Genomic DNA, 96,681 nt, shown 5'->3' on the forward strand with positions numbered 1-96,681 from the left:
TCTTATGTAGAGTCGGAAGAGCGAGTCATTGAGGAGTTGAAAGAGGTAGGCAAGCCGTTCGTGCTGGTCATCAATTCCACGCATCCGCGCAGCGATGAAACACTTCAACTTCGCAGTGAGTTGGCAGCCAAGTATGATATTCCTGTCATGACGCTCAGTGCAGCAACGATGACAGAAGATGATGTTACAGGCGTGCTTCGTGAAGTATTATATGAATTTCCAGTGCATGAGGTGAATGTGAATTTGCCGAGCTGGGTTATGGTACTGAATGAAGATCACTGGCTGCGCAGCAATTATGAGAATTCCGTCCGCGATACGGTAAAAGACATTCGACGCCTGCGTGATGTAGACCGGGTGGTTGGCCAGTTTATGGAGTATGAATTCATCGACAGGGCCGGTCTGAGCGGGATGAATATGGGTCAGGGTGTGGCGGAAATTGATCTGTTTGCACCGGATGAGCTGTACGATCAGATTTTGGTCGAGGTGGTCGGGGTAGAGATTCGCGGCAAGGATCATCTGCTGCAAATGATGCAGGATTTTGCCCATGCCAAACGGGAATATGACCGCTTCGCCGAGGCGTTGGAAATGGTCAAGACGACCGGATACGGCATTGCTGCTCCGTCGTTGGCCGAGATGGCGCTGGATGAACCGCAGCTCATTCGTCAGGGCACCAGATTTGGTGTGCGGCTCAAGGCCACAGCGCCTTCTATTCACATGATTCGTGTCGATGTTGAATCGGAGTTTGCTCCGATTATCGGAACAGAGAAGCAAAGCGAGGAGCTTGTGCGCTATCTAATGCAGGATTTTGAAAATGACCCGATCAAAATTTGGGAATCGGACATTTTCGGACGCTCGTTGCATTCCATTGTGCGTGAAGGCATTCAGGGCAAGATCGCAATGATGCCAGACAATGCACGCTACAAGCTTCAGGAAACGTTGGGCCGCATTATTAACGAAGGCTCCGGTGGTCTGATTGCTATCATTCTTTAAACGTAAGTAAATGAAGATGGTGTAAGAAACAATAACGCAGAGAGCTATCCGCTCTTTGCGTTATTTTGATGTGCAATTGTCGTATTTTGTCATATATGATCGTAAAATATTTTTTGTATTTATAAAACCTATTTACATACTTGGTTTAACGCGATATATTAAGTATCAAATTTGAATCATTTTGTTGAATGAACGAGGGGGAAACGAAGCATGAATATCCAAAAAAATAAAAAGCTGGGACTAGGGGCTATGATGCTGCTGGTGCTGGTTTTGCTGGTCACTGCATGTGGTGCGCCGAAAACAGAGAATGGTGCTCAAGGGACAAGCAGTACAGGATCGAACACTACAGATGCAAAAACAGACAGTTTAAATTTAAAAGGCAAACGAGTTGCATTAATTATGGAGTTTAACACAGGAACGTTCTCACAGCAGTATGTTCAGGGCGTGGAGGAGGAGGTTAAGAAATTTGGCGGTACGCTGACCAAATTTGTGGCAGACAACGATAAAGCTAAAATGGCCTCCTTGCTCGATAGCGCGATTAATCAGCAGTTTGATGTCATTTTGACGGATCATGGTGATGCGTTGCTGGAAACAGGATTAAAAAAAGCGATTTCTCGCAATATCCCGGTTATCGTATTCGATGCTGCGGTCAACGTTCCGGGGGCTGTCGTACTTTCACAGGATGATCAAAGCATGGCCGAGCTGACGCTGGAGCAAATGAAAAAGGATATCGGCGGCAAAGGGAACATCGTAAAAGTATGGGTTGCCGGGTTTGCACCGATGGAGCGTCGCCAGGTTGCTTACGATAAGTTTTCCAAAGCTAATCCGGATATTAAAGAAATTGCAACTTTTGGCTCAGCTCAAAACCCAGCTCTGGACACCCAATCCAAAATGGAGGCTGTGTTGAAACAATATCCTAAGGGTGAAATTACAGCGGTTTGGGCTGCCTGGGATGAATTTGCCAAAGGTGCAGCACGCGCCATCCAGCAGGCTGGACGCACGGAAATTAAAGTCTACGGTATTGATATGAGTGACGAGGATCTGCAAATGATTCAGGATCCGAAAAATCCTTGGGTAGCTTCGGCTGCTGTAGATCCTACAGATATCGGACGTGTACAAGTGCGCTATGCATATCAGAAGCTGCATGGGGACAACCCGGAGGAGCAAGTGGTATTGAAGGCGGTCTATGTGCAGCGCGAAGCATTGCCGGATAAGCAAATTTCCACATCCGAGCTGTCTCAATATGTAAAAGGATGGGGCAAAAGCGAGCAAGGCTACAAGGATTGGATGAAAGAATATGAAACGGCCAAATAAACTTTAGGATAAAGCATAAGGCGCGCTTCGGCGCGCTTTTATCATAAGCAGGCGTGAGGGAGGTACCATGAGTTCACAAGTGTATACACTGGAAATGAAGAAAATCAGCAAACAGTTTGCTGGTGTGGATGCGCTGCGGTCCGTGGATTTTACGGTGCATGGCGGCGAAATTCACGCTCTGCTGGGCGCAAACGGAGCAGGTAAAAGTACACTGATGAAAATTTTATCCGGCGCGTATCGTTCCGATCAGGGAAGCATTGTAGCAGGAGGCAAGGAGCTGAGCATTGGTTCACCGTGGGAGGCGAAGAGAGCGGGGATTCACTGTGTCTATCAGGAGGTCGATTCGGCGCTTGTGCCGCAGCTGAGCGTGGCGGAGAACATTGTACTGGATGATTTGTCTGCACCTGAAGGGCGCTGGTGGGCTGCGCCGGGTTCTATGCGTAAACGTGCGCGCGAGGCGTTGGGACGGCTGGAGGCCGATATTGATGTGCGGCAATACGTTTCTGAGTTGACGTTGGCTGAAAAGCAGCTAGTACTCATTGCGCGTATTTTGACACAGCAAGCAAATACAATCATTTTCGATGAGCCTACAGCGCCGCTCAGCGAAGAAGAAACGCGGCGCTTGTTCCGCACCATCCATACGCTCAAGGCGGAGGGTGTTGCATGTATTCTTATCACGCACCGATTGCTAGAGGTCATCGAACACAGCGACCGCGTTACGGTGATGCGTGATGGGGAGCAAGTATTCACGGGTTCATCCTCTGATTTGAGTGTAGGCGACATCGTTACGCATATGCTTGGTAAAACATTTGAGGAGGAATTTCCGAAAACGGATGCTCCTATCGGTGAAACGGTGCTGGAAGCCAGAGGGCTTTACAGGGGATTACGGGTCCACGGTGTCGATTTGCATGTCAGACGCGGGGAGATCTTGTCTATCGTAGGTTTGGTCGGTGCGGGCAAAACGGAGCTGTCCCGGCTTCTTACAGGCGCCGATAAGCCCGATAAGGGGGAACTGGTCTTCAAAGGTCACTCCATTCGTCTGAGAGAGCCTGCAGACGCGATAGTTCAGGGGATTGTGTCCATACCTGAGGAACGGCGCAAGCAGGGTGTATTCATCGAAGAGACGGTAGAACGAAACCTTAGTCTTCCGCTATTGGGCAAGTTGAGTGTGCTTGGTTTTATCAGTCGTCGCAAAGAACGTACAAATGGTAACGAAGTCGTTGCTTCCCTTGGCATTAAGACGCCATCTCTGCGTCAGAACGTTAAATATTTGAGTGGCGGGAATCAGCAAAAGGTTGCGATAGGTAAATGGCTGCATTCCGGGGCAGATGTGTTTGTTTTTGACGAGCCGACCAAGGGTGTGGATATCGGGGCAAAAAGTGATATTTTTCGTATCATTGGTGAATTGGCGGCCCAGGGAAAAGCGGTCATCTATCTAACTTGTGAATTTGCTGAGGGCATCGGTATTGGTGATCGGATTGCGGTGATGTATGACGGAAAAATAATAAAGGAATTTGCGCGGGGCGAAGTGGAGCAGGAACAGCTTCTGTTGTATGCCAGCGGCGGTGAAGAGGTGCATTCATGAAGGAAAAATGGTTAAATGTCTCCTTTCGTTATGGGGCTATAGTCGTAATTATAGGTGTGTTGGCATTTTTTTCAGCCACATTGCCCTATTTCTGGACGTATGATAATTTGATGGACATTCTTGGCTCAATTGCGATTGTGACTTTTGTCGCAATTGGTGTGACGTTGTCTCTTATCGTGGACGGTTTTGATCTTTCGGTGGGTGCTACGGTGTCTCTGACTACTATTGTTTCAGCTTCATTGATGGTCTGGTATGAACAGCCTGTTGCGGTGGTCATTATTGTGTCTCTGGTTGTCGGTGCGGTGGTGGGACTACTGAACTCATTGTTGATCGTTAAGCTTCGTATTCCCGATTTGCTGGCAACCCTTGCGATGATGTATATTGTAAGCGGGATTCATAAAACGTATGCTCAAGGCTACACCATTTATAATCATATGCAGTTTCCTGATGGCAGCAAGGCGCCAGGAGAGATATCTCCTGCTTTTCTTATTTTGGGACAAGGCAAATGGCTGGGCATCCCGATTTCGGTTATTTTGCTGCTGCTAGCGGTAGCGGCAGTGCATATTTTCTTAACCTACACAAAGCATGGGCGTCAAATGTATGTGACCGGAGGAAATGAGGAAGCAGCTCGTCTGTCAGGCATACGGGTAAAAAAAGTCCGGACACTGGCCTATGTCGCTTCAGGCGTATTTGCGGCCATTGCTGGTATTTTGTATGCTTCGCGAGTAGGATCGGGCCAAATTGATGCAGGATCTCCCTTGCTGATGGAAGCAGTAGCCGCGGTTTTTGTCGGCTTTTCGGTCTTTGGAGCGGGTAAACCGAATGTCATTGGCACGTTTATCGGTGCGGTTTTGATCGGGGTATTGGTGAACGGTCTGACGATGATGAACGTGCAGTATTTTGCTCATGATATCGTCAAGGGAGTTGTGCTGGTGCTCGCGCTGGCCATCACTTTTTATGTGCTAAACCGTCGCCGTACTTGAAATTGTCTGTGGACTGTATTACTATAAACCTTGTTCCACGCAAGAAGGGTGCCATAAAACGCCAGTTTCGGCGATATTGTCTCTATATTGCGGAGGTTAGGTATATTCTATGTATATTTAACGGCGAAACGGAAACAGATGATAACATTATGCAAGGCATATGCCGCCCGGGTTATTTTATACAGGCGACTTCATATCGGTTCTACAACACCGATAACCTTAATGCTGGACTACACTTGAATTGGGAGGTGAATATTATGAATAAAACGGATTTGATCAATCAGGTTTCCGAAAGCACTGAATTGTCCAAAAAGGACGTAACTAAAGCCGTTGACGCTGTATTCGAAGCGATCTCCGGAGCGCTACAAAACGGAGACAAGGTGCAACTGGTAGGTTTCGGGAACTTTGAGGTTCGTGAACGTTCTGCACGTAAAGGACGTAACCCGCAAACAGGAGAAGAAATCGAAATCCCTGCGAGCAAAATTCCGGCATTTAAACCGGGTAAAGCGCTCAAGGACGGAATTAAATAAGATTTCTTACATATTCCCATTGCGCTGGAAAGACCGTGAATTTGATTCACGGCCTTTTCTTTTTGTCCTGTTATTCCGTAGCAGATGCTATGCGGGACGAAGAAGGGGAAGCAGTTCTGTCGTTCCATGAGGCATAGGCGATCAGCACCAGCGGTTCACCCGTCAGCTCGGCAAATTCATGCTCCAACTGCTGAAGCCGCTCTACTTGGTCAGGGCTCAGATTAGCGGGACGATAGTTTTTCATCAGAGTTGCTCCTTTCGTTAGCGGGGACTGCACGGATAGTATGGCTCGGGACCCGGTAATTGTTGCAGTTTGCGCCAAAAGCATGTGGTTGACAAAACAAGCTCGAATCTCCATCATAAAAAGTATAGCTTCGGCTCTCAGGGGGGAAATGGATATGGAAGATAACGTGAAGAGTAGTAGTGAGTACGTTGTGATTAAAGCAAAAAGCAACGGATGTCAGGTTTTTGGTTTGACAAGAGGCCAGGATACACGCCTGCACCATTCAGAAAAATTGGACAAGGGTGAGGTGCTGATCGTCCAATTTACGGATCATACCTCTGCTATTAAAATTCGCGGCAAGGCCGTTGTGATGACCAAGCACGGGGTCGTGGATACAGAGGATTAAAATGCAGGCATAGCCTGCTTTTTTTTGTTGTACAATGAGAGTGAGGACCTTTACCGTAGCAAACCCATAACAGGGTAGGGGTCAGGGGAGGCTCTGATGAAACCTTGGATTGTGCTATGCGGCTCGATTCTCCTAACCACCGCCGCTGCTGTACTGCTACCATCCTTACAGGCGCTGGATTCGGGAACCGCAGCTGTTCGGGAGACACAGGCGACGATATCGTCGCAGCAGCGGGTGCTGCTGACTGATGACAATCTGGTGGATACGCTGGAGGAGCTTTCTTTGACGACACCAATTGCCAGCGTAAGCTGGGAACATTCAGTTCTGACTCTGGATGTAAAGCTGTCCAAGGAAGAAACTGCCCCGCTTGAAATCTATCAAAATATGGCGGAGATTGCCGCCTTTAGTTTTTATGGAACAACGAACGTACGGCAATTACTGCTTCGGGTAGTGACGCAGGACGAATGGTCAGGAGAACGGCATCTTCTGCTGGCATCCGATATACGCCGGAATGAATGGACGATTGAAGCACTGGATCAGCTGAGAAGCCGGGAAGGTGCGGACTTGCCGGAGGAACTGAAAGCCCGCTTCCATATTACGGTAACTCCTATGTGGCAAAGCAGGTTTAACGGTGTATACACAAATTAGGTATTTCTGTTGTTAGACCTACAGTACTTTAGTCGCGAATCATTTTAAATTGTGATATAATATAAGGCATTGCAATTATTTGAGTACACCAGAAAGTCATGGCTCGGAGGCTTAGGATGAAACCGTATCGCGTACCCCAATTAGCAAGGAAATATGTGGAATACGACATGATTCAACAACATACGGAAATGCCGGCTTTTCCTGACAGTCGTACCCGCCTGTTGTTTATGTTTTTGAACCGGAATGCGCAGGAGCTACATGCCAGCGAGGAAGAGCTCTACGCATTGGTCACCTCGCTTTTGCAGATGGGGCTGGATACGCATGATATGATTGATACTTTATCCGGTATACGAAGTCCGGAGGAAATGCGTTCCAGACAGCTGAAAGTGTTGGCTGGGGATTATTTTAGCAGCCGCTTTTATCAGCTGCTTGCATTGGCAGGCCACATCACGACCATTTCGAAGCTGAGTGATGCTGTATGTGAAGTGAACGCTGGTAAAATGAGCCTGTATTGGGAGATGAAGCATCTCCGTCTGAATTCGGCACGGTATTTAACTCAGATGGTTCGTTTTAAAAAGGAGCTTTTTCTATCCTTTACTTCCCTTGTGGCAGAGCAGGATCGGGAAGTCTGGGAGCAGCTTCTCAACGAATTTTCCCTCTGTGATACGCTGGCAGAGGAATGGCACAAGCGTACAGGATCGGACAAGTCCCGTTTCGGATATATGTTCTGGCATGTTTATAGTAATGCTGACCAGAGCGAACGGGAACTGCTGTCTGAGAGTGGTTCAGACACTAATGTATGGTACAAGCTTGTTCTGAAGTACAAAGCCGAGGACGCGATACTGAACAAACTCCAGACGACTGTTACACACATCCGACAGATCCTGTCAGATGATCAAAATACGGGGATCGAGGAATTCGAACGCATGCTGGAGCCTTTCCTGAAGCTGCTGAATAGTCCACACCCGGTTGTGAGGGAAGGTTAGGTGAACGTCATGGGATCAAGCGACACCAAGCCGAAAGAGCAATTCGTTCATGGCGTGTTTGAAAGCATCGCGGGTAAATACGATTTGATGAACGATATACTGAGCTTTCGCAGACATAAGGCTTGGCGTAAATTTACGATGAAAAAAATGAACATGCACCATGGGAATACGGCAATCGACCTTTGCTGTGGTACGTGTGACTGGACGCTCGCGATGGCGCGTGCAAGTGAAAGTGGTCACATCGTAGGGCTGGATTTTAGCCAGAACATGCTGAATGTAGGCGAGCGCAAGATTACATCAGAAGCCCGTGAAAAGCAGATCATGCTTGTTCAGGGCAACGCGATGGAGTTGCCTTTTGAAGACAATTCTTTTGACTACGCGACGATTGGCTTCGGTCTGCGTAATGTGCCTGATTTGCGCCGCGTATTACAGGAAATGCAGCGTGTCGTCAAACCTGGCGGGCAGGTTGTATGTCTGGAACTATCCAAGCCTACATGGCAGCCGTTCAAGGGGATTTACTATGCATACTTTAAACACATCCTGCCCATGCTCGGCAAATTGTTCGCCAAACGTTATGAGCAATACAAATGGCTCCCTGATTCGTTGGCGCTTTTTCCGGGAAGGGATGAGCTGGCTGGCATCTTCCGTGAAGTCGGATTAAAGGATGTACAGGCTCATTCTCTCACTGGAGGCATTGCGGCATTGCATATTGGAATCAAGGAGAGTCAGCATGTTTAAGAAAATTGCTATTTTTTTGGAAATGATTAAAATTGAACATACGTTATTTGCGCTCCCATTTGCATTTATGGGGGCTGTATTGGGGTCAGTTGTTGTGACAGGCACGCTTCCTTCGTGGTCACAGATCGGATGGATTTTGCTGGCTATGGTCGGCGCACGTAGCGCGGCTTTCGGTTTCAATCGTATGATCGACCGTGTTATTGATGGGAAAAATCCGCGTACGGCAGGACGTGCCATCCCGGCGGGGCTGCTCAAGTCCAGCGAAGTGGTTCTTTTTATTATTGTTAGCTTGGCGCTACTATTTTGGGCATCGCTCAATTTAAGTGCATTGGCGTTCAAGCTGTTCCCACTGGCTTTTTTAATGCTTGTTTTTTATTCCTATACCAAACGTTTCACCTGGCTTTGCCATATTGTGCTTGGCTTGACAATTGGCTTGGCGCCACTGGGTAGCTGGGTAGCTGTGACTGGGCAAATAGATATGACGGCAATTGTTTTTTATCTCACCGTTGCCTTCTGGACGGCTGGCTTTGATATTATTTATGCTTGCCAGGATATTGATTTTGACCAGAACGAGGGGGTTTACTCCATTCCTGCCCGTTTTGGTATAGCAGGTGCGCTTAAAATTGCTCGTGCATTCCATGTGATTACGGCGATCGGGTTTATTGTGATGTTTTTTATTGCTGATTTAAGCTGGTGGTATCTGGCGGGCATGATTATTTCTTATATGATGTTATTTTATCAGCATTATATCGTTACTCCGAAGGACCTGAGTCGTTTGCAGACAGCGTTCTTTACGATGAACAGTGTGCTTAGCATTGTTGTATTTACTTTTACACTGGTTGATTTGGTGGTGCGTCAATACTTATGAATCATAATCAGGTGAGCAACCATCAAGGCAAACGAATCGTTATTGGCATTACAGGCGCGAGCGGAAGTATTTATGGGATACGACTGGTAGAGATACTGCTGGATTTGCAATACACCGTTCACCTGATTGTTTCCAACGCCGGCTGGCGGGTACTGAAAGAGGAATTAGGCTGGAACGTGACTGACCGGGAAGGGGCTCTGAATGACAAATTCGGAGGCCGTCCCGGTTCTCTTGTATACCATCCGTTTACGGATATTGGCGCTTCGATTGCGAGTGGCTCATATTTGGTGGACGCGATGGTTATCATGCCCTGCTCGATGGGAACATTGTCCGCAGTGGCGCATGGCTCGTCCGATAATCTCATGGCGCGTGCAGCAGACGTGATGTTGAAGGAAGGCCGTCCGCTCATTTTAGTGCCGCGTGAGACACCGCTGCATGCCATTCATTTGGAAAATATGCTTAAGCTTGCAAGGCTCGGGGTCAAAATGATTCCTGCTATGCCGGCTTTTTACTTTCATCCGAAGACGCTGGATGATATCGTACTGTTCCTCGTAGGCAAAGTATTGGACAGCTTGCGTATTGAACATCAACTGTTTACGAGATGGGGGGATTCCGATGCCGACACCGGACACCAAGACAATCACAATCGGAAAAATTAAATATACAAATGCTTGGCCCGTTTTTCATTATTTTAATCCTTCACACCTCCTCCATCCGGCGGAGCTGGTTTCCAGAGTCCCGGCTGAATTGAACCGCAGTATGCTGAAAGGAAATCTGGATATCAGTGCGATGTCCTCCTTTGCTTATGCATCCGGTGCCGAAGATATGCTGCTGTTGCCAGATCTGTCTGTCAGCGCAGACGGTCCTGTGCAATCCATTTTGCTGTTCTCTCGCAAGCCGCTCGATGAAATTAAAAACGGAACAATTGCGTTGACGAATACATCTGCTACATCCGTGAATTTGCTGAAAATTTTGATGCAGAAGGCGTGGGAAGGCCAACCTTCTTATTTCGACTGCGAGCCGGATTTGGATTTGATGCTGGAGCAGGCGGATGCGGGGCTGTTGATTGGAGATCATGCAATCAAGGCATCCTGGCGGCGTGATGGTCTGTACGTTACGGACCTTGGAGAAGAGTGGAAACGCTGGACGGGGTACAGTATGACCTTTGCCGTATGGGCAGTACGCCGTGCTTTTGCTACACAGAATCCTGATGCGGTGACTGAAGTAGCGAATGCATTTCGTGCAAGCAAGCGGCGCAGCCTGTCTGATCTGACGTCTGTTATCTCCGAAGCCTGCAAGGAAATTGGAGGTCTGCGGGATTATTGGGAGCGCTACTTTACTAATCTGTGTTATGATTTTGGAGAGAAGGAACAAAAGGGTTTAGAGCTATATTTTCAGTATGCGCATGAACTGGGGCTGCTTGACCGACGAGTGAAGCCGCTTCTCTGGAGTGACAATACGCTGACACGGGTGAAAGAATGAAACGATTGGATTTGTTTGGTTTATTAAAGAAGGATATGAACTTCATAGAAGAAGAGCTGTACCGCAGCATCGACAGCACAGAGCCGTTGATTAATGATACGTCGCTTCATCTGCTCAAAGCGGGAGGCAAGCGTTTGCGGCCGGTATTTGTACTGCTGGGAGGCAAGTTTGGGGAATACGATCTGGACAAGCTCAAACGCATAGCGGTACCGCTGGAACTGATTCATTCTGCTTCCCTCGTTCACGATGATGTGATTGACGATGCGGAGATGAGGCGCGGCCAGCCAACTGTGAAGTCCAAATGGGACAATCGGGTGGCCATGTACACCGGAGACTACATATATGCACGTGCGCTTTCGATCGTCGCGGGACTGCCGAATCCAGACATTCATCGGGTGCTGTCCAAGGCACTGGTGCAAATGTCCATCGGTGAAATGGAACAAATTCGCGATTTTTTTAACGTGGATCAGAGTGTACGTAATTACTTGCTTCGCATACGTCGCAAAACGGCATTGTTGATTGCGGTCAGCTGCCAATTGGGAGCTATGGCTGCGGGTGCGAGGGAAAGAGTAAATTCTCTTTTGTACACCTATGGCTACAATGTAGGTATGGCCTTTCAAATTCAGGATGATTTGCTCGATCTGTGTGGCACGGAAAAAAAGATTGGCAAGCCGCCGGGCAGTGATATGAGGCAGGGGAATATTACGCTTCCGGTGATTTATGCGCTAGGACAGCCTGAGCTGCGTGACGATCTATTGGCTGAAATCGGTCGTATTCAGGCTGGGGACGGGCAGGGAGATGCTCGCAAAGCGGTGGATATGATTAAAAAAAGTGAAGGAATCGCTAAAGCAGAAATTCTCGCCGACCGATATATAAAAAAAGCGCTATACGCGCTGGACTTACTGCCAGATGTCAAAACGAAAAAGACGCTGCGCGATATTGCTCATTTTGTTACCCGCCGCTCCTACTAAAGTTGTGTCTTGGGACTGCTGTGACAAAATACTTTAACCGTTTCCAAGCTTTCTGTTATAATACAGATTAGTACTGTATAAATACATTAGATTGGATTGGGAGTGAGTCGATGGATCGTACGTTTTTGATGGTTAAACCGGATGGAGTACAACGCGGACTAATTGGACGTATTATTAGTCGTCTGGAAGACAAAGGCTTCAAAATGACGGCTGGTAAGCTTGTGCAGGTATCTAGAGAACAGGCGGAACGGCATTATGCGGAGCATGTGGGCAAGCCCTTTTTTGAAGAGCTTGTAGGCTTTATCACTTCTGGTCCTGTATTCGCCATGGTTTGGGAAGGGGATAACATCGTTAGCCTGTCCCGCCTGCTGATTGGTAAAACACAAGTGACAGAGGCTCTTCCGGGTACGATCCGGGGAGACTTTGCTGCACATACACCGTTTAACCTCATTCACGGTTCAGATTCACCGGAGAGCGCGGAGCGCGAGATTGCGAATTTTTTCACGCCGGAGGAAACCGTTCGGTATGAAAAAAGTGTGGCGACCTGGGTGTAAGTTTAATTTCGAATGAAGAAGGATGGTAGCATGACGGATATGGAACTGGGTCAGACGGACCCCGATTACACAGCGTTTATCCGCAAAATCAAGGACAGCACAGGTATTGATCTTGCACAATACAAGGAAGCACAGATGAAAAGGCGGTTAACGACGCTTCGCAACAAAAACGGGTTTCCCAGTTTTGTTTCTTTTTATGATGCCATGATGAAAGAAAAGCCCCTGTTCTATGAATTTCTGGATCGGATGACGATCAATGTTTCAGAGTTTTGGCGTAATCCCAATCGGTGGGAAGTACTGCGGGATACGATTTTGCCACAGCTGCTTGCAGGTAAGCAGAAGCTCAAGCTGTGGAGTGCGGCCTGCTCGACTGGCGAGGAGCCGTACAGCTTGGCTATGGTGCTAGACGGCAAGGGAATTTTGGGGAATTGCTCCATTACGGCCTCTGACATTGATGACGGCGCACTGGCTAAAGCCAAGGAAGGCAGATATTTGGAGCGTTCGCTCAAGGATGTGCCTGAACAGGTAGCTAGTAAGTATTTCAAGCCGGATGGTGCGATGTATCGAATTGACGACCGTTTGAAGCAGGCTGTGAAATTTCAAAAGCAAAATTTACTTCTGGATCGGTTTGAGGACGGCTACGATCTCATTATCTGCCGTAATGTCATGATTTATTTTACGGAAGAGGCCAAGCATAAGCTGTACCAGAAGTTTGCTGCCAGTCTTCGTCCCGGCGGTGTGCTGTTTGTCGGCAGTACAGAGCAAATTTTTTCTCCAAACCAATATGGTCTGGAATCAACGGAAACCTTTTTTTATCGTAAAAAAGCATAAGCCTGGACATATAGTCCATTGTTTTGTAGCTAGCTGTGCCTAACAACGAGTACGTTGGCTGTTGTCTTATCAGAAGCGCACGTCCTTTGGCTTTGACCAAAGGGCGTGTTTTTTTGTTTATCTGCACTCTCGTGGCTTTTCTTGTCAAAGAAAGGTGCGTATACTATAATGAAGCACAGTTAAAGATTTTAGCGATGCACAGTTTAACAGTTTAAAGGGGGAACGCGTCATGAGTTTACGTTACTTAACCGCGGGGGAAACGCATGGTCCCCAGCTTACTGCGATTGTAGAGGGCATGCCGAGCAATTTAAAATTGGATTTTGAAGAATTGAATTTTCAGCTACACCGTCGTCAGAAGGGGTATGGACGGGGTCGGCGTATGCAGATTGAAAAGGATACGGCCAACATTGCCGGAGGCGTTCGTCACGGGTATACCACAGGTGCGCCGATTGCTCTGATTGTGGAAAACAACGATTGGAAGCATTGGCAGAACATTATGAATATTGAGCCCATCGAAGGTAGTGACGAGGAAAAGCGCCGGGTTCACCGTCCGCGTCCGGGTCATGCAGATTTGAACGGCGGATTGAAATACAATCTGAAGGATCTGCGCAACGTGCTGGAACGTTCCAGTGCCCGTGAGACGGCAATTCGTGTTGCCTGCGGCGGTTTGGCCCGTCAATTGCTGGCAGAGTTTGGAATCAAGGTCGCTGGTCAGGTTATCCGCATTGGAGAAATCGAGGCACCTCACCGTGAATTGCCGATTGACGAGCTGATTGCCGTGACAGAAGCTTCTTCAGTGAGAGTAACCGATCCGGAAATCGAAAAGAAAATGGAAACCTACATTGATCAAATCAAGCAAGAAGGCGATTCGGTTGGTGGCGTAGTGGAATGTATTGTGGAAGGTGTTCCCATTGGTCTGGGCAGTCATGTTCAGTATGATCGGAAGCTGGATGCACGCATTGCCCAAGGAGTCATGTCCATTAATGCGTTCAAAGGCGTGGAAATCGGTATTGGCTTTGAAGCTGGAGAACTGCGTGGTTCGCAGGTGCATGATGAGATTTTGCATGATGACGAACGTGGATATCACCGCCGTACCAATCGTTTGGGCGGTTTCGAGGGTGGCATGACCAACGGAATGCCTGTCGTGGTTCGCGGCGTGATGAAGCCGATCCCGACGCTGTACAAGCCGCTGCAAAGCGTGGATATTGATACGAAGGAAGCGTTCACCGCTCAGGTTGAGCGTTCGGATGCGTGTGCGGTACCAGCGGCAAGCGTAGTCATGGAGCATGTCGTAGCCTGGGAGATTGCGAAGGCTTTGCTTGAAAAATTCGGCGGGGATTCGATTGAAGAGATCCGTGCGAACATTGCATCCTACGAAGAACAACTGGGACGGTACTAAGATGAGTACGCTGACGGTACAACTTGGAGAACGTTCCTATCCCATTCATATCGGGCGTGGACTGCTGCATCGGGCCGGAGAGCTTTTGAAGGAACGAGAAATTGCGCAAAAAAGTCCATTGTTGATTGTTTCTGACGAACACACAGCAGAATTTTATTTGGCGACACTGGAGAGCAACCTCCAGGCAGCAGGATACATGACGGTTTCCTACGTCGTTAAGCCGGGTGAAAAGTCCAAATCACTTGCTGTGTATGAGCAGGTGATTACAGCAGCTATCGAGGGCGGTTTGGACCGAAATTCAGCTGTTATCGCACTTGGTGGTGGTGTAGTGGGCGATCTGGCAGGATTTGTGGCAGCTTCTTTTATGAGAGGCGTCAAGTTCGTACAGATTCCAACTACAATCCTTGCGCATGACAGCAGCGTGGGCGGTAAGGTCGGCATCAATCATCCTTTGGCGAAAAATATGATTGGAGCCTTCCATCAGCCGGAATTGGTATTGTATGACGTGGATACGTTGTCTACATTGCCTCCGCGTGAGGTATCCGCTGGGCTGGCTGAAATGATCAAGCATGGCCTGATCTGGGATGCTGAATTTGCCCAGTGGTGCCGTGATCATGCAACTGACTTGCTGGCTTTGGATGCAGCGGCCCTGGAGTATGGTCTGGAGAAGGGCTGTTCTGTGAAAGCCGAAGTGGTGTCGCGCGATGAACGTGAAAACGATTTACGCGCTATTCTAAACCTCGGTCACACCATTGGTCATGCGATAGAGGCGATTGCGGGGTATGGCGAGTTTTTACATGGGGAAGCGATTTCTATTGGTATGGTCGGCTCTGCACTTCTGGGTGTGAAGCTGGGGGCAGATCCTTCTTTGGTTACAGAAACGAGGGATATGCTCGCTTCGCTTCGTCTACCGACCTCTCTTCCCACTCATCTCGAAACAGATCGTCTGCTGGATGCGATGATGCATGACAAAAAGTTTAAGGAAGGCAGTATTACTTTTGTCGTCCCACGCAGCATCGGGCGTGTGGAGGTAGTGAAGGATATTTCCGTCTCTTACATCCGACAAGTAATTGAACAGCTAAAAGAGGAGGCGTAACGATGTACAATCGTGGAATTCGTGGGGCGACGACCGTAGCGAACAATGAAGAAAACGAAATTTTAGAAGCGACATGCCTACTGTTAGATGAAATTGTGTCCTACAATGGAATTCAGCCGGAGGATATTAGCAACGTATGGATTACGGTGACCCATGATCTGAATGCTACTTTCCCGGCAAAGGCGATCCGCCAGCTTGACGGCTGGGATATGGTTCCGCTTATGTGTTCGTTAGAAATTCCCGTAGAGGGCAGCTTGCCGAAATGCATCCGTTTGATGGTACAGGTGAATACGGTTAAAACACAGCGGGAAATCAAACATGTATATTTGAACGGAGCGCAGGCACTGAGACCGGATTTGGCATCCCAAAGGAAGTAATCGCCCGTTTTTAAAGTTGATGGTTGCCAAAGTAACATCGTATGAGATATAGTGTGTGTAGCAGAGTTGAGTAGAGTTAGGCAGAGTTGAGATGAGAAGAGTGCAGTTGAGCCAATTCCATATGAAGATTACAGAGACCAGCGGTAGCGGGTAAGCTTTTGTCCACGGAGAACCTTCCTGGATGGAGAGGCTTATTTGAAGTAACCCAGGTTATGCAAAGGGATGAGTTTATTACTTTGTATATTTGCTGTAGTATTTTGCATATGGCAGCATTCTTATAATTTCAATAACTGACAGCCTCTACCTTCCGGGTAGAGGCTTTTTTTATATTCTCTCCTTTGGGTTCTGCGCCAATTTGGAAAGGAAGTGATCTCATGTTAACGCCGCATGTGGAGCAAGTGATAACGATGGCGAATGAATTTAACCTGATTCCTGTGTACAAAAAAGTGCTGGCCGATATGGAGACGCCGATCCGGATTTTCCGTCGGTACGCTGAGCGGGACCGGGCCTTTCTGCTGGAGAGTGTAGAAGGAGGCAAGCAGTGGGCGCGATATTCATTCATCGGGACGGACCCGTTCCTGATGGTTTCCGGCAAAAAAGACCGTTTGATTCTGGAGCAGCATGGTAAGCGACAAATATTAAACGACAAGCCGCTTGAAGAGCTCAAGGCCTTGCTTCGCAAGTACCGCAGCCCGAAGCTGAAAGAGATGCCTCCATTTACAGGCGGGGCTATCGGATTTTTTGGATATGATCTGCTGCAATACTACGAAAAACTGCCAGAGCATTCAGTAGATGATTTGAATATGGATGACATTCGTTTTATGTTCTGCGATCAAGTTATCGTTTTTGATCATGTGAAGCAGCAAATTTTGCTGGTGGGCAATGTTCATGTAGGAGAAGGCTTCCGCGATGAGGACATCCGTGCTGCTTATGCCGAGGTGGAGCGCAAGCTGGAGGCAACAGCGCAGTACCTGCGTAAGCAAACACCTCCAGAGACGATGGGAGCAGCCTCTATTCCTGACGATGTGGAGTTGGGAGAGATTCAATCGAATGTAACGAAGGAGCAGTTTATTTCAAACGTGGAGCAGGCGAAGGAATATATTCGCTCAGGCGATATTTTTCAGGTTGTGCTATCCCAGCGCTTTCACATTGACACAGAAGCCTCTCCTTTACAGGTATACCGCGTGCTGCGCACGATGAACCCGTCTCCTTATATGTATTATTTGAAAATGGATGACGAGATCATCGTGGGCACTTCGCCGGAGGCACTCGTCAAGGTGGAAAACGGTCGGGTGGAAACCCGTCCTATTGCCGGAACGAGGCCGCGTGGCGTGACGGAGACAGAGGATATAGCGCTCGCTGAAGAGTTGCTGAAGGATGAAAAAGAACGTGCCGAGCATCTGATGCTGGTCGATTTGGGAAGAAATGATCTGGGACGTGTATCTCAGTTCGGTACGGTCAAATGCGATACGTTTATGGAAATTGAACGCTATTCCCACGTGATGCACATTGTATCCAATGTATCGGGGGAACTACGGGAGGATAAAGATTTCTTCGATGCTTTCCTGTCCTGCTTGCCAGCGGGTACAGTATCAGGGGCTCCGAAGCTGCGGGCGATGGAGATTATTGCCGAGCTGGAGCGGGAAGCGCGTGGGCCTTATGCAGGAGCCATCGGATATTTAGGCTTCTCGGGCAATATGGATGCTTGCATCACGATTCGTACGATTGTGTTTAAAAAGAACCGGGCCTATGTTCAGGCGGGTGCAGGGATTGTGTGGGACTCGGTTCCAGAAAGCGAGTATCAGGAAACGGTGAACAAGGCCAAGGCGATGCTGAAAGCGATCCGCACGGCTGAAGCGATGTTCCCGGCGACGGTACAGCCCTACAACAGCGTCATCAATCAGGATTATTTGTATACTCCGTAGCACACAAAAAATCTGATTTTTAGGAGGAGACGACGATGGAACGACATGACATGATGCAAGTAGGGTTAAGCCGGGTCATTGAGGGGCAGCATCTTTCACGTACAGAGGCCCGTAGCGTGATGGAACAGATTATGAGTGGAAATGCCACGCAAGCGCAAATTGGCGGGTTGCTGACGGCTTTGCGCATCAAGGGGGAGACAGTGGAGGAAATCACCGGATTTGCTGAGGCCATGCGCAGCTACGCAAGTCCCGTGCAAATTGGAGAAGGTGATACCCATTTGCTGGACACATGTGGAACCGGAGGTTCGGGTATTCACAAGTTTAATATTTCCACGATATCTGCTATTATTGCGGCTTCTGTATCTGTACGGGTAGCGAAGCATGGCAATCGCTCTGCAAGCGGACGTGCTGGGAGCGCCGATGTGCTGGAGGCCCTCGGGGTCAATATCCATTTGACGAGTGATCAGGCGCGGTCATGTCTGGATCGCATCGGCATCTGCTTTTTATTTGCGCAGTTGTATCATCCATCTATGAAGCATGCTGCCGCTCCACGCCGGGAGCTTGGAGTACGGACGGTGTTTAACATGCTTGGTCCCTTGACGAATCCGGCAGGTGCGGATCGGCAGTTGCTGGGGATTTATGATGCGGGAAAAACGGAAGTGATCGCTGAGGTGCTGAATCGACTCGGTTCCAAGCGGGCCATGGTCGTCAGCAGTCTGGACGGACTGGATGAAATCAGCATTTCAGCACCGACACAGGTATCTGAGCTAAAGGATGGTCAGGTTCATACGTTTGAGCTTAACCCGTCGGATCTGGGTTTGCAGACGCACCGTCTCGATGAAGTGCTGGGTGGAGATGCACAGGTTAACGCGGACATTATCCAAAGGATTTTGAACGGGGAGCGCGGAGCTTATCGGGATGTCGTGTTAGCGAATGCTGGTGCGTGCATCTATGTTTCGGGCGCAGCAGCAACCTTGACGGATGGAGTAGCACGGGCAGCGGAAGCGATTGACTCGGGGCTGGCCCTGTCCAAGCTGGATCAATTAATTCAGGCAACGGGGGAATATCAATATGTATCTTGATCGAATTGTAGTGACGAAGCGACAGGAAGTAGAGCAGCTTAAGGAGCATTTTCAAATCAGTAAAGCCGAACGATTGGTTGCCGATTTACCTGCGACGAGAGGATTCGAGGATGCTATAGCTCTGCGCCGCAATCGTCCGCTCGGACTGATTGCCGAGGTGAAGAAGGCTTCCCCCTCCAAGGGGTTGATCCGACCGGATTTCCATCCGGTGGACATTGCACGGGCATATGAGGAAGCTGGAGCGGATTGCATTTCTGTCCTGACGGATGTGACGTACTTTCAGGGGAGTCCTGAATACTTGCACCAAATTCGTGAACAGGTAAAGATTCCGCTGCTGCGCAAGGATTTTATCATTGATGAACGGCAAATTTATGAAGCTCGTCTGCTGGGAGCCGATGCGGTGCTGTTGATTGCGGCTATACTGGAGCCACGTGTTTTGGGGTCATTTTTACAGATTGCCAAAGAACTGGGCCTGGACGCATTGGTAGAGGTGCATGACAGTGAGGAGCTTAAAGCTGTGCTGGATCTGGGGACAGCAACCTTGGTTGGTGTGAACAATCGAAATCTGCGGACATTTGAGACCCGGCTCCAGACGACAGAGGAGCTGATCTCACTGATTCCTCATGGGGTCACGTTTATCAGCGAAAGCGGCATTGCCGGACCCGAAGATGTGAAGTATTTACATTCAGTAGGCGTACACGGCATCCTGGTAGGAGAGCATCTGATGCGCAAGGATGATGTAGGACAGGCTGTAGCCGATTTGATGGACGGGGTTAAGGCATGAACAAAACGGGCATAAAAATTTGTGGACTTCAAAGCGTTGAAGTGCTAAAATCTATGGTAAACTTACCGGTCGATTATATAGGTTTTGTGTTTGCCGACAGCAAGCGCCGAATTGACGGCGCACAGGCTGGAGAGCTGCTTCGCCTATTGGATGAATGGACCCCAGGCAGCAAACCGCGCAGCGTGGGCGTATTTGTGAACCCTGATGACGCACTGTTAAATGATGTCATGGAAAAAGCACCATTGGATGTCATTCAACTGCACGGGCAGGAGAGTCCGCAGCGCTGCCGGGAGATCAGGGAGCATTTTGGCGTACAGGTATTCAAGGCATGGTCTGTGGACAGTAAAGGACAGACGGTGAAGGGTCAGACAGAATGCCTGACGGACGAATTGGATGCCTATGCCGGAACGATTGACGCTTTACTGCTGGATACATATGATCCCCTATATGGTGGCGGCTCCGGCAAAACGTTTGCGTGGGATCGGATTCCTGCCTATCAGGCTTGGACCCAACAATATGAAATTCCTTTGTTTGTAGCCGGCGGGCTGACTGCCGATAATGCGGAAAAGCTGGTTACCGAGTACCATCCCGAAGGGCTGGATGTGTCCAGCGGTGTAGAGACGGATGGAGTCAAGGACATTGCAAAAATCACAGCATTCGTAGAAAGGGTGAAGCAGGCATGACACAATTACCTGATAATAACGGACGTTTTGGAACATTTGGCGGACGTTTTGTACCGGAAACATTGATGAACGCACTGATTGAATTGGAGGAATCCTACCGGAAGTATGCGGATGATCCTGATTTTAATGCAGAGCTGAACGGACTGCTAAAGGATTATTCGGGCCGGGAAACGCCGCTCTATTATGCGGAGCGTCTGAGTCAGCATTTGGGCAAGGCTAAAATTTACTTGAAACGTGAAGATTTGAACCATACTGGAGCCCACAAAATTAATAATGCGCTGGCGCAGGGACTGCTGGCGAAGCGTATGGGCAAGCAGAAGGTCATTGCCGAAACAGGCGCAGGCCAGCATGGTGTTGCGACGGCGACCGTCGCGGCATTGCTCGGACTGGAGTGCAAGGTGTTTATGGGGGAAGAGGATACCGTACGCCAGCAGTTAAATGTATTCCGTATGCAACTATTGGGTGCAGAAGTCATTCCGGTTACATCGGGCACACGTACACTCAAGGATGCCGGGAATGAAGCTTTGCGGTATTGGGTGAGCCATGTCCATGATACGTTCTATATTTTGGGCTCGGCGGTCGGACCACATCCGTATCCAATGATGGTGCGCAACTTTCAGCGTGTCATTGGCGACGAAACCCGCCGTCAAATTCTCGAAAAAGAAGGCAGACTTCCAGATGTCGTGGTAGCGGCGATCGGTGGCGGAAGTAATGCCATCGGTATGTTCTATCCTTTTATCGAGGATCACGAGGTAGCATTGCTTGGCGTCGAGGCGGCTGGAAAAGGCGTGGAAACGGAATTTCATGCAGCAACGATGAGCAAGGGAACGCAAGGTGTATTCCAAGGCTCTATGAGTTATCTGCTTCAGGATGAATACGGACAGGTACAGCCTGCGCATTCCATCTCGGCGGGATTGGACTATCCGGGGGTTGGGCCGGAGCATTCGTATTTGAAGGATATTGAGCGGGCCAAGTATGTTCCGATTTCCGATCAGGAAGCCCTGGATGCTCTCCAATTGTTATGCCGTACGGAAGGTATTCTTCCGGCGTTGGAGTCGGCACATGCAGTTGCACAGGTCGTTAAACTGGCACCTACCTTGACGGCGGATGATATTATTGTGATCTGTTTGTCGGGTCGCGGTGACAAAGATGTGGACTCCATTATTAAGCATTTGGGAGGAAATCCGTCATGAATTTAATTGATCAGGTGTTTAGACGCCTCAAAAATGGAGGGAAAACGGCATTAATTCCGTTCCTGACGGTAGGCGATCCGGATGTGGACACGACGGTAGAAATCATTCGGCAACTGGAATTGGCTGGAGCCGATATATTAGAGCTGGGCGTTCCATATTCGGACCCGCTGGCTGACGGACCTGTCATTCAGCGTGCGTCTGAGCGTGCGTTGAAACGGCAGATCTCGATCCGCACGTGTATGGAGACGGCTTCTCTGGCTCGGGCGGCGGGATCAAGCCTGCCTTTTATTTTGTTCACATATTATAATCCTGTGTTGCAGATGGGCATGGATGCTTTCTTTGCAGGCTTGCAGAAGCATGGCATCAGCGGCCTGATTATTCCCGATCTTCCGCTTGAGGAAGCAGAAGAGCTGGGAGGACGGGCAGCAGAGGTTGGTGTGCATCTGATTCCGTTGGTTGCTCCAACTTCTGAACAGCGGATTGAACGAATTGTTCGTCAAGCGCGCGGGTTTGTATACTGTGTATCCTCCCTTGGTGTGACCGGGGAAAGAGCTTCATTTTTTGAGGGTATAGAGGGCTTCATCGCGCAGGTCAAGCGGCATACGGATATTCCGGTGGCGGTTGGGTTCGGTATCTCTACTAGGGAGCAGGTAGCCCGTTTTTCAGACATCTGTGATGGAGTCGTCGTCGGAAGTGCCATTGTGCGTCAGGTGGAGGAAGCGATCCCGCTGTTGGACGATTCTGCGCGCAGAGAAGAGGGACTTTTGCAAATTCGTAATTTTGTGGCACAATTAAAGCAGTAGCTTGCGTCAATATAGAAAGCAGCGAATATAGTTTTGAATGGATTAGAGGAGGTAGGGGTATGCAACCTAAACCGCATATTGTACATTTGCCGGTATATCAGCCCGGTAAACCGATTGAAGATGTGAAGCGCGAACTGGGACTTGATGAAGTAATCAAGCTCGCCTCGAATGAAAATCCGTATGGCAGCTCTCCTAAAGTATTGCAGGCCATTCAGGAGGAATTTGCGAATATTAGTGTATATCCTGACGGCAGCGCGGTAGCTTTAACACAGGCGCTGGCTAAACATACGGGCTTGCAAGAGGATCAGTTTATTTATGGCTGTGGCTCTGACGAGATTATTGCGTTGATTACGCGTGCTTTTCTTCTTCCCGGGGAAGAAAGTATCATGGCCGATCAGACCTTCTCCGTATACAAGAGCAATGTAGAGATTGAGGGAGCGGTTGCTGTTGAGGTGCCTTTGCGTGACGGGGTGCATGATCTGGAAGCCATGTTGTCTCAGATTAACGACCGTACGAAAATGATCTGGATCTGTAATCCGAACAACCCGACAGGCACGATTGTACCTGAAGCAGAATTGATCGCATTTTTGGATCGGGTGCCGAAGCATGTTATGGTTGTGCTGGATGAGGCGTATTTCGAGTTTGTGACGGATAGCACGTATCCAGACGGTATTCGTTTATTGCCAGCCTATGAAAATCTGGTTGTATTGCGCACTTTCTCTAAAATCTACGGTCTGGCATCGCTTCGCATCGGATACGGTATGGGAGCTGTGGCAACGATTCGCCTGATTAATCAGGTTCGTGAGCCGTTCAATACTTCGCGGGTAGCACAGGCTGCGGCGGTTGCGGCGTTGGAAGATCAGGATTTTGTGCAGGAATGCCGTGACCGCAACGCAGAGGGCAGAGCCTATTTGCAAAATGAATTAAAGCGTCTTGGACTGGAATATTTTCCGGCACATGGTAATTTTATTATGCTGGATGTACGTCGCCCGTCGGGTGAGGTATTTCAGGAGCTGCTTCGTAAAGGCGTGATTATTCGCGCTGGTCATCACAAATATCCGACATACATTAGGGTGTCGGTTGGATCACAGCCGCAAAATGAGTGGTTTATCCGTGCGCTGGAACAGGTCCTGGGGGCGGAAGCGGCGAAAGCGCGTCTATAATTTCCGCAGATGGGATTTGATAATTGATGAAGATTGCCATTTTCGGCGTGGGATTGATCGGTGGGTCCCTTGCGCTTTGTTTTAAAGGGAAGCCGGGCATTACCGTTGTCGGTCATGCTCATCTCCCCGAACTCATGGAGCCGATGTTGAGCCGTGGTGTCGTGGACACTGTGACTCTTTCGGTTGAAGAGGCGGCAGAGGATGCCAATTTTATTTTTTTATGCGTACCTGTCGGCTTACTGGAGCATTATCTGGAGCTGTTAAGCAGGTTGCCGCTTAAAGAGGGTTGTATTATTACCGATGTAGGCAGTACAAAATCGTCGATTGCCAAAAAAGCGTCGGAAATCTCTTTGCGACATGCTTATTTTATTGGTGGCCATCCGATGGCCGGCTCGGAGCGTTCCGGTGTGAAGGCTGCTTCTGCGTTACTGTTTGAGAATGCCTACTATGTACTTTCCCCCGCAGAAGGTGTGCCTGAGGAAGCATACAGTTCGCTGGAGCGTCTGTTGAAATATACAGGAGCTCAGATTGTGCGTGTCCAGCCTGATATGCACGATGACATTGTCGGGGCGATCAGCCATCTTCCGCATATTATTGCAGCGGCGCTGGTGAATCAGGTGCGCAAGCACAATGACGAAAATCCGTTGTACCGTACGCTGGCTGCTGGCGGCTTTCGCGATATTACGCGAATTGCTTCCAGTGATCCGATTGTGTGGCGGGACATTTTGCTGAGCAATCGTGATGTTTTGCTAGGTCTGCTGGAAGAGTGGAACGGGCAGATTGAGCGTTTTACCCATTTACTGAGAATACAAGACGGAGAGGGAATCGCTGACGAGTTTTTGACGGCGGGGCATTTCCGCAGTGAGCTGCCGGAACGCCGCAAAGGTGTCATCGTCTCAACGTTTGATCTGTATATTGATGTACCGGATACCCCGGGAATTATCGGTCGAATTGCAACAGAGCTGGGAGATAACAGCATTAACCTGAGCAATATGCAAATCATTGAAAGCCGGGAGGATGTTCCTGGTATTATGCGGCTTTCCTTCCGCCAAGAACGGGACTGGGAGCGCGCCAAGGCGTTGCTGGATTCAATGAGCTATAAAGTGGTGGTATAGAAAGGAAAGTGTGATTGTTGGTTAAGGCGGATAGCACCGCTTCGCTTCTCCAGATTCAAATGGACCGCTCCGCTACTGGCCGCCTTAAAATCACCACATTTTCTGGGAGTAAAGTAGTAGGAAAAGATTTAAAACAGGCGGGCGGAGATTCTTTTCGCCCGTTTGCTACGTTATTCGAAGGTCTATGAGCCAGTTTAGTGGGTATAGATAGCGTTTGATAAATGAGTTTTGTTGTTAGACGAAAAATGGAGATAATAATCTAAGAAATTAAAGCCGACTAAGGCTTTTAAAAAAAGACGGATTGTCAAGCCAAGTGCGACAGTTCCTGTGTGAAAGATTCGTGAGCGGTTTTCCACCCCAGACATTTTCGGGGGCGATGGTTGATTAAATCAAGCGAACGCTTCAATGCTACATCGGATACTTGGGCAAAGTCCGTACCTTTGGGAAAGAACTCTCGAAGCAAGCCGTTCGCATTCTCATTCGCCCCTCTTTGCCAGGAAGAGTATGGGTCAGCAAAGTAGATCTGCACGTCATGTGTGGTTTCCAGGTTTGCATAGTAGGCGAATTCTTTGCCTCGATCTGCAGTTGCGGTTTGAAACGCCCCGGCAGGGTACTGAGAAGCCGCAACGCCACAGGCAATCTCCAACGACAATGCCGTGCGATCAGGCATTTGAATCGCGGTGTACAGACGGGTTTTCCGTTCAATGAAGGTTGCCACACAACCTTTGCTTTTCCCACGACCAGACACCACTGTATCTAGCTCCCAGTGTCCAAAGGTGTCCCGGGAACGCACCTCCTTGGGGCGTTCGGAAATCGACTTACCCACGGCAAACTTCCCTCGTTTTTCAGCAGGCTGTTGCCGTTTACCTTTGTACCGTAGCACCTTCACGTCCGCTTGGGCCAGGCGGCCTGTATAGAGCCAGCGATAGATGGTTTTGCAGCCCACGGTGGGCTGGCCTTCTGCTCTAAAACGCTCCACGATCTGCTCAGGTGACCACGTCGCATGCAACTTCTCTTCGAGCTTTACCGCCTGTTCCTCTGTCCATTTTCCTTGGGGTACGGAGGCTCTACGGCGCTGCTCGTAACCATGTTGGGAGCGCTGTGCATCGTAGGACGCTAGCTCAGCATTCCGACGGATTTCCCGGCAAATGGTCGCATGATGTCGCCCCAGTTCCTCAGCGATGGTTCTTGAACTTTTCCCCTGCTGATGCAGGATTTCTAGCTTGCTTCGTTCGATTATGCTAAGATGTGAGTAGCTCATGGTGGATTCTCCTTGTGTGAATGTGGGTGTAGGAACTTTCATTCTACACGAATCCGGCCATGGGCCCTTTTTTATTTATTTCCAGTAGGTGTCGCACTTCATATTACAATCCGTCAAAACAAAAAAAAGACCACCCGGGTAAAGCCCCGGGTGGTAGCTGCTCTTATGGAGTAGCTGAGTAGGATAGGAGTGGAGAGAAACCATACTGTACTTTTATTATATGTATACGTTTTCATTTTGTCAATGTTTTTTAAAGCGTTTTCTTGCGGGTAATTATTCTTCCAGCATATTCAAAAGGGACAGATTCAAGATTATGTCACTTTATCTTCAAAAAACTTAAAATCAATCGGAAATGCCTTATATCAGAAACAGTCGCTAGCGTTACGTAGCCTGTGTTGGAAATCATGGGGATTTTGGACTTTTTTACTGAGGACTATTTTGTGGTACAATGGGAAAGTCCATTGTGGATGTTGGGGATAGCACCGTTATTGTTGGCACTACATAGGGTAAAAAAAACAAATGTTCCATGATGCTGTTTCATCCATTTGCGCAGAGTGCGCAACTTTTTTTGGCCTGTTCGGTATATATAGACAGAATCGGATGGGAGAACAGCACATGTATGGGCGAGGAGGGTCTCACTCGGATGATGACAGATTCCCAGATGATTCAGGAAATCAAACAAGGAAATGTTGAGGTTTATTCAGAATTAATGAGGCGGCACCAACGTAAAATTTTAGCTTTTGTTTATCATATGCTAAAAAGTTCGAACCTGGAAATGATTGCTGAGGACTTATGCTCGGAGACGTTTTATAAAGCGTACCGGAGCCTTCACTCTTTTCGCGAGGTAGATGCATCGTTCTCCACATGGTTATATACGATTGCACGTAATACGGTGCTGAGCGAGCTTCGCAAGCATCGTAGCGGTCAGGTTCCATTGGAGGAGAGCGGTTATGTGCCGGTTGCTCCATTGGATGTGATTCCAGAGCAAGCCGTCCTTCGCGGCGAGAAGGTAGAGATGGTTCGTGAAGCGATCAACAGATTGCCAGAGAAGCAGCGGTCTGCGCTGATTTTGCGTGAATACGAGCAATTGGACTATCAGGAGATTGCTACGATTTTGGGGCAGACGGTCAGTGCGGTGAAATCGTTGCTTTTCCGGGCCAGAACCAGTGTGAAGACGCAGTTGGAGCCTTATTTTTTTGAGCCTCTCTATGAGGAAAACGAAGGGATGAGCAGCCAATGAAATCCAGGGACGCTGAGGATTTGTTCGCTACAGGCAAAAATGTATCGAAACAAGACTCGGAGCACAGACGGGCCAAAAGCTCGTCTGCCGGATGGGAGCATGGTTCGAAAGAAAATGAGTGGAATTTGTCAAAAGAAAGTGGATCCGCTATTCGCGATATTTCCTTTGAGATAACAGATGAGCAGGCGGAAGCAATGAATCGCAGGGTCATGGATCGGATTTATGAAGAGTCACCGTGGCTTGTTCCCGGCGAGCATCGGCGTGCGCGTGTGAACCCTGCATCTCGTAAGTATATGTCCGTGTGGATCGCCGGATTTTTGGCGGTATTTTTGTGTAGCTTTTTGTTTTTGAACTGGAATGGAAGCTCCTCTCAAGAAAACCCTCCTCAAGCGGCACCTGTCATGGATACGGGTATTTTACCGACAGGCTTGCTGGAAACTACAAGTACATCTCCACAATATCAATACCACATTAAAGATGTGAATAGTGGCATTATGGACCCGCTGGTTGCAAGCATTGTTCCTACTTACCCGCAATATTGGATGTTGCTGTCTGTGTTGGCACTTGCGCTTGCCTTATTTTCTCTGGGCTGGATTCATCGTGCGAGACGGGTTAGAAATTAGCAGCACAGCTGGGCTCCAATACGGATTCATAACAATGCCTGAATAACTAAATAGCGGAGGAAACAACACGATGCTTATTGGCTTGATCAGACATGGATTAACGGATTGGAATGCGGTAGGTAAAATCCAGGGCCACAGTGATATTCCGTTGAATGAGGAAGGGCGCCAGCAGGCACGCTTGTTGGCAGAGCGCTTAAAAGATGAGTCCTATCATTGGGATGGACTTATTACAAGCAGCCTTTCGAGAGCCAAGGAGACGGGAGAGATTATTGCATCTGCTCTTCATCTTCCTTTGCTGGAGCCAGACGATCGGCTGAGAGAACGTGCTTATGGTCAGGTCGAGGGCATGACGCAGGTCGGGCGTGAGCAGAAGTGGGGGAGCGACTGGCATCTGCTGGATCTGGGACAGGAGAGCGATGAAGCTCTTCAACTCCGCGGATTGGCTTTTATGGAGGCCATTTGGTCGGAAAACAGGGACAAGAACCTGCTGGTCGTTTCTCATGGCGGTTTTTTGGCTAATTTGTATAAGGCTTTGTATCAGGAAAAGTTTACCGAACGAATTGGTAATCTGTCACTGAGTGTTCTCCAGCGTGAGGATACGGATTGGACGCCGCTGTTGTATAATTGCACCAGACATTTACAGGAAAAAGGCGATTGTAACTTAAAAGGTTGACCAAAGACCACGAACCTTTTGAAGTGACCCCATAAAGTTAGACAGGTTATATCATTAGGCAACTTGTTGGGCATGAGTTCGGTACTGTACCGGACTCATGCCTTTTAGTTTTGCCTTAATTCGCTTGTTATTGTAATAATCAATGTATATTGATAGCTCTTGTTTAAAATGTATGATACTTTCGAATTCCATTAAATACAGAAATTCAGATTTCATGATGCCGAAAAAGTTCTCGATGACGGCATTGTCGTAGCAGTTACCTTTACGGGACATACTTTGCTTGAGACCCCGTTCTTTGAGGGTGTGACGATACTGTTTCATCTGATAATGCCAACCTTGATCGGAATGAATCAGGGGCGTATCTTCATCCTTTAGTCGATTGAAGGATTGATCTAACATCGTTGAAACCAGGGAATAGACTGGCCTTGAGCCGATCGTATACGTAATGATTTCCCCATTATAAAGATCCAACATAGGAGATAAATATAGTTTTTCTCCAAATAATTTAAACTCAGTTATATCGGTAACCCACTTTTCATTTGGCTTTTCAGCGTGGAAGTTACGTTCTAAAATGTTTGGTGCAATCTTGCCAATCAAGCCTTTATATGAACGATACTTCTTCATGCGTACCAGGCTTTTTAAGCCTAATACCTTCATCAAACGTTGCACCTTCTTATGATTAACACGATGACCGCGATTCACTAACTCATCTCGAATACGGCGATAACCGTAACGCCCCTGATGCTCCTCGTAAATCGCTTGAATCATGTCTTTTAACTCAGAGTCTTTGTCTGACCTATCAAATGTATTCACCCAGTAGTAATACGTGCTACGTGGGATATCTGCAAACTGTAGGAGTGCTTTCACCGAAAATTCGTTCCTTAGTTCATAGACTGCTTGCGCTTTGTCTTGTTTGGTGATTTTTCCTTGTTTTGAACTAAGGCATTCAACTTTTTTAGATAAGCGTTCTCCATAAGCAAACGTCCTACCTCTTTTTGCAAAGCTTCTACAGATCCCTCTACAGGCCTTGTATCATTCAGTTGTTTAGTATCCTTTTTCATGGATGAGGGCCTTTCTTTCTTTGGTTGTAGGGCGTCTATTCCATGTAATTCTAAGCTTCTTTGCCAGCTTAAAAGGGTACTATGACTCGCAATATTAAATACCGCAGCCGTCTCTCTAATAGACGTTCCATATTTTTTTATATGATTAAGTACGTCTAGTTTATCCTGTACAGAATACGATGTATAGCGCTTTTTAAAGACCTCTTCACCATGGTACTCGTATTGTCTAATCCAATTTAATAGGACAGTATGATGGAGTCCTATCGATTTCGCAATCGATTCCATGCTTTCCGATCCATTTTGATAACGCATAACTGCTTGTAATTTTTCGTCCGGACTAAACTTAGCCATAGAAAAACTGCACCTCCAATGTTAGATGGTGTCTAACAATTGGGGTGCAGTTCACTACTCAGTGTAGAAGCTGTGGTCTTTTTGTTTTTTAATTATAGCTTTGCAAAAAAGAGGTTTAGAGTCTGAACATTCCGTCAAAGCTGTGGGTACAACAGGTAAGAATCAATTCCGGATGACAGTCCAGTGACGAGGCGATGGAACGATGAATCTGGCGGATATGCTGACATTTGCGGATATTGTGCATTTGAACAGAATCGCGGTGTATTACGAATGTGACTGTAAGCCCAATTCCAAACATGAGCTGATCCAGGGCATTTTGACAAAGCTCGGCAGCAGCAGTTTTTTTGAGATGCAGGTCAGGGAGCTGAAGTTGTCAGAGGTAAGGTTTTTGAACACACTGCTATTCGATGACCGACCTTATTTCAGTATGGAGGAATTGATTGCGGTTGCCAAACAATCTGCCGAGGAGGATGGGGATTCCGGTGAGCAACCGCGGGACATCGTGGCCCGTTTACGCAACAGTGGCTGGCTATTCAACGGTTCGACGCACAATACGAGGTATTTGTATCAAATTCCGTTGGACATGAAGGAGCGTTTCCGTCGTGTCATGGTGCAAGACTTGCAAAACGGAATGATCCGGGTAAGTGAGCCAACGTCGTACCGGGATGAAGGACATCTTTTGGCGGAGGATTTACGACTTTTCCTTCAGTACATGGAGCAGCATGAAGTTCCGCTTAACCCCGAGGGGGCTTGGTATCGTCGCAATCAGCAGCAGCTGATGGAGCATTTGCATATTGCGGAGCCGCTTTTGGGCAAAGGGGGCTGGCGTTTTGGATATGGCTCCTCCTTTAAGTTTTATCCCGACCGAATGGCATTGCTATATGATTATGCCCGTCACTCCAGGTTTATTGAGGAGAAGGGGGATCGTGTTGTGCTGACGGCAAAGGGGGAGGCACGCAGGGAGTACGCGATCGAGGATGAGATGATACAGCTATTCAGGTTTTGGTTAAGGTTGTATAAAGGAGCCGTTCCCAATCTACTTTCTCTGGTCTACTGGATAGGAGAATGTGCCAGGCCTTGGACGTCCTCGGAGTCACTTTATGTATATATCGGCCCGCTGATCAGACCGTTTTATTATGATACGCCCCGTTCGGTCTTTGATCAGAGAATTATACGAATGATGCTCCACTTGGGTATGCTTCGTCTGGGTGAGCATTCGACGGGGCCATCTGTACAGATGACCGCCTGGGGGCTGAAGCTGGCAGGGGAGTGCCGCATTGGGCGGAACGACACGGGCATGCGGCTCCATTGACAAGCAGCATACATGTTGGTAGAATTCACCCAAAATGAGAGGGTGAAGTTGATGCTGATTCACTATAACGGGAACATGCCACAGCTCCATTCATCTGTCTATGTGGCAGAAGGAGCAAAAATTGTCGGAAAGGTAATGATCGGCCAAGATTCCTCAGTTTGGTTCAATGCCGTACTGCGCGGGGATATGGCGCCTGTCATCATCGGTGAACGCTGCAATATCCAGGACGGTGTCGTGGGACATGTGAACACGGACCAGCCCCTGGTACTGGCGGATGATATTTCGGTGGGACATGCTGCGGTTATCCATGGTTGTACGGTAGGCAAAGGCACTTTAATCGGTATGGGGGCTATTGTACTCAACGGAGCTGAGCTTGGTGAATATGCTTTAATAGGAGCAGGGTCGGTCGTTACGGAAAATACCAAAATACCACCCTATACTCTTTCTCTCGGTACACCTGCCAAAGTGGTGCGAGAATTGACAGACGCAGATTTGCAGCGGATGTCACGTACGGCACTCAGCTATGTAACGAAAGGAAAAGAATATAGGATCTCTTAAACTCATGTTGGAGGTGCATCCTATGGATAAAATGAAGGTTACTTATGAAGTAATGTTGGGTTTGTCTGCTGAAATGGTTTTGGACGAGGCATTACGTAAACACCGGAGTGAAAAGCTCTACAAGGATATTGATGAGGCGCTGGCCTCCGGAGATGAAGTAGCTTTTCGTCATCTTACGGATGAACTGAAAGCGATCAATTGAGCCGTTTCAGGAGATCTGACCTTGGGTAACAGACGAATTGGCAATACAAGACTATAATCATCAAGCCTGACCGTAGCAGAGGCCAGGTTTTTTTGATACGCTTTTATATGATATAGTCAATGTAGGATGGAGCCTGTACGGGGCATCTATCGTATGAACGGAGGATGAGGACGTGTCGTTGTCTTATTTATGGAGCCGGTCGTTCTTGACGAGCCGGCCTTTTTTGTGGCTGTTGTTCTGGTGTAACCTGGCTGGAACCGTGTATGGGTACATATGGTATGGAGGGCAATTGGAATACACGCTAAACTACCACCCGATATGGCAGATTGTATTTGTACCTGATAGTCCGACGGCCAGCCTGTTTTTTACGATTTCTGTATTATTTCTGCTTTATCCTCCGCGCCTGAAGGTCATTCGCCAGCTGATGGAGGCGTTAGCTGTGGTTACGAGTGTAAAATACGGCATCTGGGCCTCAGCTATTATTTTTTGGGGTGTCGCGCAGGGAGGGCATATGATATGGCAGGATTGGATGCTGGTAGCATCTCATACGGCAATGGCAGTCGAAGCCTTGCTGTTCGTTCGTTTTTTTACCTGCAAATGGGCGGCTCTGTGCGTAGCAGCTTTGTGGACACTGTTAAATGATACGGTCGATTATACATTCGGCATATATCCGTATCTTCCGAGGACGCTAACGGATGATGTACCACAAGTGCGTACTTTTACCTATATGCTGACCCTTTTCAGTATCGCAGCCTCATGGCTTGCCATGTATGTGCGTGATCGAATGGCTTCCTCACTTAATAAGGCCAAATCATTGGAATAGTCTAATATTAATTTTATGATTTAATTTTTACGAACTGGAGAATTATTGATGGATATCGTTATAAATAAAAAAGAATATAGATTTAAAAAGGGAATTCGTGATGATCTTAAAATAAGAAAGAGCTTTAACCAATTAGCAAAACAAAGTTTTGATCTGAATTTTGAAGTTTGGCATGAATTAGGATTCTGGGATGAAAAATATATTCCTTATGTACTGTTAGATGGGGATTGCGTGGTGGCTAATGTATCTGTGAGTCTGATGGATTTTAGTTTGTCAGGTGAACAGAAGAAATTTATTCAAATCGGAACCGTAATGACAGATCCTAACTACAGGAATCAAGGACTGAGTCGCTTTTTGATAGAACGTGTATTACAGGATTGGCATGGGAATTGTGATGCAATGTATCTTTTTGCGAATGATGATGTGAAGGAGTTTTATCCTAAATTTGGTTTTTCTGCTGCACAAGAGTATCAATGTATCCGGAAAGCACCCATTAAAAGCATGGACGTTCCAGTTAAAAAATTGAACATGGAAGCGACGTCAGATTTACAGCTATTGAAAAGAAAATGTTCCTCTTTAAATCCTTATTCATATTTTTCCATGGAAAGCAGTGAATGGTTAATATTATTCTATTGCATCTCTTTTTTTAAAGATAAGGTGTTCTATATCCCTCTGTATGACACGATTGTCATTATGGATTTCGAAGAAAATATCATGAATTGTTACGATATTTTTGGAACGGGGGATATTCCTATAGAAATGATTTTATCTGTAGTCATGGAAAAAGAAACGAAGAAAATTATTTTCGGCTTTACGCCAGAGCCGATGGACGGTTGCGAAATTTCTCTTCTGAATCAAGAAGATACCACACTATTTTATAGATCTAACAATGAAAGTATATGTACAGAACATAAACTGATGTTTCCTATTTTGTCACGGGCATAACCTGCCCTGGAAGATAGCAGCACGCTAAAGCCAAGTTCTAGTCCCTGTAACCTTGCCATACAGTAAGGTGAGGAGGGATGTCCCATGGTTTTGAGTCAGGCGTTTCGTGGTGTGCTGCGTGTCGTTTGGGGAGTTGTATTATCTATGGTCTTGTCGCTTTCCGTTTGTTTCCCTCCGGGCATTGCGGAAGCGCGGGATCAGCCCAAGTCCACCAGTAATGCAAAGGAAATAGAGGAACTGGATCGTGCGGCTGCGATGTTGTACCGGGATGTAATGGATGGGAATATTGAAAAAGCACGCGCCGATGTAGCGGAGGTAAGCCGATGGTTCAGCACGGGTCAGGTACAGGCTGCACTGTCTGTGGAGGCCATTCATGTTTTATCCGGCAGCATTCTTGAGGTACAGGAAGCTACACAATCCGTGCAAGCATCGCCGGATGAATGGGTGAAGGCCGCTGCCAATTTGCGACTTGCGGCAGATGCGATTGCACATCCGCGCCAGCCTTTATGGCAGCAGTATTATAAAATTTTAAAAGAAGATATCAGTGGCTTAAATAGCCAGTTTGCTAAAGGAAATATGAAAGGTTTCGCTGCTGGAGCAACAGTGCTGGAGGATCATTACGAGACGATCCGGACGGCGGCGTTGATCAGCGGTAAAACAACAGAGGTTGTTCGAGCAGATTCATGGATTTCTTACGTTAAAGGATTGGGAAATCAGCAAAATGTGGATGCTTCAGCGATTAGAGGGGCACTAGAGCAGGGAAACCCGACGTTTAATGCCTTGTTTGGACGTGAAAAAGACGCTACTGCGCTGGCTCCATTCATCCCATATGAAAGCGAGCGACGAGCAGAACTGGCAATCGGGCTGATGATTTTGCTGACACTTGCTTATGTGGGGTACCGTAAATATCGATCCGGTTTCTCCAGTTAAGACTGAAATGCTGCAACGAACTTCGCTGCCATTGATCCAATGAATATACGCCTGACCACTTGCCCGGAATTCCGGGCTATTCCTCTTTGAAGCCCTCCCCGTGTACATCATGCACATCCTGAATGATGATGAACGCTCGTGGATCAACCGACTTCACAATTTGATGCAAACGCCGTATTTCCTGACGGGATACCACGCAGTATGCAACATGCTTGGTCTGCTTCGAAAATGCCCCTATAGCCGGAATGATAGTAACACCGCGATCCATATCCTGTGTAATAATATCCACAATATCCATCGTATGGTCACTGATAATCATGAAGGCTCTGGCTGAATAGGCTCCTTCCTGTATAAAATCAATAATCTTGGACGCGATAAACACAGCGACCAGCGTATACAGGATTTTTTCCTTGGGTATGTACAGCAGCGATGCGCCGATGATGACGATATCAATCACCAGCAAAATTCTCCCCATACTCCATCCAAACTTCCGGTTCAAAATACGAGCAATAATATCCGACCCGCCAGTGGTACCGCCAAACCGGAATACGATGCCCAATCCTGCCCCGAGCGTAACCCCGGCATATAATGAAGAAAGTATAAAATCGTGTTCAGTCTGAAATGTGCCCATCCACCCGAGGTGAATCATTTTTTCAAACAACCACAGAAAAAAAGTGAGCGCCCCGATGCCGACTCCGGTATAAATAATTTGCTTGCCGCCAAGCATTTTCCATCCAATTAAAAATAGAGGAATGTTCAGGAGCAATGTGGAGAGGGATGGAGATATCGAGAAAGCATAGTTCAGCAGGAGGGTGATGCCTGTGATGCCGCCTTCCATCAGCTTGCTGGGTATAATGAAATAAAGCAGGCCAAATGCATAAATAGCAGTGCCGAGCACAATGGGTAATATGATTTTAAGCTGTTCAATAGACTTGGATGTTTTCATATAATCCCTCACAATGGCAAATTAAGATGAACGATTTGATATTGATTTTGGAGCAGATCGTAGATCCTTATGTTTAGTATACCTTTTTATGGTAGCTTTAAAAGACAGACCATTACAAGACGTGAGTAATTTCACATTAAAAAATATTTGTTTTCAAATGTGCTTTACGATAACATATGAATAAACCTGCACATTAGAGGGGATTGTGTTTCATGGAAAAATCGCTTGATGAAATTCAACGTGAGGTAGACCAATATATTTCCCAATTCAAAGAAGGATATTTCAGCCCGCTGGCAATGCTGGCCCGGATGTCCGAGGAAGTCGGGGAGCTGGCCAGAGAAGTCAATCATTCCTTTGGCGAGAAACCGAAAAAAACGGATGAGGCCGACAATTCGATTGAGCTGGAATTGGGGGACATTTTGTTCATCACGGTCTGCTTTGCAAACTCGCTTGGTATTAATTTGACCGATGCTCATGATAAGGTCATGCATAAATTTAACACACGTGATGCAAATCGCTGGACCAAAAAGGACACCGTTTAGGCGTTTTGTACATATGCTGTACCAAACCGGTTACCCGGAGGTGCAGTGTCATGAAGGCGGAGGAATACGTTCAGAAAGCTTATCAGTGTATTTTACAGAACGATTTTGAGCAGGCCGTGGAATGGTTTGAAAAAGCGATTTCCACCCAGCCTGATCACGCGGAGCATTATTTCCGCTGTTCGGTCACCTATGCCCGCAGCGGGCGGATAGAGCAAGCGCTTGCTTATGCGGGCGATGCAGTTCGTCTGGCTCCGCAGCAGGATGAATATGTGTTGCATTTGCATACGCTGGAGGCCAGACAGCAGACGGAGAAGGCCAGAAAAATGCTGGATGTCGACAGAGCTACGCCACAGGTGCGCAGAGATGCAATCCTGCTGCTTGAACGGGCGATTGCCCTTGATCCGCTATGTGGTGACGCTTTTATGCTGCTTGCATTGGTTTATGATGAAATGAACGAATATAAGCTGGCTGTGCAGGCTGCTCGTGAGGCGGCTGCGTTGTTTCCTCACAATGAACAGCTTGCCAATCTCATGAAGAAGTTATGCCAGCAAATGAATGAACAGATCTAGCATGAATTGATGCATAAGGAGTTGTAAGAATGCCAGAGCAAATAAAAGTGGCTGTCGTTGGAGCAGCTGGTCGTATGGGCCGTGAGGTTGTAAAATTGGTTCTCCAGGATGAAGAACTTCAGCTGGTAGCTGCAGTAAACAGAACGCATGCCGGCAGTGATGCCGGCCTTCTCGTCGGACTTCCGGAAGCGGGCGTCGCTATTATGGAGGATGTTGAGCAGGCTTTGCTGGATAGTCGTCCGGATGTGATGGTAGATTTTACAGGTCCTCGTTTTGCGTACGCACATACAACGCTTGCCATCAAGCATGGCGTTCGTCCTGTTATCGGGACAACGGGATTTACACCGGAGCAGATTGATGAACTGGACAAGCAGTGTCGGGAACAGCAAATTGGCGGTCTGATTGCGCCTAACTTTTCAATAGGAGTTATTTTGATGATGCGGTTTGCTGCTCAAGCTGCTAAATACTTCCCTCATTTGGAGATTATCGAATATCACGGCGATCAGAAATTGGACGCGCCATCGGGAACGGCAATTAAGACCGCAGAACTGATCGCTGAGCAGCGTCAGGAGTTGCGTCAAGGGAGCCCGGAGGAGGAGGAAACGCTCGAAGGATCACGCGGCGGCTACTACCAAGGTTTCCGTATCCACAGTGTCCGTCTTCCGGGTGTATTCGCACAACAGGAAGTTATTTTTGGAGGATTTGGACAATCCCTCAAGATTCGTCAGGACTCTTACGAACGAGCAGGCTACATGCCCGGCGTCAAAATCGGCATTCAAAAGGTAATGGAGCAGCCTGGACTTGTATATGGATTTGAGCATTACATGGATTAAGAATAACGCGAATGAATGGACGAACGGTGATTACAGAATGAGGCAGGGGGAATTTCGAATGTTCAAGATTGCATTTATAGCGCATGACCGCAAAAAAGATGAAATGGTTAACTTTATAACCGCGTATGAGCATGTTTTTACAGGACATCAATTGTATTCAACAGGTACAACGGGTCTGCGCATTATGGAGCAAACGAAGCTTCAAATTCACCGTTACATGTCAGGACCGCTCGGAGGGGACCAGCAAATCGGAGCCATGGTCGCGCAAAATGATATGGATCTGATTATCTTCCTGCGTGATCCGCTAATGGCACAGCCGCATGAGCCGGATATTAATGCGTTGCTGCGTCTGTGTGACGTACAGGGTATTCCTTTGGCGACGAACGTCGCGACAGCTGAAATATTGGTTAAAGCGCTGGACCGGGGCGACTTTGCTTGGCGTGAGCTGGTACATAAATATAAACCAGGCATTGATCAGCAGGATGGTATAAAATGACACTGGACATATTGATTTTTGGAGCTCATGCCGATGATGCTGAAATTGGTATGGGAGGTACGATTGCCAAGCATACAGCCGCTGGTTTAAGGGTGGGCGTGTGTGATTTGACGCGTGCGGAAATGTCATCCAATGGCGATGTAGATACCCGCATGGCAGAAGCTGAGGACGCTTCAAAAGTGCTGGGCCTTGCTGAGCGGACGAATCTGGGACTGCCTGATCGAGGTTTGTATGTGACACCTGAGAATGTAGCCGCAGTGACCACGGAAATTCGGCGTCATGCTCCGAGAATCGTATTTGCTCCCTACTGGGAGGATCGGCACCCGGATCATGTCATGTGTAGCAAGCTGGTGGAGGAAGCGGTGTTTAACGCCAAGCTGCGGCGATTGATGCCGGAACAGCCTGCGGTGCTGGTCGAGCAATTATATTTTTATTTCATTAATGATATCGGCAGAACGGATCTGATTGTGGACATTACGGAGCATGTTGAAGCCAAAGAGCAGGCATTACTATGCTATGCTTCCCAATTTCAGGCTGCACAGGGTAAAGACACGGTATCCACGCCATTAAACCAGGGGTATGTCGAGCGTGTAAAAGCCCGGGATTCGTTGTTGGGTCAGCGTAAGCTGATTTCGTATGCAGAGGGTTTTGCGTCCAAAACGCCTCATCTGGTTAAGCTATTCACATAAGGGATTATAAAAATCCAGACACATAAACAATAAACAGAATCCGTTCGTGTAGCGGTTATAGATACGCACTGATTGGTGCGGCACCGACATTGAAAAGTCATTACCGGTGGACGGAAGGAGGCAGCTTAACTTGAATGACAAATTGAAAATCGGAATTACCTGCTATCCGTCGTTAGGCGGTTCCGGCGTAGTGGCTACAGAACTGGGCAAGCTGCTTGCCGAAAAAGGGCATGAGGTCCATTTTATTGCCAACAGTATTCCGTTCAGATTAGGCGGGGAATTCCAAAAAAATATTTTTTATCATGAGGTTGAGGTTAACGACTATTATGTATTCAGATATCCGCCTTATGATCTGTCGCTGGCGACCAAAATGGCTCAGGTCGCACAAATGAAAAATTTGGATGTACTCCATGTTCACTATGCCGTACCGCATGCGGTATGTGCTTATTTGGCCAAAGAAATGGTGGGTGACCATCTCAAAGTGGTAACCACGCTTCACGGTACGGACATTACGGTGTTGGCGCAGGATGAATCTTTGAAGGATCTAATCCGGCTAGCGATTAACAAAAGTGACGCGGTAACAGCGGTTTCGAAGGATTTGATTCGGGAGACGATAGATGCGCTGGAGATTACACGCCCGATTGATTTGACCTACAATTTTGTGGATAAAAGAGTGTATTATCCGCGGGATGCAGCTGCGCTACGGAGAGATTTTGCCCAGCCTAATGAAAAGATTATGATGCACATTTCAAACTTCCGTCCGGTCAAAAGAGTGGGGGACGTGCTGGATATATTTGAAAGAGTGCAACGCAAAGTACCTGCAAAGCTGCTGTTGGTTGGGGAAGGACCCGACCTTCCAAAAATTCGCTGCAAAATTGAAAGCTTGGGCTTGCAGGATAAAGTATTCTTTTTGGGCAAGCAGGATCAGATCGCTGAAGTGATTTCCATGGCGGATGTGCTGCTGCTTCCATCGGAAAAAGAAAGCTTTGGACTGGTTGCACTGGAAGCGATGGCTTGTGGAGTACCAACGATTGGTTCCGAGGCAGGAGGAGTGCCTGAGCTGGTTGTTCACGGGAGTACAGGTTATCTTGCTGAAATCGGCAATACGGAGAGGATGGCGGAATATGCGGTGCAGCTGTTATCGGACGAAGCGATGGCAGAGCGTTTTCGTGAAGCCTGTCTGGTGCGGGCTCGTACTGTATTCTGTGATAAGCTGATTACCCGTCATTATGAGGAAATATATTACCGTGTGTTGGGACGCGAGGTGCCGGATCTTAAACCGATGAGCGTTTAAGAAGGCGGACTCGCGTCCGTTTTTTGTATGTTAAGTCTTTTGAAAACTTTATAAGCAAAGGGGGAAACCCTGTGAAAATAAACACTTGGCAATATGCTGATCCGGAAATGGCTCTTCATGGAAAGGAAGTCATTCATACGCTAACCACAGCCGGCTACGAGGCTTACTGGGTCGGCGGTTGTGTGCGGGATGAACTATTAGGACGCGCTATTCATGATATGGATATGACCACATCGGCTGAACCGGAACAGGTCATAGCACTGTTCCCCCATGTCATTCCGACTGGAATTCAGCATGGGACGGTTACGGTGATGCAGGGCGGGCATCCGTTCGAGGTGACCACTTTTCGAACAGAGAGCGGTTATACCGATCATCGCCGTCCGACAGAAGTCGCTTTCGTGAAGGATATCCGCGAAGACCTGATGCGGCGGGATTTCACGATGAACGCGATTGCAATGGATGAACAAGGGAAAAGGGTGGACCCGTTCGGAGGGAAAGCCGATTTACGCGCCGCTATTGTTCGTTGTGTGGGACGAGCCGAGGAACGTTTCGAAGAGGACGGGCTGCGAATGCTGCGTTGCATTCGTTTTGCCTCCGTATTCCGGTTTCGTATAGCCTACAACACATGGAAAGGCATGATCCGTCGTAAAGAGGGACTTCGTTACATTGCGATGGAACGCGTGCGGGCTGAGCTGGAAAAGATGCTGGCAGGACCGGACCCGTTGCGTGGACTGGAAATGCTGGGTCGCAGCGGCTTGCTCGCGCGTACGAAGGCTCCCGTTCCCTGGGAACAATGTGAAGCACAGGCGCTTAGCGGGATGGTACAACTGCCGGAAGAACTACGATGGGGTTTGCTGCTGCTGTCTTGCAGACTTACCTCAGAGGCAGCGGATGAGCTGTTAAGAGCATGGACTTTCTCCAACGCTGTACGTTTGCGGCTGGTACATCTGTTAGAATGGGAGCGTGAGCTAACGGACAGGGCTGTTGGGATAGCAGACAGTTCCACTTCAGTGGAAGATGAAGGAATCAACGATGAGGCGCTACGCCGTAGTTGGATTCGACTGTTAATTAAATGGGGACGGGATACCTCGTCAGACTGGCTTGAGCTTTACAAAACACTGCCTGCTTCGTTCCGCAAATTACCGCCACAGGCAGAAAAGCAAGTAGCGAGAATGGCTGAACTGGCAGAAGCGTGGACGAAGCAAACCGCAGTCGTTCGTATCAAAGATTTAAATATTACAGGAAATGAACTGGTTCAGGCGATGAATCAACCGGGTGGTCCTTGGCTCGGTCAGACAATGGAACGACTTTTGCTGGCGACCGCCTGCGGAGATATTCCAAATGTAACAGAAGCATTGCTTCAAGAAGCGAAACGGGTGATGAGCAGTGAATAATCATGAAAGACTGTTAGGCATACTGGAGGAAGATACATCAGATTATGTATCCGGGGAGGAAATCAGCCGCCGCCTCTCGGTGAGCCGTACAGCCGTATGGAAGCAGATCAACAAACTGCGTGAGCTGGGCTACAACATTGAAGCTTCCTCGCGTAGGGGTTATCGGATTGTGTCCCGACCCGATCGACTGGAAGTCTCTAAACTGGCATATATGCTAAATACCCAATCGTTCGGACAACGTATAGTTGTGCTGGACTCGACGGTCTCTACCCAGCAGGATGCGATGCGTCTGGCAGAAGAGGGTGCACAGCAGGGGACGGTAGTTCTGGCGGAGGAACAGACGGCGGGCCGGGGACGTTTGGGCCGAAAGTGGTTTTCACCTCGGGGCAAAGGCATCTGGATGAGCATTGTGTTGCGACCAAGCCAGCCCTTGGCCTTCACTCCACAGTTAACGCTGCTTACAGGCGTAGCGGTATGCAGAGCCATTCGTCGGTTGACGGGTGTGGAAGCTGGCATCAAATGGCCGAATGACCTGCTTGTTCATGGGCGCAAAGTGTGTGGTATTCTGCTGGAATCTGCAACAGAGGATCAACGGGTCCGCTACTGTATTGCAGGTATTGGCATTGATGTTAATTTAAATACAGAGGATTACCCAGAAGAGCTGTCACGGTTGGGGACATCCCTGAAAATAGAGGCTGGTCGCGAAATTGATCGTACTGCACTGATTGTCGCTGTGCTCGAAGAGATGGAGCAGCTATGTGCGCTATATGCGGATCAGGGCTTTAAGCCTATTGCTATGCTGTGGGAGGCGCTATCCGTGACGATGAATCGCTTCGTGCGGGCACATACGGGACAAGGAAAAGCGGTGGAAGGTACAGCCGTTGGTTTGGACCCTTCCGGTGCGCTAGTGATTGAAACGAAGCAAGGAGAGCGAATACAGGTCGTTTCCGGTGATGTACAATTGCAGGGGTAGCCTTAGCTGAGCATAGCGACTATAATTGTTCTTTTTCTATGCAAAATTTCACGTGAAAAAGCGGATGTTTTTTGTTATACTGTGCAGGAGGCGGCATCGGACGGTCCGAGCTGCACTCCGGGGCACATGCTCCACCACTGCAAGCAAGTTAGACCATCATAACTTCATTTGAAGGTTACGTTGGATTCTGCTCTGAGCCGAACAGGACCGAGACAGAAGGGACGATCTCAAAATGAGTGTCTTTTTTGGCTGTTCGGACCTTTTGATGACGCAATTGTACAGGCGCTCATAAAAGGTTATTTTTTGTGCCAAAAAAAGATGGAAGGGAGCCATGTACCATGGCAGGCAAGCAAGCACTGAATATTGTGAAAATGAAAAAAATGAAGCAGGAGGGCATTCCGCTGAGTATGCTGACCGCCTATGATTATCCCTCGGCTAAAATAGCCGAAGAGGCGGGAATTGACATGATTCTCGTGGGTGACTCGCTGGGCAACGTCGTACTCGGCTATGATTCGACCATTCCCGTAACACTGGATGACATCGTGTATCATTCCCGAGCGGTAGCCAGAGGCGCGGAGCATACGTTTATTGTAGCGGACATGCCGTTTATGACATATCACAGCAGCGTATCGGAAAGCCTTCAGGGCATCCGTCGGCTGATGCAAGAAGGACATGCGCATGCTGTCAAATTGGAGGGCGGTACAGAGATTGCCGACGTCGTAAAAGCGACTGTTCAGGCAGGCGTGCCCGTACTTGGTCATATCGGTCTTACACCACAGTCGGTCAATCAACTTGGCGGCTACCGCATTCAAGGCAAGGACGAAGCGGACGCACGGCGGCTGCTGGCAGACGCCAAGGCGCTGGAGCAGGCGGGTGCCTTTGGCATCGTGCTGGAATTGGTGACTGAGGAAGTGGCAACGGCTATTTCCAAAGAACTATCCATTCCGACCATCGGAATTGGTGCAGGACGCGGATGTGACGGTCAGGTGCTTGTTTATCACGATCTGATTCAATATGCTTCACCTTATTACAACAAACGTTTTGTCAAAACCTATGCCGATGTTGGCGGCTTGATTCGCACCAGCATTGAGCAGTATGTGAGCGATGTGAAGGGACGAGCCTTCCCGGCTAAAGAGCATGTGTTCAGCGCCGACGACAGCGTTGTAGAGGCTCTCTACGGACACAAGATAGAGCAGGCAAAGGTGGAATCTCGGTCATGATTATCGTAAGAGAAGTGGCTCAGCTTCGACAGGCAATTGCTGAACGTCGGCAGCTTGGTGCTGCTACACAGCAACATACAGTCGGCTTTGTGCCGACGATGGGGTATTTGCATGAAGGCCATGCAAGTTTAATGCACAAAGCGCGTGAAATGGCAGATACGGTGGTACTGAGCATTTTCGTCAACCCGATTCAATTCGGGCCTAATGAAGATCTCGACAGCTACCCCCGCGATGAAGAGCGTGATTTGGAGGTGGCGCGGCGTGAAGGTGTGGATATCGTATTTTTGCCAACTGTAGCAGAAATGTATCCGCAGCCAACCCGTACGAAAATTCGCGTATCCTCTTTAACGGATCGGTTATGTGGTGCTTCACGTCCAGGGCATTTTGACGGTGTGACCACCGTGGTTGCCAAGCTTTTTAATATGGTAGGTCCTGATCTGGCCTTCTTCGGCATGAAGGACGCGCAGCAGGTAGCGGTGCTCCAGCAGATGGTGACCGACCTCAATATGAATGTCACCATCGTTCCTTGCCCCATCGTCAGAGAGGCCGACGGTTTGGCCCTCAGCTCGCGTAATGTGTATTTGAGCGCGGAACAGCGAGAGCAGGCGTTGGTACTGTCACATTCACTGCGTAAGGTGTGTGAAGTGAGCGAGGATGTTGTGCAAAACTCGCTTACGATCCTTCAGCTGTACCAAATGGTGGAGTCCACTATTACTTCTTCACCTTTGGCAGACATTGACTACATTGAAATCTTAACCTTCCCCGGCCTGGAGCCCCTTCCTCCCGAGCAGCGGCTAAGCGATGTTGAAGAAGACATCATTGTAGCCCTGGCTGTAAAGTTTGGGAACACCCGGCTGATTGACAATATAAGAATACAGAAGGCGGAGGTGCTCTCCCATGTTTAGAACGATGATGAAATCCAAAATTCACCGGGCGACGGTTACCGAAGCCAACCTCAACTATGTGGGTAGTATTACCATTGATGAGGATTTAATGGAGACTTCCGATCTGCTGGAGAATGAAAAGGTACAAATTGTGAACAATAACAACGGAGCCCGGCTGGAAACCTACGTTATTCCAGGACCGCGTGGCAGCGGCGTAATTTGTCTCAACGGCGCAGCAGCGCGTCTGGTGCAGCCTGGAGATACGGTCATTATTATTTCCTACGCTTCCATGTCGAATGAAGAGGCCAAAACATACAAACCGACCGTTGTATTCGTCGATGAACATAATAAACCGGCCCAAACGGCCAACAAGGAAGTACACGCCACGATCTTGTAATGAATGGGAGTACGGATGAAACCCGCCCTTTAAGCGAAAGATGTGAGTGTATTAATCCATCTTTCGTAAGGGCGGGATGCACATGTTCCAGCATGTATTCGCAGAAATGAACAGCATGTTAGATGATATCGTGAAGCATTACCCATCAGCCCAGGGCTCCCGCAGGCAGGAGTTGCTACAGCACTGGAGTTTGCTGCGGAGAATGAGTGATGGAATTATGGATGAATGGCTGGCCTTTGAGGAAAAAATGGTTCGCCTGCGGGCTGCCGGTTTTTCCACAGAGTCTTGTATGTCTGGCACGGAGCTATCTGAAAAGGCACTGCCTGAAAAGGAGCTGCCAGCCTTTACTCGGGGTCAAGGGTATTACCAACTGCTCATGTATCCTGAGGCCATCTGTCAGTTTGAACAGGTGCTACAGCATTTTCCGAACAGCTGGCAGAGCCGTATGTATATGGGGATGGCGTATTTTCAACTGGAGGATACAGCGGAGGCTGTGAGCCAATTTCAGAAGGTGCTGCACCTGACAGAGCAGTCCGGGCTGAAAGCGGTCATCTATAATGCTCTGGGCTGTCTTATGGCGAAGCAGGCTGATGTAGAGGAGGCGCAAAAATGTTTTGCTCTCGCGCATCAGTTCGATCCTGCATTGCTCGAGCCGCTGCACAATATGGAGGCCTGTTTGTCTGGTGCCGAAATGCTTCGGTACGACAGCTCCATGATGACCTGGCTGTAGTTGTCAGACTTCCGATTGAGACGAGGCATGCCCACCTTCACAGGCGGTGTGTGCATCGTCTTTTTTGGCTGCCTTAATTTCCAAACAGGCGATCTTCTGATATGCTGTTATACAGAGTTATTATTTTTGTATGTGTCAAAAGAAAGGATTAAGCCCGAATGAAATTTGCGGTATTGGATTTTGAAACGACAGGCACCCAGTCCGCGGATGACATCATTCAAGTCGGACTTGCAATTATAGATCATGATAACAGCATTTCCCGTGTTTACGGTTCTTATGTGAACCCTGGCAGATCCATTCCGCCTTTTATTACCGGGTTGACCGGGATTACAGACGATGACGTCAAGGAGGCTCCTGCCCTTGAAGAGATGATGATGGAGCTTGTGCCTATGCTGGACGATGTCGTGCTGGTCGGTCATAATGTGGCGTTTGATTTTAATTTTTTGCAAAACGCTTTGGATCGGTGCGGGTACTTGCCGTTTACTGGAAGAATTTTGGATACGATGGATTTTCTGAAAATCATGTTTCCATCGCTATCTTCCTATCAGTTGGGTTTTGTTTCTTCTGAGTTCGGGCTGGCGCATGACCGACCTCATCAGGCAGACAGCGATGCGTTGGCTACGGCTGAAGTGTTTTTAAAATGTCTGGATGAGCTTCACGCGCTGCCTTTGATTACGATACAGCGGCTCAGCGATTTGTTCGCGGAGGAAGACAGTGACCTCGGATGGTTTTTGGACGGGGTGCGTGAAGACAAAGAGCATGATCCTATTCAGGATTTGGAAGGTCATCAGTTTTTTCGTCAGCTTGCGCTGAAGGTAGAGGATTGGACGGAGCTAAATGCCCCTCGCAGAGAGGACGATCCCAATCCGCTGGCAGGCGTTTCCTTTGAGGAATACATGGATGATGTGCGAGACAATTTACGTTCATCCTTGAGCCAATATGAGGAACGCGAAGCGCAGACGCAAATGATTGAGGGTGTCAATCAGGCGCTGAGTGAGGACAAGCACCTGTTGATCGAGGCGGGTACGGGGACAGGCAAGTCCCTCGGTTATTTGCTCCCTTCGCTATATCACAGTGTGAAAAATGGACAGCGAGTCATGGTTAGTACGCATACGATCAACCTGCAGGAGCAATTACGCGAGCGTGATATTCCGATGCTGACCAAGGTGATCCCTTTCCCGTTCCGGGCTGCCATTTTTAAGGGCCGGGGACATTATTTGTGTCTGCGTAAGTTTGAACATAAAATAAACAGAAGAGACTTCGCAACGCCGAAGGAAGATTTAATTACAGCGGCCCAGATGATTGTCTGGCTGACGTTAACAGAAACCGGTGATGATGAAGAATTGAATCTGAGCAATCGTGGCGGAGATTTTTGGGAAACGGTGGCCAGTGATTCAGAGTCCTGTCTTGGTCGTTCTTGTCCATGGTTTCGCAAATGCTTTTATCATCGTGCGCGCCACGAGGCGGGAATAGCCGATGTGGTCATTACGAATCATTCCAAGCTTTTTACGGACGTAAAAGCGAGTCATCAGCTGTTGCCGAGCTATGAGCATCTGGTCATTGATGAAGCGCATCATCTGGAGGAAGTCGCTGGTAAGCACCTGGGCATGCATATGAAATATTTCACACTCGTGCATACGCTGACCCGGTTGTTCAAGGACAGCAAGAACGGACAATTGCCTTCGCTGCGTCAGCAGTTGGCAAAGTCGGGGCATGAGAAATCGACCGATTGGGCTTCTACCATTGACCAACTGTATCCGCTCGTGCTGGAGGTCAAGGAGACTTGGGATCTGCTGAGCGACAAGCTGTTTGGCATGCTGCCGGAGCGAAGTGATGCGACACCGGGCGAAACAGGGCAGTTTTCTTCCCGTCTCAAGCCGTCGGCCAAGCCTGCCAAGTGGGATCAGGCTGCTGCGCTGGAAAATCAGCTTTATGTAACGATGAGCGAAATTTTGCGCAGGGGCGACAAGCTGATGCTCGATGTGAAGGAAGAACATGACGATTATGCGGCTGACAGCCTCATTACAGATATTACGGGGCTGCTTAAGGATTTGGCAGGCATTAGGGAAAGCTTGCGCTTTTTCATGCGGATGGATGATGAGACGACCGTATATTGGCTCGAAGCGAGCGGACAGTTCCGCAGCAAGTCGCTACAATTTTATGCGGTGCCCGTCGATGTGAGCCGCCAGCTGAAAGAAATGTTTTTTGACAAGAAAAGGAGCATTATTCTGACGTCTGCTACCTTGTCGGTGGATAAGTCGTTTCAGTACATGACCGATCAGCTCGGCTTGCAGGAGGCCGCAGATCAAGGGCGGCTGATGACTACGCAGCTCCCGTCACCCTTTAACTACAGGGATCAGGTGTTGCTAGTCATTCCAAGGGATTTCCCGAGCGTGAAGGGCAGTGTAGGAGATGAGCATTTTGTAGATATGCTCGTCAGCTCGCTAGGTGCGACTGCCCAAGCGACGCGGGGGAGAATGCTCGTTCTCTTTACCTCCTATCGCATGCTCCGGCAGGTGTATGAGCCGCTTAAGGAGGCGTTAGCATCCAGTGACATCACCGTGCTGGGGCAGGGCGTGGACAGTGGGAGTCGCAGCAAGCTGACCCGACGTTTTCAGGAAGCTAAAGCTTCTGTGTTGCTGGGAACCAGCAGCTTTTGGGAAGGCGTCGATATTCCGGGCAAGGCGCTGACGTGTCTGGCTATCGTCCGCTTGCCGTTCCAACCGCCCAATCACCCGCTGCTGGAGGCTAAAAGTGAGCTGCTCCAGCAGCAGAAGAAAAATCCTTTTATGAAGCTGTCTGTTCCACAGGCTGTCATTCGCTTCAAACAGGGATTTGGACGTTTGGTACGTACCGCGAGCGACCACGGGGTTGTTATCGTTTATGATACGCGTGTGATCGAATCCTATTACGGGAAGCACTTTTTGTACTCGTTACCGGGACCAAAAATGGAGCATATGCCGACGGAGCAAATGGTGCCCCGTATCGCCGAGTGGCTCCAATCCGCCCCGGAGACAGAGGTATAACGGACGGACATCTATATATATCCGTTACAATTAGGGGGAGCATGTATGAAATCAGATAAAATTTCAGAGGCTGTCGTACGGAGGTTACCCGTATATTTACGTTATCTGAATGCACTGCACAAACGGGAGGTGGCTACGGTCTCTTCCCAGGAGTTAGGACAAAGACTGGATTTGAATCCGGCTCAAATTCGTAAGGATCTAGCGTATTTTGGAGATTTTGGCCGTAAGGGTATCGGCTATGATGTTACTTATCTTATCGAGAAAATACGCCATATCCTGAAAATCGATCAGCAAATTAACGTGGTATTGGTCGGAGCAGGTAATCTGGGGCAAGCCCTTTCGAATTATAATGCTTATTTAAAAGACAATATGAAAATTGTAGCAGTATTTGATGCTGTGCCAGATAAGGTCGGAACCAAGATCAATACGCTGGTCGTACAGCCAATGGATGAACTGGAAGCGACCGTGAAGGAACAAAACATTCGGATCGGGATTATTACCGTACCGGATTTTGAAGCTCAGAACGTGGCTGACAGGCTCATAAATAGCGGGATTGGAGCGATTTTGAACTTTGCCCCGACCACTCTCAAAGCACCAGCAAATATTCGAATACATGTCACAGATTTTACAACAGATTTGTTAAGCCTCGCTTATTATTTGGAAGACGGAAAGGAAGATATGCAACATGATGGAAAATAAATGGATGATTAAGAACGGCTCTTTTGCCGTGAACAGACCGGAAGCGGGGGTAATCCACGGCTATATGATCGTGGAGGACAGCCGCATTACCTATATTGGCGAGACTTTGCCAGCGGGTGAGGAAGAGACGGAAGCAATTGATGGTAACGGGCTGCTGTTTTTACCTGGCCTGATTAATACACATGGTCATGCGGCGATGTCTCTGCTGCGCGGGCATGGGGACGATCTGGCTCTTCAAGTATGGCTTCAGGAAAAAATGTGGCCGATGGAAGCCAAGTTTACGTCTACGGATGTGTACTGGGGTACGTCCTTGTCCGTGCTGGAAATGCTGAAAGGTGGTACAACCACCTTTTTGGACATGTATGATCATATGGACGAGGTGGCTCGTGTAGCTGAAGAGTCCGGCATTCGTGCCAGTCTGATGCGTGGAACGATTGGATTATGTTCGGAGGAAGAGCAGCGGATCAAGCTGGCTGAGGCTGTGAATTTTGCGCGTAATTGGCATGGAAAAGCAGACGGTCGCATTACGACTATGATGTCTCCGCATGCGCCGTATACGTGTCCGCCTGCGTTTATCGAAAAATTCGTGCAGGCTGCGCATGAGTTGGACTTACCGTTGCATACGCATATGTCCGAAACGATTGCCGAAGTAGAGCAAAACGTACGCGACTACGGCTTGCGCCCGGTTGCGCATTTGGATAAGCTCGGCTTTTTCTCCCGTCCATCGCTTGTTGCCCATGCTGTTCATTTGAATGACGAAGAAATAGCTTTGTTGGCTGAACGTGGTGTAGCGGTTTCGCATAATCCGGGCAGCAACTTGAAGCTGGCGAGCGGTGTGGCAAGAGTGCCTGATCTGCTCCGTGCAGGCGTTACTGTCTCTCTCGGAACAGACGGTCCCGCCAGTAACAATAACCTGGATATGTTCGAGGAAATGCGTCTGGCTGCACTCATTCACAAGGGAGTATCTGGCGACCCAACCGCAGTTCCTGCGGGTGAGGCGTTGCGTCTAGCAACGGAGTACGGAGCGAAGTCGATTGGCTTGAATGAGGTAGGGGCGCTGGCAGCAGGCAACAAGGCTGACTTTATCGCGCTTGATCTCAATCAGGCTCATTTCTTGCCGCGTACGGATCTCATTTCCCATGCGGTATACTCTGCAAGCGCCAAAGACGTAGCCCATGTATGGGTTAACGGTCGTCAGGTTGTGAAAAACGGTGAGTGCCTGACTATGGATGAGGAACGTATCAAGCATGAGGCACAAGCCGCCTTTGAAGGGCTGCTGTCGCGCTAATTCAGGTGTCACATCCCCTTAGAGAGGAAGCACAGGTTTGAAAAATAAGAAAAAATGGATAGTGGTCGCCATTCTGGCCGTCATACTGATCCTGGTCAGCATTTTCTGGTATTATTCCTATGTTACTCAAGACCAGGTGACTGAGAGAAATGCCGCTATCGTAAAGGCCAAACAATCGGGTGGTCTGGTTACCACGACTCAGACGTGGAAGTCGGTGTGGGATCAGGTATACTGGGTAGTTCAAGGGAAAAATGCTCAGAATGAAAATATTATGGTGTGGGTCCCTTTTCAAAAAGTGGAGGGTCAACCTAATGTGCCTGTCGCAGATAATAGCAGTGTTCATACCGAGCTACTGAAAAACGGAGTCGACGAGCAAAAAATGACAGCCATGATCCAGCAACAGCTTCCAGGTATAGATATTGTAAGACTTGAGCCGAGTGTGTTTAACGGTCAATATGTGTGGCAGTTGTTTTACGATGACGGCAGTCATCATTACTATACCTTTTATCGCTTCTCGGATGGGGGAGCGATGGGGATAAAGTATATTTTGCCTAATTATTAGAGTGCTGTGGGGAGTGGCTGATGGTGGTTTGGGAGTGCTAGGAGCGCTGCGTAGTCCATTTGATCTTACGATCGCTGTTGCTTCTTCAGATTCAATGGCTCATTCCGCTGGCTGACCGCCATGATGCCACTCCAAGCACCACTCTTTTCATTAGAGCTGGTGTAAGAAGGCACGGACGCCGCTGCGTTTATCTCCGTTTTGGGTTTTACACGCTAAAAAGACGTAAATACGATGGAATTTCGTATTTACGTCTTTTTAGCTAACACCCCTCGCGAAGCTTGGCTGCAAGCCAGCGAAGCATCTTTGCCTACCTACCCAACTGCCCTCCTAGGGCAAAATTCATCTTTATGACTGTGCAGCAGCGGAGTGGAGTGGAGGATTTGAATCTGGAGAAGCGATAGCGTTCGCCTTTGTCATGGGATTCTAACCGTTAAATGTTTTATATAATCAAAAGAATCCCATGGCAACAGCGATCGTAAGATCAAATCATTCACGGAGCGTCTCACCATAACCAAGGATTTTGCCTACCCCCAACTCCCCCACACATTGCCTTCGATATTAGATATACGTTATGATATACTATAATTTATAAGTGATAGACAAAAATGATAGAAAAAGACCTGCTGATCACTATAGATCATGCAGTCTGGTTTATGTGTTGACATTCGTCCCGTGTCTTCTGTGTTTTACATTTTGAGAGGAGGATGTTATTTGAAATTACGTGCAGTTCCTATCGTTGTTGCGGCGGTTCTGGCAGCATCGCTGTTGTTCGGAGGGTGGTTCATTTACCGTCAGGTTACAATGCAGAGTCCTCTGGAAAAACTGGTTTCCCAATATCCCGGCGTCACAAGCGCTCAAATAGATATTAAACCGGATCAGGTTGTTTTGAATCTGGATCTCAAACCGCAGGCAGATGTCGCCGGATTAGTCAATGTATTTAAGCAAAAAGGACAGTCCATCATTGGCAGCCGTACAGTTAAGCTGGAAATTGCGGATCATTCCAATCCAGCGTTGAACCAGTGGTGGTCTGAGGCCATGTTTCCGGTAGCTGAAGCGATGGAGAATAAAAAATACACTCAAATTTCATCTACCGTTGAGCAGATGAAAAAGAAAAAAACCGGTATCGAGGCCGATACCGATATGGATTCAAACAACGTCTATATCCGACTCAGCGAAGGCAAAGCGACCAAGTTTATCGTTTTGCCACGTCAATCTCAGCAAATGGGGGTATGGCCTAATGCCTAGATGGATCAAGGAAACACTAATCGGCATTGTGCCGGTCACCATTATATTTCTCATTTTTATCGGGGTGAATATTATCCCTTTTCTTATCGTAGGTTTGATGCTCAGCGGCTTGTTAATGCTCATGCATGCACGTGGAGGCTTGGCTGTAGGGGCCGGGCAAGAACGTAAACGTAAAAAGAATGGCCCGGACAAGCTGACTTTTGAGGAAATTGGCGGGCAAGAAAGCGCCAAGCAGGAGCTGCGTGAAGCGCTGGATTTTTTGAATCGTCATGATGAAATTTCCAAGTTTGGCATTCGTCCATTAAAAGGTGTTTTGCTTACAGGCCCTCCGGGGACCGGGAAAACACTGATGGCAAAGGCAGCTGCGCACTATACCAATTCTGTATTTGTTGCCGCTTCAGGCAGTGAGTTTGTTGAAATGTACGTAGGTGTTGGTGCAGGCCGTGTCCGTGAGCTGTTTCGGGAGGCTCGTACTCGTGCAGCCAAGGAAAAGAAGGAAAATGCTATTATATTTATTGATGAGATCGACGTGATTGGCGGCAAGCGTGAGGGTGGACAGCAACGTGAATATGACCAAACCTTGAATCAGTTGCTGACTGAAATGGATGGCATCTATTCAGTAGATACTCCGCGCATTTTGATCATTGCGGCTACAAACCGTAAAGAAATGCTGGACAGCGCCCTAACGCGTCCGGGGCGTTTTGACCGTCATATTCAAGTGGACTTGCCAGATAAGAAGGGCCGTCTTCATATTCTTAAAATCCATGCCAAAAACAAACCGATTCAGGAAGATGCGAATCTGGACAAAATTGCTGAGGAATCCTACGGGTTTTCCGGTGCACAGCTGGAAAGTGTTATGAACGAAGCGGCAATCTATGCGATGAGACAGGAACAGGAAACGATTGCGCAAAAGCATCTGTCGATGGCGATTGACAAGGTGATGATGGGTGAGAAAACGGATCGTGAATCAACGCTGGAAGAGAAAAAACGTGTAGCGATTCATGAACTGGGACATGCTATTATGGCTGAAATCGTTCGTCCGGGCAGTGTCAGCCAGGTAGCGCTCAGCCCGCGTGGGAAAGCGCTCGGCTATGTGCGGCACAATCCACAGCAAGAGCATTATTTGTATACCAAGCAGTTTCTGGAGGAGCAGATCATGATCTCGCTCGCAGGAGCTACGGCGGAAGAAATGTACTATGGCGGTCGCAGTACAGGCTCTAGCAACGATTTTGAGCAGGCGCTGAACATTGTTCATACGATGATGACTTCCGGTTTGACTTCACTTGGCATTATTAACATGGAAATGGTAACGAAAGAAGAGCTCATGCGCGAAAATGGTGAGATTATGGACGACCTCCATAACCGTACTTTGGAGCTGCTCGAAAAGCATCGTCCAGTGTTCGACAACTCTCTTGACATCCTTATGAAGGAAGAAACCCTGTCCGGGGATCAATTTAGATGTCAATTTAGTGAAAATGCTCTATTACCAGCATAATTTTTTGTGCTGGTTATTTTTTTTTACTTTTAGTCCGTGCTAAGATATTATTAGCTATTGGGACATAAACATGTATTTTTCGACAAAGAAGGATACAATATAAGAGAGTGACTAGGAAAGGGTGGAGTAAAGAACCATGCAATTTAAAAAAATCGGCGTCATCGGCGGCGGCACCATGGGACAGGGTATTTCTGAAATGCTCGCGTCCAAAGGAATTGATGTGCTGCTGGTAGAGCAGACACCAGAGAAACTAGACTACGCCTACAATATGATTGAAACGAGTCTGGACAAGCAACTGGAAAAATGGGCAATCACACAAGCGGAGAAAAAATTGATTTTATCCCGCATCCAGAAAGTTTCCCATTTGGCTGAACTTGGAAGCTGTGACATGGTCATTGAAACCATTACAGAAAATCTGGACGAGAAGAAAGCTATTTTCCAAGAATTGGACTATGTGTGTCCAAACAACATTATTCTTGCAAGTAATACATCCACGCTGAGCCTGACCGAGCTTGCCAGCTCGACCAAGTATCCTGAGCGTGTTATTGGTATGCACTTTATCTATCCAGTATCCCGCATTGATCTTGTGGAAATTATTCGTGGCTTGAAAACTTCGGACGATACGTTTGAAAACACAAAAATGTTTGTTGAAGAAGTAGTGGAGAAAAAAGGGGTAATGATTTATGAATCCCCGGGCTTTGTAACAAGCCGTATCATTTGCCTGCTGATTAATGAAGCAGCTCACGTTCTTCAAGAGGGCGTAGCTTCCGCTGAAGATATCGACGATGCTATGCGAATCGGCTACAGCTTCCAAAACGGTCCTTTGGAAATGGCTGACCGCTTTGGTCTGGATTCCGTATTGGCTGCTCTGGAGCGCATGTTCCGTGAATTCGGCGAATTGAAATATCGTCCGTCCATCGTCCTGAAGAAAATGGTGCGTGCAGGTAATCTGGGCGTGAAATCGGGCGAAGGCTTCTTTAAGTACGACAAGGATGGTGACCGGGTATGAAAATTCTCGTAATTAATGCAGGGAGTTCTTCCCTGAAATACCAGCTGTATGATATGACGGACGAGTCCGTTCTGGCAAAAGGTTTGGTCGAGCGCATAGGTATGGATTCATCCATCCTGACGCATAAGCCAACCAACAAAGAAGAATACACTGAGGTTAGCGAAATTCTGGAGCATACTACAGCGATCCGTAAAGTGCTGAATGCACTTACAGATTCGGAACATGGTGTAATCTCCAGCACTAGCGAAATTCAGGCTGTGGGACATCGCGTTGTTCATGGAGGCGAAATCTTCAAGCAGTCAGCGGTTGTAACGCCTGAAGCGAAGAGTGAAATCCGCCGCTTGTTCGACCTTGCGCCATTGCATAACCCGGCTTCCATGATGGGGATTAAAGCGGCTGAATTGAATATGTCGGATGTTCCGCAGGTTGTTGTATTTGATACCTCATTCCATCAAACGATGCCTGAAAAAGCTTATATGTACGCCATTCCAAGAGTGTTGTACAATAAGTACAAGGTTCGTCGCTACGGCGCACACGGTACTTCCCATGATTATGTAAGCAAGGAAGCTGCCAAATTCGTCGGTCGTCCTTTGGAAGAGTTGAAAATTATCACTTGTCATATCGGTAACGGCGGTAGTGTAACAGCGGTTCAAGGCGGTTTGTCCGTAGATACTTCCATGGGTATGACTCCACTGGAAGGACTTATGATGGGGACACGTAGTGGTGATTTGGACCCAGCAATCGTGCCTTATGTGATGAACAAGCAAGAATTGACCGTCAATGAAGTCAATTCCATGCTGAATAAGCACAGTGGACTTTTAGCTATCTCCGGTATCAGCAGTGATATGCGTGAAATCACGGAAGGTATGGAAAAAGGCGAAGCTAATTCTACATTGGCATTTGAAATGTATGAATACCGTCTGCGCAAATACATTGGTTCATATGCCGCAGCAATGAATGGGGTAGATCTGATCGTATTCACGGCAGGTGTAGGCGAAAACTCCGTCGTTCTGCGTAAGAGAGTGTTGGAGCAACTGACATTCCTCGGTATCGAGCTGGATGAATCGTTGAATGCTATTCGTTCTGGCGAGCCTCGCCGGATTACAACAGCAAATTCGAAGGTTGATGTATTGATCGTTCCGACGAACGAAGAACTGGTTATTGCCCGCGACACGTACCGTCTGGTTCAGTAGTTCGACCCGAAGTTTAAACTTTATACATACGGGCTATCACTTAAATAGGTTCCGTATGTACCAAACAGCGAGAGCAAACAGCCTGACCCAGGGGGAAGGGCTGTTTGATTTTCGGTTAAGAGGAGAGAGACGGTCATGACGAATAAAAGTACGATTGCCCTAGTGGGCCGCCATGTAGGGGAAACGGTTACAATCGGCGCTTGGGTAAATAATAAACGATCAAGCGGTAAAATCCAGTTCCTGCAACTGCGCGATGGTACCGGATATATTCAAGGGGTTATCGTGAAAAGCGAGGTGTCCGAGGACATTTGGAATGATGCCAAATCCTTGACACAAGAAAGCTCTTTGTATGTTACCGGAGTTGTGCGCGAAGAACCGCGTAGCCAATCCGGCTTTGAATTAACGGTAACGGGCATCGAAATCATTCATTTGACAGAAAACTACCCGATCACGCCAAAAGAACACGGTGTAGATTTCCTGATGGATCACCGTCACCTGTGGTTGCGTTCCGCCAAGCAACGCGCGGTTCTGATCGTACGGGCGGAAATTATCCGTGCGGTACAGGAATTTTTTAACGGCAATGGCTTCACAAAGGTGGACCCGCCAATTTTGACTCCTTCTTCCGCAGAAGGCACAACAGAGCTGTTCCATATCAAATATTTTGACGAGGATGCTTATCTGACACAAAGCGGACAGTTGTATATGGAAGCGGCAGCCATGGCGCTTGGCAAGGTATACTCGTTTGGTCCTACCTTCCGTGCGGAAAAGTCTAAAACACGTCGTCACCTGATTGAGTTCTGGATGATCGAGCCGGAGATGGCTTTTGTAGATCATGAGGAATCTTTGCGCGTACAGGAGCAGTTTGTGAGTCATATCGTACAATCAGTGCTGAAAAATTGTGCAAAAGAGCTTGAAACGATTGGACGCGATGTTTCGAAGCTGGAGCCAATTCAGGGAGAATTCCCGCGCATTACGTATGATGAGGCGATTGCTTTCCTTCAAGGAGAAGGATTCGATATCCCTTGGGGCGAGGACTTTGGCGCTCCGCATGAAACGGCTATTGCTGAGAGATACAACAAGCCAGTGTTCATTACACATTGGCCGACTCACATTAAGGCATTTTATATGAAGCCTGATCCAACTCGTCCAGAGGTTGTATTGTGCGCCGATATGATCGCTCCTGAAGGCTACGGCGAAATTATCGGGGGTTCCCAACGGATTGATGATCCATCCTTGATGGAAGAACGTTTTGACGAGCATAACCTGGCGCGTGAAGCTTACCAATGGTATATGGATCTGCGCACCTACGGCACCGTTCCGCATTCCGGCTTTGGACTGGGACTGGAGCGTACGGTAGCATGGATTTGTGGGCTCGATCATGTACGTGAAACGATTCCGTTCCCACGTATGCTGTATCGTCTGTATCCGTAAGCGATGACCGGTTCATTCGACAAGACATCATCGGCAGAGTGGGCAGAGGGAGTAGCCTTTGCTATGGAAGCTGGAATGGTCCAGATTCCCTACGCCCTGCTCAAGCATTACCGGACGCTTCGGCTGACGGACGGCGAAATGCTCCTGCTTATGCAGTTGCTTGCTTTTAAACAAGCCGAGCGCAATGAATTTCCAACCTGGGAGCAATTGCAGACTCGCATGGGATGCACAGCGAACGAAATTGCGCTCCATTTTAGCAAGCTAATGAAGGAAGGCTTTCTGCGGATTGATACCGTGGAAGATCGCAGCTCATCCGTACAATTTGAACGCTACAATCTAACGGGGCTGTACCGTAAGCTGGCGGAATGTATGATACCCGAGCGCACAGAGCAGAACGATGAAGATGATATTTTGTTTGCCGGGAAACCGGATGTGCTGAATGGAATATCGGAATCTCCGCCTACGGAGGAGCGGAATTTGTTCACGATTTTCGAGAAGGAATTCGGCCGACCGTTGTCACCGATGGAATATGAGACGATCACTAGTTGGGTGGATCAGGATCGTTATCCCGAGGAGCTGATTTTGCTGGCCTTGAAGGAAGCGGTGTTTGCAGGGAAGGTGCATTTCCGTTATATTGACCGCATTTTGCTGGAATGGAGCCGCAACCGTGTCCGTAATGCACAGGATGCAAAGGAATACGCTCAGCGTTTCCGTGGGAGCGGACGCAGCTAAAGTGATAGACTGAGGTTTTCAGGCAGCAGAAAGATTTATACGCTTGGTTAAAGTAACTATAAGCTAAACGTATGTAAGTAAAATATTCCAGCATACAGCAGCTTTAGCGATAGAGGACACGCCACTCCAACAGGAGGGTGTGTCCTTTTTAAATATTTTTTTCGAAATATGCAGGGGGAGTAAATTCTCCGGCGTCTATAGTATTGGGAAGGGGGAGAGCGTCATTGATATAGAGAGAATCATTGAACGAATACGGTCTGGTGACCGGCAGGCGTTCCGTGAGATGGTAGAGCTGTACAGCAAGCATGTGTATCATGTGGCCTATTCGGTGCTGCATGATAGCAAAGAAGCGGAAGATGCCGCGCAGGAAGCGTTCGTTCAGGTGTATAAGTCTCTCTCCCAGTACCGGAACGAAGGTTTTAAAACGTGGCTGACCCGAATTGCGCTCCACAAGGCGCTGGATATCAAGCGCAAACAGGACAGACGGCCCGCAGAGCTTATAGATGTGACAGAAACCCTCGTACAGCTCCCTTCCCGGGATGAGGATGTGCTGGTCCGTCTGATCCGCGAAGAGCGAAATGTGGAATTATCGCAAAAAATCGCCCAGCTGCCCCAGCAGCATCAGGATATTATTAAGGCCTATTATATGCAGGGCAAAACCTACGATCAAATTGCAGAAGAGACGCAAGTAGCTTTAAAAACAGTAGAGTCCAGACTCTACCGGGCACGGCAGTGGATTCGAAATCACTGGAAGGAGGAGGAATGGCAATGACTGACCAACATGATAAACCTTGGACTAAAGGACAGAGGAATGACTGGCACGCTTATATTACAGGAACTTGCACGACAGAGGAATCCGTACGGCTGGAAAAGCTTTTGCTGGAAGATGAGCAGGCGCTGGGTTTATATCTTGTTGCACTGGAGCAGTTGGAGTCGACATTGGAAGATTGTTCTGCCTGGATGGATACGGAGCGCTTCACAGATCAGGTAATGGCTGCTCTTCCCAATAAGGAAGCAGAAGCGAGCCAAGCCATTGTCAAAAAGCGTCGTTGGTTTGAAAAGCCTGTATTTCACTACGTAGTTGCGGCAAGCTTGACGCTAATTCTACTGTCTAGCGGTGCTTTTGACAAAATGATGCCGCAAACCAGTGGTAAGCCCGTTCCTCCAAAAAAACGCGTCTCCTACAGTGAAGAGGTCATGCGGGCTACGACAAGCTGGCTCGACAAATTAAAGCCCTAAAATCAATGAAAGTGGCAGATAAAAAGGTTTAAATTCAAACCTTAAGATGAGAATTTTATCAATATCGCAAGATTAGAAAGGAAGTGTAGCGGTGCCTTATACGGAACGAAGCAAGCTCCTGGCATTTCTGTTGAACATGATTCCCGGTGTGGGACACTATTACTGGACCAGAAAAGCCAATGCGTTTGTATACACCATTTTGTTTTTTGGATGTTTGGCTGGAGGATTATTTTTTTCGGTAGTTTCAAGAGACGAGTTGCCTATATTGGGCAGTATGCTTGTTGCTGCCCTCTTCTGGGGGCTGAGTATGCTGCATATCATTATTAGCTTGTTGCGTTATGACCCTCGTGCAGTCGCTACTCCGTATCCCCCTCATGCAGGCCCCAATCCATATGGTTTTTACCCCCAAGGTACGCCTTATGGAGATGGAGGCTTGGCGGGCGAGGCTCCGGAGGGAGCGCGGAACGCGGATACGGATATACCAGGAGCAGGAGCGGATTTTGATGCAGGTTATCATCAATATGCGCAGGGACACTACGGATTGGCAGGTTCGCCTGCTTTTCAAAAAGGCTCGGACAATGAACGCTTTTTCACCATATTGCTATCGTTCATCCCGGGATTGGGACACCTTCATCTAGGGCTGATGCAGCGTGGTCTGTCTTTTCTGATGTCCTTCTTTGGCTTTGGAGCGATTCTCGTTTTTATTTCCAGCATCACAAACGAATCGGGATTTATGGCGTTTGCGGGCGTGTTGCCGATCATATGGTTGTATTGTATGTTTGATGCAGTGCAGCATGTACATCGTAAACATGCGGGAGAAATCCTTCAGGATCGGACTTTGTTTGAAGAACTGGAGCATGGAAGAGTCGAGGGGCGGCGAAGCAAAATGCTGGCTACCATTTTATCGGTATTTCCCGGGGCGGGACATATGTATATCGGTCTGCAAAAACGGGGTCTTCAGCTCATGCTTCTGTTCTTAGGCGGTATTTATGTGCTGGATGTGCTGCAATTGTCTCTCTTTTTGTTCCTGATTCCGGTGGTCTGGTTCTATAGCTTTTTTGATGCATTGCAGCAAATAAGCCGCTATGGACGGGAACCGTTGATTGACAAGCCTGTGATCGATATGTTTGCTCAATATCACCGCTGGGTAGGCTTGGGGTTGCTATTGCTGGGTGCCTATTACATCTTGATCAACGTACTTGTTCCTACTCTGGATCGCCTGTTTCCGAACGGAGAGATTTATAATTTGGTTGACATGTATCTACGGACGATTATCGTATCCTTATTGTTGATTGGCGGTGGTATTTGGATGATGATCGGTAATTCCAAATCTAAACGGGTAAAGGAGAAACAATAGGATGGATACTGAGTTTTCAAAGAGTGAGGCTCCCTTTAAGGGAGTCCATCATCCTCATGGTGATGCAGGAGGCTCCACAGGCATATTGGGTACATCATCCAACAAAAGCAGCTCCTCCAAAGCACCAAACGCCCCGGAAGGGGTATGGAAGGTTGGAAGGCTGTCGATGGGACTTTTTCTGGTCTTGTTGGGAGGGGTAACGTTTGCCTCCAAGTTTTGGGGAGCAGGCATATTGGATCAGGCGTTGACGTGGTGGCCTGTCGTTTTTGTTTTGCTGGGACTCGAAATTTTAATGTATACGGCGTGGAAAGGGACACGTGAGCGCATCCGTTATGATTTGTTCAGTATGTTTATTACAGCAGTCTTGGTTTTTTGTTGTATCGGATTTGCTTTGGTCAGTTCACTGGGACTTACTTCGCAAGTCAGGGATATGATGAGCTCGGTTCAGGAAACAAGGGTCCTTCCTGATTGGCATGAAAAACTGCCTGTCGGAGTGACCAAGGTGATCGTGCAGGGTGAAAATCCCTATGCGGTCAAAATTGACGCAACCACCTCACCAGAGGTGCATGTGTTCGGAAGTTATGTCTATACAGGCAACGAGGATGAATTAAAAGGACAGGAGCTGTATCAAACTAAGCATATCGGAGATACGCTGTATGTGCTACTGAGCCAAATCCCGACACGTTTTATGCAGCCTCAGCATCAGCTCGACGTTACAATTGCTGTACCCGAGGGGATTACGGTTACCGTGCGCGATAATCAGGGAAATGTAATTGAAAAATAGGAGGGAAAAACAATGATATCGTTAAATCCTGATACACTTACAGGGCGTGAAAATTATAAGCTGTTAAGCGGAAGCATTATCCCAAGGCCAGTCGCCTTTGTGACCACACTGAGCAATGAAGGGGTGCTGAATGGTGCGCCGTTCAGTTATTTTTCCATCGTAGCTTCCGAGCCGCCGCTTCTGTCTGTGTCCGTGCAACGTGTCGATGGGGTGTCCAAGGATACAGCACGTAATGCGATGGAGCAAAAAGCCTTTGTCGTTCATATTACGGATGAGGACAATGTGGGCGCGGTGAATGTGACGGCTTCCCGTCTGTCGCCGGAGGAAAGTGAAATCACACTAGCCGGACTTACGCCGATAAAAAGCACAAAAATTGTGGTTCCTGGCGTGGTTGAAGCGAAAATACGCATGGAATGTGTCCTGGAGCAGGCGATACCGCTGGGGGGCACAGAGGGCGCACCTGCCTGCGATCTGCTGATCGGGCGCGTGGTGCAGTATCATTTGTCCGAGGAAGCGTATCAAAATACATACATAATCGCCAAGGAGCTGCGTCCGGTGAGTCGTTTGGCCGGCAATGATTATGCAAAGCTCGGAGAGCAATTTAAGCTGGAGCGTCCCCAATAGGGGACGTTGCTTTTTACAGCATAAAGGGTTACGATTATAAAAAAATAGCACGGGAGCCTGCGGAAGCAAGCTGAGAGTACGACTAATCTGTCGTAGACCGTATGAACCTGTTGGATAATGCCAGCGCAGGGACCTTAGTGTAGGAACACTCTGCTTTTGCATAGTGTTTTTTTGTTGTTCTATACACTTGAGCATGTGCATGCTGAAAACCATAGCTCTCGGCTGGAAAGAAGCGCAGGCTCCTGTCATCAAAGGAGCAGGGTTCGCTTGATATTGAAATTCATTTTACTTTATACCAAAAATCAGATTCAGAATGAGCGGCAGAATTGGAAGCGGCAAGACGTTGTCAGGGGGGCGCAGCTATGACTCATACGGTGTACAAAGCGTTAACCATTGCAGGCTCGGACAGCGGAGGGGGTGCAGGCATACAGGCTGATTTAAAAACCTTTCAGGAGCTGGGCGTGTACGGCATGTCTGCCCTGACGGGAGTTACTGCTCAAAATACACGCGGTGTACAAGCTGTTCATCCTGTCCCTGTTGCCATGGTAGAGGCTCAATTACAGTCCATAGGTACGGATTTACCCCCTGATGCCGTTAAAACGGGTATGCTCGTGGGGGCTGAGGTCATTCGTCAGGTGGCCGCGCAAATTCGCCAGTTTCGGTGGCCTAATGTTGTCGTAGACCCGGTAATGATCGCCAAGGGCGGAACTTCTCTACTTCAAGATGAGGCAGTGGAAACGCTAAAATCGTATTTATTACCTTTGGCAAAGGTAGTCACCCCGAATTTTCCGGAAGCGGAGGCGTTGACTGGACTAGTTCTCTCTAGTCGCGAGAATGCGAAGGAAGCGGCTCGAATGCTGGCTGATTTAGGGAGCGGCTACGTGATCATCAAGGGAGGACACAGCGCGGAAGCGGATCGGTCGGTGGATTTGTTGTTCGACGGGCGCAATTTTACCGAACTGGACGGCCCCCGAATTCATACCCCGCATACCCATGGAACGGGATGCACCTTTTCAGCGGCGCTGGCGGCTGGATTGGCGGCAGGACGAAGTGTACCCGAGGCGGCGCAGACGGCCAAGGCTTTTATACAGGCGGCGATTGAGCAGGGCTTGGGTATCGGCTGTGGGCATGGACCAACGAACCATTGGGCATGGAACGCACGCTGGACAGGAGAAGGGGCGTCTGTATGGAGCAGGGCCATGAGGGAGGAACAAAGCGATGCCAAGAGTTGATATAGGGCGTATGCGGGAGCATCTGCGTCTTTATTTGGTCATGGGCAGTGTGAATTGCGACCGTGATCCGCTGATGGTTTTGGAGGAAGCGTTGCAGGGAGGTGTGACCCTTTTTCAATTGCGTGAAAAGGGTGTGGACTGTCTGACGGGAAGTCGCTTGCACGAATTTGCCCAAGCCGCCGGGAGGCTGTGTCATCAGTATGATGTTCCATTTCTCGTCAATGATGATGTCGAGCTTGCCTTGGCTGTGGATGCAGACGGCGTCCATCTCGGACAAGATGACGAGCCTACAGACCACGTGCGCTCTCGAATGGGCGACAAAATCATCGGCGTATCGGTACACAGCTTAACGGAAGCGGAGCAGGCGGTACGCGCTGGCGCTGATTATGTGGGCGCAGGGCCGATGTTCCCGACTCGTTCCAAGCTGGATGCACATCCTGTGCAGGGACCGGAGCTGGTCCGCAGGCTACGTGCAGGTGGTGCAAGCCTTCCGCTGGTAGGCATTGGCGGCATTACGGTGGACAACGCAACAAACGTCCTACAGGCAGGAGCAGATGGCATAGCAGTCATTTCAGCCATCTCATGGGCAGAAGCCCCACGTGAAGCTGCACAAAGTCTGAAAAGCATCCTGAAATGATCAAATGGGTTCAATAATGATACAAAGGCAGTCGGGACTTTTGTTTCACGTCCAAGGCTGCTCTTCTATTAATAAAAAGAGAACGCTCCCCTGCTTTCGCTGGGGCTACGTTCTCTGCATTCAATTTGCACTTTTCAATTAATGCAGGCGCGCATGTAGTAAGTTATTCTTCATAACTAAGGTCTCAGCAGCAGGGAGCGGTATGTCGCTTCAAACAAAAATTCAAACGCCTCCAGATGCTTTTTAGCCTCAAACACATCACGCCCCCACGCATAAATGCCGTGGTTACGCAGTAAAATTCCCGGCACCTGATCATTCAGCACACCTGGCACCAGCTTGGAAATCGCAGCAATATCCGCGTAATTTGGCAGTACGGGAATGTCAATCGCTGCATTTTCCTCCCAAATGTTAAAAGCCTTAATGAGTTCAATGCCTTGCACAGGTACAGAGCCTTGTTCCCCGTAGTATTCGGAAATGAGATTGTTGAACACCGTATGGACATGGAAAACGGCTCCGCAGCCTATCAGGCGGTAAATTTCACAATGAATCAGCGTTTCGGCGCTTGGCTTGAGGTTTGTGGCTTCTGCCGCTTTTCCGTGCTGGTCTACGAACAGAAAATCTTCCGGTGTCCGCTTGGTTTTATCCTTGCCGCTGGCAGTAACTGCAAAATAAAATTGTTCAGGATGAAATTCCCCGATCCGTATCGACAAATTGCCGCTCGTGCCGGGGAACCAGTTGCGAGATGCGAATAGCTCCTTGACATCAGCGAGTTCTTCCAGTGCGCGGCGTTTTTCTTCCAACGTAATGTCTGCCAAGCTATAGCTCATTTACAGCACCCCTTGCTCCTGTTTTTGCTTTAAATCCTTAATAATGTCGTCAAATGTTTCAAAGGGCACATGTGCTACGCCCAGCTCCTGACACTTTAAAGTCAGGTGCGAACGGGAGTACACAAGGTCGGCAATTTTGGCTCCTTCAAAATCCGTCAGGCTGTCCCCGATCAAAATTCGTTCGTACTGTTCGGCAGGGTATTGGCGAATCACGGTTGTTTTGCACATGCCGCAGTCGTTCGTACATGGCTCCTGACATGGATGCGGCCACGTAATCTCAATATGATTCCCTGAGAAATGGGCACCATTGCAGTAAACGTGATCCTGTGGAATGTCGAAAGGCTCCAGCAGAGGGTCAATAAAGAAATCAATACCGCCGCTGGTGACTAAAAATTCAATATCCTGTTCCCGTACATAGTCCAAAAAACGGGCAAAGCCCTCGCGTATACCAGCTTGTCCAAGTACATAAGAGATGATTTCATCTTTTTGCGTGGAGGGCATCAGAGCGAACATGGCGCCTACGCCTTCACGAATAGACGTGTGTCCGTTCACGATATCATGCATGATAGCCTCACAGCCGGCAGGCTGAAAATGCTTCATTATGGCGACAATATTGTCGCTGTTCGTAATTGTCCCGTCAAAATCGCAAAAAATGACGGGCTTCTTCGCTGTATTCATCGTTCCCCTCCCCACGTATCGAGCGCGGATTGCAGCTCCGGGTGCGTGCGGGCGTATTCCGCCAGCGGCACAGCCTGACGCACAGCTTCAATCGCCTGCACAAAGGCGCGTCCGCCAGCTTCGGTGCCGAGCGGATGGCCGTGAATGCCGCCCCCGGCGTTAACGACAACATCTGTGCCAAAATCACGCACAATTAACGGCACCAGGCCGGGGTGAATCCCTGCGGATGGCACAGGCATGCTGGCCTTTAGCGGCAGATCAGGGGTGATCAGCTCATCGCGGATCGCCATGTTTTCCTCACGTGGCATCGTAACCGAGCCGTAAGGAGAAGGGAAGAGCACGAGGTCGGCTCCTGCCAGTCGCATGAGCTGACCGAGCAGCACCGATGCCGAAATACCATAATGCGGTGACGGATAAGCAGCACCCGCCAACGAAGGGTGGGCTGCAATCGGCACCGAGATAGCGGGATCACTGCTTAGTTCATGCAGCACATCGTAGCCATAGGCCAGCACGTTGAACAGCAGGGCATTTGCGCCTGCGTCGATGGCCTTGAGGGCTTGCGCTTTGAGCTGCGAGGTTGGTCCAGTTAAATTAGCTGCATACAGCAGCTTTTTACCGGTTTCACGCTCAGCCGCTTCGGCGGCTTTGATGCAGGCTGCGACGCGTTTTTCAATCGGCGTCAGCGCATTTTCAAACAAAATCTCGTCGTCCTTGATCAGATCGACGCCGCCCAGGGCTTGTCGGGTAAACTGCTCGCTCAGCTCGTCCAGATTAAGACCAATCACTGACTTGAAAATGCTCATTAGCAGTGGACGGTCATATACGCCGAGCTGCTCACGCAAGCCGCTGATGCCAAATTTAGGCCCCAGAAAAGCGGAACGGAATGCTTCCGAGAAGCTCAGCTTCGTCAGCTTGATACGGCCGTCCATCGAAATTTTGCCGAAGACCGTCACCAGCAGTGCGGGAATGTCCCGGCTGAAATTTACATCCGGGTAAGCAATAGTCAGGTCGGCATATCGTTCACCGGGCCCTCCATCGTGAACATCCACAGCTTGAACCGAGCCGAGATGCTTTTGCATCGCGTCCCGCTTGGCTTGCGGCAGCTCAGTCCAGCTGCCCACCGTCATGCCGATGGCAATGGATTGTGCCTTTTTATTAAAATCTGCTTTGTCATCATATACTCGGTAGGTCGCTAAGCAATAGCTCATTCAATTCCCTCCTTTAGTACCGCTCCCATCTCACGGGATCGTTCAGTACAACGTTGTACCGCCGCAATGACCGTTTCGTAGAAATCGCCTTTGTCCAGCCTTTCCAACGCGGCTACCGTCGACCCGTTGGGCGACATGATTTTGTGGCGCAGGGCAGAAGGCTCCTCCCCGGTTTGTTGTACCATGCGTGCCGCTCCAAGTGCCGTTTGCACTGTCAGTTCGTGCGCTTGCTCAGGAGTCAAGCCACCACGGATTCCCCCGGCAATCATGGCTTCCATCAAGTAGTAAACATAGGCAGGGCCGCTCCCGGAAATCCCGGTCAATACATCCATTTTCTCTTCTTCTATAACCGTCACCGTACCCACAGATTCGAATATCGTAAGCACGTTTTTACGCTGGTCTTCGCTAATCTCCTTGGAAAAGCTGATGCCTGTGGCTCCCAAGCCAATCGAACTGGATGTGTTCGGCATCGTCCGGGCGATGGGCTGCTTGCGGCCAAGCAACGTCTGCATCGTACGAATGGATAGTCCGGCGATCACCGAAATGATCAACTGCCCATCTGACAGGAGCGGACCGAGCTGTCCAAGGGCTTGTGCAGCATCCTTGGGCTTCATGGCAAGCACAATCACGGGAGAACGGCGCAGCAGCTCGATTTTGGCGGCATCCTCGGTTTGGAACAACACCCCATATTGCTGTTGAAGTTCCTCCAGGCGTGCCTGATTGCTGCGGTTGATGACCGTAATACCGCCACGTTTGACAACGGAACGGGACATCATCCCGCGGATAATAGCCTCTGCCATCGAGCCTGCTCCGAAAAACGTAATTTGCTCTTGAATTAAAGCCTTTGTTTGTGATTCACACATGGTTTCATAACCTCCAAGGATACGGATTGATAAATGATATTATTCCCTGATTTGTCCAGTACCGTACACACGATATTTGGTTGAAGTTAGCGCAGGCAGTCCCATTGGACCGCGGGCATGTAATTTTTGCGTACTGATCCCGATCTCGGCACCAAATCCGAACTCAAAGCCATCCGTGAAGCGGGTGGAGGCATTGTGATACACGGCTGCCGCGTCCACTTCTTGCAGAAAACGTTCGGCATGGGCTTCATCTGCGGTCACAATACACTCCGAGTGCATCGTACCGTACCGGGCAATATGCTCCAGTACTTCGTCCAAATGGTCTACGACCTTGATGTTCATAATGTAATCATTATACTCGGTGCCATAATCCTCATCCGTGGCTGGAACAGCCCAGGGAACCAATGCCCGTGTCCGTGCGCAGCCACGCAGCTCGACTCCGGCCTCACGAAAACGTTCTGCCAAGCTCGTCAGATGTGCTTCTGCATAATCCGAGTGAACGAGCAGTGTTTCCATGGAGTTACATACCGACGGTCTTTGCACCTTGGCGTTCAGTGTGATCGCCTCAGCCATCTGTGTATCTGCCGTAGCATCCAAATAGGTGTGGCACACGCCAGCTCCGGTTTCAATGACAGGCACAGTGGAATTTTGAACAACATTTTGAATAAGTGAGCGCCCGCCGCGTGGAATGATCACATCCAGCAAACCGTTCAGCGTGAGCATTTCGTTGACAGAGGCACGGTCTGAATCTTCAATGAGCTGAAGCGCATCGCGCGGTACAGCAGTGGTGTCCAACGCCTGTTGGAGAACTTCAATGATTTTGCGGTTGGAAAACAGGGCAGCCGAGCCACCACGAAGCACAACCGGATTTCCTGTTTTCAGACACAGGCCCGCAGCATCCACCGTCACATTCGGACGCGCTTCATAGATGATCCCGATGACACCTATCGGCACACGTATTTTCTCAATCCGCAGACCGTTTGGACGCTCGATATGCTCCAGCGTGTCACCGACCGGATCAGGCAGCTCCACAATTTGGCGTAAGCCTTCGGCGATGGCCCCGATACGGTCCTCGGTCAGCTTGAGGCGGTCGAGCAGCGATTCAGACGTTCCCAGTTCCCGACCACGCTCTAAGTCGTTTTTGTTCGCTGCAATCAGCTCTTCCGTATGATGTACCAGTGCTTCAGCCATGGCGAGCAGCGCTTCATTTTTTTGTGCTGTCGTCAGTCGGTTCATGACCCCGGCGCTTTTTTTGGCCAGCGTCGCTTTGGTCCGTACCTCACTGAACTGGCTTTCATCTGTTGTGGCTGTGTTCGTCGTTAATTCACTCATGTTACGGCCTCCCCGCATTTATAATGTAATCCATTCATCCCTGTGAATCACCTCAAGCCGGTGAATGGGGCCGATCTTGCCCACAACCTCGCCGCTTGGTAATCCTTGTACGCTTCGAAGCTGCCCATCGTCATAATTGACGATGCCGCGCCCCAATACCTTATGTTCCGGCCCCAGCACCTCAACAACATCTCCGGCATGAAAGCTGCCTTCAACGCGTCGGACGCCAACGGGAAGCAGGCTATGACCGCCATTCACCAGCGCTTCCTCGGCTCCCTGGTCCACATGCACTGTGCCGAGCGGCGTCGACATGAAGCCAAGCCATTGTTTTTTCATCGGCAGGGAAGAGAGGTGGGTGTCAAAATAAGTCCCCGGCCCGTGTCCCTCCACGGCGGCATCCAGATCGCCGTCTGCGTTGACGCGTCCCACAAACACAGGTACACCACCGCGTGTGGCGACTTTGGCTGCTTCGATCTTGGATCGCATACCGCCAGTCCCTACGGCTGACCCGGAACCTCCAGCTAATGCATAAATTTCCTCGGTAATCTCGTCGATGTGTTCAAAACGTACGGCATTCGGATGCTTGCGTGGATCTGCCGTATATACGCCATCGGTATCTGTGATAATGATCAAATGCTGTGCTTTGACCAGATTGGCAACCAGCGCAGACAGCATATCGTTATCACCGAATTTCAATTCGTCAATCGACACCGTATCATTTTCGTTGAAAATGGGAATGACCTGCTGGCGCAGCAGTTCTTCTACGGTCATTCCAGCATTGTTCATCCGTTTGCGGCTCAAAAAGTCACTGCGTGTCAGCAGGATCTGCGCGCTCACCAAGCCATAATCCCTAAAAGCCTGCTGATAGGCTTGCATAAGCAGCGCCTGACCTACGGCTGCCGCCGCTTGTTTCTCATGCAGCAGCTTGGGGCGAAACGGGTACCCGATCTCCCGAAACCCGGCGGCGACTGCCCCTGATGTGACCAGCAGCACTTCATGGCCTTTCGAACGAAGTCCGGCGATTTCGCGGGCAAAATAAGTAATTGCTTTCCGATTCAAGCCCCCTTCAACTCCGGTTAAGGAGCTGCTTCCGATTTTAATGACAATTCGTGTTGACAAGACGTCCACTTCCTTAATTTTTATATACAAAAAAACTTTCATCCTTTGTATGCAAAGGACGAAAGTTTGTGCTTCCGCGGTACCACCTTCATTGATGACTCATGATCATCCCACTTGAAACCTGTTAACGGCAGGAACCGCCTGACTGCGCAGGGCGCTCGGGGATAGGAGTTGGGAGAGGGTCCAGGTAAATTCTTGCAGCCTATCGGAATTTACTCTCTGAACAGGACGGGTCTCTCTTAATAGTCCCTTCAACGCGCTTAATGATATAGGTAACAGAATACCATGAAAAGGTCGGGTTTGGCAAAGAAGTTCTAGCTGAAAATACGGCTTAACCAAACAGGTTCAGCTTGCCAATTCGTTCAACCGCCTCAGTCAGTCGAGCTTCTGAGCTTAGCAGCCCCGCCCGCACATATCCTTCGCCGCCATTACCGAAGCCGATCCCTGGAGCGACAGCCACCTTGGCTTCCCGCAGCAGCAGATCGGCAAAGGAAGCTGAGGTATAGCCCTGCGGCACAGGCAACCAGCTAAAAAAGGAGCCGCTTGGACGCGTCGCCTTCCAGCCAATTTGCCCAAGCGCATCATAAAAAGCATTGCGGCGCGATTCATAGCGTGCAACCAGCTCGCCCACGCAGTCCTGCGAGGACGTGAGAGCAGTCGCCGCCGCTACCTGAATGCCGCCAAACAGGCTGACATAAATATGATCCTGTAGCAGATTAATCATCGAGATGATTTCAGCATTACCAAGCGCGAAACCGACGCGCCAGCCCGCCATATTGTACGTTTTGGACAGGGTATAAAACTCAATCCCTACGTCCCTGGCACCCTCGGCCTGAAGGAAGCTCACCGGACGTTCGCCGTCAAAGCCGATAGCGCCATAGGCAAAATCACTGGCCACCACTATGCCATTACGCTTCGCAAATTCAACTGTTTCCTTATAGAAGGAAAGAGGCGCGGTGGCCGAGGTCGGATTATTCGGATAATTGAGGAACATCAGCTTGGCTCGGCGGCGATCTTCCTCGGAAATAGCCTCATAATCGGGCAGAAAACGGTTCTCTTCCTTTAAGGGGAGAAAGGACATTTCCGCTTTAGCCAGGGCTACGCCAGACCAGTAATCCGGATAGCCGGGATCAGGTACGAGACACATATCGCCGGGATTGAGTAAAATTTGCGGTAGCTGCACCAAGCCTGTTTTTCCGCCAAACAGGATGGCGACCTCAGTTTCCGGGTCAAGTGTCACACCGTAGTCCTCCTGATAGCGCTGGGCGACGGCTTCCTTGAGAAAGCCGTAACCGCGAAAAGGCGAATATTTATGATACAGCGAGTTATCCGCTGATTCCTGCAAGGCTTTTACAATATGAGGTGGGGTAGGTGTATCCGGGTTCCCCTGTCCAAGATTAATGACATCATGGCCTGCCGCAATTTCACGGTTTACATTTTGTACTAGTGTGGCAAAAAATTGAGTCGGTAACTGCTTCATCACATCAGCAGAGGGAATGGAAAAATTACTCATCATTTCACACGACCTTTTGGAATAGTTTGAGGATTAATTTATCACGATTTAACCAAGTTGTATAGAGGGGATTAAACCTATGCGGTTGCGTGGTAGAGCCTGAACGGGCTATGATGGGAGAAAATGCCGGACAAGCGCTCACCGGAAGCTCCGGTTCACAGGGAGGATGAACGATTTTGACGTATCATGAAGCTCAGCCGTTCAGTGTTGCACTCATACAAGCTCATATTGAGCTGGGGAATCCCCCGGAAAACCGCAGTCATATTCGTACGTTAATGGAACATGCGGTGACAGCCGAACTGAAGCCGGACCTGATTGTACTGCCCGAAATGTGGAATACGGGGTATGCGCTGGATCGCATTCATGAGCTGGCGGATCAGGATGGAGCGGAAACCCGTGAATGGATATCGGCATTCGCTGCTGCTCATCAGGTGAACGTGGTAGCCGGATCTATAGCGGAGAAGAAAAGCGACGGTCATGTATACAATACAATGCTCGTTTTTGACCGGACAGGCGCAGAGGTTGCTTCATATTCCAAAATTCATTTGTTCCGCCTGATGGATGAAGAAAAATATTTGCAGCCTGGTCAGGAAAAGGTGTTATTCACGCTGGATGGAGGGATTCAGGCGGGTGCGTCGATCTGCTACGACATCCGTTTTCCCGAGCTAGCGCGGAGTCTGGCCCTGTCTGGCGCAAATCTGCTTATCGTACCTGCGGAATGGCCACATCCCCGTCTTCATCACTGGCGTACGTTGCTGACTGCAAGGGCCATTGAAAATCAAATGTACGTTATCGCCTGTAACCGGGTAGGACGCAGTGGAGATACGGATTTCTTCGGGCATTCTCTCATTATTGATCCGTGGGGAGAAATCATTGCCGAGGGCGGAGAGCAGGAGGACATCATCACAGGAACGATTGAGCCAGCCTTAGTGCAGGACGTACGTGGGCGTATTCCAGTATTCGAGGACCGTCGTCCTTCTCTGTATGATCTGTAATAATCACGAAATGGGCTATGATCAGGATAAAAGTCCACCAGATTCACGGTGACCCTGATTACGACAAGGCGAGGAAAGCGTGGAACTGAACATTAAATATGGAATGTATAGGGGTGTAGCCCCGGGACCGTCTCCTTCTCTGGCTTTGGCTGGGGAGGAAGACGGTCTTTTTACGAGAGACTACTTTTCGGAAAGCTGTTTGACCGTTTCGCGGAAGGTTTCAATAAAAGCCTCGGCCGCTTTGGATAAATAACGTCCATTCCGATATGCAATAGCCAGCGTGCGGCTTGGCGTCGGTTCAGCCAGTGGCAGCAATGCCGGAACAAATTCGCTGCTGGCAGCCCGGGCAATAAAACGAGGCACGAGTGTTACCCCCATCCCTGTTGCTACGAGCGATTGGAGGGTTTCCATATTGGTGCTTTCAAACACCACCTTTGGCTCAAAGCCCGCTTGATGGCACAAGTCCATCGTCAGCTTGCGGAAGCCCTGCCCCTTTTTCAGGACGACAAAAGGTTCATCTTTCAGTTCTTCCAGATGCACAGGCTGCGGCTGGTCGCCGTTTTTGCGCAGAGCCAGCGGGTGACCCGGGGGAACAGCAAGATCAATCCATTCTTCACCGATGGGCACATAGGAAAGTGTCGGTTCTACCAATGGGAGAGAAAGCAGGCTGAGGTCGGTATCGCCGCTGGCTGTTTTTTTCTCCAGATTCATGGATGAATCCTCGACCAAAACAATTTCAATGTCAGGGTGAGCTTTCTTAAACACAGGCAGCACATGCGGCAGCAAATGGGAACCCGTGATAGGCATACTACCGACGACAACCTTCCCTTTACGCAACTGAGAAATATCGTCCATTTCCTGTCGGAGTTGCTCGACGGCGTCGACGATCTTTTTCGCTTTTTCCACAAAGCTTGCTCCTGCATGCGTTAATTCCACCGCGCTTGTATTGCGTTGAAATAACAGCACCCCAAGCTCTTTTTCCAGTTTGGACAATTGCTGGCTCAGGGAAGGCTGGGCAATGTGCAGCTTTTCCGCTGCGCGTGAGAAGTTTTTTTCCGCTGCAATTTGCAGGGTGTATTGAAGCTGCCTGAATTCCATCGAGTTTTAGACCCCTTTTATACGCTTTTATAAGTATTGTCAGCTTATAAGATTTACCTATTACATCATGTGCTTATTATACAATATTTAAAATCGAAATCCCAATCCCAAATGAACTCCATGTGTTCACAGGCTGGAAAATCCCTATGTTTACTTTTATCTTTATTTTTTAAAATTATGGTATTTAATTCTGTTTGACATGGCAAATGGGTTCATCCATAATACTATTCATATTAAAACAATATGTTTTATTGGGGAAAAGGGGAAAATGGGATGTCCAAACTTAGTGTATCTTTTAGGAAGCCGTTTTTGGTTGGATCTTTAGTATTACTTTTATTGGTTCTCGTGGCAGGATGCTCCGGCTCCAAAAATGATGCAGGTCAAAATACAAACGCAGCTAACCCAAGCACAACCGCTGATCAACACGCAGAAGGGGGAACCTTTACATATGGTCGCCCGGCTTCCGTAACCTCGTTTGATTTGCACAATCAGATTACATCCAATAATGCTTTTGCTATCGACAAAGTATTTGAGCCGCTGGTCGCCTTTAACAGTGATGGAAAGATTGTGGATTGGCTTGCAGCGTCTCACAATATAAGCTCAGATGGTTTAACCTATACTTTTGTTTTACGCGATGGCTTGAAATTTTCAAACGGAACCGGAGTTACTGCCAAGGATGCGGTGTTTTCAATTCAGCGTCATTTAAATGTAGGAGGTCCTCTTGAAATAGCGGCACAGGTGGCTTCGCTTTCGGCTAAAGATGAAAAGACACTCGTAATTAAGCTTAAAACGCCATATACGCCGTTTATTTCTGAGCTCTCAAACTTTTCCAATGGTATTCTTCCAAAGGATTTCGGCGGTGTCTCAGAAAAAGAATTCTTTAAAAATCCGGTCGGTACCGGTCCCTTCGTCGTTAAGAAATGGGATTCTGCCGGTGATGTTACTTTCACCAAAAATAAATACTATTGGCAGAAAGGCAAGCCATATATCAATGAACTTGTCTACAAGCTCATTGAAGATGACAGCCAAGCGATTAACCAGCTGAAGGCTGGCGCGATTGATGCTATTGAGTCTGTAGCTGTTGAAAATGTAAATGAATTAAAACAAGGTACGGATACCAAGGTGGCGACCAATGGAAGCTGGGTGACAGAGCAATTGTTCTTCAATACCTTGGACAAGCATTTTTCGGATGTGCATGTTCGCCGTGCGCTGGCGTTGGCACTTGACCGTAATGGATTGACTAATGCGGTTACCTTTGGTTTCGCAAAGCCAGCCAATTCGCTTTTGCCGCCGGCCATTCCCTACAACACGAACGATACGATTAAAGCACTCGGCTTTGATACGAATGCTGCCAAAGCAGAGCTTGCAAAATCAAAGTTCCCTAACGGGTTTTCTACAAAATTACTCATTGCCTCTGGAAACAACTCAAGAACTCAGGAGGCACAGATTATTCAGGCGGCCGCCAAAACGATCGGCATTGATATTCAAATCGAATCTGTTGAGTTGGCCTCATTCCGCGAGCGTTTCTTTGCCTATGATTTTTCGGCAATGATCAACAGCGGACAAGCGGATTCTCCAGAAGCCAACTCGATCCTCGCTTTCCAGACAGACCCGGAAGGCTTTAGCAAGTCGTACTGGACTCATTACACGAACAATGAAGTTACCAAGCTCCTGCACGAGGGGCAAAAAACACCTGATGGGGAAGAACGTGCGGGAATTTACGCCAAGCTTCAACAAATTCTTGCAGATGAGGTGCCTTACATCCCGCTTTATTATCCGGATATTCTGAAAGGTATTCGTTCTTCCGTTGACGGCCTGGTCGTGCTTCCCAATAACAGCGTTCGTTTTGAAGATGTACGTGTGAAAGGTAATTAGATCCTTGAAGGCTCACCATGTATTTAAAAAGTCTGCCGGATTGTCTGCAAATCTTACTTCCCCACACAAATGGCTTGTGCGCGCTATGATAAGAGCGGCATCAGTAGTCATCTGTGTGGTGGTGGCAGTCTTCTTCATCATAAGGCTGGTGCCGGGAGACCCCGCCAAAATGATTCTGGGGGAATACGCCACAGCTGAGTCTATTGAGAGTATGCGTCACAGGTTGGGGCTGGATCGTTCTCTTTGGGAGCAGTTTATAGGCTTTGTGCACAATTTCTTTACACACGGTGATACCGGCGTTTCGATTGTTTTTGAAACTTCTGCAAGAGAGTTGATTGCAGAGCGGGCCCCCGTGACGCTGTTGCTCATTGCAATGACCTGTCTTTTTGCCATCATTGTTTCGCTGGTGCTGGCCACCCTTGCGGCAACACATAAAGACGGACTACTTGATCATATGATACGCATCTTGCCTGCTGTAACGCTCGGTATGCCGATTTTTTGGGTTGGACTGCTACTGATTCTGGTATTTAGCGTTCGGCTTCGCTGGTTTCCCGTTGGGGGAGTAGGAGAGGGCTGGCTCGGAATCTTGTACAGTCTCACCCTTCCTGCGATAACTGTCGGATTGTCGCAAATTCCCTCGCTCGTTCGTTCTTTAAGAGCGCAGATGCTGGAAGTGCTGGAATCTGATTTTGTTGTAACCTTGAAGGCAGCGGGAATCCCCGGTCGGGTTATATTGGTAAAGCATGTCCTGCGCAATTCCGCTCTTCCCGCTCTTATGCTGCTTGGCGTAAACATTGCCTACCTGATGGGCGGCACGTTGGTAATTGAACAGGTTTTTGGCCTCAAAGGGATCGGAAGCCTGTTATTTTCAGCCATTTCAAATCGGGATTTTCCTGTTATACAGGGAATTGCTCTTTATTGTGCGATATCTGTGGTCATCATCGGCTTCGTGATTGAGGTTGCTTCTGGGTATCTTGATCCCAGGACGAAAGGAGAACAATGAAACGCACGCAATTAGATCTTCAGATTCAGAAGGCAGGTCATAGCAACCGCTCTTGGGGAAAAATGCTAAATACTCCATCTCTTCTATGGGGCAGTATTATGTTTGCGTTGCTCATAGGGGTTGCAGTGTTCGCACCGGTTATTAGCCCCTACCAGCCTTCTGATCCCAATATTTCGGCAACTTTACAACCCCCGTCCTTCGAACACTGGCTGGGAACCGATCAACTGGGGCGTGATTTGTTTACACGGCTGATCTATGCCGCACGGACTGATTTGAAGATTATGGTACTGGCGGAGATCATCCCTTTTTGTATGGGGGTGTTTCTGGGAATGCTTGCCGGGTATTATGGTAAATGGGTAGACACGGTTATCACGCTTTTGACCGATACGTTGATTGCGTTCCCTTTTTATTTGATTGTCATTATCGTGGCGTTTGCAAGCGGTACGGGTGAACAGGGGATATATATTACGTTTGCTCTCGTTGGCTGGATCGTATACGCTCGTGTGGTTAAGGGTCTTAGCACATCCTTTCGCAAGCAGGAATGGATAGCCGCTGCCAAGACACTGGGAATCCCGAATATTAAAATCATACTGCGCCATCTTCTGCCGAATGTGCTACCGCAAGCAGTGGTAGTGCTTATGACGGATATGGCTGTTCTGCTTGTGGCCATTGTTACGCTGGGCTATCTCGGTATCGGCATTGCGCCGCCAACTCCGGATTGGGGAACGATGATTTCTGATGGGCAGCCCTTTATATCTACAAAGTGGTGGCTTTCAGCAATCCCGGGCTTTGCGGTGGTATACACGGGGATAGCCTTATCCCTTGTGGGCGATGGGCTAGCAGATATATGGAGAAGAAAATGAACGCTATGAATCCAATTTTAGAAGTGGAAAATTTGTCGCTCGCGACGCGATCGAATCATAAATTGGTCACCGATGTGAGTCTTAAAGTCGAAGCGGGCGAAAGCATAGGACTGGTAGGGGAATCCGGATCTGGAAAATCGCTTACCCTGCGCTCCATCATAGGGCTGCTTCCCTCCGGCATTGAACAGATTGGCGGGAATATCAGGAGCAATGGCAGATGCGCAATGATTTTTCAAGACCCGATAAGGGCACTTGATCCTCTCTGCCCGGTGGCCCGACAGCTTGCCGAGGTTGTGTACTACAGGCAGAAGGTGAGCCGGAAGGTCGCGCGTACAATAGCTTTGGAATTGCTTGAAATGCTTGGCCTTCCCGATTCCTTAAAGCATACTGACCGTTACCCCCGCCAGCTTTCAGGCGGCCAGTGTCAACGTATTGTTATTGCGATGGCTTTGGCGTGCAAGCCGGGCATCCTTCTTTGTGATGAGCCAACAACGGCGCTTGACGTAACGGTTCAACGGCAAATACTTGACGTTATTTCACGTCTTCAAAAGGAGTTGGGTTTTGCCATGGTGTTTGTTACGCACAATCTTGCCGTAGCTGCTTCGATGTGCTCAAAGCTTTGCGTTATGAAAGAGGGAAGAATCATAGAGCGGGGAGACACTTTGCCCCTTTTACAAAACCCGCAAAATCCGTATACACAGTTGCTGATAAGCTCAGTGCTTCCTCTCCCGGATCTTGAAAGGAGCGCTGATTTATGAAAACAGCCTTGCGGATAGAAAATATAACGGTTGCTTATGGTAAGTTCACCGCGCTTGATCAAGTAAGCCTGGAGCTGCAGGAGCGTACCACGCTTGGTCTTGTGGGAGAATCGGGTTCAGGAAAGTCTACCCTCGCGCGGGTAATAGCTGGGCTGATCGCCCCGGATGAGGGCCGGATCATGCTGGGTTCTCAGGTACTGGGCAAGCGACGGAACCGGGAGCAGCATAAAAGAATACAAATGGTTTTCCAAAACCCGGATTCCTCGCTAAATCCAAAGCATACGATCAGGCAAATTCTTGCCGAACCCTTGCTTTTTCACAAGATTGTTGACCGCGCTCAAGTGGACAAGAGATGTAGGGAACTGCTTACACGTGTTCACATCGCTGAAAGCGCCCTTGGCAGATTCCCTCACGAATTTTCCGGTGGTCAGCGTCAGCGGATAGCCATTGCCCGCGCTTTAAGCGTGGAGCCAAGCATACTTATCGCAGATGAACCAACGAGCGCACTGGATGTTTCGGTACAACGCAGTATGCTTGAACTGTTGAGCACACTCAAATCGGAGCTTAATCTTACGATGCTTTTTATCTCTCATGACCTAGGAGTTATCAATGCCATAAGCGATATAGTTGCTGTAATGCGGCAGGGGAAGCTGGTTGAGATCAACCCCAAGGAGAAATTCTTTTCTCGTCCTGAAACGGCTTATAGCCAGGAGCTTTTGTCCGCTGTTCCCAAAATGCCAATATCCCATTCTGCAGGAGGTATTTATGAGTCAAAATAATAAAGGATTTGTACCTCTTACAATATCGGAGTTTGATACGCTAACTAACCTGCTCTCCAAGCTCCTGTCCACCCAAGAATCCCCGGTAATCATACCGGGCGAGGCGATTCTGGGAATTGAAGCCATAGCAGCAGGCATAGCTGCGCCAGACCGTACAATTCTAAACATTGTGACAGGTCCCTATGGAACGATTTTTGGTAACTGGCTTGCGCGCGGCGGAGCAAAAGTCATTGAGCTCAAAACATCTTTTGATGAAGTGGTGACTGTAGATGAAGTCGCCGCAGCGATTGAGCGATATAATCCATGTGCGCTTTCTTTTGTGCAGGCGGAAGTGGTCACAGGAGGCTCCAATCCAACAAGGGAAATATTGGAGCTTGCGCGTCGATCCAATATTATAACCGTGATAGATGCGGTTTCAGCAATCGGGGGTGAACCGGTGCTGATGGACGAGTGGGGAATTGATTTTGTAGCTGTGGGTGCGCAAAAAGCATTAGCTGGCCCTAACGGGATCAGCGCTGTGGGGATTTCTCCCCGTGGCTGGGAGTTTCTGGCCTCCAACAAAAATGCGCCGCGCAATTCCATTCTGTCTTTGCTTGACCTAAAGCGTCCCCCTAATCATGTGACGCCCATACGAGTTCCTGCCAATATCCCTGTATTGGAAGCCCGGGCGCTTATAGAGGCATTAAAGCTTATTGAAGAAGAGGGTCTGGAAGCGGTTAATCGTCGCCATCGTTTAACTACATCCGCTGCAATTGCCGGCATTAAAGCCTTGGGTCTTGAGCCGTGGCAGCGGAACAAAGATCGCTACTCAACGTTGACTACAACAGTTCGGATTCCTCAAGGCGGCCAGTTCAATATTGAACAGCCCATAGGTATTGTCGCTCCCGGAGACGGAGAATTGCATCATAAGCTCTTACGCATTAACCATTTTGGAGCGAAGGCAAATCAACCAAGCGTTGAAGAAGCTATTCAAACGCTTGCTGAGCTTGTACATCAAGACCCTTCTCATGCGCTTGCCGTCCAAAGGTTAATCTGGGGGAATGAAGATGGTAAATAACATCCAAAAAGAGTTAACCTACAAAAATATATTTGTGGCGGGGATTGATGGGAAACGATTCGATATTACGATCAGTAATGGTCGTTTTTCGTCCATTGCAGAGTCCGTATCTCCATACGCGCAACAAAATAGTCCAGATGGCGACTTATGGATTAGCCCCGGCGTAATTGACCTTCATACGCATTTGGCATGGACGGATTTTAATCATGCTGACCAGGAGAAGCGCGATGAACTGGAGATTGAAGTGATGCAGGTGCAAGCCTTTGAGGCTACTTTTCGGGCTGGAGTGACTTCGGTGCGTGATGCAGGTGGGCTTTTGCCAAGTACGGTGAAGCATATAGGTCAGCATTATAGCCAGCCTTTAAGAGTTTATACCTGTGGTGATATGCTTGGAGCCGGAGACGCACGAGGTCTTAAGCATTTGGAACGGCGGGTAACAGAAATTATTAATTCCGGGGCAAGCTGGATTAAAATTCTTGCAACGGGGGGACTAGGAGCGTCACCAGATACAGTGCTGAACCCGATTTTTTCTGAGGAAGAATTCTCTTTTATTGTGCGAAGCGCCCATGCACGCAAGATAAAAGTCATGGTTCATACCTGGGGCGGACCTACTGTGGACTGGTCTATTAATGCTGGCGTGGAATCTATAGAGCATGGAATGTATTTGACCGAGGATCAAGCCAACCGGCTTGCGCAATCCAGGACAGCCTTTGTGCCTACTGCTTCCATCTACCGTATTGCTGCAGACCCGTCTGGAGTTCTTTCACTCGACAGGGAAATTTGTGATCGCGCTGCCCGCGCCGCCGAAGCCCATCCTAAAGCTGTCAGCTATGCCAAAAGAGCAGGCGTACGAATTGCGTTCGGTACAGATTTTGCCACACCTTCGTTACACGGACGCAACCTTGAGGAATTAGACGCACTCTTAGACTGTGGATTAACTCGAAAAGAGGCTTGGCAGGCTGCCACGGAGTTTGCCGCTGAAATTTTGGGATATGGGGACAGATTGGGACGTATAAAAGAAAACTACACAGCAGATACAATCCTTTTTAATGCTGATCCGTATAAGTCACCAAATGTCAAAGCACTGCGTGAAAGTATCGTATCGGTAATTCAGGGGCAATTAGAGTGAGACTGATATACCAACGGCGTTGATTCATTTGTACCACAGCAGGCGGTTGATTTCATTCAATAATAAGCTTGAATAGAAGCTGTTTTTTCCATTAAAGGAGAAGCAGCTTTTTTTGTTGCGATAAATATGTATTTTTTGCGGCAGAGGCTGGAGTTTATATTCAGAAAATGGGATTTTTTGTGAGTCTAGTCACGTTCTATGCCCTCTGATGTTGCTAGAATAATACATGTACGGTACAAGCAGCTGACGATGTGGGGTCCAGATGGACGAGGAAAGAAGGGATGAGTCACGGACGAATTATTACTGCGTCTGGCTGACGGCAAGGAATGGACGCATACGGAAATGATGGAGCTGCTGGTACGTCTGGAGGAAGAACCGACGGTGCGGACACAGTTACGAAAATTGGCAGCTCGCATCAAAATGGAGCGTTACGGTAAAGGTGTTTTTTTACGTGGATTAATTGAGTTCTCCAGCATATGTCGTCAGGATTGCATGTATTGCGGGCTGCGTGCTTCGAATAAGCAGGCGGATCGCTACCGTTTGCGACTGGAAGAAATTTTGGACTGTTGCGCGGAAGGTTATGAACTGGGATATCGGACCTTTGTCCTGCAAAGCGGCGAAGATTATTGGTTCACGGCAGCCCGGCTGGCCAAACTGATTCGGGAGATCAAAAGGCGTTTTACCGATGTGGCCGTTACACTGTCCATCGGTGAGCGGGATGATGCAACCTATGCGCTATTGTACGAGGCGGGGGCGGACCGCTTTTTGCTGCGGCATGAGACGGCTTCACCAAGTTTGTACGCTAAGCTGCATCCGACGATGACGATAGAAAGCAGGCGCAGTCGGCTGCTGGCCTTGCAGCGAATCGGATTTCAGATCGGGGCTGGATGTATGGTTGGTTTACCGGGACAAACGAACAGTGATTTGGCAGACGATTTGGTCTATTTGCACAGCCTGTCGCCGGATATGATCGGGATTGGACCGTTTTTACCGCATAGCAACACGCCCCTCCGGGATGCCAGTCAGGGAAGCATGGAAAAGGCGCTGGATATTGTTTCGTTGTCTCGGTTGGTCGTTCCAGATGCGCTTATTCCTGCATCCACGGCGATGGGAACGATTCATCCCCAAGGTCGGGAGAAGGCGCTACAGGCGGGAGCGAATGTAGTTATGCCCAATTTGTCGCCACTTGCGGTGAGGCCAAAGTATGCTATTTATGAAAATAAAATATGCTTGGGTGATGAATCTGCCCAATGTCGACATTGCCTGGAGCTGCGCATCCGTGGAGCGGGGTTTGAAGTCGATATGGGGCGTGGCGATAGTTTGAGGGTGCAGCGACAGCTCCTAAGTCAATGATGGGGCTGAACTAAAAAATAGTAGGTAACCATAGGATTTTGCGAAATCCTCACCATAATAAGGGAGATGGATCTACGTGAGTGAAGTACGGGAGAAAGTGTCGGCGGATTTCATTAATGAGGCAGAGATTATGGCAGCGGTGGAGCAGGGAAAGCAGGAAGCAACGGATCGAAACCGTATTTTAGACATTTTGGAGAAGGGAAGAGCTTGCCGGGGGTTGAGTGCGACTGAAGCGGCGGCTCTTTTACATGTGGATGATCCTGAACTGCTGGAGGAAATGTTTAGATCCTCACGGGCGGTGAAAGAGCAGATTTACGGCAATCGGATTGTGCTGTTTGCGCCCCTATATGTAAGTAATCACTGTGTCAATAACTGCGAATACTGCGGCTATAAGCATACCAATGACAGCTTTACCCGCAGCCGTTTGACGCCAGAGGAGCTGGTCGAGGAGGTCAGAGTGCTTCAGGAGTTGGGGCATAAGCGCCTCGTACTGGAAGCGGGGGAAGATCCGCTCAATTGTCCGATTGATTATATCGTCGATTGTCTGCGTCAGATTTATGAGGTTAAAGTGGACAATGGCAGCATACGCCGAATCAACGTCAATATTGCTTCCACAACCGAAGAAGACTATCGGAAGCTGGCAGAGGTAGGAATTGGTACGTATATTTTGTTCCAGGAAACGTATCATCGCGAAAGCTACCGCAAATATCATCTTCAAGGGCCAAAACGGAATTATGACTGGCACACGACTGCCATGGACCGCGCTATGCGAGCAGGGATAGACGATGTGGGTATTGGTGTGCTGTATGGTTTATACGATTTCCGTTATGAGACGATAGCTATGCTTAAGCATGCTGAGCATCTGGAGGAAGTGTTTGGCTGTGGTCCTCATACGGTTTCGGTTCCACGGTTACGTCCGGCTGAAAATGTGGATCTGGAGCGCTATCCGTATTTGGTTGACGACGAGGATTTTATGAAAATTGTGTCCGTTCTCCGACTGGCTGTACCTTATGCAGGTATGATTTTGTCTACACGTGAAGAACCGGAATACAGAGACCGTGTTATTGGTCTGGGTGTGTCACAAATTAGTGCAGGTTCAGCTACGGGTGTAGGGGCTTATGCAAAACAGGACACGGAAGATAAACCCCAGTTCGAGGTCGGGGATCATCGTTCGCCGATGGAAATCATCAAAAGTCTGTGTCGTGGCGGATATATGCCAAGCTATTGCACAGCCTGCTATCGCGAAGGAAGAACCGGAGATCGGTTCATGGAGCTTGCTAAAACAGGGCAGATCCACAATGTATGCCAGCCGAATTCGCTGCTGACCTTTCAGGAATTTCTATTGGATTATGGAGATGAAGAGGCGCGTGAGCTGGGAGCTGAAGCCCTGCGTGATAATTTGGAGCGTATCCCGCGTGAGTCGGCACGCCGTTTGACACTTGATAAGCTGGAACGCTTGGAAGCGGGCGAGCGGGATTTGTATTTTTAGAATATCGATCTTCTCTTTGGAATGGGGCAAATAAAAAGCAGCCGCGTGAGAGTCAGCGCGGCTGCTTTTGCGTGTATGGAGGCGGAATATGTTGCTTTAATCATCCGTTTCATTCAGGAATGGCTGCCAGCACCAACGGCTTGCTCCCATGCCAGTATAGCGGACGGGAAGCATTCGATGGCACGGGGGAAGACTCCCTGAACATAGGCAATGAAAATACCATAGTTCACGATGGGTACCCCGGCGGCTTCCGTTTCTGCCATTCGGTGAAGCATGGTACGTCGATTGAGCATGCAGGCCCCGCAGTGAATAACCAGCGCATATTCGCTTAGATCGTCAGGAAAGCTGGAACCGGATGCATGCTCAATGATGAGATGTTTACCTATCGTTTGACGGAGCCAACGGGGGATTTTCACACGACCGATATCGTCAGACTGACATTGATGCGTACAGGCTTCGGCAATGAGTACGCGGTCGCCATCCTTGAGACGGTCAATGGCTCTTGCACCTCGTACGAGTTCGTCAAGGTCACCTTTATGACGGGCGAACAGGATGGAAAAGGAGGTCAGGGGCACATCCTTGGGCGTATCTGCGGCTACCTTCATAAAAGCCTGTGAATCGGTAACGACCAAGCGGGGCTTGCGTCCCAGGCGCTCCAACGTCAGCCGTAGTTCATGCTCTTTGGTCACTATGGCGATGGCATCGCTCTCTAATGCATCGCGGATCGTCTGCTGCTGTGGCAGAATCAGTCGGCCCTTTGGCGCAGCTTTGTCGATTGGAACGACCAGCACGACAAAATCTCCGGGCGACAGCAGGTCACCGACGATACGGAAACGATCCTCGTTTTGCGGAAGGGCATCCTTGATGGCCTTTTTCACTTCCGCGTCTCCCCATAGTTTAGAGGCACTGAAAGGAATCAGGGATAAATCCAGTTCAGCCCCCAGCGTTGCAGTTATTTTCTCTGTCTCTGCCAAGATGTCCGTCTTGTTTAATACACCAATGACGGGAATCTTCTTGGCACGCAGCTTTTCGAGTAATTCATGTTCGAATGCGCTAACCCCAACAGTAGCATCGAGGATTAGCAGTGCCAGATCCGTGCTGTTTAATATTTCCAGCGTTTTGTTGCGACGCAGTGCTCCGATCTCACCCTCATCGTCCAGTCCGGCGGTATCCACCAGAACAATGGGGCCGACAGGGAGCAGCTCCATCGGCTTGAAAACCGGGTCCGTGGTCGTTCCTCCTACGGGAGATACCACGGCGGCGGGCTGGCCGGTCAGGGTGTTCAGAATGCTGGATTTGCCAGCGTTGCGGCGACCGAGCAGGGTGATGTGCGGTCGGTTGCTACGGGGGGTATCATTCATTCCCATCGTGAATTCCTTCTTCCTGCCCCGGAATACCGGGCTTGGTTACTGTATAGGGATGGCACAATTGCTCCATGCGCGAGCGTGTCAGCAGACCGCGTTCTTCGGCAATATCCTCCGGTGTGCGGCCCTGCGTAATGGCTGCTGAGGCAATGGAGGCAGCTTCATCATGGCCAAGCTCCGCGACCAGCGTAGAAGCCATCACAGCGGAGTTACGGAGATTAGCTGAACAGCGGTCCTCGCATACGATCAAACCGCGTACACACCGTTCATCGAACAGCCGAACGGCGCCGTCCAGAATGTGTAGCGATTCCAGCAGTGATTCGGCAATCAGCGGCAGGAATGCGTTTAGCTCTAGCTGCCCGGAGGCAGCCGCCATAGTAATCGCTGCATCTTCGGCTATCACGCGCAACGCCGTTAGTCCGGCCAGTTCAGCCATCACCGGATTAACCTTGCCAGGCATAATGGATGATCCGGCCTGAACTGGAGGTAGAGTGAACTCGCCAATACCGCCGAGAGGACCGGAGGCCAGCAGGCGAAAATCGCCTGATATTTTGAACAGGTTCACAGCAGCGGCTTTGAGCAGACCAGATACCTCCACAAAGACATCCATATTCTGAATCGGGTCCATCGGGTGGTCACTTCGGCATAGCCCAAAGCCAGTCTCGTCCGCCAGCTTCTCTACCATCCGATAGCTGTAAGCACGAGGCGCATTCATGCCTGTACCAATCGCTGTACCGCCGATAGGGATTTCCCGCAGCCGTTCCTCGGCTTTGTAGAGCCGCCAGCGGTCACGTGCCACGGCTTTTGCGTAAGCACCAAAGCCTTGCCCGGCCATCATGGGCAGGGCATCCATTAGCTGTGTGCGACCTAGCTTGAGCAGATCGGCATATTCCGTTTCTTTGTGCTGTAAAGACTCTTGTAACGAAGCCATCGCGTCACATAAAGGACGAAGCAGTCGAATGGCCGCAATTCGTAATGCTGTCGGATAAACATCGTTCGTGGACTGACAGCAGTTCACATCATCCAGAGGATGTACCAGCTCATACTGTCCGGGTTTTCCACCAAGCCGCATAATCGCCAAATTAGCAATGACCTCGTTGACGTTCATGTTGGTGCTGGTGCCTGCACCGCCTTGCAGGGCATCGACTGTGAACATATCCAGATGCCGTCCGGCGAGCAATTCATCGCAGGCGTCTATCATTGCAGCCGCCCGGTGGGGAGGGAGCCGATTTTGCTCACAGTTCACCTGAGCGGCTGCTTTCTTCACCAGTACTAGCGCGTGAATCAGCTTTTGATTTACAGGTCTGCCGCTGACTGTAAAGTTGTTCATCGCACGTGCGGTATGAATGCCGTAGCAGGCATTGGCTGGAATCTCCATTTCCCCTAGCGCATCCCGCTCGGTTCGCGTATCTTTTTGCAGAGGAAAGGCTTCGGTCATGTCACAGACCCGTTGCCGGAATGCGCGTCATATGCAGTAACTGGCGTGCGCTCGCAGCACGTTTTTCCTCAACACGGGCGTGAACCAGATCAGGCTCAACCAGCTTGAGGGCACGTGTTGGGCATTTTCCAATGCAGGCGGGACCCCCCTCTACACCTTCACACAGATCACATTTGCTGGCAATCATTCGCTCTTTGGGCTGCAAACGTCCCGACACATTCGTGTACAGTCCATCCTGTACTACAGGCCGCCCGTCCCGATATTCGGGTACCATGGTAATGGCACCGTAAGGGCAGGCAATCATACAGGTTTTACAGCCGATACAGCTCTCGCTGTTAATGAGAATACAGCCGTCCGCGTTCGTAATGGAGCCGTTCGGACAAGCGTTGGCGCAGGGTGCATCCTCACAGTGACGGCATTGGACAGGGGCAGTGACCCCAATGGATTTGATGACCTTCAGACGCGGGTGAAAATGAAACTCATCATCCGGCGAGATAAAAGGGTTACCTGCTGAATGTGCGATGACACATGCGATTTCACAGGTACGACAACCGATACACTGATCGGGATCAGCTAAAACAAAGCGGTTCATACAACTCGACTCCTTTCTAACTAACGACAAAATACAATGGGTACAGTATGAAAAGGTTTAAAAATGCAATTTGTTGGTGCAGAACATGATGAGCACAGGATGAACATGAACAAGACTCAGCAGCTTCTTTTTGCATGGAGAGGGGGGATGTCGCCTGGTCCGCGCTTTTGGAAGGTCGTGTGCAGCAAATGATGCGATACATGACCAAGCGGCTCACCTAAAAATTCATCGTACAGCTTAATAATGTGAGGGTTTTCATGTGATTTTCGCACCTGAAGCCCCGCATCATGTCCATAAATAGAGGATTTGCGTGCCCGGTAAGCTTCAATCCGGTGTTTTTCCAGCATGAGCTTGGGTTGACCGCCTCCGCTAATACATCCGGCAGGACAGCCCATGACCTCAATAAAATGATAATCACATTCGCCTGCCTGCACACGATCCAGCAGCCCATAGGCATGTTGCAGCCCCGCGACGACCGCTACCTTGAGTTGCAGCTCACCCACCTGAACCTCGGCGACTCGAATGCCTTCCTCACCGCGTACAAAATCCAGTTGGAGCTTCGGTAGCTTTTCATTCGTCAGCAGCTCGTAGCCTGTACGGATGGCGGCTTCCATCACGCCTCCGGTTACACCAAAAATGGACCCTGCTCCTGAATAACGTCCTAGCGGTGAATCGAATTCTTCATCTGGCAGATTCATAAAATCAATGCCGCTTTTCTTGATCCAGTATGCCAGTTCACGCGTTGTCAGTACCTCATCCACGTCACGGTACCCGTCGGATTCCATTTCAGGACGATCACATTCGAATTGCTTGCAGGTACAAGGCATGATCGCGACGCTATAAATGTTCGCAGGTTCCACCTCGTCCAGTTGGGCACCATAGGTTTTGACCAGCGAGCCTAGCATTTGCATAGGTGATTTGCAGCTGGATAGATGGTCTAGCAGATCGGGATATTCAATCTCGGCAAACCGAACCCATGCCGGACAGCAGGAGGTAAACATTGGTAGCGGCCCACCTTCGGTTACACGACGAATCAGCTCGGTGCCTTCCTCCATAATGGTGACATCAGCTCCAAAGTTGGTGTCATATACCCGATCAAAGCCAAGACGGCGCAGGGCCGCAGCCATTTTTCCTGGAGTGAGCGTGCCAAATGGCATACCAAATTCCTCCGCGATTGAAACGCGAATGGCTGGAGCACATTGGACGATCCGAAACTGTCCCGGTTTCGTCATCATGTCGGTTACCTTATTCAGGCTACCGCTATAATAGGCAGCGAATAGCGGTTCTCCGATGTCAGCAGGCATATCGCGCTCACGCAAGCGCTCCTGTCGTCTGTTGGCGGCTTCCTGCGGGGACGAATCTGCCCAATCGGATGCGTATACGCTGCATATTTGTACACATTGGCCACAGATCACGCAGCGGTCTGCATTCACGGTTTGCGACTCTCCGGGCTGTCCTTCTATGGCATCTACCGGACAAACCCCTGCACAACGTCTGCACCCGGTACACATACTGGGATCAATGTGAATAATGGGGTTGGTGTAATCTGTCGTTTCCATACAAGGAGCCGAAGAGGCATTGTTAGTTGTTATGGACATCTTTTTTCTACCTTTCTGCGGCTGATTTTGGCCTTACAGGCGAGGGAAGAAGACTTCCCGCCGACGCTCGGGAAGCGGATCGGACTCGACTATAGCCAGCCGTAGTACATCGTTTGGACAGGCTTCTACACAAGCAGGCTGTCCTCCGTTTGTGTCTGCGCACAGGTCGCATTTGCCTGCGGCGGTACGGGGGAGAGCCTTGTGAGCGGCACGATCAGTCAAGCCGGGCTGCGTCATCACACGTCCTTCCCGGTAGACGGCAGATACCTCAATGGCCCCGAAGGGACAGGCCAAAACACAGGAGGTACAGCCGATGCACAGCTCCTCGTCAATCATGACCACACCGTTCTCCTGTCGAATGGCCTGAACCGGACAGGCATGTGCGCAGGGTGCATTCTCACAATGCCGGCATTGCACAGGCACATACGTATCCCCGGCGCGTACAACATACACCTTAGGTACGACAGGCACGCTGACGGTTCCGACCGAAGCGCCTATGCCGTTAGTCTGACTGTGAACGGCGAAGCAGGCTAGCTCGCAGGCTTTGCAGCCGATACAGTGCCCGGCATCTGCGACCACAAAGGAAGAGGCGACAGCGCTTGTTCTATCGGCTACTCCCATTCTACTCATCGGACGGCTCATCTCGTTTCGTGCCCCGCTCATCTCGTCACCTTATCCGCCAAAACAGCTTCCTGAACGTTCATTTGTCTGCGAATCCGTTGGTACGATTCATGTACATCACGCTCGGCCTGTGCTTGGTCGGCGATCCGTTCCAGCCGAATGGCGCAGTATTTTAATTCCGGGGTCTTAGATACCGGATCGAGAAAATCAGCGGTCAGCTCGTTACATGCTCCAACCCACCAGTGATAGGTCATATAGGTCGCGCCTTGCTGCACACGGTCACTAATCTGCGCCCGTGCCATAATGCGTCCACGACGGGAGGATATGGCAACAATTTCGCCATCGAGAATGTTCAGATCTGCTCCGTCTTCCGGGCTAATCTGAATAAAGCCAGGCTCATCAGACAGTTGGCGCAGCGCACGGCAGTTACCGGTCATGGTACGCACGGAGTAATGGCCTACCTCACGAACTGTAGATAAGACAAGCGGGAATTTCTCATCCGGCTGTTCTTGTGGCGGACGCCATTCGCAGGCGAATAATCGGCCTTTGCCACTAGGTGTAGAAAATTGATTCCCTTTGTACAAATACGGTGTACCAGGATGATCCTCTGTAGGGCAGGGCCATTGCACGCCGCCTTGATCCTCCATTTTTTGGTAGCTGGCACCAGCGAATAACGGGCAGAGGCTGCGCATTTCATCCCAAATTTCCTCTGTGTTTGCATAGGACATAGGGTAGCCCATGGCGGTAGCGACTTCGCTAATAATGGCCCAGTCCGGCTTAACGTCACCTTGTGGCTCGACCGCTTTGCGAATGCGCTGAAAGCCGCGGTCTGCCGAGGAATACACACCATCATGCTCGCCCCAAGAGGTGGAAGGGAGGATGATATCGGCGTGCAGCGCCGTTTTATTCATGAAAATATCCTGCACCACGACAAATTCCAATTGGTCTAGCGCTTCACGTAATTCCGCGGCGTTCGGATCACTTTGCACAGGGTCCTCGCCGAAAATATAATAAGCTTTCAGCTTGTTCTCCTTCAGGATGAGGTGTGGCACCTCCGTAAGGGAATATCCTTTTTTACGCGGCAGCTCAACACCGTATGCTTTTTCAAACTTTTTGCGAACCGTGCTATCCGTTACTTCCTGATAACCAGGATATACATTCGGCAATGCGCCCATGTCGCAGGAGCCCTGGACATTGTTTTGCCCCCGTACAGGCCCAATCCCCACATTCGGCTTGCCCAGATTTCCGGTCAACAGTGCAAGAGAAGCGAGTCCCTTTACCACGTCAACGGCCTGTGAAAATTGACATACGCCCATTCCATACAGAATTGTAGCGGTAGGGGCCTTTGCATATTCCCTCATAGCTGCTCGAATGTCAGCCGTCTTGACTCCCGTAATGCCTTCCGCATATTCGGGCGTATATTTTTGAATGCTGTCTACGTATTCGGCAAAGCCTTCTGTGTTTGCTTCCACATATCGTTTGTCGTACAGTCCTTCATGTACAAGCACATGACCAAAAGCATTCACCAAAGCCATGTTCGAACCGCCTTTTAGAGGTAGCCACATATCTGAAATGCGTCCAGTTTCAGTCATGCGCGGATCACATACAATAATTTTGGCACCTCTTTGCTTGGCAGCTACAATGCGTCTTGCGACGATTGGATGTGTTTCGGGTGCATTATACCCAAACACGAAAATAAGATCAGAGTGTTCAATTTCTGGAATGGAGTTGGACATGGCCCCGTCCCCGAGTGAGTATGTCAAACCAGCCACAGAAGGGCCATGGCATACACGAGCGCAATGATCAATATTGTTCGTGCCAATGACCGCCCGCATGAACTTTTGCATGACATAGTTGGCTTCGTTCCCCGGACCGCGTGCGGAGCCTGTTCCCATAATGGAATCGGGTCCGTATTTTTCCTTGATGGCTAATAGGCGTTCAGCGGTATACTGAATGGCTTCTTCCCACTCCACTTCCTCCATGACTCCATTTTTTCGAATCAGGGGCTTGCGCAAGCGTGCGGTTAGAATTTGCGGGTCATTCAGAAAATCCCATCCATAATGTCCTTTCAGACACAGTGTTCCTTCGTTTGTACGACCACCAGCCGGCTCTGCGCCAATTACCTGTCCTTTGTCTACTAGCAAATGAAGCTGACATCCGCTTCCGCAGTAGGGACATACGGTCAATACCTTGTCTGCCATGTGTGCAGCACCTCTTTTTATATGAATTAGATGAAGCTCGTAACATGAAAAAAAGCCAATACAAAAATGCCGCTTTACGCTGCATCCTGTACTGGCTTATCCGCGGGCGAGGAAACAAGCTCCTTCCCGCTAATCCAACCGGTGTATGTGTTGTAATTCAAGAGTAATGATAATATGTCCGTCCCCATGGACGGAGGGGCAGACTTCCCAAGTGTAAGTGAAGGGACTGCCAAGTGTTTTTTCAGCTTCACTCATAAATTCTTTTTCCAGATAAGGACGAAGGACGTTCCAATATTCCCTGACCTTGTCCTCGGCCCCTTCATGAACGAGAATTTCGGACAGGTTGGATAATGTTCCTCGAATTTCTACCGTAATCCGGAGTGGCGAATCCAGTGAAACCTTGACGTTTTCTGGTCCTTTTCCTCGATAATGCTTGACAATGCATACGGCCAGCTTCCTGATGCGCTCACGGTATTCCCATTCGGTATTCAACATCTGAACACTCCGCTTCGAATCAAAATAAAAGCGTGCTTGCCGCACATGCCAGACAGCCTGTGTAGCTGATTTGCAGCAGAACGCCCCCGTCCCGCCCAAAGTGGTCTGCCCAGCACGGCGTATCACTCTTCTATGGTAGAACAGGTTGACCCGGAAAGATGTGAAATTCATTACACTAAGCCATAATTTTACATAGAAGAGGTTGGGGTGGACCAGATTGGCGGTTAGTGAGGTCAATCGAATGACTTTAGTTTGCGGCCAGCATATATGAAAAAGCCCTCTTAAACGGAGGGCTTTTACTCTTTTATCGTAATTTACTTTTTTTCCATTACAGCAAAGTAATTTTCTTCATTGTCTGCAAAGTTAAATACTCTGCCGGAAGGCATATTTACAATTTCTCCGACTTTGACATTTTTATTGGATAAGTCGCCATGTAATTGATCGAGATTTTCGGAAAAAAACATTAAAGAAGGTGTACCGAGATTTAATTCAGGTGACATTTTAGCAACGAATTCCTTATTATGGAGAATGATACTTGTTTCTGCACCCTTTTCAGGAGCAATTTCAATCCATCTCATTCCTTGACCATTATTTTCTTCAGAAATTACATTAAATCCTACTTTTTCTGTCCAAAAATCCAGTGACTCATCTTGGTTATTGACATACAACATAATTTGACCGACTTTACTAATCATTGATTTTTCACTCCTTTGTATAAATAATTACCCAACTCGATGATCCTAATCCTTACTATAGGCACAAGTTTCTTTACTGAACCAGACGCCAGTATTATTACTACTACAGACAGAGCTGACTTGTGGTATGATTCCCCCATTGTCATTCACAAAACTAATCTTGTGGTCTATTTAGTGTTTTTTCTTTTTCAAATATTGTCTGTTCATAACTTGCGATTTTATAATCCATGCGTTCCAACACGTTCTTCATGTCTTACATTGCTTTTTGTTTAGTCAGTTCTATAGTGATCTTCGAAGCACTCGATAAAATTATTTATACTGTCGTGCTGATTCTCAGAAAAAAGTCTAATATTATCTTTGAGACACCAAAATATCCAATTGAGGATATTCAGAATTCATACTTTTGTACAATCGGATATAATAAGAATTTCGACCGACATTGTAGTAATCGGTTAAAGAGAGATTACCTAAAGACAGGTCTTCGGCCCATTTACTCTGATCTCTTCCTCGTGGTCGCTCCCTTTCAACTGGCGTACCGTATGCCAATTGCATTTTAGAACTAATTTTAAAGAAACGATCTATATAGTTTTGCATGTTACTAAATTTTTCAGGAAATAAAATCTGTCCGTCAATCAGTTTAGTGCTGTTTTTATTCTTCCCGGATAGGATATAAGTGTAAACTGCTTTGTACCCGTTGTATTCACCTTTGTAGTCCAAATAAGTATAGTACATATTACTCATACCATAATCATCCAATTCAGTGACAGCATTAATGAGGGGCAGTGTTTCAGACCTTTTAATTTGCTGAACTGTCATACCCCATACAGCATTTCTAAAATCTTTCCCTTGCAATTCTGGAGGGGTATTTTGGTTTTTATTTGGTGCAACTCCAATCCATGCGTACTGTTCTGTTGCGTTACTGCCAAACGGTCTCCCAAGCGCCTGCGAAATGGCGCGCAGAGGAAGGTAAGTTACTCCATTGTATGATTTAGAGCTAACAGGCATACGAATTTCTTTTCCGTTGATATACATATTTTTATCACCCACTACAAAGGTAATCGAATTATTGGAATTTGTTATTTTTACACGATCAGGAATATCGGGATCTACAGCAGCTGTATAGCCTAATTTTTTTAACAACGGGACAACCGGAACCATAAGTGTGTTACTTTCAATGCGAGGGGCAGATTGAAGTGTCACAATCTTTCCATCCAAAAAAATACGATAATTCGACGGATTCGCATGAATTGTTGGAATCGTTCCAAAATAGACCACACAAATGAATAATAGGACAAGAAGGCGCTTCATAATAATCTCCTCTTTCTGGTATTTCATGAATTTGCAAATGCTCATTTTATAAGTAGTCTATCAGACCTAGGAATATTTTTCTATCTGCAAATGTATTGAACGGAACATATGTTTCTATTGTGATTTGTACTTAGTGTTGTCACCTTAAAACACAAGCAGAAGTAAAGTAAAGCTGTCCGCTGGGAAATACTTATTAAATATTTATCCTAGAACTAAATGCCTAGTTTCATATGATGAGGAGTAATCTTGTGTCCTTATTCCACCTTATAGCCTTAACCTATCACTTCTATAGAATATATATGTTAAAAAAACTTGTTACATCTGGTCATACCCCTGTCAAGTAGACAGATGAAAAAAAGCTATGCTGCCAGCGCGCATCGATATTCAATCGGTGCGCGTTGTTTGAGTCTGGCTTGAAAGCGGCGGTAGTTGTAATCGTACATGTAATCTTCCACTGCTTGTCGAATCTCTGCTTCTGAATTACACGGGTTAAGGTACAGCTTCTCGGTCTTGAGATGCAAAAAGAAGGATTCGATGCATGCGTTATCCAGGCAGGTTGCTTTGCGAGAGTGGCTGCCTTTCACGCCGAATGCTTCTAATCGTGTGTTGTACGCCTGAGACGTATATTGGAAGCCCTGATCCGAGTGGAGCACGGCTTCCGAAACGTCTCTTTTTTGTGTCCACTGTTCCACCGTATCCAATACGAGTTGAACATCATTCCGTTTGGACAACTGCCAAGCTACAATCTCATTGTTAAACAGGTCTTGAATCACGGACAGGTAAACAAATGTGGTTCCATCCGTAATATAGGTAATATCCGTCACCATTTTTTGCTGGGGAGCTGTGGCATGGAATTTGCGTTTCAGGCGATTCGGATAGATGACAGAAGGTGTATAGTTGGACTTCTTTCTCTTCCTGCGAATCACCGATTGGATCGATAGCTCCCGCATGATTCGCCATACTTTCTTGTGATTGACGTTCAGACCTGCCTCACACAACGCTGTTGTCATGCGAGGATAACCAAACTCTGGGTTTGTAAAATGAATAGCCATCATGTGTTCTTTGATCTCGCGATCCTGATCTTGTCTTGCGTCTCGCTGTAGCTGTGTAGCTCGCCATTTGTAGTAACTCGGGGTATTCCGGCGTGTAATGCCATGTAAGCTGCGCAATTCATCTACGATGTCGTAGTTCTCACGTTGGTTGGGCGCTTCTCCTTTACTAGATTTGGATACCGCTTTTTTAAATAGTCCACCTGTGCTTGGAGATAGTCTCGCTCTTTCTCCACACTGCCAAAGGCTGTACGAGGACGTCCCTTCAGTGGATTCGTTACATTCCTTTTTCGCTCATCGAACGCTTCCCCGTTTTTCCACTTTTTCACCCACACCTTCAGTTGTGAACAATTCCGAATCCCCTCACGCTCAGCGATCACCTTATAACTTGAAGTACCTTCGACATACGCTCTCACCGCATTCAATTTGAATCTTCGGTATACGTCTGGAATGTTTGCCCTTTTTCGCCATAAAAATATCCCCTCCAAGCTTCACTTGAACCCCCATGATAACATGAAGGTTTTTTTAAGTGTCTACTTGAAGGGGATAATACCACTGTGGCTAAGCTGGTGGGGTGTTTTTATGTTTGCCTGTATGCCCGGTCAGAGAGTGTACTTATACATATATTAAGGTGATAACAAATAAAGGAGGGCTTAAGCTATGAGTGGATGTGCAGGTCCAGCTGTTTGCGGTGTGGGGACTTCTACAGCGGCAATTTTAGTGCTCTTTATTCTGTTGGTTATAATCACTAAAGCGTGTTGGGTTTAATTGTGAAAGGAACTGTTGAATAAAAAAGCTCTGCTAACCTTAATTGGTCGGCAGAGCTGTTATCGTTTCTAACAGGTCCGTGTTAGCTGGATTATATTTCGATTTAGCTTCTTCATATAATTTTCCGAGGTTACGAAACTCAATTGTCGTCCTTTACCACGTTGAAAATATGTTTACTTTTTAATATTTTTCGTATATATTAATATTTGGAAATTATCTTTTCACAAATATTTCCTACAAAGCTAGATTAAATTAACAGAGGAGATTATTTCAATGAGCATTTCATTAAGAATAGAACGCAAATCCGGTGGTGAACCAATCGAGTTTGTAAAAGGTGAAATCATTGGCTTTACTTATAAGAATAATCACGCCTGTTGATTAACCA

Annotated in this window: 98 protein-coding genes (1 of these 98 cut by a window edge); 75 read left to right on the forward strand and 23 right to left on the reverse strand. The window is 48.7% G+C overall.

Translation table 11 applies throughout. The features are described from left to right. From spoIVA to ACIFO6_RS18695, 5 genes are all read left to right on the forward strand, one after another. On the forward strand, positions 1–990 hold the 3' portion of the coding sequence (gene spoIVA, locus ACIFO6_RS18675; RefSeq protein ID WP_137063472.1) for a stage IV sporulation protein A. It extends 489 nt beyond the left edge of the window; 990 of the gene's 1,479 nt are visible here — the last part of the coding sequence; its start codon lies off the left edge, out of view; the stop codon is at positions 988–990. A 210-nt stretch (positions 991–1,200) separates the two neighbouring features. Continuing rightward, positions 1,201–2,304, forward strand: a complete 1,104-nt coding sequence (locus tag ACIFO6_RS18680) for a sugar ABC transporter substrate-binding protein (RefSeq protein WP_430042754.1) — start codon at positions 1,201–1,203, stop codon at positions 2,302–2,304. A gap of 67 nt (positions 2,305–2,371) precedes the next feature. After that, a complete protein-coding gene (locus ACIFO6_RS18685) occupies positions 2,372–3,889 on the forward strand; it encodes a sugar ABC transporter ATP-binding protein (protein WP_430042756.1) in 1,518 nt (505 codons plus the stop codon). Beyond that, positions 3,886–4,872: an ABC transporter permease gene (locus ACIFO6_RS18690; RefSeq protein WP_430042758.1), complete on the forward strand. Its 987-nt coding sequence runs from the start codon at positions 3,886–3,888 to the stop codon at positions 4,870–4,872. The genes ACIFO6_RS18685 and ACIFO6_RS18690 overlap by 4 nt, the downstream gene beginning before the upstream one ends. Before the next feature lie 257 nt (positions 4,873–5,129). Beyond that, a complete protein-coding gene (locus ACIFO6_RS18695) occupies positions 5,130–5,402 on the forward strand; it encodes an HU family DNA-binding protein (RefSeq protein WP_014282101.1) in 273 nt (90 codons plus the stop codon). Positions 5,403–5,472: 70 nt separating this feature from the next. Here the strand turns inward: ACIFO6_RS18695 and ACIFO6_RS18700 are convergent, their stop codons facing one another. Beyond that, a complete protein-coding gene (locus ACIFO6_RS18700; protein ID WP_430042759.1) occupies positions 5,473–5,646 on the reverse strand; it encodes a hypothetical protein in 174 nt (57 codons plus the stop codon). A gap of 154 nt (positions 5,647–5,800) precedes the next feature. Here ACIFO6_RS18700 and mtrB point away from each other — a divergent pair, with 154 nt between their 5' ends. From mtrB to ACIFO6_RS18805, 21 genes are all read left to right on the forward strand, one after another. Then, complete coding sequence (gene mtrB / locus ACIFO6_RS18705) at positions 5,801–6,031, forward strand: trp RNA-binding attenuation protein MtrB (protein ID WP_430042760.1); 231 nt, start codon at positions 5,801–5,803, stop codon at positions 6,029–6,031. Positions 6,032–6,127: 96 nt separating this feature from the next. Then, entirely contained in the window at positions 6,128–6,679 is a 552-nt protein-coding gene (locus tag ACIFO6_RS18710) for a hypothetical protein (protein ID WP_430042762.1), read from the forward strand. A 116-nt stretch (positions 6,680–6,795) separates the two neighbouring features. Further along, on the forward strand, positions 6,796–7,665 hold the full coding sequence (locus ACIFO6_RS18715; RefSeq protein ID WP_430042764.1) for a heptaprenyl diphosphate synthase component 1: 870 nt from the start codon (positions 6,796–6,798) through the stop codon (positions 7,663–7,665). A gap of 9 nt (positions 7,666–7,674) precedes the next feature. Then, positions 7,675–8,403, forward strand: a complete 729-nt coding sequence (locus ACIFO6_RS18720) for a demethylmenaquinone methyltransferase (protein ID WP_430042766.1) — start codon at positions 7,675–7,677, stop codon at positions 8,401–8,403. Further along, the gene (locus ACIFO6_RS18725; RefSeq protein WP_430042768.1) at positions 8,396–9,271 is read left to right on the forward strand and encodes a UbiA-like polyprenyltransferase; all 876 of its coding nucleotides are present in this window, start codon (positions 8,396–8,398) and stop codon (positions 9,269–9,271) included. Before ACIFO6_RS18720 ends, ACIFO6_RS18725 begins: the two co-directional genes overlap by 8 nt. Next, complete coding sequence (locus tag ACIFO6_RS18730; protein ID WP_430042769.1) at positions 9,268–9,930, forward strand: UbiX family flavin prenyltransferase; 663 nt, start codon at positions 9,268–9,270, stop codon at positions 9,928–9,930. Before ACIFO6_RS18725 ends, ACIFO6_RS18730 begins: the two co-directional genes overlap by 4 nt. Continuing rightward, a complete protein-coding gene (locus ACIFO6_RS18735; protein ID WP_430042771.1) occupies positions 9,887–10,753 on the forward strand; it encodes a menaquinone biosynthetic enzyme MqnA/MqnD family protein in 867 nt (288 codons plus the stop codon). The genes ACIFO6_RS18730 and ACIFO6_RS18735 overlap by 44 nt, the downstream gene beginning before the upstream one ends. Beyond that, positions 10,750–11,724, forward strand: a complete 975-nt coding sequence (locus ACIFO6_RS18740) for a polyprenyl synthetase family protein (protein WP_430042772.1) — start codon at positions 10,750–10,752, stop codon at positions 11,722–11,724. The genes ACIFO6_RS18735 and ACIFO6_RS18740 overlap by 4 nt, the downstream gene beginning before the upstream one ends. 110 nt (positions 11,725–11,834) lie before the next feature. Continuing rightward, positions 11,835–12,278, forward strand: coding sequence for a nucleoside-diphosphate kinase (gene ndk, locus ACIFO6_RS18745; protein ID WP_430042775.1), 444 nt, complete (start codon positions 11,835–11,837; stop codon positions 12,276–12,278). A 30-nt stretch (positions 12,279–12,308) separates the two neighbouring features. After that, entirely contained in the window at positions 12,309–13,109 is an 801-nt protein-coding gene (locus ACIFO6_RS18750) for a CheR family methyltransferase (protein ID WP_014282091.1), read from the forward strand. A 229-nt stretch (positions 13,110–13,338) separates the two neighbouring features. Continuing rightward, positions 13,339–14,508, forward strand: coding sequence for a chorismate synthase (aroC, locus tag ACIFO6_RS18755; RefSeq protein ID WP_430042777.1), 1,170 nt, complete (start codon positions 13,339–13,341; stop codon positions 14,506–14,508). A 1-nt stretch (position 14,509) separates the two neighbouring features. Continuing rightward, positions 14,510–15,604, forward strand: coding sequence for a 3-dehydroquinate synthase (gene aroB, locus ACIFO6_RS18760; protein ID WP_430042919.1), 1,095 nt, complete (start codon positions 14,510–14,512; stop codon positions 15,602–15,604). Positions 15,605–15,606: 2 nt separating this feature from the next. Beyond that, the gene (aroH, locus tag ACIFO6_RS18765) at positions 15,607–15,981 is read left to right on the forward strand and encodes a chorismate mutase (RefSeq protein ID WP_430042779.1); all 375 of its coding nucleotides are present in this window, start codon (positions 15,607–15,609) and stop codon (positions 15,979–15,981) included. A 374-nt stretch (positions 15,982–16,355) separates the two neighbouring features. Beyond that, complete coding sequence (gene trpE, locus ACIFO6_RS18770) at positions 16,356–17,906, forward strand: anthranilate synthase component I (RefSeq protein WP_430042781.1); 1,551 nt, start codon at positions 16,356–16,358, stop codon at positions 17,904–17,906. 35 nt (positions 17,907–17,941) lie between these two features. Then, the gene (trpD, locus tag ACIFO6_RS18775; protein ID WP_430042782.1) at positions 17,942–18,988 is read left to right on the forward strand and encodes an anthranilate phosphoribosyltransferase; all 1,047 of its coding nucleotides are present in this window, start codon (positions 17,942–17,944) and stop codon (positions 18,986–18,988) included. Then, a complete protein-coding gene (trpC, locus tag ACIFO6_RS18780; RefSeq protein WP_430042784.1) occupies positions 18,978–19,772 on the forward strand; it encodes an indole-3-glycerol phosphate synthase TrpC in 795 nt (264 codons plus the stop codon). The genes trpD and trpC overlap by 11 nt, the downstream gene beginning before the upstream one ends. Next, positions 19,769–20,455, forward strand: a complete 687-nt coding sequence (locus ACIFO6_RS18785) for a phosphoribosylanthranilate isomerase (RefSeq protein WP_430042787.1) — start codon at positions 19,769–19,771, stop codon at positions 20,453–20,455. Before trpC ends, ACIFO6_RS18785 begins: the two co-directional genes overlap by 4 nt. Next, on the forward strand, positions 20,452–21,648 hold the full coding sequence (trpB, locus tag ACIFO6_RS18790) for a tryptophan synthase subunit beta (protein WP_014282083.1): 1,197 nt from the start codon (positions 20,452–20,454) through the stop codon (positions 21,646–21,648). Before ACIFO6_RS18785 ends, trpB begins: the two co-directional genes overlap by 4 nt. Next, positions 21,645–22,451 carry a tryptophan synthase subunit alpha gene (trpA, locus tag ACIFO6_RS18795; protein WP_430042789.1) on the forward strand — a complete coding sequence of 269 codons (807 nt, stop codon included), beginning with the start codon at positions 21,645–21,647 and terminating at the stop codon, positions 22,449–22,451. The genes trpB and trpA overlap by 4 nt, the downstream gene beginning before the upstream one ends. Positions 22,452–22,510: 59 nt before the next feature. Continuing rightward, positions 22,511–23,614, forward strand: coding sequence for a histidinol-phosphate transaminase (hisC, locus tag ACIFO6_RS18800; protein WP_430042792.1), 1,104 nt, complete (start codon positions 22,511–22,513; stop codon positions 23,612–23,614). A 26-nt stretch (positions 23,615–23,640) separates the two neighbouring features. Further along, positions 23,641–24,729: a prephenate dehydrogenase gene (locus tag ACIFO6_RS18805; RefSeq protein ID WP_430042793.1), complete on the forward strand. Its 1,089-nt coding sequence runs from the start codon at positions 23,641–23,643 to the stop codon at positions 24,727–24,729. Between the two features lie 304 nt (positions 24,730–25,033). Here the strand turns inward: ACIFO6_RS18805 and ACIFO6_RS18810 are convergent, their stop codons facing one another. After that, complete coding sequence (locus ACIFO6_RS18810; protein ID WP_430042794.1) at positions 25,034–25,990, reverse strand: IS30 family transposase; 957 nt, start codon at positions 25,988–25,990, stop codon at positions 25,034–25,036. 643 nt (positions 25,991–26,633) lie between these two features. Here ACIFO6_RS18810 and ACIFO6_RS18815 point away from each other — a divergent pair. The 3 genes from ACIFO6_RS18815 to ACIFO6_RS18825 all read left to right on the forward strand — a co-directional run bounded on the left by ACIFO6_RS18815 (position 26,634) and on the right by ACIFO6_RS18825 (position 28,526). Then, entirely contained in the window at positions 26,634–27,230 is a 597-nt protein-coding gene (locus tag ACIFO6_RS18815; RefSeq protein WP_014282079.1) for an RNA polymerase sigma factor, read from the forward strand. After that, on the forward strand, positions 27,227–27,853 hold the full coding sequence (locus ACIFO6_RS18820; RefSeq protein WP_044648459.1) for a hypothetical protein: 627 nt from the start codon (positions 27,227–27,229) through the stop codon (positions 27,851–27,853). Before ACIFO6_RS18815 ends, ACIFO6_RS18820 begins: the two co-directional genes overlap by 4 nt. Positions 27,854–27,923: 70 nt before the next feature. Next, on the forward strand, positions 27,924–28,526 hold the full coding sequence (locus ACIFO6_RS18825) for a histidine phosphatase family protein (protein WP_430042797.1): 603 nt from the start codon (positions 27,924–27,926) through the stop codon (positions 28,524–28,526). A gap of 54 nt (positions 28,527–28,580) precedes the next feature. On the opposite strand, the gene ACIFO6_RS18830 is transcribed toward ACIFO6_RS18825, so the two are convergent. Further along, positions 28,581–29,938 (reverse strand): IS3 family transposase gene (locus ACIFO6_RS18830; RefSeq protein WP_430042799.1). Its coding sequence is split into 2 segments (ribosomal slippage): positions 28,581–29,485 and positions 29,485–29,938, totalling 1,359 coding nucleotides; the frame shifts between segments, so codons are not numbered across the junction. 202 nt (positions 29,939–30,140) lie between these two features. Between ACIFO6_RS18830 and ACIFO6_RS18835 the strand changes: the two genes are divergently transcribed. The 6 genes from ACIFO6_RS18835 (at position 30,141) to ACIFO6_RS18860 (ending at position 34,708) form a co-directional block, all read left to right on the forward strand. Next, positions 30,141–31,250, forward strand: a complete 1,110-nt coding sequence (locus tag ACIFO6_RS18835; protein ID WP_430042800.1) for a hypothetical protein — start codon at positions 30,141–30,143, stop codon at positions 31,248–31,250. A 51-nt stretch (positions 31,251–31,301) separates the two neighbouring features. Beyond that, a complete protein-coding gene (locus tag ACIFO6_RS18840) occupies positions 31,302–31,808 on the forward strand; it encodes a gamma carbonic anhydrase family protein (protein WP_430042802.1) in 507 nt (168 codons plus the stop codon). A 22-nt stretch (positions 31,809–31,830) separates the two neighbouring features. Beyond that, a complete protein-coding gene (locus tag ACIFO6_RS18845) occupies positions 31,831–32,010 on the forward strand; it encodes an IDEAL domain-containing protein (RefSeq protein ID WP_025682222.1) in 180 nt (59 codons plus the stop codon). A gap of 172 nt (positions 32,011–32,182) precedes the next feature. Beyond that, entirely contained in the window at positions 32,183–32,833 is a 651-nt protein-coding gene (locus ACIFO6_RS18850) for a DUF1405 domain-containing protein (RefSeq protein ID WP_430042804.1), read from the forward strand. A gap of 48 nt (positions 32,834–32,881) precedes the next feature. Then, a complete protein-coding gene (locus ACIFO6_RS18855) occupies positions 32,882–33,778 on the forward strand; it encodes a GNAT family N-acetyltransferase (RefSeq protein ID WP_430042805.1) in 897 nt (298 codons plus the stop codon). Positions 33,779–33,862: 84 nt separating this feature from the next. After that, the gene (locus ACIFO6_RS18860; protein WP_430042807.1) at positions 33,863–34,708 is read left to right on the forward strand and encodes a sporulation protein YpjB; all 846 of its coding nucleotides are present in this window, start codon (positions 33,863–33,865) and stop codon (positions 34,706–34,708) included. 76 nt (positions 34,709–34,784) lie between these two features. Here the strand turns inward: ACIFO6_RS18860 and ACIFO6_RS18865 are convergent, their stop codons facing one another. After that, the gene (locus ACIFO6_RS18865) at positions 34,785–35,654 is read right to left on the reverse strand and encodes a YitT family protein (RefSeq protein ID WP_430042809.1); all 870 of its coding nucleotides are present in this window, start codon (positions 35,652–35,654) and stop codon (positions 34,785–34,787) included. 212 nt (positions 35,655–35,866) lie between these two features. On the opposite strand from ACIFO6_RS18865, the gene ACIFO6_RS18870 reads away from it, so the two are divergent. The 29 genes from ACIFO6_RS18870 to thiE all read left to right on the forward strand — a co-directional run bounded on the left by ACIFO6_RS18870 (position 35,867) and on the right by thiE (position 64,228). After that, positions 35,867–36,196 carry a nucleotide pyrophosphohydrolase gene (locus tag ACIFO6_RS18870; RefSeq protein WP_044648452.1) on the forward strand — a complete coding sequence of 110 codons (330 nt, stop codon included), beginning with the start codon at positions 35,867–35,869 and terminating at the stop codon, positions 36,194–36,196. A gap of 50 nt (positions 36,197–36,246) precedes the next feature. Beyond that, on the forward strand, positions 36,247–36,765 hold the full coding sequence (locus tag ACIFO6_RS18875; RefSeq protein WP_430042811.1) for a tetratricopeptide repeat protein: 519 nt from the start codon (positions 36,247–36,249) through the stop codon (positions 36,763–36,765). A 29-nt stretch (positions 36,766–36,794) separates the two neighbouring features. Then, the gene (gene dapB, locus ACIFO6_RS18880; RefSeq protein WP_430042812.1) at positions 36,795–37,598 is read left to right on the forward strand and encodes a 4-hydroxy-tetrahydrodipicolinate reductase; all 804 of its coding nucleotides are present in this window, start codon (positions 36,795–36,797) and stop codon (positions 37,596–37,598) included. 58 nt (positions 37,599–37,656) lie between these two features. Beyond that, positions 37,657–38,094, forward strand: coding sequence for a methylglyoxal synthase (gene mgsA, locus ACIFO6_RS18885; protein ID WP_430042815.1), 438 nt, complete (start codon positions 37,657–37,659; stop codon positions 38,092–38,094). Next, on the forward strand, positions 38,091–38,783 hold the full coding sequence (gene bshB1 / locus ACIFO6_RS18890) for a bacillithiol biosynthesis deacetylase BshB1 (protein ID WP_430042817.1): 693 nt from the start codon (positions 38,091–38,093) through the stop codon (positions 38,781–38,783). The genes mgsA and bshB1 overlap by 4 nt, the downstream gene beginning before the upstream one ends. A gap of 130 nt (positions 38,784–38,913) precedes the next feature. Continuing rightward, a complete protein-coding gene (bshA, locus tag ACIFO6_RS18895; protein ID WP_430042820.1) occupies positions 38,914–40,077 on the forward strand; it encodes an N-acetyl-alpha-D-glucosaminyl L-malate synthase BshA in 1,164 nt (387 codons plus the stop codon). A 71-nt stretch (positions 40,078–40,148) separates the two neighbouring features. Further along, positions 40,149–41,471 (forward strand): CCA tRNA nucleotidyltransferase, encoded by a 1,323-nt coding sequence (locus ACIFO6_RS18900; RefSeq protein WP_430042822.1) that lies wholly within the window; start codon positions 40,149–40,151, stop codon positions 41,469–41,471. Then, positions 41,464–42,444: a biotin--[acetyl-CoA-carboxylase] ligase gene (locus ACIFO6_RS18905; RefSeq protein ID WP_430042824.1), complete on the forward strand. Its 981-nt coding sequence runs from the start codon at positions 41,464–41,466 to the stop codon at positions 42,442–42,444. Before ACIFO6_RS18900 ends, ACIFO6_RS18905 begins: the two co-directional genes overlap by 8 nt. A gap of 338 nt (positions 42,445–42,782) precedes the next feature. After that, positions 42,783–43,664, forward strand: a complete 882-nt coding sequence (gene panB, locus ACIFO6_RS18910) for a 3-methyl-2-oxobutanoate hydroxymethyltransferase (protein WP_430042825.1) — start codon at positions 42,783–42,785, stop codon at positions 43,662–43,664. Beyond that, on the forward strand, positions 43,661–44,569 hold the full coding sequence (gene panC, locus ACIFO6_RS18915) for a pantoate--beta-alanine ligase (RefSeq protein WP_430042826.1): 909 nt from the start codon (positions 43,661–43,663) through the stop codon (positions 44,567–44,569). The genes panB and panC overlap by 4 nt, the downstream gene beginning before the upstream one ends. Further along, complete coding sequence (panD, locus tag ACIFO6_RS18920) at positions 44,562–44,945, forward strand: aspartate 1-decarboxylase (protein ID WP_430042828.1); 384 nt, start codon at positions 44,562–44,564, stop codon at positions 44,943–44,945. Before panC ends, panD begins: the two co-directional genes overlap by 8 nt. An 82-nt stretch (positions 44,946–45,027) precedes the next feature. Further along, positions 45,028–45,675 (forward strand): tetratricopeptide repeat protein, encoded by a 648-nt coding sequence (locus ACIFO6_RS18925; protein ID WP_430042829.1) that lies wholly within the window; start codon positions 45,028–45,030, stop codon positions 45,673–45,675. 158 nt (positions 45,676–45,833) lie between these two features. Continuing rightward, a complete protein-coding gene (dinG, locus tag ACIFO6_RS18930; protein ID WP_430042831.1) occupies positions 45,834–48,701 on the forward strand; it encodes an ATP-dependent DNA helicase DinG in 2,868 nt (955 codons plus the stop codon). Positions 48,702–48,746: 45 nt separating this feature from the next. Then, positions 48,747–49,400, forward strand: coding sequence for a redox-sensing transcriptional repressor Rex (locus ACIFO6_RS18935; RefSeq protein WP_430042832.1), 654 nt, complete (start codon positions 48,747–48,749; stop codon positions 49,398–49,400). Continuing rightward, positions 49,387–50,688, forward strand: a complete 1,302-nt coding sequence (locus tag ACIFO6_RS18940) for an amidohydrolase (protein ID WP_430042834.1) — start codon at positions 49,387–49,389, stop codon at positions 50,686–50,688. The genes ACIFO6_RS18935 and ACIFO6_RS18940 overlap by 14 nt, the downstream gene beginning before the upstream one ends. A gap of 37 nt (positions 50,689–50,725) precedes the next feature. Beyond that, on the forward strand, positions 50,726–51,250 hold the full coding sequence (locus tag ACIFO6_RS18945) for a DUF5590 domain-containing protein (protein ID WP_430042837.1): 525 nt from the start codon (positions 50,726–50,728) through the stop codon (positions 51,248–51,250). Positions 51,251–51,961: 711 nt separating this feature from the next. After that, complete coding sequence (locus ACIFO6_RS18950) at positions 51,962–52,495, forward strand: hypothetical protein (protein WP_430042838.1); 534 nt, start codon at positions 51,962–51,964, stop codon at positions 52,493–52,495. After that, positions 52,488–53,990 carry an AAA family ATPase gene (locus ACIFO6_RS18955; protein WP_430042839.1) on the forward strand — a complete coding sequence of 501 codons (1,503 nt, stop codon included), beginning with the start codon at positions 52,488–52,490 and terminating at the stop codon, positions 53,988–53,990. The genes ACIFO6_RS18950 and ACIFO6_RS18955 overlap by 8 nt, the downstream gene beginning before the upstream one ends. Before the next feature lie 136 nt (positions 53,991–54,126). Then, a complete protein-coding gene (locus tag ACIFO6_RS18960) occupies positions 54,127–54,999 on the forward strand; it encodes a 3-hydroxyacyl-CoA dehydrogenase family protein (protein WP_430042840.1) in 873 nt (290 codons plus the stop codon). Continuing rightward, positions 54,996–56,192 carry an acetate/propionate family kinase gene (locus ACIFO6_RS18965; protein ID WP_430042842.1) on the forward strand — a complete coding sequence of 399 codons (1,197 nt, stop codon included), beginning with the start codon at positions 54,996–54,998 and terminating at the stop codon, positions 56,190–56,192. Before ACIFO6_RS18960 ends, ACIFO6_RS18965 begins: the two co-directional genes overlap by 4 nt. Positions 56,193–56,327: 135 nt before the next feature. Next, entirely contained in the window at positions 56,328–57,623 is a 1,296-nt protein-coding gene (gene asnS, locus ACIFO6_RS18970; protein WP_430042844.1) for an asparagine--tRNA ligase, read from the forward strand. A gap of 3 nt (positions 57,624–57,626) precedes the next feature. Then, on the forward strand, positions 57,627–58,355 hold the full coding sequence (locus ACIFO6_RS18975) for a DnaD domain protein (protein ID WP_430042846.1): 729 nt from the start codon (positions 57,627–57,629) through the stop codon (positions 58,353–58,355). A 139-nt stretch (positions 58,356–58,494) separates the two neighbouring features. Then, positions 58,495–59,127 carry an RNA polymerase sigma factor gene (locus ACIFO6_RS18980; RefSeq protein ID WP_430042847.1) on the forward strand — a complete coding sequence of 211 codons (633 nt, stop codon included), beginning with the start codon at positions 58,495–58,497 and terminating at the stop codon, positions 59,125–59,127. Then, entirely contained in the window at positions 59,124–59,594 is a 471-nt protein-coding gene (locus tag ACIFO6_RS18985) for a hypothetical protein (protein WP_430042849.1), read from the forward strand. The genes ACIFO6_RS18980 and ACIFO6_RS18985 overlap by 4 nt, the downstream gene beginning before the upstream one ends. A 91-nt stretch (positions 59,595–59,685) precedes the next feature. After that, positions 59,686–60,951: a multi-tm2 domain protein gene (locus ACIFO6_RS18990; RefSeq protein WP_430042850.1), complete on the forward strand. Its 1,266-nt coding sequence runs from the start codon at positions 59,686–59,688 to the stop codon at positions 60,949–60,951. A 1-nt stretch (position 60,952) separates the two neighbouring features. Further along, positions 60,953–61,735, forward strand: a complete 783-nt coding sequence (locus ACIFO6_RS18995; RefSeq protein ID WP_430042852.1) for a hypothetical protein — start codon at positions 60,953–60,955, stop codon at positions 61,733–61,735. A gap of 12 nt (positions 61,736–61,747) precedes the next feature. After that, on the forward strand, positions 61,748–62,359 hold the full coding sequence (locus ACIFO6_RS19000; protein ID WP_430042854.1) for a flavin reductase family protein: 612 nt from the start codon (positions 61,748–61,750) through the stop codon (positions 62,357–62,359). 362 nt (positions 62,360–62,721) lie between these two features. Next, positions 62,722–63,591, forward strand: coding sequence for a bifunctional hydroxymethylpyrimidine kinase/phosphomethylpyrimidine kinase (gene thiD, locus ACIFO6_RS19005; protein ID WP_430042856.1), 870 nt, complete (start codon positions 62,722–62,724; stop codon positions 63,589–63,591). Further along, on the forward strand, positions 63,578–64,228 hold the full coding sequence (thiE, locus tag ACIFO6_RS19010; RefSeq protein WP_430042858.1) for a thiamine phosphate synthase: 651 nt from the start codon (positions 63,578–63,580) through the stop codon (positions 64,226–64,228). The genes thiD and thiE overlap by 14 nt, the downstream gene beginning before the upstream one ends. Before the next feature lie 176 nt (positions 64,229–64,404). Here the strand turns inward: thiE and mtnB are convergent, their stop codons facing one another. From mtnB to ACIFO6_RS19045, 7 genes are all read right to left on the reverse strand, one after another. Then, positions 64,405–65,055 (reverse strand): methylthioribulose 1-phosphate dehydratase, encoded by a 651-nt coding sequence (mtnB, locus tag ACIFO6_RS19015; RefSeq protein ID WP_430042860.1) that lies wholly within the window; start codon positions 65,053–65,055, stop codon positions 64,405–64,407. Continuing rightward, the gene (locus ACIFO6_RS19020; protein WP_430042863.1) at positions 65,056–65,733 is read right to left on the reverse strand and encodes a 2-hydroxy-3-keto-5-methylthiopentenyl-1-phosphate phosphatase; all 678 of its coding nucleotides are present in this window, start codon (positions 65,731–65,733) and stop codon (positions 65,056–65,058) included. It abuts the gene before it with no gap. Beyond that, the gene (locus tag ACIFO6_RS19025) at positions 65,730–66,941 is read right to left on the reverse strand and encodes a 2,3-diketo-5-methylthiopentyl-1-phosphate enolase (protein WP_430042865.1); all 1,212 of its coding nucleotides are present in this window, start codon (positions 66,939–66,941) and stop codon (positions 65,730–65,732) included. Before ACIFO6_RS19025 ends, ACIFO6_RS19020 begins: the two co-directional genes overlap by 4 nt. After that, the gene (gene proC, locus ACIFO6_RS19030; RefSeq protein WP_430042867.1) at positions 66,938–67,804 is read right to left on the reverse strand and encodes a pyrroline-5-carboxylate reductase; all 867 of its coding nucleotides are present in this window, start codon (positions 67,802–67,804) and stop codon (positions 66,938–66,940) included. Before proC ends, ACIFO6_RS19025 begins: the two co-directional genes overlap by 4 nt. A gap of 39 nt (positions 67,805–67,843) precedes the next feature. Then, on the reverse strand, positions 67,844–69,136 hold the full coding sequence (locus ACIFO6_RS19035) for a glutamate-5-semialdehyde dehydrogenase (protein ID WP_430042869.1): 1,293 nt from the start codon (positions 69,134–69,136) through the stop codon (positions 67,844–67,846). Positions 69,137–69,154: 18 nt separating this feature from the next. After that, positions 69,155–70,255, reverse strand: a complete 1,101-nt coding sequence (proB, locus tag ACIFO6_RS19040; RefSeq protein ID WP_430042871.1) for a glutamate 5-kinase — start codon at positions 70,253–70,255, stop codon at positions 69,155–69,157. A 331-nt stretch (positions 70,256–70,586) separates the two neighbouring features. After that, positions 70,587–71,768: a pyridoxal phosphate-dependent aminotransferase gene (locus ACIFO6_RS19045; protein WP_430042920.1), complete on the reverse strand. Its 1,182-nt coding sequence runs from the start codon at positions 71,766–71,768 to the stop codon at positions 70,587–70,589. A gap of 176 nt (positions 71,769–71,944) precedes the next feature. Here ACIFO6_RS19045 and ACIFO6_RS19050 point away from each other — a divergent pair, with 176 nt between their 5' ends. Continuing rightward, positions 71,945–72,763: a carbon-nitrogen family hydrolase gene (locus ACIFO6_RS19050; protein ID WP_430042872.1), complete on the forward strand. Its 819-nt coding sequence runs from the start codon at positions 71,945–71,947 to the stop codon at positions 72,761–72,763. Between the two features lie 180 nt (positions 72,764–72,943). On the opposite strand, the gene ACIFO6_RS19055 is transcribed toward ACIFO6_RS19050, so the two are convergent. Continuing rightward, entirely contained in the window at positions 72,944–73,861 is a 918-nt protein-coding gene (locus tag ACIFO6_RS19055) for a LysR family transcriptional regulator (RefSeq protein ID WP_430042874.1), read from the reverse strand. A gap of 273 nt (positions 73,862–74,134) precedes the next feature. Between ACIFO6_RS19055 and ACIFO6_RS19060 the strand changes: the two genes are divergently transcribed. The 9 genes from ACIFO6_RS19060 (at position 74,135) to hydG (ending at position 84,167) form a co-directional block, all read left to right on the forward strand. Next, the gene (locus ACIFO6_RS19060) at positions 74,135–75,736 is read left to right on the forward strand and encodes an ABC transporter substrate-binding protein (protein WP_430042876.1); all 1,602 of its coding nucleotides are present in this window, start codon (positions 74,135–74,137) and stop codon (positions 75,734–75,736) included. Between the two features lie 40 nt (positions 75,737–75,776). Beyond that, positions 75,777–76,739 (forward strand): ABC transporter permease, encoded by a 963-nt coding sequence (locus tag ACIFO6_RS19065; protein ID WP_430042922.1) that lies wholly within the window; start codon positions 75,777–75,779, stop codon positions 76,737–76,739. Further along, on the forward strand, positions 76,736–77,602 hold the full coding sequence (locus ACIFO6_RS19070) for an ABC transporter permease (RefSeq protein ID WP_430042877.1): 867 nt from the start codon (positions 76,736–76,738) through the stop codon (positions 77,600–77,602). The genes ACIFO6_RS19065 and ACIFO6_RS19070 overlap by 4 nt, the downstream gene beginning before the upstream one ends. Further along, on the forward strand, positions 77,587–78,360 hold the full coding sequence (locus ACIFO6_RS19075) for an ABC transporter ATP-binding protein (RefSeq protein ID WP_430042878.1): 774 nt from the start codon (positions 77,587–77,589) through the stop codon (positions 78,358–78,360). The genes ACIFO6_RS19070 and ACIFO6_RS19075 overlap by 16 nt, the downstream gene beginning before the upstream one ends. Then, positions 78,357–79,139, forward strand: a complete 783-nt coding sequence (locus ACIFO6_RS19080) for an ABC transporter ATP-binding protein (RefSeq protein WP_430042880.1) — start codon at positions 78,357–78,359, stop codon at positions 79,137–79,139. Before ACIFO6_RS19075 ends, ACIFO6_RS19080 begins: the two co-directional genes overlap by 4 nt. Further along, the gene (locus ACIFO6_RS19085; protein WP_430042881.1) at positions 79,126–80,196 is read left to right on the forward strand and encodes a pyridoxal-phosphate-dependent aminotransferase family protein; all 1,071 of its coding nucleotides are present in this window, start codon (positions 79,126–79,128) and stop codon (positions 80,194–80,196) included. The genes ACIFO6_RS19080 and ACIFO6_RS19085 overlap by 14 nt, the downstream gene beginning before the upstream one ends. Beyond that, positions 80,186–81,325 carry an amidohydrolase family protein gene (locus ACIFO6_RS19090; RefSeq protein ID WP_430042883.1) on the forward strand — a complete coding sequence of 380 codons (1,140 nt, stop codon included), beginning with the start codon at positions 80,186–80,188 and terminating at the stop codon, positions 81,323–81,325. The genes ACIFO6_RS19085 and ACIFO6_RS19090 overlap by 11 nt, the downstream gene beginning before the upstream one ends. A gap of 309 nt (positions 81,326–81,634) precedes the next feature. After that, complete coding sequence (gene hydE / locus ACIFO6_RS19095; RefSeq protein WP_430042924.1) at positions 81,635–82,678, forward strand: [FeFe] hydrogenase H-cluster radical SAM maturase HydE; 1,044 nt, start codon at positions 81,635–81,637, stop codon at positions 82,676–82,678. 76 nt (positions 82,679–82,754) lie between these two features. After that, a complete protein-coding gene (gene hydG / locus ACIFO6_RS19100; RefSeq protein ID WP_430042885.1) occupies positions 82,755–84,167 on the forward strand; it encodes a [FeFe] hydrogenase H-cluster radical SAM maturase HydG in 1,413 nt (470 codons plus the stop codon). 113 nt (positions 84,168–84,280) lie between these two features. Here hydG and hydF read toward each other — a convergent pair whose 3' ends face one another. From hydF to ACIFO6_RS19155, 11 genes are all read right to left on the reverse strand, one after another. Further along, positions 84,281–85,534, reverse strand: a complete 1,254-nt coding sequence (gene hydF, locus ACIFO6_RS19105; protein ID WP_430042887.1) for a [FeFe] hydrogenase H-cluster maturation GTPase HydF — start codon at positions 85,532–85,534, stop codon at positions 84,281–84,283. Then, positions 85,521–86,969, reverse strand: a complete 1,449-nt coding sequence (locus ACIFO6_RS19110) for an aspartate ammonia-lyase (RefSeq protein ID WP_430042889.1) — start codon at positions 86,967–86,969, stop codon at positions 85,521–85,523. Before ACIFO6_RS19110 ends, hydF begins: the two co-directional genes overlap by 14 nt. Position 86,970: 1 nt before the next feature. Beyond that, positions 86,971–87,561 (reverse strand): 4Fe-4S dicluster domain-containing protein, encoded by a 591-nt coding sequence (locus ACIFO6_RS19115; protein ID WP_430042892.1) that lies wholly within the window; start codon positions 87,559–87,561, stop codon positions 86,971–86,973. Positions 87,562–87,677: 116 nt separating this feature from the next. After that, complete coding sequence (locus ACIFO6_RS19120) at positions 87,678–89,159, reverse strand: [FeFe] hydrogenase, group A (RefSeq protein WP_430042895.1); 1,482 nt, start codon at positions 89,157–89,159, stop codon at positions 87,678–87,680. Between the two features lie 33 nt (positions 89,160–89,192). Then, positions 89,193–89,789, reverse strand: coding sequence for a 4Fe-4S dicluster domain-containing protein (locus tag ACIFO6_RS19125; protein WP_430042898.1), 597 nt, complete (start codon positions 89,787–89,789; stop codon positions 89,193–89,195). A gap of 29 nt (positions 89,790–89,818) precedes the next feature. After that, positions 89,819–91,981 carry a formate dehydrogenase subunit alpha gene (fdhF, locus tag ACIFO6_RS19130; RefSeq protein WP_430042900.1) on the reverse strand — a complete coding sequence of 721 codons (2,163 nt, stop codon included), beginning with the start codon at positions 91,979–91,981 and terminating at the stop codon, positions 89,819–89,821. 129 nt (positions 91,982–92,110) lie between these two features. Next, positions 92,111–92,647 carry a hypothetical protein gene (locus tag ACIFO6_RS19135; RefSeq protein ID WP_430042902.1) on the reverse strand — a complete coding sequence of 179 codons (537 nt, stop codon included), beginning with the start codon at positions 92,645–92,647 and terminating at the stop codon, positions 92,111–92,113. Positions 92,648–92,790: 143 nt separating this feature from the next. Further along, positions 92,791–93,171, reverse strand: a complete 381-nt coding sequence (locus ACIFO6_RS19140; RefSeq protein WP_430042903.1) for a VOC family protein — start codon at positions 93,169–93,171, stop codon at positions 92,791–92,793. A gap of 351 nt (positions 93,172–93,522) precedes the next feature. Continuing rightward, positions 93,523–94,479 carry a copper amine oxidase N-terminal domain-containing protein gene (locus ACIFO6_RS19145; protein WP_430042904.1) on the reverse strand — a complete coding sequence of 319 codons (957 nt, stop codon included), beginning with the start codon at positions 94,477–94,479 and terminating at the stop codon, positions 93,523–93,525. Positions 94,480–94,838: 359 nt separating this feature from the next. Beyond that, a complete protein-coding gene (locus tag ACIFO6_RS19150) occupies positions 94,839–95,648 on the reverse strand; it encodes an IS3 family transposase (protein ID WP_430042906.1) in 810 nt (269 codons plus the stop codon). 5 nt (positions 95,649–95,653) lie between these two features. Beyond that, a complete protein-coding gene (locus ACIFO6_RS19155) occupies positions 95,654–95,944 on the reverse strand; it encodes a hypothetical protein (protein ID WP_430042926.1) in 291 nt (96 codons plus the stop codon). A gap of 244 nt (positions 95,945–96,188) precedes the next feature. Here ACIFO6_RS19155 and ACIFO6_RS19160 point away from each other — a divergent pair, with 244 nt between their 5' ends. Further along, complete coding sequence (locus ACIFO6_RS19160; RefSeq protein WP_430042909.1) at positions 96,189–96,296, forward strand: YjcZ family sporulation protein; 108 nt, start codon at positions 96,189–96,191, stop codon at positions 96,294–96,296. Positions 96,297–96,681: the final 385 nt, after the last annotated feature.

Source organism: Paenibacillus sp. NRS-1781 (genome assembly GCF_050467745.1).
GTDB classification, from domain to species: Bacteria; Bacillota; Bacilli; order Paenibacillales; family Paenibacillaceae; genus Paenibacillus; species Paenibacillus terrae_A.

What these genes read in the sequence shown, in the direction of transcription:
- ACIFO6_RS19000 (WP_430042854.1), top strand. Translation starts at nt 61,748, where the DNA reads ATGATATCGTTAAATCCTGATACACTTACAGGGCGTGAAAATTATAAG.
- ACIFO6_RS19145 (WP_430042904.1), bottom strand. Translation starts at nt 94,479, where the DNA reads ATGAAGCGCCTTCTTGTCCTATTATTCATTTGTGTGGTCTATTTTGGA.
- ACIFO6_RS18695 (WP_014282101.1), top strand. Translation starts at nt 5,130, where the DNA reads ATGAATAAAACGGATTTGATCAATCAGGTTTCCGAAAGCACTGAATTG.
- trpD (WP_430042782.1), top strand. Translation starts at nt 17,942, where the DNA reads ATGGAACGACATGACATGATGCAAGTAGGGTTAAGCCGGGTCATTGAG.
- ACIFO6_RS18750 (WP_014282091.1), top strand. Translation starts at nt 12,309, where the DNA reads ATGACGGATATGGAACTGGGTCAGACGGACCCCGATTACACAGCGTTT.
- ACIFO6_RS18855 (WP_430042805.1), top strand. Translation starts at nt 32,882, where the DNA reads ATGGATATCGTTATAAATAAAAAAGAATATAGATTTAAAAAGGGAATT.
- hisC (WP_430042792.1), top strand. Translation starts at nt 22,511, where the DNA reads ATGCAACCTAAACCGCATATTGTACATTTGCCGGTATATCAGCCCGGT.
- mtnB (WP_430042860.1), bottom strand. Translation starts at nt 65,055, where the DNA reads ATGAGCTATAGCTTGGCAGACATTACGTTGGAAGAAAAACGCCGCGCA.
- thiE (WP_430042858.1), top strand. Translation starts at nt 63,578, where the DNA reads ATGCCAAGAGTTGATATAGGGCGTATGCGGGAGCATCTGCGTCTTTAT.
- panD (WP_430042828.1), top strand. Translation starts at nt 44,562, where the DNA reads ATGTTTAGAACGATGATGAAATCCAAAATTCACCGGGCGACGGTTACC.
- ACIFO6_RS19140 (WP_430042903.1), bottom strand. Translation starts at nt 93,171, where the DNA reads ATGATTAGTAAAGTCGGTCAAATTATGTTGTATGTCAATAACCAAGAT.
- hydF (WP_430042887.1), bottom strand. Translation starts at nt 85,534, where the DNA reads ATGGGAATGAATGATACCCCCCGTAGCAACCGACCGCACATCACCCTG.
- ACIFO6_RS18740 (WP_430042772.1), top strand. Translation starts at nt 10,750, where the DNA reads ATGAAACGATTGGATTTGTTTGGTTTATTAAAGAAGGATATGAACTTC.
- ACIFO6_RS18860 (WP_430042807.1), top strand. Translation starts at nt 33,863, where the DNA reads ATGGTTTTGAGTCAGGCGTTTCGTGGTGTGCTGCGTGTCGTTTGGGGA.
- ACIFO6_RS18865 (WP_430042809.1), bottom strand. Translation starts at nt 35,654, where the DNA reads ATGAAAACATCCAAGTCTATTGAACAGCTTAAAATCATATTACCCATT.
- ACIFO6_RS18975 (WP_430042846.1), top strand. Translation starts at nt 57,627, where the DNA reads ATGACCGGTTCATTCGACAAGACATCATCGGCAGAGTGGGCAGAGGGA.
- ACIFO6_RS19070 (WP_430042877.1), top strand. Translation starts at nt 76,736, where the DNA reads ATGAAACGCACGCAATTAGATCTTCAGATTCAGAAGGCAGGTCATAGC.
- ACIFO6_RS18825 (WP_430042797.1), top strand. Translation starts at nt 27,924, where the DNA reads ATGCTTATTGGCTTGATCAGACATGGATTAACGGATTGGAATGCGGTA.
- ACIFO6_RS18720 (WP_430042766.1), top strand. Translation starts at nt 7,675, where the DNA reads ATGGGATCAAGCGACACCAAGCCGAAAGAGCAATTCGTTCATGGCGTG.
- thiD (WP_430042856.1), top strand. Translation starts at nt 62,722, where the DNA reads ATGACTCATACGGTGTACAAAGCGTTAACCATTGCAGGCTCGGACAGC.
- bshB1 (WP_430042817.1), top strand. Translation starts at nt 38,091, where the DNA reads ATGACACTGGACATATTGATTTTTGGAGCTCATGCCGATGATGCTGAA.
- ACIFO6_RS18715 (WP_430042764.1), top strand. Translation starts at nt 6,796, where the DNA reads ATGAAACCGTATCGCGTACCCCAATTAGCAAGGAAATATGTGGAATAC.
- ACIFO6_RS18985 (WP_430042849.1), top strand. Translation starts at nt 59,124, where the DNA reads ATGACTGACCAACATGATAAACCTTGGACTAAAGGACAGAGGAATGAC.
- ACIFO6_RS18845 (WP_025682222.1), top strand. Translation starts at nt 31,831, where the DNA reads ATGGATAAAATGAAGGTTACTTATGAAGTAATGTTGGGTTTGTCTGCT.
- ACIFO6_RS18710 (WP_430042762.1), top strand. Translation starts at nt 6,128, where the DNA reads ATGAAACCTTGGATTGTGCTATGCGGCTCGATTCTCCTAACCACCGCC.
- ACIFO6_RS19080 (WP_430042880.1), top strand. Translation starts at nt 78,357, where the DNA reads ATGAAAACAGCCTTGCGGATAGAAAATATAACGGTTGCTTATGGTAAG.
- trpE (WP_430042781.1), top strand. Translation starts at nt 16,356, where the DNA reads ATGTTAACGCCGCATGTGGAGCAAGTGATAACGATGGCGAATGAATTT.
- panB (WP_430042825.1), top strand. Translation starts at nt 42,783, where the DNA reads ATGGCAGGCAAGCAAGCACTGAATATTGTGAAAATGAAAAAAATGAAG.
- trpC (WP_430042784.1), top strand. Translation starts at nt 18,978, where the DNA reads ATGTATCTTGATCGAATTGTAGTGACGAAGCGACAGGAAGTAGAGCAG.
- ndk (WP_430042775.1), top strand. Translation starts at nt 11,835, where the DNA reads ATGGATCGTACGTTTTTGATGGTTAAACCGGATGGAGTACAACGCGGA.
- ACIFO6_RS18700 (WP_430042759.1), bottom strand. Translation starts at nt 5,646, where the DNA reads ATGAAAAACTATCGTCCCGCTAATCTGAGCCCTGACCAAGTAGAGCGG.
- ACIFO6_RS18925 (WP_430042829.1), top strand. Translation starts at nt 45,028, where the DNA reads ATGTTCCAGCATGTATTCGCAGAAATGAACAGCATGTTAGATGATATC.
- ACIFO6_RS19025 (WP_430042865.1), bottom strand. Translation starts at nt 66,941, where the DNA reads ATGAGCTATTGCTTAGCGACCTACCGAGTATATGATGACAAAGCAGAT.
- ACIFO6_RS18935 (WP_430042832.1), top strand. Translation starts at nt 48,747, where the DNA reads ATGAAATCAGATAAAATTTCAGAGGCTGTCGTACGGAGGTTACCCGTA.
- aroB (WP_430042919.1), top strand. Translation starts at nt 14,510, where the DNA reads ATGAGTACGCTGACGGTACAACTTGGAGAACGTTCCTATCCCATTCAT.
- dapB (WP_430042812.1), top strand. Translation starts at nt 36,795, where the DNA reads ATGCCAGAGCAAATAAAAGTGGCTGTCGTTGGAGCAGCTGGTCGTATG.
- aroH (WP_430042779.1), top strand. Translation starts at nt 15,607, where the DNA reads ATGTACAATCGTGGAATTCGTGGGGCGACGACCGTAGCGAACAATGAA.
- ACIFO6_RS18815 (WP_014282079.1), top strand. Translation starts at nt 26,634, where the DNA reads ATGATGACAGATTCCCAGATGATTCAGGAAATCAAACAAGGAAATGTT.
- ACIFO6_RS18870 (WP_044648452.1), top strand. Translation starts at nt 35,867, where the DNA reads ATGGAAAAATCGCTTGATGAAATTCAACGTGAGGTAGACCAATATATT.
- panC (WP_430042826.1), top strand. Translation starts at nt 43,661, where the DNA reads ATGATTATCGTAAGAGAAGTGGCTCAGCTTCGACAGGCAATTGCTGAA.
- ACIFO6_RS18730 (WP_430042769.1), top strand. Translation starts at nt 9,268, where the DNA reads ATGAATCATAATCAGGTGAGCAACCATCAAGGCAAACGAATCGTTATT.
- trpB (WP_014282083.1), top strand. Translation starts at nt 20,452, where the DNA reads ATGACACAATTACCTGATAATAACGGACGTTTTGGAACATTTGGCGGA.
- ACIFO6_RS18820 (WP_044648459.1), top strand. Translation starts at nt 27,227, where the DNA reads ATGAAATCCAGGGACGCTGAGGATTTGTTCGCTACAGGCAAAAATGTA.
- mgsA (WP_430042815.1), top strand. Translation starts at nt 37,657, where the DNA reads ATGTTCAAGATTGCATTTATAGCGCATGACCGCAAAAAAGATGAAATG.
- ACIFO6_RS19035 (WP_430042869.1), bottom strand. Translation starts at nt 69,136, where the DNA reads ATGAGTGAATTAACGACGAACACAGCCACAACAGATGAAAGCCAGTTC.
- ACIFO6_RS18725 (WP_430042768.1), top strand. Translation starts at nt 8,396, where the DNA reads ATGTTTAAGAAAATTGCTATTTTTTTGGAAATGATTAAAATTGAACAT.
- ACIFO6_RS18805 (WP_430042793.1), top strand. Translation starts at nt 23,641, where the DNA reads ATGAAGATTGCCATTTTCGGCGTGGGATTGATCGGTGGGTCCCTTGCG.
- ACIFO6_RS18960 (WP_430042840.1), top strand. Translation starts at nt 54,127, where the DNA reads ATGCAATTTAAAAAAATCGGCGTCATCGGCGGCGGCACCATGGGACAG.
- ACIFO6_RS18840 (WP_430042802.1), top strand. Translation starts at nt 31,302, where the DNA reads ATGCTGATTCACTATAACGGGAACATGCCACAGCTCCATTCATCTGTC.
- ACIFO6_RS18995 (WP_430042852.1), top strand. Translation starts at nt 60,953, where the DNA reads ATGGATACTGAGTTTTCAAAGAGTGAGGCTCCCTTTAAGGGAGTCCAT.
- ACIFO6_RS19160 (WP_430042909.1), top strand. Translation starts at nt 96,189, where the DNA reads ATGAGTGGATGTGCAGGTCCAGCTGTTTGCGGTGTGGGGACTTCTACA.
- ACIFO6_RS19120 (WP_430042895.1), bottom strand. Translation starts at nt 89,159, where the DNA reads ATGTCCATAACAACTAACAATGCCTCTTCGGCTCCTTGTATGGAAACG.
- ACIFO6_RS18785 (WP_430042787.1), top strand. Translation starts at nt 19,769, where the DNA reads ATGAACAAAACGGGCATAAAAATTTGTGGACTTCAAAGCGTTGAAGTG.
- ACIFO6_RS18875 (WP_430042811.1), top strand. Translation starts at nt 36,247, where the DNA reads ATGAAGGCGGAGGAATACGTTCAGAAAGCTTATCAGTGTATTTTACAG.
- ACIFO6_RS18940 (WP_430042834.1), top strand. Translation starts at nt 49,387, where the DNA reads ATGATGGAAAATAAATGGATGATTAAGAACGGCTCTTTTGCCGTGAAC.
- ACIFO6_RS19020 (WP_430042863.1), bottom strand. Translation starts at nt 65,733, where the DNA reads ATGAATACAGCGAAGAAGCCCGTCATTTTTTGCGATTTTGACGGGACA.
- ACIFO6_RS19135 (WP_430042902.1), bottom strand. Translation starts at nt 92,647, where the DNA reads ATGAATTTCACATCTTTCCGGGTCAACCTGTTCTACCATAGAAGAGTG.
- ACIFO6_RS19085 (WP_430042881.1), top strand. Translation starts at nt 79,126, where the DNA reads ATGAGTCAAAATAATAAAGGATTTGTACCTCTTACAATATCGGAGTTT.
- ACIFO6_RS19110 (WP_430042889.1), bottom strand. Translation starts at nt 86,969, where the DNA reads ATGACCGAAGCCTTTCCTCTGCAAAAAGATACGCGAACCGAGCGGGAT.
- ACIFO6_RS18680 (WP_430042754.1), top strand. Translation starts at nt 1,201, where the DNA reads ATGAATATCCAAAAAAATAAAAAGCTGGGACTAGGGGCTATGATGCTG.
- mtrB (WP_430042760.1), top strand. Translation starts at nt 5,801, where the DNA reads ATGGAAGATAACGTGAAGAGTAGTAGTGAGTACGTTGTGATTAAAGCA.
- ACIFO6_RS18955 (WP_430042839.1), top strand. Translation starts at nt 52,488, where the DNA reads ATGCCTAGATGGATCAAGGAAACACTAATCGGCATTGTGCCGGTCACC.
- ACIFO6_RS19075 (WP_430042878.1), top strand. Translation starts at nt 77,587, where the DNA reads ATGGAGAAGAAAATGAACGCTATGAATCCAATTTTAGAAGTGGAAAAT.
- trpA (WP_430042789.1), top strand. Translation starts at nt 21,645, where the DNA reads ATGAATTTAATTGATCAGGTGTTTAGACGCCTCAAAAATGGAGGGAAA.
- aroC (WP_430042777.1), top strand. Translation starts at nt 13,339, where the DNA reads ATGAGTTTACGTTACTTAACCGCGGGGGAAACGCATGGTCCCCAGCTT.
- ACIFO6_RS18690 (WP_430042758.1), top strand. Translation starts at nt 3,886, where the DNA reads ATGAAGGAAAAATGGTTAAATGTCTCCTTTCGTTATGGGGCTATAGTC.
- ACIFO6_RS18810 (WP_430042794.1), bottom strand. Translation starts at nt 25,990, where the DNA reads ATGAGCTACTCACATCTTAGCATAATCGAACGAAGCAAGCTAGAAATC.
- ACIFO6_RS18735 (WP_430042771.1), top strand. Translation starts at nt 9,887, where the DNA reads ATGCCGACACCGGACACCAAGACAATCACAATCGGAAAAATTAAATAT.
- ACIFO6_RS19055 (WP_430042874.1), bottom strand. Translation starts at nt 73,861, where the DNA reads ATGGAATTCAGGCAGCTTCAATACACCCTGCAAATTGCAGCGGAAAAA.
- proC (WP_430042867.1), bottom strand. Translation starts at nt 67,804, where the DNA reads ATGTGTGAATCACAAACAAAGGCTTTAATTCAAGAGCAAATTACGTTT.
- ACIFO6_RS18965 (WP_430042842.1), top strand. Translation starts at nt 54,996, where the DNA reads ATGAAAATTCTCGTAATTAATGCAGGGAGTTCTTCCCTGAAATACCAG.
- ACIFO6_RS19090 (WP_430042883.1), top strand. Translation starts at nt 80,186, where the DNA reads ATGGTAAATAACATCCAAAAAGAGTTAACCTACAAAAATATATTTGTG.
- ACIFO6_RS19060 (WP_430042876.1), top strand. Translation starts at nt 74,135, where the DNA reads ATGTCCAAACTTAGTGTATCTTTTAGGAAGCCGTTTTTGGTTGGATCT.
- ACIFO6_RS18685 (WP_430042756.1), top strand. Translation starts at nt 2,372, where the DNA reads ATGAGTTCACAAGTGTATACACTGGAAATGAAGAAAATCAGCAAACAG.
- ACIFO6_RS19125 (WP_430042898.1), bottom strand. Translation starts at nt 89,789, where the DNA reads ATGAGTAGAATGGGAGTAGCCGATAGAACAAGCGCTGTCGCCTCTTCC.
- ACIFO6_RS18835 (WP_430042800.1), top strand. Translation starts at nt 30,141, where the DNA reads ATGAATCTGGCGGATATGCTGACATTTGCGGATATTGTGCATTTGAAC.
- ACIFO6_RS19045 (WP_430042920.1), bottom strand. Translation starts at nt 71,768, where the DNA reads ATGAGTAATTTTTCCATTCCCTCTGCTGATGTGATGAAGCAGTTACCG.
- ACIFO6_RS19115 (WP_430042892.1), bottom strand. Translation starts at nt 87,561, where the DNA reads ATGAACCGCTTTGTTTTAGCTGATCCCGATCAGTGTATCGGTTGTCGT.
- fdhF (WP_430042900.1), bottom strand. Translation starts at nt 91,981, where the DNA reads ATGGCAGACAAGGTATTGACCGTATGTCCCTACTGCGGAAGCGGATGT.
- dinG (WP_430042831.1), top strand. Translation starts at nt 45,834, where the DNA reads ATGAAATTTGCGGTATTGGATTTTGAAACGACAGGCACCCAGTCCGCG.
- asnS (WP_430042844.1), top strand. Translation starts at nt 56,328, where the DNA reads ATGACGAATAAAAGTACGATTGCCCTAGTGGGCCGCCATGTAGGGGAA.